The sequence below is a fragment of the Paenibacillus sp. IHBB 3054 genome (assembly GCF_051594305.1).
GTDB lineage: Bacteria > Bacillota > Bacilli > Paenibacillales > Paenibacillaceae > Paenibacillus_AQ.
In genome coordinates, this window is the sequence record NZ_JBOFBG010000012.1 from 55,784 (window position 1) to 171,126 (window position 115,343).

The following is a 115,343-nucleotide window of genomic DNA, read 5'->3' on the forward strand; positions in this document are numbered from 1 at the left end:
ATCACCTTCCTGCTGGCCATGGCGCTGGAGAAGGTCAAGTTCAAAAAAGTGTATCTTTACCTGCTGGTCTTTCCGGTGTATCTGCTTTCCTGGTATCCAATTACGTTCTATGCCTTCTTCACGCAGAACAACAAGCAATGGAGCCATACCAAGCATACGCGTGTCGTGCGGCTTGAGGAAGTTCAGAGCAAGCAAGGATAAGCCCGGATTTTCACAAAAGAACATGTTGACACTCCTTGCGGAGTATTGTATAGTATTCAAGTATGCAAAACATAGGGATTGCAAGCAGAAGCACCGGCTTCTCACCTGACTGGCAAATACGCCAGCTGGTTTTGATCTCAATGCTTTATGAATGGTTATAATTCATGAACGTTGATCAAACGGGGTGTCGGGGAGTTACCGGCATCCCTTTTTTATGGAGAACCGTAAATAATTGTAAAGTAGATCCGGAGGTGGAGTATTATCAGTAAGGAACATATGATCAATGATGAAATTCGGGCCAAAGAGGTTCGGTTGGTTGGAGCGGAAGGCGAGCAAATCGGAATTAAGCCGATCCGCGAAGCGTTGCAAATGGCGATTGATCTTAATCTTGATTTAGTCAACGTAGCACCGCAGGCGAAACCGCCGGTATGCCGCATCATGGATTACGGCAAGTTCCGTTATGAAACACAGAAGAAAGAGAAGGAAGCACGTAAGAACCAGAAGATCGTGGATCTTAAAGAAGTATGGTTCCGTGCCAACATTGAGGAACATGATTATCAAACCAAGTTCCGCAATGTGATTAAGTTCCTGGGCGAAGGCGATAAAGTGAAGTGCTCCGTTCGTTTCCGCGGACGTGAGATTACCCACGCTAGCATCGGCCAGAAGATCCTGGAACGTGTTAAGACCGAAGTGGAAGATATCTCTGTTGTTGAGCGCCAGCCTAAGCTGGAAGGCCGCAGCATGATTATGATTCTGGCTCCTAAAGCCCAATAATTTGGAGTCACTTGCACAGCAATTTGGCGCCGCATAATATTCAAGGAGGAAACACCATGCCTAAAATGAAAACACATAGCAGCCTGAAAGGCCGCTTCAAAATTACCGGAACTGGTAAAGTACTGCGTTACAAAGCTCACAAGAACCACTTGCTGTCCCACAAATCGAAACGCGCTAAACGCGTATTGAACGGCAATCCAGTAATGGCCCCTGGGGATGTAAGACGTTTGAAACAAGGACTCGCTAACTTGAAATAGTTTTATCACACATTTTTGGGAGGTTTATTAATATGGCAAGAGTTAAAGGCGGATTTGTAGTTCGTCGTAGACATAAAAAAGTGTTGAAATTGGCAAAGGGTTATTTCGGTTCCAAGCACCGCATTTTCAAAACAGCTAACGAGCAAGTAATGAAATCGATGGTTTACGCATACCGTGACCGTCGTCAAACTAAACGTAACTTCCGCAGACTGTGGATCGTTCGTATTAACGCAGCAGCTCGTTTGAACGGCCTGTCCTACAGCAAGCTTGTATTCGGCCTTAAATTGGCTGGCGTAGAAGTGAACCGTAAAATGCTGGCTGACCTGGCAGTAAACGATCTTAACGCATTCAACTCCCTGGCTGTTGTAGCCAAAGAGAAGATCAACGCGTAAGAGGAATAAATAAACCGAAAAGCACCACCTGCGGGTGGTGCTTTTTTTGCGCGGCGACATTCAGAAAAGCCCCCTGCCGGCCAGATTCTGTAAGGTAGGGGGCTTGCAGTAGAAATTTTATTCCCAGTACTTGGTGGTACTCAATTGTGAAGCCAGCTTTTTGCTGTTTGTCCGTCTTAGTTTGCGCAGCTCTGAACGTTCATTGGCAGATTCGCTGATCAGCTTCTCTTCATCGGTCTCGGGGATAATAGCCGGAACTGGAGCGGGTGTGCCATCCTCATGCACCGCTACAAAGGTCAGGAATGACGTAGCGGCGACAACGCGCTCGCCTGTGTATAAGTTCTCCGAGATAATCTTCACAAACACCTCGATACTTGTGCGTCCTGTCCAGGAGACGAAGGATTCGAAGCACACGGAGTCCGTAGGTCTGATTGGCAGAAGAAAGTCAACGGAGTCAGCAGAGGCGGTTACCACATTCGTGCGGCAATGGCGCATAGCCGAGATGGAGGCAACCTCATCAATGGTGCTCATCAGCTTGCCGCCAAACAGGGTTTTGTGGTTGTTGACATCATTCGGGAAGACGCGGCCGGTTTTGAACACGCGGGATTCACGGCTGTATTTAAAGGCGGGCGCGTCTTGTGGGGTGTTTTGTTCATCCATATTTTTCAGTACTCCCTTTTCATGCAAGATATAAACAATCATGATAATAGAAAACACATTTGTGTGCAATAATATTTATAAGGTTATAGGAATATGTTTAACTATTTAGAGCTTTTCTAACATCAAATAGACATAAATATAACACTTTGTGTCAGGGAAAGCGTTTTCTTGGTGAAAAATGCAAATTATTATTGACCTGAGGTCATTTATAGACTGGATTTTAGGTTTTTTTACAGTTATAATTTGATCTAATGGTATGTCCAAGCAGAACACAGAAGACATCCAATTTCTTAAGGGGGATCACATTCGATGAAAAAGGTTTTCAAATTGTCGCTCGTTATGTTGATGGCAACCAGTGTCATTTTGGCAGGTTGCGGTAACAAAAAGGACGGCGCATCCGACGTTAAGGTAGGGCTGGTTACAGACGTAGGCGGGGTAAACGATAAATCGTTTAACCAATCTGCCTGGGAAGCCCTGGAAGCTCTTAATAAAGAATCCGGTGTGGAAATTAAATATCTGCAAAGTAAAGCCAACGCAGACTATGTGCCAAACCTTAACCAATTCGTAAAAGGCGGCTACGATCTGACTTGGGGGATCGGCTTTGACCTTGGAGACGCTTTGCTGGAAGTAGCTAAAGCCAATCCGGATGCCAAACTGGCAATCATCGATAGCGTTGTAGACGCTCCAAATGTTGAGTCCGTTACTTTCTCTGAAAATGAGGGTTCCTTCCTGGTGGGTGTTGTTGCCGGTTTGACAACTAAAACTAACAAAGTGGCCTTCATAGGCGGTATGGACAGCCCGGTTATCAAACGTTTTGAAGTTGGCTTCACGGCTGGCGTAGAAGCAGTTAATCCTGAAGCAACAGTAACGAATACTTATGCAGGCGCTTATGACAAGCCTGATACAGGTAAATCCCTGGCTGCTACCCTGTACGATGCCGGTAACGACATCATCTTCCCTGCTGCCGGCGCAACTGGCAACGGCGTGTTCAATGAAGCTAAATCCCGCAATGATGCAGGCGGCGATAAAGTATGGGTAATCGGTGTAGACAAAGACCAATCCATAGAATTTGGCGACGATGTAACTTTGACTTCCATGATCAAACGTGTTGACGAAGCAGTTAAGAAAGTTTCCCAACAAGTGGTTGACGGAACATTCAAAGGCGGCACTACAACCGTACTGGGTCTGAAAGACAACGGCGTGGGCCTTCCTGAAACATCAAAAGCCAACGTATCCGAAGAAATTCTGGCTAAAGTTGAGGATTTCAAAAAACAAATCATCGATGGCAAGATTACTGTTCCATCCGAGTAATTGTTGAGATCATACTTGCTGCTTTACCATAAAGTATAAGGAACAAGGCCGGTTCTAAAGCTGGCCTTGTTCCCTGTTAAAAGTTATACATGAACACAGCAGTGCCGCCTCCTCGCAAGGGGCGGTACAGCCGTGTCCGTTTGTCTATTATATATTCTGTGATGAGGGTGATTCCATGAGTGCTGCGGCTCCTGTCGTAGAGTTGAAGCAAATCACAAAACGCTTTCCTGGTATTGTAGCGAACGACTCTATAAGTCTGACGCTGGAAAAGGGGGAGATCCATGCGCTGCTCGGTGAGAACGGTGCAGGCAAGTCCACCTTGATGAATATCGTATTCGGACTATACCAGCCCGATGAAGGCAGCATCGAAATCGACGGGAAACCGGTTATTATCGATAGCCCTAATAAAGCTATTGAGCTTGGCATTGGTATGGTCCACCAACATTTCAAGCTTGTAGAGCCTTTTACGGTCACCGAGAACATTGTTCTGGGCATGGAACCGAAAAAAGGACTTAAAATCGACTATAAATCCGCTTCTGAGCAGGTTCGCAAACTATCGGAGCAATATGGCCTGCAGGTCAATCCGAATGCCAAAATTCATGACATTTCGGTCGGCATGCAGCAGCGGGTAGAGATTATGAAAACCCTGTATCGCGGAGCGGATATACTTATATTCGACGAGCCTACCGCTGTATTGACGCCGCAGGAGATTACTGAGCTTATGGCGATCATGAAGCGGCTCGTTGCAGAGGGCAAATCCATTATTCTAATTACACATAAGCTTAAAGAAATCATGCAGATTTCCGATCGGGTTACAATCATCCGTCGTGGTAAGGTGATTGATACCGTTAAGACTGCCGGGACGAATCCGAATGAGCTGGCCGAAAAAATGGTCGGACGCGGCGTGACATTCAAAGTGGACAAGCAGGCTCCGCATGTGGGATCCAGCGTCCTTAAGCTTTCCAATGTCAGCAGCAAGAGCAAGGATGGCGTATCTGTGCTGAATGGCCTCAGCTTTGAAGTGAAGGCTGGTGAAATCCTTGGGATTGCAGGCGTTGACGGCAATGGACAAAGTGAGCTGATCCAGGCTATCACGGGACTCCGCAAAATTGATTCCGGTTCTATTACCGTATCCGGTAAAGAAATTTCCAACCTGTCTCCACGCAAAATCTCGGAAATGAATGTATCCCATATCCCGGAAGACCGTCATAAACACGGGCTTGTGCTCGATTTCAGTGTAAGTGAAAATATGGTATTGGAAACGTACTACAAGAGTCCTTATAACCAGTCTGGTTTCCTGAAGAAAGACGTAATCAATCAGCATGCCGAGGATTTGGTCAAGCAGTTTGATGTGCGCACGCCTTCGATTGAGAACAAAGCCCGCTCTTTGTCAGGCGGTAATCAGCAAAAAGCGATTATTGCGCGGGAAATAGACAAAAATCCGACACTCCTGATTGCGGCTCAGCCGACACGTGGTCTTGATGTCGGAGCGATTGAGTTCGTGCAGAAACAGCTGATTGCCCAGCGTGATCAGGGCAAAGCCGTGCTGCTGATTTCTTTCGAGCTGGATGAGATTATGAATGTTTCCGACAGAATTGCCGTTATCTATGAAGGGCAAATCGTCGGCGAAGTACTCCCGCAGGATACGAATGACCAGGAACTGGGTCTGATGATGGCGGGCAGCTTGAAGCGGGGAGGAAATGCGGGTGCATAGACTGAAAAAAATCTTTGCGACAGACAGCTATATTGTGCCGATTGTTGCAATCATAATGGGTTTCCTGGTAGGAGCTGTCGTAATGCTGGTCGGCGGATATGACCCTATCCTCGCCTATTCATCCCTGTTCCAGCGTGTATTTGGCAGTGCTTATGATTTCGGCGAGGCAATACGTGAAATGACGCCGCTGATGTTTACCGGGCTTGCCGTAGCATTTGCCTTCCGCTCAGGAATGTTTAACATTGGTGCGGATGGTCAAGTGCTTATCGGTATGACCGCCGCTTCAGTGATCGGTATTAAGCTGGCCGGACTGCCACCATTCCTGCTGGTCCCGCTTGCTGTTATCGCTGCAGGGCTCTGCGGCGGTCTGTGGGCCGGAATAGCCGGATTTCTTAAGGCGAAACGCGGCATTAATGAAGTTATCACTACCATTATGCTGAACTGGATCGCGCTCTATCTGGCAAATTACATTGTCAAAACATTTTTGCTCCTTCCAAAGCAAAACCGTTCGGAGGATATTCCCGCTTCGCTTTCCATGAACTTCTTGAATTCTCTGTTTGATAACGCCCGTCTGCACTGGGGTACAGTTATTGCGCTTGCTGCAGCGCTGTTCTTCTACGTGTACTTATGGAAGACCAAACAGGGATATGAAATGCGTGCGGTTGGACTCAATCCACATGCCGCAGAATATGCCGGGATGAATGTTGGACGCAATGTAGTGAAGGCGATGTTCATCAGTGGCGCTTTCGCCGGGCTGGCGGGAGCAGGTGAGGTACTGGGCGTATTCCACTATCAATCCGTCTTCGCAGCCTCGCCGGGTTATGGATTTGACGGCATCGCCGTCGCGCTTCTTGGACTGACTCATCCGCTTGGAGTCGTACTGGCCGCTATCCTATATGGAATACTGACGTATGGTTCGGCAGGCATGAGCTTTGGAGCAGATGTTCCACCGGACCTGATCCGTATCGTAATCGGTTCAATTATATTCTTTATTGCGGCACAAGGAATTGTCCGCTGGGTGCTTAAACCGTTTTACTTCAAGCGCAAGAAAGAGAAGGTGTTATAGATGGATCTGCAGACGTTAGGACAACTGCTCAATACAACGCTTGTATTCTCCACAGCGCTCATTTTTGCCGCGCTGGGCGGCATCTTCTCTGAACGCTCCGGGGTAGTCAATATCGGTCTTGAAGGTTTGATGATGTTTGGTGCCTTTGCGGCAGCCGTGGGCGGATATTATGCCCAGGATGCCGGAATGGGGGCATGGGCTCCGTGGGTTGGGGTGATTTGCGCTATGGCTGTGGGTGTGATTGGCTCATTGATTCATGCGGTGGCCGCAATTACCTTTAAAGCCGATCAGACGATCAGCGGTACGGTAATTAACTTCCTTGCTGCCGGCAGTACGCTTTATATAGTTAAGCTGCTTTTTGACGGCGCTGGTGAAACACCGCTGCTGGATGGCTTCAAAAAAATACCGGTGCCAGGTCTTTCGAAGATTCCGGTTATTGGCGAAGGGATTTTTAATTCCTATCCGACAACCTATTTGGCGATTGTGCTGGTTATTGTCATTTACTTTGTGCTGTTTAAGACTCCGTTTGGCCTTCGCTTGCGCGCAGTTGGCGAACATCCGAGTGCTGCAGATACGCTGGGTGTCAATGTAAAGCGGATGAGATATATCGGAGTTATGCTGAGTGGCCTGCTGGCCGGTATCGGCGGAGCGACAATTACGCTGACGACTACAGGTACCTTTGGGCACAATACGATCTCCGGTCAAGGTTTTATCGCCATTGCAGCGATGATCTTCGGTAAATGGAATCCGCTTGGTGCATTTGGAGCCGCAGTATTCTTCGGATTCTCCCAGGCTATCCGCAACTACGTGCAGTTGTTTGAATGGTCCAATAGTATCCCTCAGGAATTTATCTTTATGATTCCTTATGTATTGACGATTATAGTACTGGTAAGTGCTGTCGGCCGCTCTTCGGCGCCAAAAGCGCTCGGTGAGCCATACGATCCTAGCAAACGTTAGCCCCGCAGTTGACTTGAATAGTAGTATTATTCAAAAACGCATTTCCGGCTGTTGCCGAAAATGCGTTTTTTTGTGCAAATATAAGAATTTATATGCTTCACGCTATAAATTATCCTTCTATTTCTCGCTGAAACGGATACCGTCCTTTTGAGGACGGCAAAGCCGTTTCCACTTGGCTTTGAGTCATATCTGCGGGGGGTGCAGTGTGGCTAAACCGCATGTTATTGCTACTCTTTCACAGGTCAGGGCATGTGTACAGGCGAATGGCAGACGCGCCGAATAAACTGTGTTGAAACTTATGCGAATGCATATGAGACAGGTGTGTAAGCAGATGCTTACAAAACTTTTAGGAGGGATATTATGGCACAGCCGGTTACAAAGAAACAGGTAATGAAGCTGGTGGGCAGAAATATTGTTGCAGTAAAAAAAGATGGTTCCAAAGTGACGGGCAAGCTGCTCCGCATTTCTGGAAACCGTCTGATCCTACAGCGTGTTAGCGGTAAGAAAGTACAAACCAAAGCATTGATTCCGCTGGTGCTGTTTGATTTGCTTGCCATAGGTACGGCTCCTTATGCCGGCGGATATGGCCCAGGTTATGGAGGCTCCCCGTATGGAGGCAATCCATATGGTGGATACGGTTATAACAAGTATGGAGGATATGCTCCTGGACCTTATGGCGGAGCTCCGGTACCTCCGATTGGCTTTTTCTAAGAAGTTTATAAGCAGCAGAGTTAATTGAACTGTTTCTCAAACTCATAACAGTAGTTTTGCGCCTGATAACGGGCTACTCTGTAGCCCATTTTTTGATAAAAGGAAATACCGGCAGTATTTCCAGTATCAACAGCAACCTTGGCCCGCTGACAACCGCGAGATAATGCAAATCGCTCTGCGCGGTCCATGAGCATATTCCCCCAATGTTTGCGCCTTGCTGCAGGGGCTACGGCCAGCATATCAATATACAGCAGATCACCGTGCAGCATAAAGTGGACAAACCCCAGCGGATCGCTCTCATAGTCTGGGCAGGCTACCAGTGTAACTCCTTGCCCCAAGCGGCGGGGCAGATCTTTTCTGACCTGATTAATTACGGTTTGGGGGAGATGGGATAAAGGGACGAGCTGCTTTTCAATCAGATCCAGAATGACGGTGTCGTCCTGCTTGGGTCTACGGTAACGAATCATAGAGCGCCTCCTTTCCACGCATTGTCGTACATCATATGCCCAGGGTGGTGTGGGCGTTACGGTAGAACAGAACAACAATTTGTGTCAGTTACGGAAATAAGGGTATTGACTTAACCGTGTGAGGAATCATATAATGTGTCTAAACATTTTATCGAACATACATGCATCGGCAATGATGAGGACGAAGTTTTAAGGGCTCTTTTGCTCAGAGAGTGAGAGGAATTGCTGCAACCTCCACCAGAATCCCTTATATACGAGCTCACCTCGGAGCTGTTTTCCTGAAAGGCCCATCGGCAACAGTGGTGGAATTATTAGGGGGAATCGTTTAGTCCGCGTTAGGGACTTCAGGTTACAAAGATTTGGGCCCTGCCTACATCGATGGATTTTTGTTACCTGATAAGGCGTTGCATCGCGAGATGTAATGCAAACATGGGTGGTACCACGGAAGATCAACCTTTCGTCCCTCACGCGCTTCTATTTTGCGCGTGGGTGGCGGAAGGTTTTTTTGTTGCCCATAAGATGATGGTTAGCTGCACTGGGTTGGTGAACACTAACTTTCAAGGAGTAAGCCAATTCTTACAGTTGATATAAAAGACGGTCTGTCATTTGCATAATGAATGTTAAATATCGAAGGGAGGAATACTGATGAGCGCGAATATACCGGAAGTGCGGTCTACAGAACAGTTACGTGAGAAATGGAAGAATCCCGAGGTGATTACGGGATCCGAAGTCCTGCTGCGCAGTCTAGTACTGGAGGGCGTTGATACTGTATTCGGATACCCGGGCGGGGCTGTGCTGTACATCTACGATGCGCTTCATGGCTTCGATGATTTCAAACATATTCTGACCCGGCATGAGCAAGGCGCCATTCACGCGGCTGACGGATATGCCAGAGCGAGCGGCAAAGCGGGAGTATGCATCGCTACCTCCGGACCCGGAGCTACCAACCTTGTAACCGGCATTGCCACCGCCTTTATGGATTCTGTTCCGCTGGTGGTCATCACCGGGAACGTCTTCTCCAGCCTGATTGGAACCGACGCATTCCAGGAAGCGGATATTACAGGCATCACAATGCCGATTACGAAGCATAGCTACCTGGTACGTGATGTTGAGGATCTGCCGCGAATCATTCATGAGGCGTTCCATATTGCCAATACAGGACGTAAAGGTCCGGTGCTGATTGATATTCCCAAAGATGTCTCGGCAGCCAAAATGTTATTCAATCCGGTGCAGCTGCAAGGTGTTAACCTTCGTGGTTATAATCCGCGGACCGTTCCGAACAAACTTCAACTCGATAAGCTGATCCGGGCCATTGATGCTGCAGAACGCCCGATTATTATTGCAGGCGGCGGTGTCATCTACTCCGGAGCGCATGAAGAGATGTATGAATTCGTAAAACGGACGGAAATTCCGATTACGACAACCCTGCTGGGACTGGGCTGTTTCCCGAGTGCGGATGAGCTATGGATGGGAATGCCGGGTATGCATGGCACATATACCGCCAACAATGCTATTCAACAGTGTGATCTGCTGATTAATATCGGTGCCCGGTTTGACGACCGTGTTACCGGCAAGCTGGACGGCTTCGCGCCAAAAGCCAAGATTGTTCATATTGATATCGATCCGGCAGAAATCGGCAAAAATGTATCGCCTGACATTCCGATCGTTGGCGACGTGAAGACAGTGCTGGAGATGCTGATTCCCGATGCACGCCGGGCAGCAGGTGCCGATGCCTGGAGAACACAAATTGCCCAGTGGAAGCTGGATCAGCCGCTTCGCTACAAGGATTCGGAGACTGAGCTTAAACCGCAATGGGTTATTGAAATGATAAACGACACCACCAAAGGTGAAGCTATCGTTACTACAGATGTAGGGCAGCACCAGATGTGGGCTGCACAATATTATAAATTTAATCATCCCCGCTCATGGATCACCTCCGGGGGACTTGGAACAATGGGCTTCGGATTTCCGTCAGCTATCGGAGCGCAAATGGCGCATCCGGACCGGCTGGTTGTCTCGATCAATGGGGACGGCGGCATGCAGATGTGTTCCCAGGAGCTTGCCATCTGTGCTATCAATAACATTCCGGTCAAGATTGTAGTTATTAACAATCAGGTGCTTGGTATGGTCCGGCAGTGGCAGAATCTGATCTATGAGAAGCGTTACAGCTATACCGACCTCGCCGGCAGCCCGGATTTCGTAAAGCTGGCTGAAGCCTATGGCGTTAAGGGACTGCGGGCCACGAACAAGGAAGAGGCTGGCGCAGCATGGAAGGAAGCTTTGGAAACGCCGGGACCTGTTCTGGTAGAATTCGTTGTTCCCAAAGACGAAAATGTCTACCCGATGGTAACTCAAGGGTCAACCATTGATCAAATGCTGATGGGGGATGAATGACAGTGATGAGACATACGATTGCTGTGCTTGTGAATGACCAACCAGGTGTGCTGCAGCGGGTTTCAGGGTTGTTCGGCCGCCGGGGGTTCAATATTGAGAGCATTACTGTGGGCCAATCCGAGGAGGTTGGATTATCCCGGATGGTTATTGTTACACTTGGTGACCAGCACACTCTGGAGCAGATTGAGAAGCAGCTCTACAAGCTAATTGATGTTATTAAGGTAGTGGATCTTGGCGCCAAACCGATGGTTGCCCGTGAATTGGCGCTGATTAAGGTCAAAGCTGACCCGGCCGAACGTCCAGAAATTATGGGCGTAGTCGAAACCTTCCGTGCCTCTGTAGTCGATATCGGTACAACAAGTGTGTTGGTACAGGTTGTGGGAGACACTCAGAAGATTGATGCAATGATTGAACTTCTCAAGCCATACGGCATCAAGGAGCTTTCCCGTACAGGAGTTACAGCGATGATTCGCGGCAATGCCTAATTGTCATAATTTACGGCTTTAACGGATTACTGCTGGTTTGCATTAATTTGATAAGATCATTTTGAATTTCCCCGCTAAAGAGCGGGGACTTGAGGAGCAGCCTGAATCCCAATCCGGATCATCACCGCGAGTTGGCGCTCTTGAAGTACCCGCTCTTTACGATGGGTCCCAAATTAAAGGAGGATATTGACAATGGCAGTGACAACGTACTATGAACAGGATGCAGAACTTAGTGTGTTAAAAGGGAAGACAATTGCAGTAATCGGGTACGGTAGCCAAGGGCATGCCCAGGCGCAAAACCTGCGCGACAGCGGGCTTCAGGTTGTCATCGGCCTGCGCGAAGGTAAATCCTTCGAAACCGCCAAAAATGACGGATTTGAAGTATTGCCGGTAGCTGAAGCAGTATCCCGTGCAGATGTAGTGCAAATTCTCATGCCGGACGAAACACAGGCATCCGTATATAAGAATGAAATTGAACCGAACCTCAAAAGCGGCGCAGCGTTGATGTTCTCCCACGGCTTCAATGTGCATTTCGGCCAAATCGTTGCTCCTAAGGATGCGGATGTGCTGCTGGTAGCACCGAAATCCCCGGGTCACATGGTTCGCCGTACTTATGTTGAAGGCTTCGGCGTTCCTGGCCTGATCGCCATCGAGCAGGATGCAACCGGCAACGCCAAAGCAATCGGCCTTGCTTATGCCAAAGGCATTGGCTGTACCCGCGCAGGGGTTATCGAAACCTCCTTCCGTGAAGAAACCGAAACCGATCTGTTTGGCGAGCAGGCTGTACTTTGCGGTGGTGTATCCGCTCTGATCAAAGCCGGCTTCGAAACTCTTACAGAAGCAGGATATGCTCCTGAAATGGCATACTTTGAATGTCTGCATGAACTTAAACTGATCGTTGACCTCGTGTATGAAGGCGGACTTGCCACTATGCGCGATTCCATCAGCAACACTGCTGAATACGGCGACTATGTAACTGGTCCACGTATTGTTACGGATGAAACCAAAAAAGCAATGAAGGCTGTGCTTACCGATATTCAACAAGGTAAATTTGCCCGTGACTTTATCCTTGAGAACCAGTCCGGCCGTGCTTTCCTTACAGCTACCCGCCGCAACGAAGCTGCTCATCCGGTAGAAGTAGTAGGCAGCCAGCTGCGTGAAATGATGCACTGGATTAAGAAATAGGCTCATATACTTAAGATTATTGAAACTATAGTGCAATCCTCAGATGCGGCCGTAACTTTTGCGGGCCGCATTTGAGGGTTTAAGCACAATTTTCAGGAGGTGCTCAGCATGCGGAAAATTTATGTGTTCGACACGACGCTGCGTGACGGAGAGCAGTCGCCGGGTGTGAACCTCAACACACGAGAGAAAGTCGAAATCGCTTACCAGCTGGAAAAGCTGGGCATTGACCGGATGGAGGCGGGATTCCCTGCGGCTTCGCCGGGTGATCTGGCAGCGGTAAACGCAGTGGCAAAAGCCGTGAAGAATGTTACGCTGATCGGTCTTTCCCGCTCCAGAGAGAGTGACATTGATGCGGTGAAAGAAGCACTGAAGGGAGCGCAGGACCCCTGCATTCATATTTTTCTTGCCACGTCACCCATCCACCGCCAGCATAAGTTGCGCATGGATAAAGCACAGGTGCTGGAGACTGCGCAGTCCGCTATCCGCTATGCCAAGAAATATTTCTCCAAGCTGGAGTTTTCACTGGAAGATGCGGGGCGTACAGAGCGTGACTTCATGGCCGAGATGGTAGCTATGGCCATCCGTGAGGGTGCAAATGTAGTGAATATTCCCGATACGGTTGGTTATTTGAATCCTTCGGAATACGGGGCTATTTTCAAATTCCTGAAGGACAATGTACCGGACATCGAGCGGGTTCAGCTTAGCGCCCACTGTCATAATGACCTGGGTATGGCTACTGCCAATACGCTTGCTGCGATCCAGAATGGTGCGGATCAAATCGAAGGCACAATCAACGGTATTGGTGAGCGTGCCGGAAATACGGCGATTGAAGAGGTCGCGCTGGCGCTGGAGACGCGCAGTGAGTTTTTTGATGCAAAAACTTCGCTGGTGCTGTCGGAGATTTCACGCACAAGCCGTCTGGTCAGCAAGCTGACCGGGATGGTGGTACCAGGTAACAAGGCGATTGTTGGTGCCAACGCCTTTGCCCATGAATCGGGTATTCATCAGGATGGCATGCTGAAGGAGAAAACTACCTACGAAATCATGACACCTGAGACCATCGGCCTCAAAGAGAGCAAGCTAGTGCTTGGCAAACACTCTGGACGTCATGCCTTCCGCGATAAGCTTAGCGATCTGGGATACGATGTTTCTGAAGAAGAGTTGAACGTTGCTTTCGCAAGGTTCAAGGATCTTGCGGATAAGAAGAAGGAAGTGTCCGATGAGGACATTATGGCGCTGCTGGAAGAGAGGCTGATTGATACGCCGGAAATTTTCAGCCTGCAGACGATTTACGTTACCTATGGCAATGAAGCTACGCCAACCGCCAAGGTGGTTATTAAAAGCCAGGAGGCGCAGCCGATTGTGGCGGTGGCCGAAGGCAACGGCTCGGTGGATGCGATTTATAATGCCATTGATCAGGCTACGGGTGAGGAAGTGACACTCGGAGATTATTCGATTAAAGCGGTTAGCCGGGGAAAAGACGCGCAGGGCGAGGTGCATGTCGTACTGTCGCAGGGTGAAGTGGCCGCACAGGGCCGCGGACTGAGCACGGATATTCTGGAAGCCAGTGCCAGAGCCTATTTGGATGCGCTCAACAAGCTGCTGGAGAAACGAAAAACCTACACGCAGCGTGATCACGCCCAGCTGTAAAGAAGTTCAGTGTCTCTAAACAAGTTCTTATCGAGCTGTCAGTACAGTGGAATAATGTCTGCTGTACCGGCAGCTTTTTTGATTGCAAAAAAGGAGGGGTACATTCTAGAGGATTCAGTGAATGTGCTGCTTCCAATTATGATACCAGCGCTCAATATTGACGGGCAGCTCAATGCTGAGCTCCCTGTTCAGCAAATCCGTGAGGATGTTGTATTGCTCCTCTACCGCCGAACGTTCTCCTATGCGTTCATAGACCTTCATGAGGCCTAAATGGCCTTGCTCAAAATAAGGCTGCAGCTGTACAATCCGCTGATACACGGTCACCGCCTCCGGGATTTTTCCGCAGCCGATATAGAACTCGGCCATCTCCATCGCATGATGCAGCCAAATGCTTCGCAGGCGCTGGCGTTCACTTTCTGCCCACAAATAATCATAGTCGGCCAAATAATCGCCCGAGTAAAAGCCAAACCAATACTGGTACTGCCCATAGTTGCCAGCATTTATCGGATCAAGGGAGAGGATTCCTTTTTCCCATTCTGCACTGTCTACCAGCTTGCTTCCTGTTTCCAGCTTATAACCTTCCCCGCCGCTTAGATTGCTGATCCGCAGATCTGTTTTCCCTTGCTTTAGGCATTGACGCACCTGATAAATAGTTGTATACAGATGGTTGGAAGCCTTCTTTAAATTGAAATCAGGCCACAGCAGATCAATCAGCGTGTCTTTACTGATGAAGCGGTTTCGGTGATGAAATAAATAGGCGAATAATTCCTGCCCCTTTGCGGTACGCCAGCGGATGTCGTGCAGCTGCAGTCCGTTCCGTTCGAACCGGAGACATTGAAAACAACGGATCATTATTTCACTCCCGTTGTTTTCTTGCGGCTCCTGGTGCATTTTTTCCTCCACGCGCGAGAGGGTCTTTATCAGCCGTTCCCTTCGCACAGGCTTCAGAACATAGTCAAGGGCATGAAGCTCGAAGGCATCCACTGCATAGCTGTTATAAGCAGTCACAAAGACAATGCTCGTCCGGGGGCAGTGAATTTGAATGATTTCTGCTGCCTGCAGTCCGTTTAATTCGGGCATATCGATGTCGAGAAAGATAACGTCAGGGTTCAGGTAAGCAGCTTCGCTGACGGCTTTCCTTGAATCTGTGAAGGTAGCTACAATCGCAACAGTCTCCAGCTCCTCCAGCATCATCTTCAAGTTCATGAGAGCAAGCCGCTCATCATCCACAAGCACTGCGCGAATCATTGAATCACCGCCAATTTACTATGAGTTTTTAGTTCGGGTTGTTAAGGCAATCACTACAATAAGTTTGCTTTTGCCATAATAATGAGGTGATTTCGACAAGAAAAGGCATTAATCCTTCAAAAAGGAATTTATCCTGTTGTAAGATATACATAATGAGCTTGAAAGTCCACGACAAAAAAATATTTAAAAACGTTGCAGGGAACTCCGGTTGCCCGGCGTCTAACTTTATGAAGCTGAAGGAGGGGAGAATACTGGAAGAGACGGAGTGGATTTCTGCTGTGCTAAGCGGCGAGCACCAAGCCTTTGGGCATCTGGTCAATCGTTATCAAGGCATGGTGTACAGAGTATGCATCAAAATTACGGGAGAAGCCGAGTCGGCCAAGGATATGGCCCAGGAAGTCTTCATAAAAGCCTACAAGGCACTTCCCTCCTTCAGGGGGCAGTCTTCATTCTCCACCTGGCTGTACCGGATTGCTTACCGGACCTGTCTCGACTGGAAACGGGCGAATGACAGGGAGTGGCGGCACCGCAGTATGGCAGATTACACGGAGAATGACTGGGTAACGACGCAAACACCTGAGTCTGCGGTGCTGCGCAAGGAAGCCTCGCAGGAGCTTGACGAGAATTTGAACAACCTCACGGAACCGTACCGGTCGGTCGTGCAGTTGTATTATTTTCAGCGTCACTCCTATCAGGAAATTGCTGATCAAAAAGGGATTTCAGTTAAAACAGTGGAATCGCAGCTCTACAGGGCCAGACAGATGATGCGTAAAAGCGGGGAGGAATGGCGATGAATTGTGCAACAGTAAAAGAATGGATGCCACATTATATCGAAGGCTTGCTGTCTCCAGAAGTGGAGCTGAATGTTCGTCTGCACATTGAATCTTGTCCCGAATGCGCGCAATGGCTGGAAGAAGCCAGAGGGCTGGCGGCACTGTGGAGTGAGATTGAGGCGGGCGGTGAGCCGGTGGATCTTCCGGAGTATCCCGATTTTACCGCTGATGTGATGTCACGTATTGAACAGCTTGAAACCGGGCGCAGAGAGCGTACCGTTAAATCGACTATGTCCAGACGCCGGACTGCACCGGGAACCTCATGGATGCATTACGGACTTGCTGCTTGCTTAACCTTCCTGCTGCTGCAACTTGGGGTATTTGAGAATCTGGCTTATGGCATCAATGAAATTAACGGGCATATGTCAACTTCAGTCACTTCCTGGTTTAATGCTCAGGGAAGCGCAAAATAGAAAAATTAACACTAAAGGAGCATATTAGATGATTAAAAAAAGACGCTGGCTGACGTTTCTGCTCGCGATGGTTCCAGGGATTGGCCACTTATATCTGGGATTCAAAAAGTTGGGCCTTCAGTATATGATTGGAGCATCGCTCTGCATCATACTTATTCCTTCCATGCCGACGGTATTTCCATTCGCCCTCGCGGCCTTATGGTTCTACCAGCTGTTTGATGCGCTGCAGAAAGCGGCCTGGATGAAAGTATCCGCCGCTGAGCATGAGCGGATGATGTTTCATCCAGACAGTTTCGGAGCGCCGTGGACGATGGGGATGCCTGCGGCTCCAGATTATCCGCATGATGATCTGAATCCGGTCTGGGTGGGGATCGGCTGTGTAGTAGTGGGTTTCTTGCTGCTGTTGATTACTGCTTTCCCATGGCTCTGGCACATTCTCACAGATATGAACATCGGGGCAATTCTGCTGTCGCTTGGCTTAATCGGGTACGGGCTTAGTATGCTTAGAAAAAATCCTAAAGTATAGAGAAATGGGGAAATGAACCATGGGGAGATGGAAAATCGGCAGTTTTACGGCCGCAATTGGCTGCATCGTGCTGGGTGTCATTATTGTACTTGCCCAATTTGATGTGGTAACGTATGACGCACTGGGTTTTATCTGGCCTGCGTTGCTCATTCTGTTCGGCCTGGAAATGCTGCTCAGGCTTTTCATCAGATCAGAGGTTAAGAGCCGTGTCAGCGGTTGGGCAGTTGTCCTGATCATTGTGCTGGTCGCAGCTAGTGGAGCACAGACTGTGCTGACCGGCGGCTCAATAAGCCGCATTCTCGGCAAGACACAGCTGGCTCCGCTCAGCGGAACCGTGGAGGTAAAGCCGGAAATCAAGAAAATTAAGATTGAATTGCCGAACGGGAAGGTTAAGGTTCAAGGTGTGGAAGGCAGCACGCTTGATTATGAAGGCAGCCTCGAGCTTCCTGGTAAATCTGCAAGTGAAGCAGCAAGTGCGCTGGAAAAGAAGTGGAAGGTGACGACGGAAGGAGACACCCTAACTCTGGAGCTGGACGAAGAAACGACTTGGCTCGATATTCAAATCGGATTTAATTTCAAGGATCCGTACCTGAACGTCAATCTTCCTATGAATCTGGCTGTGGAGGTTGACACTGGCGATGGTTCAGTTGAGGCTTCAGACCTGAAGGCTGGCATTGAAATCGATACCAGCAACGGCACCCTGGATATTCATGATGTTGCCGGAGGTGTAGATGCCCACACGAGTAACGGCACGATGGTGGTGAAGGAGGTCCAGGGGGAAGTGAAGCTTGTCAGTTCCAACGGAGCGATCACCCTGGGGAATATAGACGGCTCCTTAACGGCCAAGAGCAGCAACGGCAGGATTACCATTGACTCGGCGGCTACAGGCGACTGGGATCTCAAATCCAGCAACGGCAAAATTACCGCCAGCCTGCCGGCAGCAAGCGATGCAAAGATTACTGCCGACACCAGCAACGGTGCGCTGAAGGGGAATATCAATTGGCAGCGCGACGGCGATAACCATGGAACCGCCGTACTTGGCAACGGAACTCATAAGGTATCTTTATCAACCAGCAACGGTGCAGTGACCGTGGATACGACTGAATAATAAAAATAAGGAGCTGTTCCCCCGTAAGGGGGCAGCTCCTTATTGCTTTATAAGATCAATAGAAGGACAGGGTTCTGCCGTTAACTTCTGCCGATTGGCTGAAGTTAACGGCCCGTGGCGTTCTACCAGGCGTAGGCTTTCGGGGCTTCCCCACCGGGTCCCGGGAAGATTTCATCCAGACGCTTCAGCACGGATTCCTCCAGCACAATCTCCAGGCAGCGCAGGGCGCTTTCGAATTGCTCAAGCGTCCGCGGCCCGATAATCGGTGCCGTTACGGCAGGGTTGGCCAACAGCCAGGCCAGAGCGATATTATCCTGTGGCTCCCCGAGCTCGCGGCTTAAATCGGCAAAAGCCGTAAGCTGGCTCTTGTATTGCTCTACACGTTCAGAGTTGCCGCTGCTGCGGCTGCCCTCAATCTTCTTGAGCGCATTGCGGCCAAGAAGTCCGCCGTCGAGCGGGCTCCACGGAATAATGCCGAGGCCGAGATTCTTCGAGGCAGGCAGCACCTCAAGCTCAGGGAGACGGCAGGTCAGGCTGTATTTATGCTGCTCTGATACGAGACCTAGGAAACCGCGGGCTTTCGCTTCCATCTGCGCCACGGCAATATCCCAACCGGCAAAGTTACTGGAGCCGACATAGCCGATTTTGCCTTGGCTTACAGCGAGCTCAAATGCACCCCACAGCTCGCTCCAGGAAACCTTACGGTCGATATGGTGCATCTGGTACAACTCGATGTGATCGGTCTGCAGGCGCTGTAGTGAGCCTTCCAGATGGCGGCGGATAATATAGGAGGACAGGCCGGCTTCATCGTTGGGTCCGTCCAGTTTGTCGCTCATTGCTCCGTAGACCTTGGTGGCCAGTACGACCTTTTCACGCCGGCCGCCGCCCTGCTTGAACCAGCGGCCGATGATCGTCTCCGTCAGTCCGGAGTTTTCACCCCATCCATAAATGTTAGCGGTATCAAAAAAGTTGACCCCGGCATCCAGCGCAGCATCCATAATGCGGAAGGCTTCCTTCTCATCCGTAATCGGACCAAAGTTCATCGTTCCCAGACATAGGCGGCTGACCTTCAGACCGGACTTGCCAAGCTTCGTGTATTGCACTCCGCAATCACTCCCTCAATCCATTTTGATGAACAACTGCATACTAATTGTAAACAACTTAAGAAACAAGAGCAAACACAGCAGCACTTGCAGAAATCAGCAATAAATATATATACAAATTTAACCATAATGGTAGAATGGAGACAAGCGTATAAATGCGCTTACATTTTCTAAAGGAGGAAGATTATGAGAAGAAAAGGTGTCTTATCTGCTGTAGTCGCATTAGTAATGATGTTCAGTATGGTGTCTTCCGTTTTCGCTGTCTCTTCCACCGTTCTTATTCCCAACCTGGATTATTTTGTCCAGCATAGCCTGAAAAATGATGATACAGTCACCTTCAAGTACAAAAATACTTCGAGTACAACGCAAACCGCAATTTTCAGAATTACCAACGTAGGTCCTCTGGATACGGGAACTGACCAGGTAACGGGTAAATTTCAAGGCAGCTATTCTCTTGTTTATGCCAACGGACAAACAATAAACCTTGGAACGATTGGGGGTTCCAGCCTTTCCGGAGGACTCAACAATTATCTGGCTCCGAATGCCTCTCTGGTAGTCACCGTAAAGAACGCCAATGTCAATTCGCAGAATGCTTTTAAGATCAGATTCGATAATCATTAATCTATCAATGACAAGCTTGTGGTAAAAGGGCTCTCCAGTCAGACTGCAAGAAGATGACCGGGGAGCCTTTTGTGCGAACTTGTGAATACAGCACTAACTTCAAGTCTGGTTGACTTATAGGAGATACCTATCACTTCCATAGAATCTATATCTTTGTCCTTTTCCCGGCGGTATGATACAACAATATAAAGAAGAACTATGTCTGCGTGCAGCAGGCAATCTAAGGAGTGACTGGAATGAGCGAGGTTAAAAAAATTGCCGTAATTGCCGGGGACGGTATCGGACCTGAAGTTGTAGCTGAAGCTGAAAAAGTACTCAAGAAAGCGGAAGAGGTATTCGGGTACACCTTTGAAACTGAGCATGCGCTGTTCGGCGGCATTGCGATTGATGAACGGGGAACCCCGCTGCCGGAAGATACACTGGAAATTTGCCGCAGTGCAGATGCAGTGCTGCTCGGAGCCGTCGGCGGACCGAAATGGGACAACAATCCGAAGGAGCTGCGTCCGGAAACAGGATTGCTCGGTATCCGCAAAGCACTGGGGCTGTTCTCCAACCTGCGTCCGGCTGTTGTATTCGATTGCCTGAAGGATGCGTCAACGCTGAAACCGGAAGTGCTGGAAGGCACTGACCTCATGGTTGTGCGGGAACTGACAGGCGGCATCTATTTCGGAGAGAAGCTGCGCCGCCAAGGTGAGCATGGGGAAGAAGCTGTTGATACCTGCGTATATAACGTAACGGAAGTAGAACGTATTGTCCGCCAGGCCTTTGAAATTGCCGGTAAACGCCGAAATAAGCTGGCGAGTGTCGATAAAGCGAATGTTCTGGAAACATCCCGCTTATGGCGTGAGGTTGTGAACAGAATTGCTCCGGAATATCCGCAGGTGGAATTGGAGCATGTGCTCGTGGACAACTGTGCAATGCAGCTGTTGCGCCGTCCTTCCAGCTTCGATGTGATTGTTACCGAGAACATGTTCGGAGATATCCTGAGTGATGAAGCGGCAATGCTGACCGGTTCCATCGGTATGCTGGCTTCAGCTTCACTGGGTGAGGGCAGCTACGGCCTGTATGAGCCGGTCCACGGCTCCGCGCCTGACATTGCCGGTCAAGGTCTGGCCAATCCTATCGCGACCATCCTGTCGCTTGCGCTGATGTTCCGTATGACCTTTGGCTACGAGGAGGCAGCAGCTGCAATTGAGACCGCTGTGGCTGAAGTGCTGGATGCAGGACACCGTACGAGCGATATTGCAGTAGACAAGAGCAAAGCGATCAGCACAACCGAAATGGGCGATCTGATTGTTGCGGCGATCCGCAAAGCGTAAGGTACCACAGCTTACCTCCTTTGACTCAGAAAAACAAAAAACTTCACAGAAAGTTGCTTATTTATAATAATTATAAAAAAGTAATGAATGTAATATTGACTTTGATTTTGTACGATGATACCATTTGGTCTATAGCAATAAGAAATTGACCAACCATCATAATTCAAGAAAAGCATATTGCGCCGGTTTCCTCGCGGAGCTGTCGCAAGTGGTTGTTTTTCTTACATAATCAAAGGAGGATTTAAGCAATGGCAGAACGTTTGGTAGGTAAACCAGCCCCTGATTTCACTATGGAAACAGTAACGGGCGACGGTAAAGATTTTGGTAAGGTAAGCTTGTCCGACTATCGCGGCAAATGGCTTGTATTCTTCTTTTATCCGCTTGACTTCACTTTTGTGTGCCCGACGGAAATTACAGCATTGAGCGATGCTGCTGCTGATTTTGCAGCACTCGATACAGAAATTCTGGGTGTGAGCATCGACTCGATCCACAGCCACAAAGCATGGCTTACTACACCAAAAGATATGAATGGTCTTGGACAAGTCAACTTCCCGCTTGCTTCTGATATCACGAAGAAAGTTGCCAGTGACTACGGCGTCCTGATCGAAGAAGAAGGCGTGGCGCTTCGTGGACTGTTCATCATCGATCCTGAAGGCGAATTGAAATATCAAGTGGTTAACCACAATGATGTAGGCCGCAGCGTGGAAGAAACACTACGTGTTCTGCAAGCCTTGCAATCCGGCGGACTGTGCGCTATGAACTGGAAACCGGGCGACAAGAACCTGTAAGCCTATGTCTTTAAGCGTTCTTTGATATACTAATGAGAACCTCCTTGCGGGAGCAATTCCCGGAAAGGGGGTTTTTTGCAACAAAGAGCCCTTATTTAACGGTATTTCGTTTTAAAACGGGCGCAGAGGTTAATATATAGCCTGTAGGAGAGGAATCTCTCCCCGCATCTTGTAATACAATAATACCAAATCAATGGAACTTACCAAGGAGGGTGAACAAGTATGAGCTTTTGCTGTGGAGCGAGTATGGTTGGAACTAAGGGAACCCTAAAACATTATCGCACGCAAGTCCATAATGTTCCCCTGCTTTTTTGTCCGGTATGCCACCGGGTAGAGGTACATTACAAAGTCGAAAATGAGTATGAGATTCTGGCAGGGTATGCTCATGGCGACGGGGTAACCGATGTTGATTTTCAAGACTATGTGATGGAAGACGAGGAAGCGATCTTCGAAAACGTCATTAATGTGGAGAGTGAAGATCCTCTTGCCATTGTGCGGAATCAGATCGATATGGCGCTTGACCTGCTGGCTGTTGCCAAGCAGATCGAAGATACCAAATGGGAACGTGAGCTTAAGAAGCGCCTGGCCGTAATGAGCCAGCGGCGCCATCGCTTGCAGCAGAAAGCTTAAGGTCATCAAGAATACGATGGGATAGCCCTGGAATATTTCATTATGGAAGCCTTCGCGGCAGCGAAGGCTTTTTTTTGTAGTATTCCTTAATAATGGACAACCATTGGTACGGAAAAAGAGCGGAATTTTGTTTTGGATCGATATTTAATGTGTCTTAAGAATCATTTTAGAAATATTTTTAGGATTCGACAGTTTCTCCGATTGCGTTGTCTTCTTCTCTTGGATATGATTGGAATATAGTTGAAACGGTTGGATAATATAATACGATTTCCGAATGTTCTGGCGGCTTCGTCATATACTCAAATACATAGTAATTTGATGTCGCTTAAGCGTCTTCGTCAAATGCAGTAAAAGGGGGAACTTCGTATCGTGATAAGCCAATATCAAGAAAGCTTGCTTTTACCGGCAAGAACGTTTCAATCCGGATCAATGGACACTACATATGAGGATGTTCTGGAGCACATTGACAGTGGGATATTACTTTTTGATGAAGAGGGAGTTCTAACTTTTGTTAATAAACAAATGTATGGCATGCTTGAACTGAACCGCCATTCTCTATTGGGCTGCACGATGGCCCATCTGTTATCCCATATCCAGCTCAGCCGCTTTAAGAAGAAGCAGGTACTGCGGAGTTATCGGGAGATGGTGCAAAAGGGGAAGCAGAGCTATGAATTCGTAGATGAATACGGCCGTTACTGGCGGGTTTCATTATGCTGCGGAGAGCAAATGAAGGGCAGTTATTTGTTTACGGTCAAAGAAATCTCCGATTACAAGCTGATTGAGCAAACTGCTTACCAGAATGACAGCCTGGCTATGCTGGGCAAGCTGTCCGCTTCCATCGCCCATGAGATTCGTAATCCGCTCACTGCGATCCGGGGATTTATTCAATTGCTGCATCCTCATCTGCATCAACTGGGCAAAGAAGAATACGGCAGAATTATACTGGCTGAGATTGACCGCGCCAATGACATTATTCATGAATTCCTGACTTCTTCCAAGCCTTCAGTACCGCAGGTCAGCATGATTCCTGTATCGGCATTGCTTAAAGAGGTTGTCCTGCTTACAGAGAGCGAAGCCTTGATGAAAGGCTGCCAGATTAATCTCCACCCACCACATGGCGATATGATCATCTCCGGGGATGCCAAGCAAATGAAGCAAGTGGTGCTGAATATGATTAAAAATGCAATGGAAGCGATTACAGAGCGAGATGATGACCAAATTGGAAAGATTGAGGTAGGGGCACGCCGGGAAGGGGCGGAGGTCCGTATCTTTATTTCCGACAATGGCAAAGGGATGGATATCTTAACACTGGACAGGTTGTTCAACCCTTTCTTTACGACGAAGGAAAACGGGACGGGGCTTGGGCTGTCCGTAAGTGACAGGATCATCAAGAATCATGGCGGCTGCATCTCTGTAAGCAGCAGAGTCAACGAAGGCACCCGGTTTGTCATTTCTTTGCCGCTTATTCAGTAAAAGGGGGTTCTGGGCGGATTTTTGGACAATACTGAGTTATACTTAATAAGCGAAAGAGGCTGATTCCTGCATTGCACAGCTTAGTGCAGGAATCAGCCTTATCTGCGTTATTAGCCGGATTATTTAAATGGAAGAGAGATTGGAGGGGTTCTATTGAATATTGAATGGAGCTGCGGCGGTTCAATAGCGGCCATAAAGGGCGATGTTCTTTGCTATATAGTCTCACAAACTGAAATTGAGGCGGGCAGTCTTGCAACAGAGTGGAAGGAGCGAATGGATCCGCTGGTCAAAGCCGGGCTTTTTACGGGCAAGCAGAATCAGACCTATACACTGCCTGCAGGGGAGGGATTTGAAATTCCTGTCATTCTGCTGGCGGGGAGCGGCAGCGGAGATTTGGATGCAGAGGAGATCAGGGTGCTGGCAGCACAAGTGGCCAGGGCTGCATTACGGCTGAAGGCGGCGACACTCGTGATCCATTTACCTGCCGGTTTAAAAGTGAAAGTGACGGAAATGACTGCGCAGGCGCTTACAGAGGGCTTTGTACTGGGGGCGTACCGACGCAAACATTATAAGCAGGAGCAGCCTCCGGTTGCCGGATTGACCTCCATTACATTCCATAGTGAGCTGAAGGTGGAAGAAGCTGAGGGGAATAGCTGGAGTCAGGGGATCGAGCGGGGGCTGGCCTTTGGCGAAGCAACGAATTTGGCCCGGGACCTAACCAACCTGCCCGGCAATCAGCTGACGCCGTCTGCGCTTGCGGCCGCGGCGATTGATGTGGCTGAACGTTATGGATTTCCCGCTGAAGTGCTGGATGAACGGGAGATTGAACAGAAGGGCATGGGAGGCTTACTTGCTGTCGGCAAAGGCAGCATTCATCCGCCGCGGATGATCGTCATTCGTTATCAGGGAACAAACGAGTGGAAGGACGTCGTGGGAATTGTCGGCAAGGGCATCACTTTCGATACCGGAGGCATCTCACTGAAGAGAGCACCAGGCATGGAAGAGATGATCAGCGATATGGGCGGTGCGGCAGCCGTGCTTGGGGTCACAGAGGCGCTGGGCAGATTGCGCCCGAAGATCAATGCCGTAATAGTGATTCCTTCTGCCGAAAATATGCCTTCAGCCAGTGCTTTTAAGCCAGGTGATGTTGTGACCTCTCTCAGTGGAAGAACCATTGAAGTGCTAAATACCGATGCCGAAGGCCGGATAGTACTGGGAGATGGACTCACCTATGCCCGGGAGTGGGGAGCGGAACGGTTCATAGACGTAGCTACCCTCACAGGGGCTGTGCTGTCCATACTGGGGGATGTTGCCACAGGAGCCGTTACCAATGACCAGACCTTTATGCAGGAGCTCCTGGAGGCTTCCAGGTTGTCCGGGGAGAAGATATGGCAGCTGCCGGTGTATCCCGAGTTCCGTGAGATGCTGAAAAGTGAGGTCGCGGATGTCCGCAATGCTGCCGGGAGATTCGGGGGGGCTACAACAGCCGGATTATTTATCGGCGAGTTCGCTGGAGGCCTGCCCTGGATTCACTTGGACATTGCCGGAACGGCATTTCTCTCCAGGGAGCGGGGGGTTAATCCCAAAGGTGCCACGGGTGTAATGGTCCGGACGTTGCTGGAATATCTGCTGGGAATAAGTCAGCAGCCCCATTCATAGAGGATGATCTCATCAAACAAAAGCCGTAAAGCTCCATCATCCGGAGCTTTACGGCTTTTCCAATGCTGATCATTCATCCGGCAGAGCGGCCTATACGGTTCCGCTGGATTTTTTGGCTTTTACTTGGGAAGTAAAGGACTGTATGCCGTTCATGATCTTGTCGCGGGTATCTTTATTTTTCAGTAAATAGGCTGCTCCCAATGCTACCGTGGTAAATAACGTTTTTTTGGTGTTCATGGTTATTCCTCCTTGGGTATTGGTCTTCGTTGCAGTTGCTTATAAGAAACATACCCGTATGGAGGGGAATTCAAACCCGTTTATTTCTTCCTGTCCGTCCGTGCTTACGGTTAAAGCTTGTTATTGGCTGCTCCTCCACCACAGGAGAACGGAGAGTCCAGGGATGCCGCCGAGCAGGTTTTTCCCTTGTCACAGCCAGCACAAGCACCCTGTTTGCCCTTTTGAACATGCCGGTAAATCATCCAGCCGGAGTAACCAAACACAGCCGCTATAATTAAAATATTTATTATCATTGCCAAGCCCCGCTTTCATTAAGAAATCTGTTTGTTGCAGATTCTACGACCATCCCAATAAACGTCCACCCTGGAAAATAACCAGAGATACGATATATGCCAGTACGAGGGAGTAGCCCATGGAGAAGAAGGTCCACTTCCAGGACGCCGTTTCCTTCTTAATAACCCCTACAGTAGCCAGACAAGGAATATACAACAGGATAAAGGCCATGAAGCTGATTGAGCTTAGCGGAGTAAAGACTTGGGAAATTTGTCCTTCCAGTCCAGCAGCATCCGGAGCATGATAAATGATGTTCATGGTTGATACTACAACCTCTTTGGCCAGGAATCCGGGTACAAGTGTTGAGCCTGCCTGCCAGGTCCCAAAGCCAAGCGGGGATAGCAGTGGTGCAATCATTCCCCCGAATTTTGCCAGGAAACTATGATCCATTTCAACGTTGAATCCGCCGGGACCTGCGTAAGACATCAGCCAGATAATTACCGAGCCGGCTAGGATAATGGTTCCCGCCTTGCGCAGAAAGCCCTTGCCCTTCTCCCAGGTACTGCGGCCAAGCGCTTTGAGCTGCGGCATCCGGTAAGGAGGAAGTTCGATAATAAAGATGGACGATTCATTCTTAAACAGATGTTTGGAGAACAGCTTACATAGGATTAGGGCAAACACGACACCCATGACATACATTGCCAGTACGGCAGTGGCCTGCTGGGCCGGAAAGAAAACCGCTGCAAACAGCAGGTATACCGGCAGTCTTGCTGAGCAGGACATGAGCGGCATCAGCAGTGTGGTCAGCATGCGGTCTTTGGGCTGTTCAATACTGCGCGCAGCCATAATGGCCGGCACATTGCAGCCGAAGCCGATAATGAACGGGATGAAGGCTTTGCCGTTAAGACCCATCCGTTCCATCGTGCTGTCCATCAACAGGCAGACACGCGCCATGTAACCGGAGTCCTCGAGGAAGGAGATCATCAGGAACAGGATGAAGATCTGTGGAACGAAAACGACTACACCACCAACACCACCGATAATACCGTCTACAATAAGCGCATGCGTGAAGCCGGAAGCTCCAATGGTTTGAAGCAGGGAAGTTGCGCCTTCACTGATCGGACCGGATATCCATCCGTCTACAATATCCGATAAAGGTCCGCCTACCCAGTCAAAGGTTGTTTTGAACATCGCGTACATAAAGGCGATAAACAGAGGCAATCCCAAGAAACGGTGTGTCAAAATGGAGTCGAGTCTTTCCGTCAGATTATGCGGTTTCTGTGCTGTTGTATCCATCGCCGCCAGACATACGGCACGAATATAATCCATACGGATTGAACGAATCCATTGCGGAAGGGTCAACGCCAGCTTCTTGTTCTGTAGTTCGCTTTGACAGTTGTCGCAAATCATCAACAGGCGGTCCGTATTTACACGTTTCTTGAGCAGTTCAAGGACGACAGGATTTTGTTCCATCAGCTGGAGCGCGACCCAGCGGCGGTTTGGTAAGCCCGGGGTATGCTGTAATTCCTGCTCAATCGAAGAAATGGCCGCTTCAGCCAATTCACCATAATCAAGTATGAAGTTGACCGGGGGGATTGTCGTTCTTTTCTCCAGAACGCTGAGCACTTGTCCGCTTCCTTTGCCGGTTCTGGCGATCAGGGGCAGCACGGTAATGCCGAGACGCTCTTGCAATATTTCATGATCTACAACAATGCCCCGTGCTTTGGCAACGTCGATCATATTCAGACCAAGCACGGTAGGTTTGCCGTATTCCAGCAATTGCAAGGTAAGCAGCAGGTTCCGTTCCAGCTGGGAGGCATCCACAATATTGATCAGGGCCTCCGGCGATTCATCGATCAGGTATTGGGCAGCTACACCCTCATCCCGGGAGAGCGGATGAAGCGAATAGATCCCGGGCAAGTCGATCAGCTTTCCTGCACCGTTTTTCAGGCTGCCGACTTTTTTCTCCACGGTTACACCGGCCCAGTTCCCTACATATTCATAGGAAGAAGTAAGAGTATTGAAAAGTGAGGTTTTCCCTGTATTGGGATTACCCAAAAGTGCTATTGAACTCATGATACATTCACCTCAATGCGGGAGGCTTCCTTCCGCCGAATGGCAAACAGCTGGCCGTTGCACTCCAGTGTAACAGGCCCCCAGAAAGGTCCTTTTCCCTTTAGCCGGATATTAACGCCTTCGGACACCCCTAGATCAGCCAGACGGCGCCGTAATATGGGGTTCATTCCTTCTATTTTATGGATGGAGCCTGTAGAGCCCGGTTGTAAGCGCAGTAAGGAGCAGGATGTAGAAGCCATTTTCTATCCCTCCGAGAGAGACTGATAATCAATCTCATTCATTTTCTTGTACTGTAGCATTTCGTATAGAGATTTACTGTGATTTATGTCATTGTTACGTTGCTGTGAAAAAGGATATGAAAGAAACCTGGAATTTTCTTTACAACTTCTTCTTCACTAAAGTATGATTGTACGATAATGATTGCATAGTAAGTCTATGCTGGCGGAAATAATGAAGGATATGTGGAAGGGAGAACAAATAGTGAAGAGTAATCAGAGTAAAATTGTAGATTGCACCATTCGTGACGGAGGACTGGTGAACAACTGGGATTTTAGTGTTGAATTTGTGCAGAATCTGTACGCCGGATTGAACGAGGCCGGTGTTGAGTATATGGAAATCGGATATAAAAATTCGCCCAAGCTGCTTAAAGGAGCAGAGGGTGCAGGACCGTGGCGTTTTCTGAACGATGATTTCCTGCGCAAGGTCATCCCGCAAAAGGGGAACACCAAACTTTCCGCGCTTGTAGATATCGGACGCGTGGATGTTAATGATATTCTGCCGCGCAGTGAGAGCATGCTGGATCTCATTCGTGTAGCCTGCTATAGCAAGGATGTGGACAAGGCCTTGCAGCTGGTGCAGACCTTCCATGATCTTGGGTATGAGACAACGATCAATATTATGGCTTTGTCGAACGTGATGGAGAATGAGCTGCTGGAGGCATTCGAACAGATCCGCGAGAGTGTGGTTGACGTTGTATATATTGTAGATTCTTACGGCAGCCTGGATCATAATGATATTCATTATCTGGTGGAAAAGTTCAGAACGCATTTGCCGAATAAACGTTTGGGCGTACATACCCACAACAATCTGCAATTGGCCTTCTCCAATACTCTTATTGCATCCGAGAAGGGTGTAGAACTGCTTGATGCCTCCTGTTACGGCATGGGACGCGCCGCAGGCAATTGCCCGACCGAGCTGCTGGTTACCCATCTGAAAAATACAAAATATACGCTGCGGCCTGTTCTGGATATCGTTGAGCGGTTGATGATTCCTTTGCGCGAGAAGGAAGAATGGGGATATATTATTCCTTACATGATCACCGGAACACTGGATGAACATCCGCGCTCTGCAATGGCGCTGCGTTCTTCGGAAGACAAAGATAAGGCTGTAGAATTTTATGACAAGCTTACAACTCCTGAGGTAAACTTCGGAGATAAATAATTGACTACATGCAGAAGCACTGACCTCTATGCCAGGGGAAGGTGCTTTTTTGCTGTTTTTTTCTTTTTATAATGCAGAAAGCTGAATGTAACTTTATGGGGTAGCCAAGCCGATATTTATACATAGGACTTAATCTATCCGTATATTTTAAAATAGATATCATTTCAGACGCGAGGGACTTATGAGACAAGAAGAGAGAAAGACCATTCAAGCGGCTATAGTAGGAGCTGTGCTGTTCCTTCTAATTCAGATTTTTCGTACACCTCTCAGTAATATTGAGAATCAGAATTGGCTTTCGGCCCTCTATCTTATGATTGGCTGTTGCAATATTGCTTTTGGTTTTGCAATTTTTGCTCAGGGCTGGCTGTTTTTCTCCGATAAATTATCCAAGGCAAGACTTTACACCTCTGCTTTATTTTTTGGAGTATGTATTTTTGATTTTTTACACACGTTAAGCTTTGCAGGTATTCCCGGGATTTCTTCGTACATTACTTCAGAACAATCGCTTTGGCTGCTCACCTTCTCCCGTTTGGCAAGTGCACTTGGAATCCTAGTTATTTTTAGCAGAGAGGACCAGCCGGTATCTGTTAGAGGCAAGAAGAAGGTCTTCAGTGTTGCTATTTTGCTGATTGTGCTCTCTTTGGGGGGAGTAATCTTCAGCCACTCTATTGCTGCGGAACAGTGGGGGTATTCATGGATAAACACTTTAAAGCATATTGTGGATATGGCCGTGCTTTTTGTTTATCTGCTTGGAGTAGCTATTATCGTGTACCCGGGCAAAATTGAAAAATCGGCGTCATTGCTCATTATTATCCGTGCGCTGATCTTCTTCGCCATGGGCCAGGTCTTTTTTATGAATCTGTTCAGTATCGGCGAGATGGATTATCTCTTTGGAATGCTTAGCAGCGGAGTAGCCTATTACCTTTTGCTTACCGGAGTCTACCGGCTGACAATTGAAGAGCCTTTTCATGAGAACCAACAGGCGGAAGCGCGGATCAATTATTTGGCGTATCATGATGAATTAACAGGACTGCCGAACAGAAGGTGTCTGATGCAGCGCGCCGAAGAAATCGTTCAACGCGGTGAAAAAGACAAGACACAGGGGTTCTCAGCATTTTTGATTATGAATATCAACCACTTTAAGAACATCAATGATTCACTTGGTCATTACGCAGGGGACCTGCTGCTGCAGAGGGTTGCAGAGCGCATAGGAAATGAAGTGAAGTCAAACGAAGAAATGTACAGCATGGGTGGCGATGAGTTCGCTTTTCTGATGACAGACCGCACCGGTGTGGAGAACTGTCTGGTCCGGGCAACAGAGCTTTTGCGGTTATTCGAAACACCGGTAAAGCTGGAGTCGGGAGAATATCACATTTCACTAAGTCTCGGAATGAGCATTTACCCTGGAGACGGGGATACTGCAGAAGAACTGATTCAGAACGCGGATACCGCTGTTCATAATGCTAAAGAACAGGGCGTAGAAATCCGCCGCTACATCCCGGCCATGCAGATGAAGGCCAAGGAACGCTTCAAGCTGGAGAATGATCTGCGCAGAGCGCTTGAACGTAATGAGTTCTATCTCGTCTATCAGCCGCAGGTGCAGCTGGATACCGAAGAAATTGTCGGGATGGAAGCACTGCTGCGCTGGGATCATCCCAAGCGCGGACTTGTTTCGCCAATCGATTTCATTCCAATTGCCGAAGAGAGCGGGTTGATTGTTCCAATCGGTGAATGGGTCCTTAGAACGGCCTGCCTCCAGAACAAACAGTGGCAGACAGCAGGGTACCGGCCGATATGTGTCTCGATCAACTTGTCCATGCGTCAGTTTCTTCAGCCGAACCTGGACGGCAAAATTGCTGCCATTTTGCAGGAGATCGGGCTTGAACCTTGTTATGTTGATCTGGAAATTACCGAAAGCATGACTCTCGACAAAGAAACTGCCTTTGATCAGCTTAACCGTCTGAAACGGCTGGGGCTGTTCATCAGCATAGATGATTTCGGTACAGGCTATAGCTCGCTGCACTACCTGAAGAATATGCCGATCGACCGGCTTAAGATCGACCGGTCCTTTGTTTCAGAAGTTATGGAAGACAGCAACAACGCAGCGATTGTATCGACGATCACATCCATGGCGCATCACCTGAAGCTGAAGGTAACCGCTGAGGGTGTCGAGAACAAGGAGCAGCTGCAATTTTTACGCCAGCAGCATTGTCATGAGGCGCAAGGCTACCTTTTCAGCAAGCCTGTCAAGGCGGCTGAATTTGAACAGGCTTTCCTCACACCCTTAGTTGTATCGCCGTCTTCGTAGCAATTCCGTGAGCCGATAGGGTTGCATTTTATTCATAGGAATGATACAATACTTTTTGTCTTCACTTTGCATTGCGGGTGTAGTTCAATGGTAGAACTTCAGCCTTCCAAGCTGATAGCGTGGGTTCGATTCCCATCACCCGCTTTTAACCAGATATTTACCTAAACCCTTGCGCCACAAGGGTTTTTTCTTTGCGCATTTTTCGACATACAACAGGCGACAATTGGTTTATGGGGCAGTTCATGGGGCGAATTTCTGTACTTTTGGGTTCATCTCTCCAAGTGGAGCAATCAAGGTGCGGCTGACTGCTTCGGCCTCATGCGTGTACCGGTTGATAGTCTCAAGCTTTGCATGTCACAAAAACATCTGAATGTTCCTTTGATCGGCTCCGTGTTCTCATAGCAGTGTCCCTGCCATAAAAATTGCTAGGTTGGGGCGCGAAAAGAGCCACAAGGATTTAAAACTCGGTAGATATCTTCTGCAGGATGTGCAGTATAAGGTACTAAATCTAGCTGAGGAACATTTAGACGTGAGATTTTTAACATTGGACGCATATTCTAACAGAGTTCCGAAAATACCGCCAGTTAAAGCGAATATAGTAACGGAACTACCGTACCCTGCCAGCACTGGCGGGGTATTTTCTTTACGTTCAGGAAAATCATCCTTACCAGTGACATAGAGTCCAATATACATAATGTACCAAGTGAATTATACTTAATTTCAAGAGTTAGGAAGGGTCTAACCTACCAGTGTAGGGTTACTACTTTTTATGAGGTGAGTGTTTTGCTGAATGTATTAAGGGGGCTTGGTATTTTATTTAGTGCAGCAACAATTATTCTGGCAATAACATTTTTCGGTGACAAAGATCAAGTGATAATGTCATGGACAATACTGGGGATGTGCGGAGCATTGATATTTAATGGAGGGGCTTCTTATTTTAAAACTAAAGATAAAATGGCTGCCCTATCCTCAATTATTGGTATTTTACTATTAATAGTTTCGCTTACTCAGTTCCCTTTTTGAAATAGGGGTGACTTAATTGAACAACAACACATACAAAGTCCTGGAGAGGCGATACAGACTTCCTGGCTGCAGCGCTAGCACATTCAAAGGTTTTAGTCTGGTACCGGGAAGATCCGGACCCGATCGGCCACCTGATGGATTATGGCGGGTTGGTGGAGGGGTATTCCCCAGAGACAATCAAGATTGCCGGCAGTTGGTTTATGCGTGAACGATTTGAATTTAGAGCATACATTAACCCCTGCCGGGAAGGTCCTGATTTGTTGTTTATGCAGTTATTTGGTCAGATAAGGCCCCATCTGTTTGTCGGAGAAATTAAACGGCGAATGGATATCCTTCAGCCACATATTGCCTTTAATAATTAGGACATATACGGCGATCACAAAATACACGGATCCGATGATCCAGTCCGTCGTGCTTGCCAGATGGTACGTCGCGATGTAGTACAGATACCATCCTCCGATCGGAATATGGAAAAACAGCACAGCGAACAGGCCTGGATTATACCATGTTTTGGCTTTGATATTGGCGAAGATGCCATGCCATATAAACTGGAAAAAGCCCATAAAGATTGGAGCCAGCGCCAGCCAAATTATGTTCGGGAAGAAGACCGGAAGGAGATAAAAGACATAGGCGATGACCAGATTAATGATCATTGCCGATTGCGGGTTCAGCGGATAATGCTTCGGCTGTTCACTCTTAAATATAACGATATTGAACAAACCGCCAAAATAGCCGGGCCAGCGATATTCTTCAAATTGATGCACAAGGATCGCGATGAAGCTGAGCCATAAAATCATACTCAGTTCAGACATGGAACGATGATTCATTACGATTCCGATCGCTGTCGCCGCCGCGACCAGCATCCCCAGATCAGGCCAGTATTTGCGCAAAAGATTCATGATTCATCTCTCCTCGGCACTTAATGGTTGTATAGGTAACGCTCCAGCAGCAGGTCAATCTGACGCTCGACCGGCTTCATTTCGACGCCAGCTCCGACTTCAAGAGTCGGTCTCATCAGTGCAGGCATGAACACGGCTCCAAAGATTTGCATCACCATCATCATTAAAAGTTCTTGATCCTGTTCATTCGTCAGCTCCATAAGCAGACTCTTGACTTTATCGAATCCGATAATCCGCATAAACTCCCCGTACTCCTGCTGCGACGCGAATAAGCCGGCATCCATTGTAATAATCCGCGTCAACACCTCCGGATACTGCTCCACCCCCCGTACATAATGCAGCAGAAAAATCTTCAAGCGCCGTTCCGGCGGCAGAGACAGATCATCCAGCACATCAAAAGATTCCTGAAAACCCGACAGCAGGATCCGGATCACTTCGCTAATCAGCTTATCCTTAGAGCCGAAGTAATAATTCACCAGCGAAACGTTCGTATTCGAACGTACCGCAATTTTGCGGATCGTGATCTTCTCGAATCCTTCCTGCTTGATCATCTCGAGTGCAGTTCGAAGAATGATTTCTTTGGTCTCATTGTTTTTGTCCATATGCATATTCTCCCTCCCTTCAGCATTTTTAAATGATATTTTAAACGTCGTTTAAAACAATGTTTAAATTATTATAGCACCCTTTGCTTTTTGAATCAATAATCGCTTCTTTCAAGCATTCAGGGAGACCTCTAAAACGGGAATTGACCTTGGATGAGAAAAATGCGAGGCTCGAAGCACAAATTCACCTACTCCAAGCTGAAAATGAACTATTAATAAAGGTTCACATGGCCGAACGAGGGTGACTCCACGAATAAAACGGGCAGACAACGACGGGGAAACTGCTGAGATAACGCTCCGCAGGAGTCGTTCATTGGTCATTTTAAGGGTGATGTTTCACTGGAAAATTGCACTACGTTATATGAGAATTAACGAGAAATTAAAGCATATATGACGTGCTACCAACACTACAGCTACCAATGGAACTCAAAAAAAGGAGGCGTCCCAGAAGCCATTGCATGGCTTTTGGGACAGCCCCTTTTTAGATAAGCAACTCTCAGCGGAGTATGGCTTTTTGTTTAAACTGTCTTCAGGAACTCGACAATCGTAAGCAGTCCCTTATCGAAATTCTCCAGATTGAAATGCTCATCCGGAGCGTGCAGGTTTTCGTCATCCAGTCCAAAGCCCATCAGAACAACCGGTGCTTTGAGGATACGCGAGAAGCTCTCCATGATTGGAATGGATCCGCCGTCTTTGGTGAAGAGTGCCCGAGTGCCGTATACCTTGCCAAAAGCGTCTGCCGCAGTCTGCAGAATCGGATTCGACGGGTCGATGTTGAAGGCACGCGCTTTTTCCATTTGTTTCACATGCAGTTTCGCTCCGGCTTGGATATTTGCTTTCAGATGAGCTTCAACAACATCCAGAATATGCTGCGGATCCTGGTCGCCGACAAGGCGGCAGGTGATCTTGGCATGGGCTTCCTTAGGGATGACCGTCTTGCTGCCTTCACCCTGGAAACCGCCGTAAACCCCATTAAGTTCAAGGGTTGGACGGGCGCCGACACGCTCTACAAAACTGTATCCTTCTTCGCCGTACAGCTGTTCAAGGCCGAGGGCTTCTCTGATCTTCTCTTCATTCACACCCTGTTTGGCGAACTCCTCACGCAGCAGAGGAGAAAGCTCAGGGACGCCATCGTAAAAACCATCGACGGCAACACGGCCGTTGCCATCATGCAGCGAGCTCAGCAGGGAAACGAGTGCATGCAGCGCATTTGGCACACCGCCGCCGTAGGAGCCGGAATGCAGGTCTGTCAATGCGGTGTTTACGCTGACTTCAAGTGAGCACAATCCGCGCAGCCCGGTGCAGATGGCAGGGCGTCCGCGTTCCAGCAGGGCTGTATCGGAGACAAGCACGGCATCTGCAGCCAGTTTGTCCTTGCTTGCTTCCAGGAATGGCGGCAGATTCACGCTGCCGATTTCTTCCTCGCCTTCAATGCACAGCTTGATATTGACCGGCAAGGTGCCTTCCTGCTTGAGAATGGCTTCGATCGCTTTGATGTGCATGAAGACCTGGCCCTTATCGTCTGTTGCTCCGCGTGCGTACAGCTTGCCGTCACGGATTTCCGGTTCAAACGGCGGGGTCGTCCACAAATGAAGCGGATCCACCGGCTGGACATCATAGTGGCCGTATACCAGAATGGTCGGCTTGCCCGGCGCGTGAAGATAATCGGCATAGATTACTGGATGGCCTGCTGTAGGATGGATTTCGATATTCTTTAGCCCGGCGCGCTTCAGTGTGTCCATCAGCCAATGTGCGGCTGAATTGATGTCTTCCTTGTGCACGGACAGGGCGGAAATGCTGGGAATGGCCAGCCATTCCTTCAATTCGGCAAGCTGAGCTTCACGCTCAGTCTGAAAATAAGTTTCATAAGACATAGTGATATGTACCTCCTTGGAGTTCGCTGCGCAAAACAGGCAGTACAAGCCCTGAGCCTAGAGCTCAGGGCAATGCACCGCCGTCATGGTTTGGCAGTGTAATGCTTCCATTATACTGGAGAACTCACTATGGATCAAAATGGATTGGTGAAATGGCTTACCAGATAATTGTGGCCGGAGTGACGCCTTGCGGGAAGGTATCCTCAGCTTGTGACTTGCTGGTGTATAAATCATACCATGCATCAGCGATAAGACCCGGATCTGTAGCTGTACCGGGCTTAATGAATACACCCAGCGCCAAGTGAGCGACGTAGATCCCTTGAGGAGCAAGGTCGGTGTGCAGGTTGTTGGCATAGTTGCGCAGCCCGCTTAGCGCAATACCGATATTGCCCATCATCGGCATGGGATAGAGGGAAGAGAGGCCGGTTGTGAACAGGATAGCCCCGTCTTGCTTGACCAGCATTTCCGGCAAGACCTGCTCCACACTGCGGATAGCACCTACTACCAGTGCCTGAAACGCATCAAGTGCATTTTCTTCCGTAACCTGTGATGCCGGAGTCGGCGGATAATTGCCGCTGGTTGGACTGAATTCCAGCACGTCGATGAAGCCATACTTTTCTTTGATCCCCTGGAAAGCGGCAGTCAATTGTTCTTTATTGTAAAGATCAGCAGGGAATGCGGCTGCTTCGATGCCCAGCCCCTTTAATTCGTCCACCAGATGATTTAACTTGTCCGCATTGCGGGAAATTAAAGCGACTTGAAAGCCATTTGTACCGAATTTCTTGGCAATGGAGAGTCCGAGTCCCGGACCAGCCCCTACGATAGCGATTGTTTTCACTTAATATCAGTTCCCTTCCGGTTGTTGATTACTAACAGTAACCATGATAAACTTAGTTGGCTTGTGCAGCAAGAAGGCACTATTATATGCTCAAGTTACATGGAGGTAACCATAATGGATCGATTATTGACTCAGCAAGACGGTCAGCTGCCGATGCTTGAGGACTGCACCATAGCCCGGCAGATTCTGGACCGGGTTGGAGATAAGTGGAGTGTGCTGATTATCGTGAATTTAGGTGTGGAATCTTTGCGGTTCAAGGAGCTGCAGCGGCGCTCAGGCGGAATTTCGCAGCGTATGCTCACCCAAACGCTCCGCCATCTGGAGCGGGACGGAATGGTCTGGCGCAAAGCGACACCTACCGTGCCTCTGACCGTTGAATATGGACTTACGGCATTGGGCGACTCCCTACTGGGACCGCTGACCGCCCTTGTTGAATGGGTTAACGGAAATCGTGAAGAAATTGCCGGGGCGAGGATTAGCTATGACAACGGGCATACCGGTGCCGATACAGCAGAATTTCTAAATGAAACAGAATCCCCGCCAGCAGCGGGAGCGATAGGAGCGGAATAACGTGTCATTGAATTCATATACAGATCTGAAAGAAGAAGCAAACATGCCTAATAAGGGCGGGAATCCCGCGTATATCTATACTTACGCATGCTCGGAGGACGAGATTTCTTTATGCGGAATGGAGCTGCGCTGCCTGTTTGGCCGGGAGATTCCGCCTGCCATTTTTGCAAGTGAGATTGAAGCGGATGTCAGCCGCAGCCCTTTTATTAAGGAACGGATTGACGTGATGTACGGGGGAGACAGCCTGCAGGAAATTTATAAGCAGACCGAGCAGGTGGAGTTGAATGACAAAACCTTCAAGGTGATTTTTGTGAAAACCAATGATTTGTCCCCTGCGGATAAAATAGAGTATGATGAACGCAGAATTATTGAGCGGGAAATCGGCTTGCGGATTGAGGGAGAAGCAGATGTGAACCATCCGGAGCTTGTATACGGTATAGTAACGCTGGGCGGCCGCTGGTACTTCGGGGCTTATCACAAGAACAAGGCAACCTGGTTCCGGCAGATGAAAAAACCGCGCAGCTATTCCATTGCGCTCAGCACAAGAGTGGCCCGTGCGGCTGTCAATATGGCGGTCCCAACTCCGGCAGGCGTCAAAGTCATTGATCCTTGCTGCGGCATCGGGACAGTAATGGTAGAGGCACTATCGATGGGCATCAATATCGTTGGCCGTGATATCAATCCCTTTATTGCGGCGGGAGCGCGGACGAATATTGCTCATTTCGGCTTCGAGGCTGAAGTGACGCTGGGAGACATTGCAGACATTAAGGAACATTATGACACAGCCATCGTGGACATGCCTTACAATCTATATTCCAGCATTACCCCTGAGGAACAGTATGCCATACTCGTGAACGCCCGCCGGATTGCAGACAGGGTTGTCATCGTGGCTATCGAAGCGATGGATGAGATGATAGAGACAGCAGGATTTAAAATTATCGACCGCTGTGTTGCTAAAAAGGGGATGTTCTTCCGTCATTTAATGCTATGCCAATAATCCTTTTCGATATGTTAATGGAGGCGATAAAACTATGGAACAGAAATGGTTAACTTGGGCGAAGGAGATTCAAGGAATTGCCCAGACAGGTCTTACCTATGCCAAAGACGTGTACGACATCGAACGTTATGAAGCACTGCGTGAGCTGAGCGTGGACATTCTGGCGAATTATACGTTTGAGAGCAAGGAGCGGATCCGGCTCTCTTTTGCGGGTGAAGGCGGGTACAGCACACCGAAGGTAGATGTGCGCGGCGTTATTTTCCGTGAGGGGAAAATTCTGCTGGTCCGCGAGAAGCTGGACGGCAATTGGGCGCTTCCCGGCGGCTGGGCCGATATTGGACTGTCTGCGAGCGAGGTAGTCGTTAAGGAAATCTGCGAGGAATCGGGTTTTCAGGCGGAAGCAGTCCGTCTGCTGGCCGTGCTGGATAAGAAATTCCATAATCATCCCCCGGAGCCTTATCATGTCTACAAAATGTTTATCCTGTGCAAGATTGTCGGCGGGGAGGCAGCTGAAGGCGTGGAGACCAGCGAGGTGGATTTTTTCGCTGAGGATGAGCTGCCTGAGCTGTCTGTGGAGCGGAATACGGCGGAGCAGCTGCGAACAATGTTTCAATTCTTGAATGATCCGCAGAAGCCGGTAATTTTGGACTAGTTAATTGCATATAATGTACGAAATAGATAAAATATAAGTTTTAATTGAGACAAAAATTGGTTAATATTAATTATGTAAGCCTTTGCATAGAAGGACCGCTGAGCCTTTGTATCTAAAAAAATATTTGGAAACACAACTTTTTGGGTCAGGCGGTCTACATTTTTTCCTCTACTGTGTCGATAAGAAATTTAGGAGGGGATCGCATGGAACAAGAAGAGTTAAGACTTCCGCTAACGCAGGAGAATGCAACACGTCCTGCAGAAGGTAATATTGCTACCGGACTGGTCTGGGGCATTCTGATTAGCATTCCTTTATGGATCTCGGTGGTGGGCTGGATCATGGGGATCTGGCACTAAACCTTAATCCTAAGGATTCAACTTACACTAATTGTAACTATACAATGAAGGCTGTCTCTTCGTCATGAGGAAGCGGCCTTTTTTAATGGATCAGAACTTATTTCAACTTCGGGACGATACAAGGGTGTATACATAAGCAATGAACAAAAAATGGCTGTGCCTCCTTAACATAAGGAAGGCCAGCCATTTTTGAAAATATAAGAATTACTGGGGCTGTCTGATATCGACAATCTGAAAATTCTCGCAGACCACCTTCATCTGAAGATCGAAGGGTTTGTCATAGGCTTTGCGTTCCCTCGTAAAATACAGCTCATGATTGTAGCGCCATGATTCCAGGCTGCGGTCATCCTCGCCTTCGGAATAGGCAAACTCAGCAGTTACCTCGTCAAAAGGGATGACTTCTACCTTTATAGTTTCAATGATTGCCCGCGGTTCGCCGCTGGCATCCAGAAGGATGGAGTGGCCGTGGGCAAAGGGCTGGGTGAGTCCGCGGATTTCGTTCAAATCATAATCGGAGGCGGTTCCCGTCTTAATTCCTTTCAGTACCAGCTCAAGCAATTCATTGGCAAGCCGGGGATTGTCGCCAAAGGACCACGCGCTGTCATACAGTTCTGCAGCTTCGGGATGGGCTTTAATATAAGTACTCCAATAGGCCTCCACGGCCGGAGTGTCTGTCATTGTTATCACCTTTGCTTTCTCTATGTTTATGGATGTTATTGGTATGCCTCTGTTTCGCTCAACCAGGACGCATAGAGGTCATCCAGCTTCTCCTGTGCGGCATCTCTAGTATGCTGAAGCTCAGCCAGTTTTCCCGCATCGCTGGCGATAACGGGATTCAGCATCTCAGCATCAATAAGGCCTAATTGCGCCTCCGCTGCGGCTATTTCCTGCTCCCAGGAGATACCGGAGCGCTGCTTATGGTAATTGGTGGAACGTTCAGGTTTGGACCCGCTTTTTGCCGGGGTACCAGATCGTGAATCCGCAGTCTCAGCTAGTTCAGCAGGGACTTTGGATTTGGGCAATGTATCCGGCTTCGCTACTTGTTTGCCGCCTTGGTCGCTCATTTCGGTTTGCAGCCTTGCAGCGGCAGCCTTTTCAGCCTGCTTTTCCTTATAATATTCGTAATTTCCGGAGAAGGAGGTGAAGCGGCCCTGATCAATCGCCCAAAGCTTGCCGAAGCAGCGGTTGATGAAATAACGGTCATGGGAGACCGCCAGCACCGTGCCGGGAAATTCCTCCAGCGCTTCTTCCAGTGCTTCTCGGGAATCAATATCCAGATGGTTGGTCGGCTCATCCAGAATAAGCAGATTTGGACGGCGGTGCATCAGTATCGCGAAACGCAGCCGTGTCCATTCGCCTCCGGAGAGATTGGTGATGTCCTTAAACACATCGCTGCCGTAGAAGAGGAACCGGGCAAGCTGCCCGCGGGCTTCGCCTTCCTCAAGCCCGGCCTCCTCCCGGAAATAGCGCAGCACCGACTGTCCGCCGCCCTCCGGCACTGCCTCCTGGGCAAGATAACCAACGACAGCCCTTGATCCAAGGGTGCAGCTTCCGCTATCCGGGGACTCCTGGCCGAGTATCATCCGCAGCAGCGTACTCTTGCCCGCACCATTGCCGCCGATTAGTGCGGTAGTCTCGCCATATCGCAGGATATCACTGGCCTCTGAGAACAGCCTGCGGTTACCATAACCTTTGGTGATCCGGTCGAGGATGACGACCTGGTTGCCGGTCCGGTCATCCTGCTGCAGCTGCAAATCCATAGATTTGCGCTCCAAAATTGGGCGTTTGACCTTGACCATCCGGTCCAGCGCCTTCTGCATGGAGGCCGCCCGGCGGTGGAAGGAAGGATTCGGCGGATTGGAACGGTTGCCCCATTCAATCAGCCGTTTGATGCTCTCCTGCATCTGCTTGATTTTCTTCTGCTGTTCCTGGTAATCGGCGAACTGCTGAAGCAGACGGGCTTCTTTCTCCACTTGGTATCCGCTGTAATTCGTGTGATACGTGATGGCTTCGCCATCTTCAATCTCGATGACCTTCTTCACTACGGCATCCAGGAAATAGCGGTCATGAGAGATTGCAAGGACTGTGCCGTCATAAGTCTGGAGGAACTGCTCCAGCCATTCTATGGCCTCCATATCCAGATGGTTGGTCGGCTCATCCAGCAGCAGGATATCGGGGCGGCGCAGCAGCAGCTCGGCGAGGCCGACCTTTGTCTTCTCCCCGCCGGAGAGGGATGCGAACCGGCGGTCGTATTGCCCGGTTCCGATTCCAAGGCCTGCCGCTACACGCTGGATTGAGGCTTCAATCTCATAACCTCCGGCTGCTTCGAACTTCTCCTGCAGACTGCCGTATTCCTTGAGCAGCCTGTTCCAGTCCTGTTCGTCCGTTCCGGCGTTCAGTCCGGACATTTCCTGCTCCAGTTCCCGCAGGCGCTGCTGCCACTCCAGGGGTTTCGCGAAGCTGCGCTGGAGCACGGCATACACCGTCTCGTCGCCGTCCGCTTCCTGGATCTGTGAGAGCAGTCCGATGATGCTGTTTCTGCGGATGGAGATTTGCCCTTGATCGGGGCGTTCTTCACTGCTCAGCAGGCGGAAGAGGGTGGTTTTGCCGCAGCCGTTGCGGCCGATCAGGCCGATTTTCTCACCTTGGCGGATATCGAAGGTGATATCGCTCAGCACAAGCTGGGCACCGTGGTATTTTTGTACGTTTTGACATGAAATGATCATAGGTATTCTCCTTTTAAGAATGCCCTGTCTCCGCTGTCTTTCAAAGGGGATGCCTCCAGGAGGACATCATGGAACAAAAAAAGACCGCAGGGAAATTTCCCCGCGGCCTGTTTGTTCTCCGGTTTATGAGATCCGTTGAAGTGTAGGCAGGAAAGGCATTTCACAATTGTGTAGTGTTATTAAATTCTTGTAAATGGACAGACTTCTCCCGTTGTCGGCATTTACATGAACGATGCCAGCCATAGCGATAGGCAGCCGGCTAATAACACTGTTGGTCCAATTGCGATCCATTCCTCTACACCTCCTTCGATACAAATTTAACAGTAGTTTACCTAATATTCGCAATAATAGCAATAGAAAAAAAGCGGAATGAACCACAGCATATAATTGGAATTGCACAATAGGATGTTATATGGCTGAGGCAGCTCACCAAATCAGCAACAGGAAAGAGGAACAGTGATGGCGCTTTTTAATGGACTGCTGGGCAATGCAACGCAGGTTGATCTGGCGGCAGTGCAGCGTGAATACGCGCGGATTTTGACCCCCCATGAAAAAATTGAGCGGGCCTACAAGCTGATCAGGGATATGTTCATTTTTACGGACAAGCGGCTGATTCTCGTTGACAAGCAGGGGATCACCGGCAAAAAAACGCAATATCACTCCATTCCCTACCAAAACATCTCCCATTATTCGGTGGAGACGGCGGGGCACTTTGATCTGGATGCAGAGCTGTGTCTTTATGTATCCGGCAGCTCACTGCCGCTGAAGAAGACGTTCAATAAATCCGTCAATATCTATGAGGTTCAGTCGGTGCTTTCGCAGTACATTTTGAAATAGGAGGTCATTGTGGCAGCCGCCGTTATACCGTATACCGGAGTACCAGCCCTCCATAAGCAAAAGCGGCAAGAATCACGAGTGCGGGATGCAGCTTCAGCCGCTTCATAGCCCAAAAGGCAAGCACGGCAATGATCAGCGTCTGCCAGATGCCGATAACGTCCGCAGGACCTTTGGCCATTTTGAAAGTCAGAACGGCCATCATTATGGCAATCACCGGCTGTACAAGCAAGGTCATTCCTTTAACGACGGGCGACTGCTTGTATTTCTGCATCACGCCGAGCAGGATGATCAGTGCGGCAGCGGAGGGCAGAACCGTAGCGGCGAGAGCAGCGCTCAGTCCTAACCAGCCGTAGACGTCATAGCCGACGTAAGCGGCGATTTTGGTCGCAATCGGTCCGGGCAGGGCGTTGCCGAGCGCCAGCATATTGGAGAATTCTTCATCGTTCAGCCATCCGTAATGCGGCACGATCTCTTCGTACATCAACGGAATGGAGGAAGGGCCGCCGCCGTAACCCAGCAGATTGGCCATGAAAAAGCCGTAAATCAGTTTGAGCCATTCCATCAGGCGGTTCCTCCTTTATTTTTCTTTGCCAGTATCCGGTAATGAACCGTTCCATAGCCAAGAAAAAGTACGATCACGATGGCAGGATGCAGGTGAAGCCCCTCAAGCAGTACCAGTGCCAGCAGCAGGAAAGCAGCCCCGATCCATTTCCCCAATCCTTTGAACGCTTTTTGCGCGAACTCGTAAGCCATCATTCCCAGCATCACTGCAATCACGGGAGAGACAGCAGCAATCATGCCTGCCACTACCTTGGAGCCGCTTAAATAATTCACCGCGGATAACAGGGCAATCATCGCAATACAGCTAGGCAGAATATGCGCCAGTACGGAAAGCAGCGCACCTTTTACCCCTTTAAGCTTGTAGCCGAGATATGCCGCCATCTTGGTGGCGATAGGCCCGGGCAAGGCATTTGCGATGGCCAGCGTCTCCCCGAATTCATCATCAGTCAGCCAGGAATAGCGGGTTACGGCATCATGCCGGATCAGTGGAATTACGGAGGGGCCCCCGCCATAGCCGAGAATTCCCGTCCTGAACATCGCGGCTGCTATCTGTACATATTCGTTACTGATGGATTTCACGGGATTCCTCCTCCGGAATAAACTAGCTTTGGCTTTTTTGTGCCCATTCTATATCAATTTGTATGACCGCAACTACAGGATAGGGTGTATTTTCATTAATCTTTGTGCACCGTTCACAAAATAATGCCGGGGAATTTGAGTTTGTGCGTAACCGATTGACAGGGGTTTTTGAACTGCTGTTAAATGGCACTAACTTGATTGACATGGGAATGGAGCTGGGAGTCATGACAATAGGGCCGGTAATCGGTACAAAAACGATGGTAGTCAGTCCCCATTATCTGGCCTCTGCCGCCGGAGCGCGTATTCTGCAGCGCGGCGGCAATGCCTTTGACGCTGCGGTAGCGGTCAGCGCCACGCTCGCGGTGGTCTATCCGCATATGACGGGCCTTGGCGGCGATGCTTTTTGGTTGACCTACAGCGCCGGTGAAGGGCGCGTCCGGGCCTACAACGGCAGCGGACGATCCGGCTACGGCGTCCGCAGGGACTGCTATGCCGGGGAGAGTTCCATTCCCCGGCGGGGTGTGCGCAGCGCCATTACGGTGCCCGGAATGGCGGACAGCTGGGAGGCGGTCCAGCGCCAGTATGGCCGCCTGACCCTGGCGGAGGTGCTGGAGCCGGGAATCGGCTACGCCACCGATGGGTTTCCGCTGTCGCCGGATCAGCACGGCAACAGCATACTGGCGGGAGCCGCGCTGTCCCCCGGCGCGGCGGCGGTGTATCTGCCCGGCGGCAAGGTTCCGGGGGCCGGCGGGAAGTTTGTACAGAAGCAGCTGGCCCGGACGCTGCGGACGCTGGCAGCGGGAGGGCGTGATGCTTTTTACAAGGGCGGGATCGCAGAGGAGATAAGCAAGGATATGCTGGCTTCCGGAGGATATCTCACCCGTGATGATTTTGCCGACCATCAGGGCAATTGGGTGGAGCCGATCTCCACGGATTACCACGGGCATCAGGTATATCAGGTGCCCCCGAATTCGCAGGGCTTCACTGCGCTGATGGCGCTGAACATACTGGAGCGGTTTAATCTCGCAGAGATTGAGCATGGGTCTTTCGAGTACTATCATCTGCTGGTTGAAGCGCTGAAGCTGAGCTTTAGGGACCGGGATCAGGTGCTTACTGATCCTGAATTCAGCTCTATTCCGCTGGAGCGGCTATTGGATAAGCGGTATGCGGTGGAGCTGGCCGATTCCATTTCGCTCCGCCAGTCTGCTGCGCTTGGCAGTGAGCCGGTTGGCCGGGATACAGCTTATGCCGCTGTAGTTGACGGGGAGGGGAATGCCGTCTCGTTTATCCAAAGCCTGTATTTTGAATTCGGCTCGGGAACGGTCGCCGGGGATACAGGGATTCTGCTGCAGAACAGAGGCTCCTTCTTCTCGCTGGACCCTTCGCATGTCAATACGCTTGAACCGCATAAGCGCACGTTCCACACGCTGATGCCGGCCATGGCCTGCAAAGACGGCAAACCGGTCATTCTCTACGGCACGCAAGGCGGGGAAGGGCAACCGCAGACGCAGAGTCTGCTGCTGACACGGATGCTGCATTATGGCATGAATCCGCAGGAGGCGGTGAATGCGCCGCGGTTCGTCTGGGGCAGGACCTGGGGGGAACCGACTCAGGAACTGAAGGTGGAGAAGCGGGTAGCTCCGCGAGTGCTCGAAGAGCTGGCCGGGGCCGGTCATCTGGTCCGCCAAGCCGCTGACTATGACGGAATCATGGGGCATGCCCATGCGATTGCCATCGATGGCAACGGCTTCCGCAGCGGCGGCACTGATCCGCGCTGCGACGGAGCAGCCATCGGCTGGTAGAGCAGGCAACAAGTAAGAGTAAACATTGAAGCTCCCCGGACAGTCCGGGAGGAGGAGGGAAGAGATGATCCTTAATAATCGTTTCGGCGCATTTATTGACCCGGAGCTGGAGGTGCCGAGCCTTGCGAGTGGCAAGCTGAATGGGCTGAGCTTTGCCGTTAAGGATGTGTTCGCGGTCTCCGGACACCGCTCTTCCGCAGGCAATCCGCATTGGCTGTGCAGTCATGAGCCTTCATCGGCACATGCCGCAGCCGTATTGAAATTGCTGCGGTCGGGTGCCTCCTTGCGCGGTGCCGCCCATACCGATGAGCTGATGTACAGTCTGGGCGGGGAGAATTATCATTACGGCACGCCGGTCAACCCGCGTGCGGAGGGGCGTATTCCCGGAGGCTCCTCCAGTGGCTCGGCAGTGGCCGTAGCCTCCGGAAGCGTGGAATTTGCCTTGGGAACCGATACAGGCGGGTCCATCCGTGTGCCTTCGGCGTACTGCGGCGTTTACGGCTTCCGCCCGACCCATGGGGCGGTGGAGATTGACGGGGTAATCCCGCTGGCGCCGGGTTTTGATACTGTGGGCTGGATCGCAGACAGCGCCGGAATGCTGCTCCAGGTTGGCGAGGTTCTGCTCGGGAGAGTGGAAGCCGGAGCGGGAAAACCGGATGATTCCTCCGGGAAGAGTAATGTCCTGCAGCAAAGTGTGGAGCGGGATGGCGCGGGTTTAGGACAGCACCCGGAATATGGCCGGGTGATTTATGGAGGGGACGGCCCGGAGCGTAACGGTGAGTCTGCCGGAGGACATGTACGGGAGTATACCGGAGGACATATCCAAGAGCTTGCCAGGGGACGTAAATCAGGACATCCCGGGGAGCCAGTCATGCAACATCCCCTCCTGAAGGCAGCTGCCGTCCCTGCTTCATTCGCCTGCAATGTGCCGGAGGGAAGCAGAATGGCCAAGCTGTTCATCGGCATGGATGGCTGGGCCTTGGCTGGGCCGGAGAGTTCGGCCAACCTGAAGCAAGGTTTGGACCTTCTCCAGGCAGGAGTGGGGCAAGTGCTGGAGACTGAAGTTTCACCGGAAGGATTAACAAGCTGGATGGATGTGTTCCGCGAGCTGCAGGGTGCTGAAATTTGGGCGACCCACGGAGCCTGGATCGAGCGGGAGCAGCCGGCTTTTGGGCCTGACATTGCTGCCCGCTTCGCTTGGGCGGCAAGTGTGGCCGGGCAGGATCACAGTTGGGCGCAGTCCCAACGTGACGACATAACGGCCCGGCTGCGTCATTTGCTCGGGGAGGACGGCTGTCTCGTCATCCCTACCGTGCCTGGACCCGCCCCGCTGCGCGGCGGGGACCTGCGGCAGCTGGAACTGAACCGCAGCGGGGCGATGATGCTCAGCTGCATTGCCGGGCTGGCAGGGTTGCCGCAGGTAACGCTGCCTGTGGCGGGTCCCGGCGGGCTGCCGCTGGGATTGTCCGTGATCGGCGGACATGGACAGGATCTCCGCCTGCTCTCATGGGTCCGGCGGTTATGGCAATAAGCGCAGGGTTTGGACCGCAGAACTTCCGGCTCCGCTGTTGGCGGAGAGCGGGAGTTTTTTTGCAAATATAAGAATTTATATGCTTCACGCTATAAATTATCCTTCTATTTCTCGCTGAAACGGATACCGTCCTTTTGAGGACGGCGAAGCCGTTTCCACTTGTATGCGTATTGGACAATGAATGATTTAGGTGTATTCTCTGCAACTATTGGAGCTAATTCAGCCGGAAACCAGAGAATAGATGTAGTCTGTACAATTAAAAACAGTGAATTTGAGACTTTCGGCTAAAATCAGCTCAAATAGATGTACGGAATACAATTAAAGGCTGCGTGGCGGGAGAAATTCACTACTTAACTGTACAGAGTGCAATTATCGAACATTGAGGAGTCGAAGGGCAGTCAGCTGCTGCAAATCTCATGGTTGCCGTACCCATGCTGATGCGATAAAACGCATAATACACTGGCTGCTTTCCCATGTTTTTGCAGACGGTCCATAAGCAATAGTTAAAACTTTGCGATTCGTGTTATGTTTTATTACGTATATAATCTAAATTTTCACTTTTATCTTTCCATAACGGTTCATTTTATTTATAATGTTACATAAAGTAACATAAATACGGAATTCATTATCTATGAACTTGTATAAGGAGGGGTGGCATGCATCTTACGGTTGAAGAAGCGTTGTCCATTTATCCTTTATCCGAAGCCAGACTGATTGCCGGCTCCAAGGGGAAACACCGGATTATCAAGTCGATTAATGTGATGGATGCCCCTGATATCTCAGATTGGATCAAAGAAGGAGAAATGCTGCTTACAACAGCTTATCTGATCAAGGATAGCCCCCAGGATGCCTCCGCACTGCTGCAGACGCTGAACCGTCGCGGCTCCGCCGGCCTTGGCATCAAGCTGGGCCGTTTCTGGGACGCTGTTCCGGAGAAGCTCGTAGCCGAAGCGGAAACGCTGAACTTTCCGCTGATCGAGCTGCCGTTCCAATTTACGTTCTCGGACCAGATGAACGGCCTGTTTCGCGCCGAGCTGTCGCGCAGCACAAGCGTGCTGCAGAGCATGATGGAGAAGCAGCGGAAGCTGATGCGGTTTGCGCTCCGCTCGGGACGTTGCGGTCCGTTATTTGACTCCGTATCCGAGGTGATCGGTTACCCGCTGGCGGTCATCAGTGCCCGGGGCGACGCTATTTACAACAATTCGGAGTATTCAGCGGCGTTGCTGCTGGAGGGCTGGCCTTGGCAGAACCGTAATGGGCGCTTCCGCATCGGTGACAAGGTTGGTTTCCGTATCCCGCTGCTGCAAGGGGAGAAATGCACAGGTTATCTTTTATATTGTTCTATTGATCCTCTGCTGCTGCCTGTGGAAGAAAGCCTGTTTGTTCAAGGAGCTGAACTGATTTCTTATCATATTCATGCGGGTTATGAGGACTATTTCGAGCATTCGGAGCACCGGGAGTTCAGTGGACTGCTGCGCCGTTGCCTGAGCGGCGGATTGTCATGTAACGATCTGTCCCAGGCTGCCGCCAGGCTGGAGGTGACGCTGCTGCAATCCCCTTTCCAGCTGCTGCTAACCGATACGGCCGCCACCGGGGAATCCAGACAAGGCGAGTTGCTCCGCCTTAAGGAAGAGTTCATCGAGCATCCGGTACTGAGGGAATTGAAAGCTATTCATGTCGTAGTGGATGAAGGTCTGCTCTCGCTGTACCCTGCGGGTCAGCACAGTCCCGATCAGTTTCGTGAGCTGATCAATGATTGTTTTCATAATCTCAAGTTCGGCAAGGGTTTTTATCCTCGGGCAGCTGTGAGCAGCACCAAGGTTAAGCCGGAAGGGCTGAAGGAAGCTTTTGCAGAGGTTAAGGAATGTATGGGCATGGTGCAGCACTGGGGTGCGCACGGAAATGTGGTGCATTACAGACAGCTTGAACTGAATCTTCTGCTGAGTCAGATACCGGCAGAAACGATGGAGAAATATTGCAACGGCAGCCTGCGCGGACTGCTGAGCCGGGAGCCGGAATATATCAAGGAAATGCTGCACACGCTGGAGGTCTATCTGGACAATGACGGCCATGTAAACGAGACAGCCAAAAAGCTGTTTATTCACCGCAATACCGCAACCTACCGGATCGAGAAGCTCAGCGAGCTGCTGGATGTCGATTTCAAGAAGATCAATGATTTGATGAGACTGAAGCTGGTATTCCTGTTCCGCAAAATGCTGGAGCGCGAAACCTGAGCGGCTGTTGCGAAACGTATGGCACAAGAGCCGCCACCCTGAACGGGCGGAATTACGGAGGAGGGAGCGAGCTTTATGAGTACACATGATATTGTACTGCACATCCACGACAATGCTGCCCCTGCGGTGCTTGCAACCCTGATTGGGGTGGAAGGCCATTCTTACCGGAAACCGGGAGCGGCTATGCTGTTTTTTGCAGGAGGAACGCTGGGCAGTCTCAGTCCGGGTTGCCTGGAGAGTGACCTGGCGCTTCGTACGCAGGAGGTTTGGGAACGCGGCCTTCCGGAACTGGTGGAGTATGACATGCTGTCTCCCGATGATTTTTCCTGGGGGGAGGCTGTCGGCTGCGGCGGCAAAATCAAAGTGATTCTTGAACCGGTCCGTGGAGAGCTGCGCCGGCTGTTGGAAGAAATCTATGTGCGGATGGCCGCAGGTGAGAGCCTGATGCTTCTTCGTGAAGCTGCCGCTGCAAGATACCGGTATACTGTCGAAACTTTCGGCGCTGAACAACAATCTTTTTCTAATCAGAGAAGTGCAAGAGGGAGCTGTCTGGTGAAAAAAGGGCGGAGTCAGCTTCCCGGAACATCGGTAGCGGCCGGTCCGTCGCTCGAACTCTTCAACACTCTTTTCGTGCCGAAGCCACGACTTGTTATCTTTGGCGGTGGACTGGATTCCCGTCCCGTGGCGGATCTTGCGGCAAAATCGGGATTTCGGATTGCCGTCGCCGACTGGCGAGAGGGCAGCCTGCAGCATGAATTTCCCGGTGCCGAACGGGTGATTTGTTCCCCCTCCGAGGCAGCAGCCCGTCTTAGGATAACCCCTGAGGATTATGTGCTGATCTGCAGCCATCAATCCCAGCGGGACCGGAAGTTTCTGGAAAGTCTTGTGCCGGTGTCTCCGCGTTATATCGGAATCATCGGCTCCAAGGCCCGGATTGCGTTGCTGCTGGAGGGACTGGAGCCGCCTGCATCGCTGCACGCCCCTGTAGGGCTGTCTATCGGCGCGGAAGGACCGGAGGAAATTGCAGTCAGCATTGTGGCCGAGATTATTCAAATCAGAAGGGCAGGCTCGCGTGAGCTGCCGAAAGGAGTGGAGAGCGTTGAAAGTAGCCGGTATCTATCTGGCAGCAGGGCAGAGCAGACGAATGGGAGTATCCAAGGTGTCGCTTCAGCTGTCGCAAGAGGTGTCACTCGGGAGCGTCGCGCTCAGTGAACTGGACCGCTGCGCCCTTTCGCCGTTAATTGTTGTCGTGCGGGCCGATGATGACCTCAAATGGCTGCCTCCAGCCGGTGAGCGGAGCACTAGGCGTACGGAAACCTGCCTGACAGCCCACTTGGGCTTATCCTTTTCCCTGCGCTGCGGGTTGAATGCGATCCTGCCTATGCAGCCTGATGCCGCTATCGTGGCTTTGGCTGACCAGCCGTTTATTACAGCGTCTTTGGTGAACCGGCTGATAGACACTTATGAGCGGAATCCGGGGCTGGACTATGTAGCCAGCACCCATGAAGGTCTGGCCATGCCGCCGGCGCTCTTTTCCAAAGAGATGTTCACGGTGCTTCAGGAACTGGACGGCGACAAAGGCGCGGCAGGGATTTTGCGCTCGCCTGATTATAAGGGGGTGGTGCTGGAGACGGATTCCGCCCATTGCTTTATGGATGCTGACACAGAAATGGATTTTGGGGAGATCCGCAAGGAATGGAGCCTTAGGAGTGGAAGCTGACATGCTTTGATTGTTTTGTAGATATATGTTAGAAATAATCACATATTTTAAGCTTATTTAACCCCTTTATAGTGCGTAAAGCACAAAATAAGTTAAGCTTCTTATAAAATGGCACAAACGTATGTTATATAAATTTACGTAACCTTCAGGTCTCAGTATAGTAGAGATACATTAATGGCTGCGGTCATTAGGAGAGATTTCCTGGAGGAGGAGAGTTATGAAAAGAAGGGGTCAGGGATTTACTTTCAGCTTCGTTTTAATGTTCCTCATGGCGTTAGTTCTGGCAGGCTGCGGAAGCAACAACAATGCAGCTTCAAATGCAACAGAAGCACCGGCGGCAACCAATGCGGGTACAACAACAGAGGCGGCAACAACAGAGCCGGCAGCAGAGAAGCCGACGGTTGCTTTTGTCTATATCGGGCCTCCGGGTGACGGCGGTTATACGTATCAGCATGATCAAGGCCGTTTGTACATGGAGAAAGAGCTCGGCATCAAAGCGGACTTCGTAGAGAATGTTCCGGAAAGTGCCGATGCAGAGCGTATCATCACGGAGCTTGCACAGTCCCATGACATCGTATTTACTACAAGTTTTGGATATATGGACTTCACACTGAGTGTAGCGGGCAAGTTCCCCAATGTGAAATTCCTCCATGCCTCCGGCTACAAAACAGCAGAGAACATGGGCACTTACTTCGGAAAAAATTATCAAGCGAGTTATCTGAGCGGTATCGCGGCAGGCAAAATGACCAAGAACAATCATCTTGGCTACGTAGGAGCTTTTCCGATCAGTGAAGTTATCTATAATCTTAATGCATTCACGCTGGGAGCACAGAGTGTCAACCCGGACATTAAAGTGGATGTAGTGTGGACGAATACTTGGTATGACCCGGCAACCGAACGCCAGGCGGCGATCAGTCTTCTGGATAAAGGCGCGGATGTGCTGCTGGCGTATCAGGATTCTCCGGCCACATTGCAGGCGGCCAAAGAACGTGGTGCGTTTGCCGGAGGCAATGACTCCGATATGAGTAAGTACGCACCGGACAATTATTTGACCAACCCTGTATGGAACTGGGGTCCTTACTACGTGAAGGCTGTCCAGTCCGTAATGGATGGAACGTGGAAAAGCGAGCAATACTCCGGGGATATGGCTGACGGCATGGTGGAGCTTGCGCCGTTTGGCAACAAGGTTCCTGATGATGTGAGTCAGCTGGTGGAAGCTGCCAAAGCCAAGATTATCAGCGGCGAACTGGATGTGTTCACAGGACCGATCTCCGATAACAAAGGCAATGTTGTGGTTCAGGAAGGTCAAAAGCTGACGCTTGAGGAAGTCCTCTCCATGGAATGGCTGGCCAAAGGCGTAATAGGCACGATCTCGAAATAATTTGTTTTCTACAATTGGATACAGTATGGCCTTATGGGTGGGGCGGGTTCCGGGAAGGGGAACCTTCCCCACCCGTCCTACAAGTATAAGGAAAGGAGCGTCCCATAATGCAGAATTATTCAGTTGAAATGCGCGGAATTGTGAAGAGGTTCGGAGCCGTAACAGCAAGCGATCAAGTCGATTTTTCGGCAAATGCGGGTGAAATTCATGCGTTGCTTGGTGAGAACGGAGCAGGGAAAAGCACGGTCATGAGCATGCTGTCAGGGGTATACCGGGCGGATGAAGGCGAACTTTTCATTCACGGTAAACTGGCCAAAATCCGTTCCCCCAAGGATGCAGCATCCCTCGGCGTAGGCATGGTATTTCAAAATTTCAGACTGGTGCAAAGTCTCACGGCAGCAGAGAACATCGTGCTTGGCGAAAAGTCGTCTTTCTGGCGTGGAAGCAAATGGATGAAAAATAAGCATTTGGAGATTGAGGCGCTGGCTGAGCGCTTCGGACTGATGTTCCCGGTAGACTGCCCGATCTGGCAGCTGTCTGTCGGTGAACAGCAACGTGTGGAAATCGTCAAAACGCTGTACCGCGGCGCGGATATCATCATTCTGGATGAGCCAACCTCCGTGTTAACCCCAGGTGAGGCGGAGCAGCTGTTTGAAACGCTGAAGGTGATGAAGCAGGCGGGTAAGACGGTGATTATGACCACACATAAAATGAAGGAAGTTATGGCTTCTTCCGACCGTATTTCCGTTATGCGCAAAGGGAAAATGATCGCTACGCTGAACACGGCGCAGACAGATGAACTGGAGCTTGCCCGGCTGATGGTAGGCCGGGAGGTTACGATCAGCCGCCAGGAGCGGGAAGCTACCCAAGGTGAGGCACTGCTGGTTGTACGGAATTTGGACGTCGCTGCCGATCAAGGCCGTAAAGCGCTGGACGGCTTGTCCCTGACTGTAAACGAAGGGGAGATTGTAGGGGTCGCAGGTGTTGCCGGCAATGGACAAAGGGAGCTGGCGGAAGTGCTTACGGGGCTTAGGACTTGGCGGAGCGGCGAGATTATATTTGACGGCAGTCCGGTAAAAGCGGCTTCGGTGCGGGGCGCAATTGATTCGGGAATATCTCATGTGCCGGAGAACCGGATGAAGAGCGGCCTTGCCGGACGGCTGGGCTCAGTGGACAATCTGCTGTTCAAGTCCTACCGCAGTGAAGAACACTCCAAACTTGGCTTTCTGAAGGCAGCAAAGAACCGTTCCTGGTCGCGGGAGCTGGTTGAGCGCTTCAATGTGAAAACTCCCGAGCTGGATACGCCAGTCCAGCAAATGTCGGGCGGCAATCAGCAGAAGCTGCTGTTTGCCCGGGAGGTCAGCCACAACCCTAAGCTGATGGTGGCGGTTCACCCGACGCAAGGTCTGGATGTGGGCGCGACAGCCGGTGTCCATGAACTGCTGATGGAGCTGCGCGGCTCAGGCAGCGGAGTGCTGCTCATCTCGGAGGATCTGGATGAACTGCTGCAATTATCCGACCGGATATTGGTGATTTATAACGGTTCGATCATTGGGGAAAGTGACCATGAGACTGCAGATAGAGAGAGAATTGGCTTGCTGATGGCCGGGATTCAGAATAGGGAGGAGAGCGCCGTATGAGTCCGAAGAATATAAGCAATGCTGCAGTGCTTGATCCTGTTCCGGCCAAACCGGGCAACCGGTCCAAGCTGCGGCTGGAGTATGATTCAAGCCGAACCCGCTCTCCGTGGTGGACTCCCGTTCTGTCTGTCATTCTGGCCCTGCTGCTTTGCGCGGTGTTTATTGCCGCCAACGGCATGAGTCCCGTGGTCGTATACGAGAAGATGTTCCGCGGTGCTTTTGGTACCTCTTACGGTCTTACCGAAACGATGGTCAAAGCCATTCCGCTGCTGCTCTGCGGACTCGGCATTGCTGTAGCCTACCGGATTTCCGTCTGGAACATCGGCGCGGAAGGACAATTGACGGTCGGAGCGATGGCAGCTACGGCAGTGACGATTTATTTTCCTGATCTGCCTTCGTTCTGGTCCATTTCCCTGATGCTGGTGTTCGGCACTGCCGCAGGTGCGCTCTGGGGACTGATGACGGCAATTCCGCGGACGCATTTCGGGGTCAATGAGCTGATTACATCACTGATGCTGAACTACGTGGCACTGCTTGCCCTTGATTATGTGGTATTCGGGCCCTGGAAAGATCCGAAGGGTTTTAACTTCCCGGGCTCTCCGATGTTTACCGCCGCCCAGTCCCTGCCGGTTCTCGGTACGACAAGGCTGCACATCGGGCTGATCTTCGGCCTTGTCGCTGTGGCTATCTATTATCTGATGATTAAGTTTACCCGCTGGGGTTATGAGCTGCGGCTAATTGGTGCCAATCCAACGGCTGCCCGTTATGCAGGTATCCATATCAAACGCCATATTATTGTCGTAATGCTGATTAGCGGCGGTCTTGCCGGAATTGCCGGAATGGCGGAGGTTTCCGGAGTTACACATAAGCTGATGCAGGGGATTTCTCCGGGTTACGGATATACTGCGATCATTGTCGCCTGGCTTGCCAAGCTGAATCCGCTCGGTCTGATAGTCACTTCGATTCTGTTCGGCGGCCTGATTGTCGGCGGCTATAGTGTGCAGACCATCGGACTGCCTTCGTCCATTTCGGAAATGCTGCAGGGCTCGATCCTGTTCTTCCTGATTGCAGGGGATATGATTCACCGTTTCCGCTTCCGCCGGAGCGCATAGCTGTTTCTGCTGAGAGAAGGGAGTTAAACCATGGATTTCACTACACAGTTATTAATAGCCGCCATTTCCGCCGGAACGCCGCTGCTGCTGGCTACACTGGGAGGCATCCTGAATGAGCGTGCAGGGATTATCCAGCTTGGCGCTGAAGGGCTGATGCTGATGGGGGCGGTAACCACCTGCATCATCTACATCCGCAGCGGCAGCCTGCTGCTGGCTCTGCTCGCAGCGGTGGCCGTCACCGCCTTGCTAGGCCTGGTGCATTCGTTTCTCACCGTCACACTCCGGGCGAACCAGACGATGTCCGGCCTGGCCATGACCTTGTTCGGCAGCGGGCTCAGCGCTTATCTGGGCAAGTCCATCAGCGGATTGCCGCTGCCGGGAACTTCGCCGAAGCTGGATCTCGGCTGGGTCAAGTCAGTCCCGGTTATAGGAGATCTCTTCGGCAGGTTGGATTACCTGACCTGGTTCAGCCTGCTGCTCGTTCTGGTGCTGCATCTGCTGATCCACAATACCTCCTGGGGACTGCATTTACGTGCGGTCGGGGACAGTCCAGCCACGGCGGATGTTATGGGGATCCGCGTGCAGTTGATCCGCTACAGCTACGTGACAGCCGGTGCGGCATTAATCGGCCTTGCTGGTGCCGATATGGTGCTGGCATACGCGCCAACCTGGAATGAAGGCCTCACGGCAGGACGCGGCTGGATTGCCGTCGGGCTGGTGATCTTCGCCAGATGGAATCCGCTGCGTGCCCTCTTTTGCGCTTATTTCTTTGGTGCACTGGATTCGCTTGGTTTCCGCCTTCAGCTGCTCGGCAGTGCAATTCCACCTTATTTCCTTAAGATGATTCCGTACGTCGTAACGATTCTCGTGCTGATGTACCTCGGTTACCGCAACCGCAACAAACCATCCGGCACGCCGGAGTCACTGGGTACGCCTTATATCCGCGAGCAGCGTTTTTGACGAAGCGGCGGTAATTGAATCAGTCGGATGAATATAATGCATGGAAGAAATGCCAACTGGCGAGGAGGCGGAAGTGATGGGAGCTATATGGAGTAAAAAGCCGGCTCCCCCGGCAGTGCATCAGCCCCGCAGCCTGCAGGAGGCATGGGAGCTGAAGACGATGTTAGGTGAAGGAGCCGTATATGTATCCGGCGGAACGCTGCTGCGGACGCAATGGGAAGCGGGGACGGCTCCTCTGCCGCAGCGGATGATCGATTTGCGGAATATCGCCGGGATGGGTGAAATCGGACTCGCTGAAGATTATTTAACCATAGGTTCTCTGGTTTCGCTGTCGCAATGCCGCGGGAACCTGGATTTGCGGGAGATCGCTCCGGCGGTGCAGGAGGCGGCGCGCAACATCGCCGCACCCGCAGTGCGCAATCTGGCTACACTTGGCGGCAATATATCTTCCGGTTATGGAGATATTCTCCCGGCGCTGCTGGTTTACGATGCCGAAGTGGCCTCCTTTGACGGCAAATTCCTTTCAGTGCAGCCTGTCGAGGCCTGGCTGAAACGCCGCTGGAGCGGGGAGAAGCCGGCAGCTGAACTTCTTGCCGGGATCCGCTTTCCTTCGGCAGGCCATGAACACGGGGAGCAGAGTAAGCTGGAGATCTTTCGCAAGGTGGGGCGGCGGGATGCCTTTACAGCCTCGCTCGTTACCATAGCTGTTACGGCAACTCTTGATGCTGCAAGCCGCAGCTTGAATGGCGTCCGCATTGCAGCAGGCGGAGGTACCGGCAGACCACAGCGGCTTCCGGCGGCTGAAGCACTTCTGGAAGGTGCTGTCTACAGCGACAGTCTGATGGCCGCAGTGTACGAAGCGGTGGAGAGCAGCTTTGACACATATAGCGACCCTTTTGCCGCCGAAGCCTATAAGCGGAAAACCGCGGGCAATCTCATTGTTTCTGAATTGTGGAAGGGCTTGAATGCAGGCGGAGGAAAGTAATCGTTATAGAAAATTAGGTGGATTGGGGTGAGGGGAAATGCTGCTGAACAAGGAATCCAGCGGAAGCCTCTGGCGTACACGGCCCGACGGGCAGGGGAAAGTATCCGGCAAGCTGCAGTATTTAACCGACATGAGCGCCGAAGGGATGCTGATCGGACGGGTGTTGCGTAGCCATCAGGCCCATGCCCGCATTCTGTCTATCCGCACGGCAAAGGCGCTTGAGGTTCCTGGAGTACATGCGGTAATTACCCATGAGGATGTGCCCGGGCTGAACGGCTTTGGTATTGCTCTGCCGCATCAGCCGGTCTTTTGCAGCGACCGGGTACGTTATACCGGCGACGCGATTGCGGCTGTAGCTGCGGACAGCGATGAAATTGCCGAATATGCGCTTTCGCTGATTGAAGTAGACTATGAGCTGCTGCCGCTGCTGGAGGATGCTGAGGAAGCCATGAAGCCCGAGGCGATCCTGCTGCATGAAGAGGGCAATGTGCTTCATCATACGGAATACCGCAAGGGCGAACCGGCAGCGGCGTTCGCAGGCTGTGCCCATGTTGTGGAAGAGACCTACTGGACGCCGCGCCAGATGCATACGTACATGGAGACCGAAGGCGGATTGTTTATCCCAGAGTCAAACGGAAGGCTAACGATCTACTCAGCAACACAGCATGGTCTGATGGACCGCAGGCAGCTTTCGCGGATACTGAACCTCCCGGAGGAGGATATCCGGGTCATTTCCAGTCCGATCGGCGGTTCATTCGGCGGCAAAGACGAGTTGAATGTCCAGCCGTATGGAGCGCTGCTCGCACTGCGGACCCGGCGTCCGGTCCGGCTGCATAATTCCCGCGCGGAATCGGTGCGCGCCGGGCTGAAGCGCCATCCCATGAAGATTACAATGAAGACCGGCTGCGACAGCGAGGGGACGATCATGGCCCATCAGGTGCGGATTATTTCCGATACCGGGGCCTATGCGACACTGGGGGCGGAAGTGCTGAATTTTGCCACAGAGCATGTGGTAGGTCCCTATCAGATCCGCCATGTGGAGGTGGAGGGCTTTGCGGTATATACGAACAATGGCGTATCCGGTGAATTCCGCGGCTTTGGCGGCAATCAGGCGATCTTTGCCCTGGAAGGGCAGGTAGACCGCCTTGCTGAACGGCTGAATCTGGATCCGTGGGAGCTGCGCCGCCGGAACTTGCGGCGCTACGGCGATCCAGGGCCGCTAGGGCAGGAGATCGCCCAGACGCACGGGGCGATGCAGGTGTGGGAGGCGCTGGCGGCATCTCCGCTGATGCAGGAAGCGGAGTTGCCTCATACTGGAGCTGATGATTCAGAGGCTCCAAGTACTCCGGCTGCGATGCCGAAGGAGCCGTGGATTGTGACAGGCACCGGCGCGGCGATCGCCATGCACGGCGCAGGCCTTGGTTACGGTATTCCCGATCCGGGAGGCGGACGGCTGTCGCTGGCACTGGACGGCAAGATCGAGGCGGTCTTCGGCTACGAGGAGTTCGGCCAAGGGCTGATAGCGACAATGGAGCAGATGCTGATCGAGCAGTACGGATTTGCCGCAGATGACCTTAGGATCGTCATTGGCGATACGGATGTAGTGCCGGACAGCGGCTCCAGCACTGCTTCCCGCTCCACAAGCATGATGTGGATGGCGCTGAAGCGGCTGCATCCGGATTTTACAGCCCGGCTGCTGGGAGCCGCAGCGGCCAGGACGGGAGCAGCGGTTGAAGGCTTGAAGCCCGGTCCCGGAGGAATCCGGCATAAGGATGGCGGGCTGCTGCTGTCCTATACGGAGCTTGCGCGCAGCATCACAGAGCCGATTGTCTGTGAGACAGTGTTCAAATATCCGACCACCAAGCTGGAACGGGTGGGTGCCCATTTTCTGTACACGTATTCCGCCATCGCGGTTAAGGTGGAGATTAATCTGCTGACCGGACGGGTCCGCGTGACCGATCAGTATCATGCGGTAGCGGCAGGTCCCGTTGCCAATCCGCAAGGCTATCTGGGACAGATTGAAGGCGGCAGCAGTATGGCCATCGGCTTTACATTAACGGAAGATGCGGTAATGGCTGGCGGCAGCTATGTAACGAAGAACATGGATACGTATCTGGTTCCTACGATTGTCGATATGAACGGCAGCATCCAGGTGCAGCCGATTGAAGGTTTACCGGAGCATGATACTTACGGCCCCCGCGGCATTGGGGAAGTCGGTTCGGTCAATCTGGCCCCCGCAGTCGCTTCTGCTGTATTCCAGGCGGTTCGCAAACGGGTCAACCGGCTGCCGATCGAGCCCGAATGGCTGCAGGCTACGCCGTTTATTCCGCAGAAGGCGGTGAAGACGCATGTCGGATAACTACGAATTGTACATCAAGGATAGTCAACCTGGACTTGCGCCACAACAGGCAGCGAGTGATACCGGGGTGGGGTTCACATTGAACTGCATCATCAACGGCCAAGCGGTATCTAAGGAGGTTCCGCCGGCCCGCCGGCTGCTGAGCATTCTGCGCGAGGATTTGGAGCTTACCGGAACCAAAAGATCCTGCGAAATTGGCCGCTGCGGAGCCTGTATGGTTCTGATCAACGGCCGGCAGGTCAACTCTTGCCTGACGATGGCTTATCAATGCGAGGGAACGGAGATTACAACCATTGAAGGACTCAGCGAAGCGGGGCTGCATCCTGTGCAGCGTGCTTTTCTGGAAGAGGGAGGATTTCAGTGCGGCTACTGCACACCGGGGATGGTGATCTCGGTAGTCGCCCTGCTGGAGGAGAATCCGTCGCCTTCGCAGGAGGAAGTGGAAGAAGCGCTGTCGGGGAATATTTGCCGCTGCACTGGTTATGGCGGGATCTTGCGTGCAGTAAACAAAGCGATAGAAAGCGGGGTGGGCCGATGACTGTGCCGGATGATTTTTTAACGCTGGATAAGATTAATGGGCTTGGCAAAGAGGAATTCGTGAGAACCCTTGGAGGGATATTTGAGCATTCACCCTGGGTGGCGGAGGGGACTTACGGGCACATTCCTTTTCAGTCCGTGGAACAGCTGCACGGTGTCATGCTGGAAACGGCGCGAAGTGCGGAGCGAAGCCGGATTGCGGAGCTGCTGAGGTCCCATCCTGATCTGGCCACGCGGCTGCAGGTCACGCCGCTGTCGGCGGCAGAACAGCAGGGGGCAGGTCTGGATCAGCTGACGCCTGCTGAGTTCGAGCGGTTGACCGGGTTGAATGCGGTGTATACGGAGAAGTTTCATTTCCCTTTTATTCTCGCTGTACGCGGCAAAAACAAGGATGACATCATAGAAGCGATAGGGGAACGGGTCAATCGTTCATTGGCGGAGGAATGGGAGCAGGCGCTCTATGAAATCGGTAAAATCACCAGCTTCCGGCTCCGCGATCTGATAACGGAAGAAAAATGATGTATTTAAAACGATTCAGCTAAAACTGCATTTTTGAGAATCAATGCTGCATTCACTACACAACCCGCAGGAGGGATCAGCCATGCCGGAACGGATAAAGGTACACGCCAAAAGACGGCAGAATGAGCAACTGAACAGACCACTGAACGGACATTGGATTAAACATCGGATTGAACTAATAAAGCATGGAACGAAAGGTTCCAATAACTTCAACTTTGAAAATTCAACGGAAAAAGCTTGGCAGTGGGCTGGCATCCGTGTGATGGATATATCTCTCTTGCTGAAGTCAGGTTGGAAGGACGGGGGCCGGTGCATGCTCCGCAGGATATATCTGCGGGATGGACTGCCATGCCGGATTATAGTTAGTACCGTGGTTCCCGGAGGGATTCCGGCATGAGCGGGCGGCTGACTACCCACGTTCTCAACCTGTCCGGGGGCATCCCCGCTGCCGGCATGGCACTTCAGCTATGGAGGCTGGAAGACGGGGCAGCTTCACTGCTGCGCGAAGCCGTAACGAATGCCGATGGCAGATTGGACGCTCCGCTGCTGGAAGGTGCAGAACTGGCAGCCGGCAGCTATGAGCTGCTGTTTATGGCCGGAGATTATTTTCGCAGCAGCGGTTTGCCGTTTGAAGCCTCCGGAGAAGGGAACAGTGCTGATGGAGCCGCCCCTTTCTTTCTCGAACAAATCCCGATCCGCTTCAATATAACTGATCCGTCCGCCCATTATCATGTTCCGCTGCTGGTGGCTCCCGGAGGGTACAGCACGTACCGGGGAAGCTAATGAAATCATAAAGATCAGATGACCGGAGGTGACCGATTCATGGAAGAAACCTATGAGCTTATCATCAAAAATGGAGATGTAGTGCTCCCCGGGGAAGTGCTTAAGCTGGATATCGGGGTGAAGGACGGTAAGATCGCTGCCCTCGGCAAGCAGCTTGCGGCAGGAGCGGATACCCGCATCCTTGATGCGGAAGGACTATATGTGCTGCCGGGCATGATTGACATGCATGTCCACTTTAATGAACCGGCACTGGGCCATTGGGAAGGCTTCCGTACCGGTTCGGCGGCGCTGGCGGCAGGAGGCATCACCTGTTATGCAGATATGCCGCTGAACGGCAACCCGCCAACGGTCAATCAAGCCGCACTGCAGCTCAAAGCAGAAGCCGCATCCGGGAACTCTGCAGTGGATTATGTGCTGTGGGGCGGACTCGTTCCCGGCAATCTGGAAGATTTGGAGCCGCTGGCGGCAGCCGGAGTTACCGGCTTTAAGGCCTTTATCTCCAACCCCGGCGGTGAAGGGGAGGGGAGATTCCGCGAGGTGGACGCTGATACCCTCTATCAAGGGATGAAGAAAATTGCTGCGCTCGGCGGCATTCTTGCACTGCATGCAGAAAGCGAGGAGTTGACGGCGGCGTTGTCGGCCGATGCCCTGCGCAGCGGGCGGACCGGAGCGCGCGATTTTGCCGCTTCCCGCCCGGCGGAAGCCGAGCTGGAGGCGGTAGCCAGAGCGCTGCTATACAGTGAGCGAACCGGCTGCAGGCTGCACTTCGTGCATATCAGCACTTCTGCCGCGATTGAAATGATTCATGCTGCCAAGCTGCGCGGCCTTGATGTTACTGCGGAAACCTGCCCCCACTATCTCATCCTGAGTGAGGATAACATGGAGGAACTGGGACCGCTGGCCAAATGTGCACCCCCGCTGCGCAGCCTGGAGGAACAAGAACGCTTGTGGAAGGTACTTGCAGACGGTAAAATCGATCTCATCGCCTCAGACCATTCGCCTTGTCCGACAGAGCTTAAGCTTGCTCCCGGATTGTCTTTTTTTGAAGCGTGGGGCGGTATTTCCGGCGCACAGAGCAGCCTGGAGCTGATGTTCCACGAAGGGGTGAATGTGCGTGGACTGCCAGTTACGCAGATTTCTGCGCTGCTGTCAGGACTTCCGGCGCGGCGATTCGGGCTGGATCACCGTAAAGGCTCGATCGCACCCGGGCTGGATGCCGATCTGGTACTGCTGAATCCGGATCACCCCTATACCTTGGCGGCAGAAGATCTGTTATACCGTCATAAACATAGTCCTTATACCGGAATGACCTTGTCCTGCAAGGTAATGGCAACACTCAGCCGGGGTACGGTTGTCTACAACGCGGAACAAGGTGTGGTGGCCGAAGGCGGCGGGGAATGGCTGCGGACCTATGAAGGGCAGCCTTCTATATGAATACGCCGCTGATTCAGGCACCGGCCCGGGAGATGCTGATGCTGCTGGAGGAGCTTGCCGCTTTCAGTGCCCCCGGACCCGGGGTTACCAGGCTGCTGTACACACCGGAATGGCTTCAGGCCCAGCAGTTCCTGCAGGAGCGGATGGCCGGGATGGGCCTGGCGGTCAGGACAGACAGGGTGGGGAATATTTATGGACGGCTCGGCGGATCACAACCGGACAGTAAAGTGATATTAACCGGATCTCATATTGATACGGTTCTGAACGGCGGCAGATATGACGGCGCTTATGGAGTAGCCGCCGCCATGACGGCTCTGAATTATTTGCAGCAGACCTTCGGGCAGCCGCTGCGGACCCTGGAGGTTGTATCCTTCAGCGAAGAAGAAGGCAGCAGGTTTCCCTTGACCTTCTGGGGCTCGGGCCATGTTACGGGTCTGTATGATGGAAGCGAAGCCGAGACAGCCGCCGATTCAGAGGGTGTAACGATAAAATCAGCGATGGAAGCCTGCGGTTTAAGCTCGGAGCACCCGCTAGGAGATCATAAAGCTGTTGCGGCAGGACAAACGGCAGCCAGAACAGATATCGGCGCTTTTGTCGAATTGCATATTGAACAGGGGATTGTGCTGGAACAATCCGCATTGCAGATTGGGGTCGTGCAGGCCATCGCCGGCCAGAGGCGCTTTACCGTTAAGGTCGGCGGAACTGCCAATCATGCCGGCACAACACCGATGCTGCACCGGCGGGATGCGCTTGCCGGTGCAGCGGAAATGCTGCTGGAGCTGGAACGCTCTGCGGTGGAAGCCGGAGATCCGCTGGTAGCCACTTCAGGCAGGCTTGAGGTTTACCCGGGCACACCAAATGTTATTCCGGGGGACGTGCAGTTTACGCTGGACATCCGCCACAGTGAGGCGAAAAGGCTGGAGAGCTTCTGCTCTGGAGTGATGGCCGGATTTGAGGACATTGCAGCCAGGCGGGGACTGACGCTGGAAGTGGTCATGACGTTGTCCACAGCGCCTGCGCCTATGGATCAGGGCCTGAGCAGGACGCTGGAACAGATCTGCCTGAGTCAGGGGAAAACCTTCCGCACCATGATCAGCGGAGCAGGGCATGATGCCCAGCTGTTTGCGTCCGGATGCCGGACAGCCATGATTTTTGTGCCCAGCCGGGCGGGAATCAGCCATTCCCCGGATGAATACTCGTCGCCGGAGGAGCTGGCAGCCGGGCTGGATGTCTTAACAGCTATGTTATATGAATTAGCCTATAAAGAGAGCTGAGTTAGCCTAGGGAGAGATGATTATGAAGCGGTACGAAGATTTGTCGCCGTCTCTGCGGTGCATTATGACCCCGGGTCCGGTGGAAGTCGATCCGCGAGTGCTGCGGGCCATGTCTTTTCCGGTATTGGGACAGTTCGATCCCGAATTTACGGGTATTATGAATGAAACGATGGAGATGCTGCGGGAACTGTTCGTTACGGACAATCAATGGGCTTTCCCTGTGGACGGCACTTCACGCTCCGGAATCGAAGCAGCAATGGTCAGTTTGATTGCTCCGGGGGACCGGGTGCTGATCCCGATTTTTGGCCGCTTCGGCCATTTGCTGCATGAAATCGCCGAACGCTGCGGGGCAGAGGTGCTGACGCTTGAGAAGGAATGGGGTTGCGTGTTTGACCCCGAGGAAGTGATTGCAGCCATGAAGAGCTTCAAGCCTGATATCGTGGCAATCGTACATGGAGAGACCTCCACGGGACGTGTGCAGCCGCTGGCCGGCATCGGGCGGGCCTGCCGTGAACAGGATGCCCTGCTGATTGTGGATGCGGTGGCGACGATCGGAGGTGTGCCCGTGGAGACGGATGCCTGGATGCTGGATGCCGTGATCGGCGGCACGCAAAAATGCCTGTCCATTCCTTCGGGCATGGCCCCGGTTACGTACAATGCACGGGCGGAGGCCAAGCTCCTGAAGCGCAAGCGGGTGGAGCGTGGCCTGAGGACCGGTGAGGTCCAGGCTGAAGCGCTGGATTTTGTGCGCAGCAATTATTTTGACCTGGGAATGCTTCAGGATTACTGGAGCCCCCAGCGGCTCAATCATCATACAGAGATGACCTCCATGCTTTATGCGCTGCGCGAAGGGCTGCGGCTGGTGCTTGAGGAAGGGCTGGAGGCCCGGCATGCCCGGCATGCGCTGCATGAAGAGGCGCTAGTTGCCGGACTTACGGCAATGGGGCTGAAGCTGTACGGAGATCCGCAGAGCAAACTGACGGTGGTGACCTGTGTGCTGATTCCGGAGGGCGTTGACGGGGAAGCCGTGCGGACAATGCTGCTGGAACGCTTCGGCATTGAGATTGCCAGTTCTTTCGGGCCGTTAAAAGGGCGGATCTGGCGCATCGGCACGATGGGCTTCAGCTGCCGGGAGAATAATGTGCTGCGCCTGCTCGGTGCGCTGGAGGGGGCGTTGCTGCGGCATGGGCATGCTGTTCCCGCCGGGCTTGGCGTTCAGGCGGCACTTGACGTATATGATGCAAAAGTAAGATAATCGGTTGAATACTGCAGCCGGTCGAATGTAGGAAACAGGTGTTGTCCGGATGAAACGGACGGCCCGCGCTTTAACCAAGAAACGGCTTGCGTCCTGCAAAGGGCAGTAAGGCCGTTTTTCTTAAAATATAATAATTTATATGCTTCACGCTATAAATTATCCTTCTAGTTCTCGCTGAAACAGATACCGTCCTTTTGAGGATGGCGAAGCCGTTTCCACTTGAAATACTAGGTCATAGTTGTTTTACGCTGTAACTCAGTTTGTAGCTATATTCAAGATATCGGAGGGGAGTGGAAGTCATGACTTATATTAGAAAACCTTTGGCGGATTGTGTGCCTGAGCTTGTGGCTACAGCCCGCGGCGATCAGCCGGCATCATTGGTAATAACCGGCGGGAAGCTGGTCAATGTAATCTCCGGTGAAATTCTGGAGGGAATGTCTGTTGCGGTACAGGGGGGACGCATCGCCTATGTCGGCAAGGATGTTTCGCACACGATAGGAGCAGGCACGCAGGTCATTGATGCAGCCGGCAGATATATCGCTCCGGGACTGCTTGACGGACATTGTCATATTGAGAGCACACAGCTGACAGCAACGGAATTTGCCCGTGCGGTCCTGCCGCTCGGGACAACTGGCGGGTTCTTCGACGCGCATGAGATTGCCAATGTGTTCGGACTGAAGGGCATCAAGCTGATGCTGGATGAGATGCGCGGCACACCGCTTGCCGCTTATATGCAGGTAGCGTCCTGCGTGCCTTCGGCGGGAGCTGAATTCGAAACAACCGGCGCTTCTATCGGACCGGAGGAAGTGGCGGAAGCTTATACCTGGGGGCCGGATGTCATTGCCCTCGGTGAGGTGATGAACTTTCCGGGCGTAGTCTACGGCGATGAGAAAATGCTCGGCGAGATCCAGGCTACGCTGCGGGCCGGCAGATATGTGGATGGGCATTTTACCTGGCCGTCCAGTGACTGGAGACTACCGGTCTATGCGGCAGCGGGTGTAAGCGGTGACCATGAGTGTGTTACCGCAGAAGATGTGATCGAGCGTGTCCGTCTGGGGATGTATGCCAAAATGCGCCGCGGTTCCGCCTGGCATGATGTGGCGAAGACGATCACAGCGCATACCGAACACGGGCTGGAGACGCGCCGTATGATGCTCGTTACCGATGACCGCAGCTCGGAATCACTGCGGGATGAAGGACATATGGATTTTGTGGTGCGCCATGCCATTTCCCAGGGTGTGAAACCTGTCACTGCCTTCCAGATGGCAACGATCAATACCGCTGAGCGCTTCGGGGTAGCCCGCGATATCGGCTCAATTACTCCGGGCTCCTGCGCAGATATTATTTTGCTGGACGGAAATTTGGCCGATGTCAACGTCGTTATGACCATTGCCGCAGGTGTGGTCGTGGCCGAGAATGGCATCATGACGGCCTCGCTGCCGGCATTCACCTACCCGCAGGAAGTGCGGGCGTCGGTTCATTTGCCGCAGCTTCCGGTTCCGGATGATTTTATTATCCATGCTCCCGTGGAGTCAGGCAGTGTTGCTGTCCGGGTCATTAAGGTTATTGAGAATCATGTAGAGACCGGTGAACTCATTGTGCAGCGTCCTGTGAAGGACGGCAAGCTGCAGGTGGGAGACGGCCTATGCAAAATCGCTGTATTCGAACGGCATAAAGGAACCGGCAACAAATCGGTCGGGCTTGTGGAGGGGATTGGCTTCCATGAACCGGCGGCAATCGCCATGACCGTTGCTCACGACAGCCACAATGTGCTGATCATCGGCAACGATGATGAACTGATGGCCAAGGCCGCCCGGGCTGTAGCTGAAGCGCAGGGTGGAGTGGCTGTAATTACCGGCGGCGGCACAACCTTGTTCCCGCTTGCGATTGCCGGACTTATGTCCGCGGAACCATTTGAGACCGCAGCCGCCCAGTCCGCTGCTATTAGCAAAGCTCTGTACGATGCGGGCTGCACACTGAATTATGCTTTTATGACGCTGTCACTGCTTGCGCTTGCGGTAATTCCGACCTTGCGCATTTCGGATAAAGGACTGGTACGCATCTCTCCGGAAGAAGGAATCCAGCTGGTAACATTATTTTGCTAAGGCGGTCTTAATCTTACAGTGACAAGTTTGAATTAAATAGAATGCTCTCTACTAAATGGGGTGTCTCTTAGTCTGAATGCAGACAGAGACACCCCATTTCGCTATGGAATTGGTCCTTATATGGCGGCGTGGCAACATGAGGGGAAGCCCTTTTTTGAGTCGCAAGTCGCAGTGGAAAGGTATTTTCTTAGATTTGAAGGCATATATTTAACCATTTCATCACATATTGAAACTAATTATTATAAAATTTTAATGAAAAACATTAACAAAATAATGAAAATAGACGATAATACCTATAAATTAATTAAAATTATTGCCAAATCGTGATTATCAGACAAAATGATTGAAAGTTCAAATATATGGAACGGGGTGGATGAGATGATCAAATTAGAAACGCAGGACATCGTGAATATTACTATAAAGCAAATTGCCGGTATTTTTAAAATGGAGCCGCTTGAGTTGAGATTTGTGAATGATTTTCAAGGAGAACAATATCTCTTAACGAATGACAAGCTGCATCTCAACAACCAGCACTACTGGGCAAAAGTTATGGAATGTGTTTTCGACAATCATGTCAGACCGGTTCTGATGTGTGAAGTGCTCTACTTCCTGCGCAATGAATTTCTGGAGAGCGACATCAAGCTCAGCTTCTCCTATGATTTTGCCGAAGGTGCAGACGGAGCGGCAACGGTATCTGCGGAAGTCAGCTTTAATGATTCACCAGAACTGCAGCCGGGAGAAATTGCCGAACTGATTGATTTTGCACTGTCCCTCCAGGACAAACAATGGTTTGAGGAACTGACCTCCAAATACAAACAACTGACTGCATGAGATTGGTGCACAGTTCTATCATACCCGCATTTAATAAGCCGCCCTGTCCGCAGTGTTCATCTGCGCAAGGGGCGGCTTATTTCTTTGATATATAGATTGAACTAATAATTCTTCTATTTTGGGATTGGCCGTGACTCCAGAGAATATTGGACTTCCGGCCGCTGTTAGGTTTGGATTTCCTGAAATTAACCGCGAATCGCGGTAGAAATCCAAACCTTGACCATGCTTCCGAAGCTAGCTTTCCTACGGAAAGCTTTCAGGCGGACGCTATCGCTCCTCCAGTTCCAAAATTCCCCTCCGCTACTTTTCCCTAAATGTATATTCTCAAGTTCATTCTATATAGATACTTTATTTACTATGGGTTCAAATGCACTATAAAACAGCTTCCTTCAGCCAGCCTTGAGCATTCTCACTGACCTTTTGTGCCAGAAAGTCCAGCCATTCTTCACTGTCGTTCAAACAGGGGGCGGCAAGGAAGGAGTCTGCTTGTCCACCTCCGGCAGCAAATTGCTCTCTTCCTTCCACAGCAAGCTCATGCAATGTTTCCAGGCAATCGGTCACAAGTCCGGGCGAAAAAATCATCGGCCGCTGAATCCCGCGTCCGGCCAGCCCCTTCAGTACTTCCTCTGTAGATGGCCCGATCCATTCCTCGCGGCCAAAACGGGATTGAAATGAGATTTGCCAATCCCCGGACGCCCAATTCATCGCTTCTGCAAGCAGGCGGGCCGTTTCCAGACACTGCTCCGGGTAGGGGTCTCCGGTCTCTGCATACCTGCTGGGAATCCCGTGAAAGGTCAGCACGAAGTAATCCGGTTTGGTGTTTATTTTACGTAGTTCTCGCAGTAAAAGCTCTTTCATGGCAAGGATATACCCCGGTGCATTATAGTAGGCTTCCATAAACCGGAGTGCGGGTACAAAACGTTTGGATACCGGTCCGGCAGCGCTGCGGCGCCCGAGAGCGGCAAAGCAGGCGGCGTCGTAGACGGATGCTGTGGTAGTAGAAGAATATTGCGGAAACAAGGGGACCACGATGATCCGGGTCACTCCGGAGGACTCCAGTTTGGCAAAAGCCTGTTCCATGCCGGGCTCACTGTAGGCAAGACCCAGCTCCACCTGATAACGGCTGCCGAGCAGCTTTTGCAGACCGGCCACCTGGGCCTGTGAATGAAGCAGCAGTGGGGAACCTTCCTTGAGCCAGATTTCGCTGTAGAGCTTGGCAGATCGGCGTGGCCTTACCCGTAAAATAATTCCGCGCAGCAGCGGTTGCCACAGCAGAGGGGGATAATCAATGATCCGGCGGTCGGAGAGGAACCTCCGCAGATAAGGGCGTACCGACTTAGCGGTGGGGGCGTCAGGTGTTCCGATTTGGGCGAGAATGACGCCGATAGAGGGCTGATTCAACGTAGTGAACGCTCCTTTACATTAACATGACATCGTTAAAAAGTATCATAATCCTCTTAGTAAGTACAATACAGGACATCACATTATTATCATATGACGGAGTAAATGGGAGTATTTGAGAGATGAAAAATTTACTGAATTAAAATACTATAAAAATAGTGATGTTTCTAATAGGGTGTGTGATTTTATGTACAGAGAGGCCAAGCTTTGATTTGATACCATCAAGCCAGAAATTGCCTCTAGCAGACATGAACTAATGAATGTGAATTAATTCACCTATATATGTGAATTGTTTCACCTTTTGAATGGGATATTCGTAAGAGCTCTTCTATGGTGCATGGGATAGCTGACGCGGGATGGGAAAGGGGGGATGACCTCTTAGGAGGAAGCAGGATCTTCTTCTTAAGAAGGGATGAGAGATGGCCAAACGGAAGATCAGCTGTAAAGTGCTACATACTACTGGAGATATGGTAAAGGAGAATACTCATTGAAAAAACTGATTTCTTTGACTGTAAGCGCAGCCTTGTTGCTTGCGCCAATCGCTTACACAATTAATGCACCTGCACTGAATTTGAAGGTGGATGCGGTTTCTGCCGCTTCGGAAGAAGCAACGGCTAAACCGGAAGCAACACCAAAGGCAACAGCCAAACCGGCTGCAACGCCCAAAGCGACTGAAAAACCAGCAGCAACAAAGAAACCGGCTGCAACGCCCAAAGCGACTGCGAAGCCAGCTGCAACAGCGAAGCCAGCTGCAACGGCTAAACCAGCTGCAACAGCTAAACCAGCTACCACAGCTAAACCGACTGCAACAGCTAAACCAGCTGCAACAGCTAAACCGACTGCAACAGCTAAACCAGCTGCAACAGTTAAACCGGCCGCTACTGCTAAGCCTGTAACGGTTCAACAAGATGTGTATCAAGACGGGGTATATGTAGCTTACGGCGATGCTTACTCCAAAGGTACCGAAGGCGCGAAAGTTACGATTAAAGACGGCAAAATCGCTTCCATTGATCTGCTGAGAACATCTCCGAAGCTGATCGACAGAAATGTCCGTGAGAATTACAGCGGCCTCTGGACGGCATATGGTCTGATGAAAGACAGACTGCTCGGCAAGACAAGAGTCGGAGCTGCTGCAGTGGATGCTGTTTCCGGCGCAACCCGCTCCAGCAACGGCTGGAAATTGTCGGTAGACAGAGCGTTTGAAAGAGCGCTGAAAGTAAAACCGGCTGACGCCACTTATTTCAAAGGCGACATCATGGGTATCGACCCTCAAGGTAAATATGCGGTATTCGCAACCTACGATGCTGCCAAGCTGACTGCGGTTAAACTGTATCCGCTGACAACAAGCGGAGATTTCGTGGATGAAAAAACCTACACTGCAGAGCAAACTGCAGCGATTGCGGCAATCACGCCTGTACTGCTCGCAAACGGTTCGTCCGCACAACCTGTAGCCGGATTTGAAGCTGAATCCAAAGCTGCAATTCAGGCATTCTGGGATGCAGAGCAGAACGCCCTCATCAACAACACTTCCGCTTATGTTGACGGCTTCTACTCTTCCTACGGTACTGCAAGAAGCGTAGGCGTGGAAAGAGCCGATATCGTTATCCGCAACGGCAAGCTGGTAAATGTGAAGCTGTACAGACTGGGTTCCAATCTGGTAGACAGAGGCGCAACTGCTTATGCAGAAGTTGTAAAAGCAAATGCACCAATGACAGCCAAATTGCTTGCCAACGGTTCTTATTTGGCCAATTATGATGAAAAGGTAGACGGTATTTCCGGCGCTACCGAAAGCAGCCATGGCTGGAACCAAGCTGTAGAAAGAGCTTTCGAGAAGGCGCTGAAAGTTCCTGCAGAAGGCAAATATTTTGAAGGCAAATTCGCCGGCGTAGACAACCAGAACAAAGTCCTGCTGCTGGTCGACATTGCTGCCGACAAAGTAAGCGGCATTAAAGTAAGCCTCTTTGCAGCTGACGGCAAAATTATTGCCGATGACAAGCTGACACCTGAACAAAAAACTGTAGTTGGACTGCTGACTGCAGGTTTGCTTGAACAAGGCGTGGATTTGACGGATGTTCCGGGTCAAGAAGCTTTGTCCAAAGCGGCAAAAGCAGCTCTGACAGACGCTTTGACCAATGCTTCCAAAGTACAAGGCACTTATAAAGACGGCACTTTCACCGCTTTCGGTGATGCTTATGATAAAGGAACCAACAGAGCAGACGTAACTCTGCGCAACGGCAAGATTGTGAATGTTGCTCTTTCCCGTGTAGGTATGAATATGGTGGATTTAGGAAAAGCGGCTTATGCTGAAGTTCAAAAAGCAATTCCGCAGTTGACTACCAGCTTCCTTGCTGCAGGAACAAGAGAAGGTGTACAATCGGTAGATGCCATCTCCGGCGCTACAAGCAGCAGCAATGCACTGAAAGCTGCCGTAGACAGAGCTTATGGTAAAGCTGAAGTTGTAGAAACCGACAAAGCAGCTTACTTCGATGGAATTTTCATTGGAGCAAGTGCCGACAAATCCGTCAATGTCATGGTTACTGTCAAAAATAATATCCCTGTGTTGATGCTGGTCTATTATCTCGACGGTGCCGGAAAAGTGAAGACCCCATATCTATTAACACCGGCTGAGCTTGCGGTGAAGACAGAAATTGAGTCCACTTCCAGCACGAATGGACTGCATAAATACGGATACCGTCCGGCAGCCTTCGGAGCCAATGATGCTGAGAAGGATGTTTCCGCCAAAGCAGTAGAAGCAATCAAAGCTGCGCTGGAAGCAGCAGGCAAATAATACAGCAACGTCTATAGAGGAGGTTATTCAGGCCCTGTAAATGGCTCTGGATAGCCTCTTTTTGTGCTGTAAGCAAAGGCTATTGACCTGCTTGGTACAGGCCCGGGCATAATTATGAATCGTTATCGTATAGTAATTTAAAGGGATTTCGAAGGTGAATGTCAAAAGTTTAATATACACAGCAGGATATAATACCTGCTAGTAATGGGAGGCTCCAACATGACACTAATTAAACAGCTATCTCCGCAGGACGAATTTGTCGGGTTCTATCTGTTACGGGAGCTGACGCTCAAACAGACAAACGGTACTCCTCCAAAGGATTATTTTGATATTGTACTCGGTGATTCAAGCGGTCAGATAACAGCTAAATATTGGGATGTCAGCACAACTGATAAAGAAACCTTTTTCCCCATGGCGCTGGTGAAGGTGCGCGGCATAGCGCATACCTACCGTGAGAAGCTGCAGGTCAAGATTACCAAGATCAGACTGGCCAATGAGACGGACGGTGTATCACTCACTGATTTTATCCGGTCTGCGCCAATCCGTCCCGTTGATCTTATCCATACGATTAAAGGGGTGATGAGCAGCATTGCCGATCAGGAGATTTCCGCAATCGTCTCCTTCTGCGTCGGCAAGGTGGAAGAGAAGCTGATGCATTATCCCGCAGCCAAGACCTATCACCATGCTTATTTTGCCGGACTTGCCTATCACATGGTGCGGATGCTGGAGATTGGGGATTTTCTCTGCAAACAGCGTCCGTTCCTGAACCCTGATCTGATGAAGGCGGGGATCATTCTGCATGATATCGCCAAGCCGGAGGAGATGATTTCCCAGTTTGGCATTGTGTCGGATTACAGTGTGCAGGGGAAGCTGATCGGTCATATCTCGATGGCGTCGAACTGGATTACCGAGGCCGCGATTCGTTTAGGTTTTACTCTGGATTCGGAAAAAGTTATCGCGCTGCAGCATTTGGTCTTATCCCATCATAATCTGGGCGAATGGGGAAGCCCTGTTCAGCCGCAAACGGCGGAAGCGGTGGCGCTGCATCATATCGATGCGATGGATGCCAAGCTGCAGATGGTGGAGGATGCGCTGGATACGACCCCGGAAACAGAAGAATGGACACCGTTTATCCGCGGACTGGAGAACAAGGCGGTTTACCGGTCGAAAATCTAGAATCGTCAAAAAAACGCAAAGAGCAGGTCTTCTTGAGTAACCGAGAAGACCTGCTCTTTATTTTGATCCACAGTAGGTTGCCGGGATGTCTCAGAAGCGCTGCTCAAAAGGTGCTGCCGGGAGCAGCGGAACCCGTTTTTTGCCGGGTTTCTTTGCTGCTTTTTTGGGTGGTGATTTAAAAGGAGTATATCCGCCCGAATACATCGTTCCGGCTTTATAGCCTTGACTGTCCGCGAGCAGCAGCGGTTCGAATTGCTGCTGCTGTTCCATCAGCTTCAATAAGATGATAGCCGCAGCCCGGGCATCATCGAGTGCATCATGATGCTTCAGACGGATGCCGAAATGCTGTGAGATTACATTCAATTTATGGGAAGGCAACTCCTGGAGCATTTTTTTTCCCAGCAGATAGGTGCACATATATTGAAAATTCGGGTAGCTGGTCCCTGAGGCATCCAGACAATAACGCAGCACGCTCATATCGAAGGCGGCATTATGCGCCACGACGATTTCGCCTTGCAGCAGCGGTTCGAGCAATGGCCACAGCTCAGCAAAAGTAGGCTGCCCCTGGACCATTGAGGGCGTGATCCCGTGAATAGCGATGTTCATCCCGTCAAACCGCTGGCGCGGGTCAATCAGCCAGACATGCTCGGCTGTAATAACGCCTTCTCTAACCTGGACAAGACCCAGGGAGCAGGCGCTGGAGCGGCTGGAATTTGCCGTCTCAAAGTCAATTGCTGTAAAGTTCATTTGGTAAAGCCCCTTATCTATCAGGTATATCATTAATACTAAAGTAGTGAGGGGGTAAATACAATCTAGCAATTTTACAAAACCTTGTGAGTATGATACTCCTTATATATGAAAAATTGGAAGAGTACATCGAGGAATGAGGAGATGAGGTTATGCTGCAGCTGCTAAAAGGTCAAAAGGTAGATGTAACTAAAGGGAAAAACGTAAATGAGATTACATTATCCTTCGGATGGTCAACCGCTAATCAAGAGATGGGGATAGATGCCGCTGCTTTTTTGTTGTCGGAGCGGGGACGCTGCGAACGTGATGAGGACTTTATTTTCTATGGAAATCCGATATCACAGGATGGAGCCGTAACACACACAGTCTTGAACCAGGGGGATAAGGAAAGTCTCTCGGTTTCATTGTCCCGTCTGCCGCAGCAGGTTGCCCGGATCGCCTTGACATTGACTATCTATGAAGGCGAACAACTGAATCACCGCATGAAAGATGTATCCGGCCTTTATCTGAAGCTCCAGGATCGTCAGAGCGGCGAGGAACTGCTCCGTTTTGAGTATGGCTCTGATTTATCCGATGAGACAGCGATCGTAGCAGGAGAATTATACCGCCATAACGGGGAGTGGAAATTTAACGCCATCGGCAGCGGTTTTAATGGAGGCTTGGCTGCACTATGCGTCAATTTTGGACTTGAAGTGGAAGAGGCGGGTTCTGCGGAGGTTGCTGCTGCAGCTGAAGTGCTGGCACCGCTTGAACCGCCTTCACCAACGCCGCCGCCAGCACCAGCCGAGCTGTCTGCTCCACCGGAACCTGTAAAGAATTCTGTCCTGTCTACCATTGATCTGCGCAAAAAAATAGTTCAGTTCACACTCGAAAAGAAGCAGTTGACCGGAGTAACAGCCCGGGTTGGGGTTGTGCTGGATATCAGCGGCTCGATGAGAGATCTGTATGCCCGCGGCATCGTGCAGGAGGTTGTAGAACGGATATTGGCCGTTGCCTGCAAATTTGACGACAATGGCTCGCTGGATGTCTGGGTGTACGATAACGAATTCAGCCGGCTGCCCCCGGTTACGGAACGGGACTTTGAACAATACGTACAAAGACATATTCTAAAAAATCCTTCGATTCATAAATTCGGGCGGAACAATGAACCTCCGGTGATGGAGGATGTGATCCGCAAGTATACCAAAGAGGATAAGGATTCTACTCCGGTATTTATCATATTTATCAATGACGGAGGCGTCTTGAAATTAACCAAAAAGGTGATTATGAAGGCAGCTGTCCAGCCGATATTCTGGCAGTTTGTCGGGATCGGCAATTCGGATTTCGAAGTGCTGGAAGGATTGGACAACATGACCGGCAGAGTCGTGGACAATGCGGACTTTGTTCACTTGGACCGGATTGAACGGGTATCGGATGACGAGCTGTACGACAGGCTGCTCAATGAATTTCCGCACTGGCTGAAGGCGGCCAAGGACAAACGGATTCTCTCGACGTAAGGGGAATATCAACATTTTTGCGAGAATAGGCTGGCCCATGGGCTAGCCTATTCTTGTGGTTAGGGGTTGTTCCCTCTCAGCACCGGGGAAGGATTGCAGATCCAGCCGGAAACCTTTAACCAGAGTATTCCCGTTCATAATATCGGTCTCGAAATGCCGTTTGAAGCCCAGCCGTTCGTAGAGCCTGATCGCCGAGACCATCATATCCGAGGTGTGCAGGTTCAGGGTGGAGGCGCCCAACCCACGGGATCTCCGGGCGGCTTCCCGAATCAGGAGTGCAGCAACGCCGCGGCCGCGTACGTCAGGGGAGACGGCAAGCAGGCGCAGTACAGGGGAGTGGATGCCAAGCTCCGGCTTGCCGTAAGCCGTTTCCGAGGAGGTGAACAACAATGCGCTACCGACAATCTGCTGGCCGGTTTCAGCGATGATGCGCGCGAACGGGGCATCACCGTGTACGGAATCAAGGATTGAATTCCGGTACGCTTCCCACTGCGGCTCAGGCATGTCGGCAGAATATTGGCTGTATGCGGACAGCAGCACTTCGGCGATGGCTTCGCGCTCATTATCTGCAGCGTCACGAATAATGATCTCTTTTGACATATTCACGATATACCTCCCTTACATAAGTCAGGTAGAAAGATCAGGCGAATGACATTATTATAACTGACAAATCGCATAGACATAAGAGGAATTTAATGATTCTGATAAATGAATAGAAAAGTTCTATCCATCTTTGTGACTTATTTAATGGAAATCCGACTGAAATACACGGAATATGTGTTGACAAAAAAATACGCCGTGAATAAGATATATACAAAATCTATAAGAACGCATCGCCATAAATCATTGTTAATTCATCGGAATAGTAAAATTAAAACCCGACTAAGGGGGGGCTAGGTGTGAACATTGAAAATATTGAGGCCTTTGTGTACATCAACCATTATGGAAGCTTCAATAAAGCGGCCGAAGTCCTGTATATCTCGCAGCCGACAGTTACCGCCCGCATACAATCGCTCGAACGGGAGCTGGATTGCCGGGTATTTGACCGGCTGGGCAAGCAGATTAATCTCACCGATAAAGGCAAGCAGTTCCTCCCCTATGCCCAGCAGATTCTCCAGGTCTATCAAACCGGCAAGCATCAAATACAATCGAAAGGACATATTCCCAATGAGCTGAGAATCGGCAGCACTGTCTCGGTGTCCAATTATTTGATGCCCCATCTGCTGCTTCATCTGAAGCGCAGGTATCCGCATATCACGATCAAGCTGACGACAGCGTCCACGGAAGTGCTGATCAGCAAGCTGAAGTCGAAGGAGCTCGATCTGGCTTTTATCCGTAAAGTCGTAAATCCGGCGATTCAGGCTTTTCCATTCTGCGAGGACCCCATTTCGCTGTATGTGCACAAGGGGCATCGCCTGGCCAAGGGAGGCCGTGCTTCAATACAGGATATCCGTCAGGAGACGCTGGTTTTCTTTGAATGCGGCTCTTTGGACTGGATGCGGCTGCACCGTGTATTTGAGAGTATGGAGCAGCCGCCGAATATTGAATATCAGGTGGATAACCTGGAGACGGCCAAGAAGCTGGTGCTGAAACAAGCAGGGATTTGCTTTCTACCGGCACTCAGTGTGCAGGAGGAAGTGGCGGCAGGGACGCTGATCCGGGTGGATATCGCGGAGACGGAAGGGATTTCGCTGCGGACCAGCCTGATTTCCCTGAACGGGGAAAATGCGGAGTTTATCGAAACCCTGCTGGAACTTAGCATAGGCAAAGCCGGAGATCGACTTCTTGTATAGATGTATTAAAAAACTCTATTAGCGCATGGATACCTGCGGTGATAAAGTTAATTGCATAATCATAATCACGACTAATTCGATAGGGATTATAAAATTAAAACTCGAAAGGTTGGAGGGCATGTGATGGGTGAAGTATACCGGCTGGCAGAACAGAAGGATGCGGAGCAATTACTGGATATTACATATCGTGCCTATCAGCTGATTCGTGAACTGGGGCTGCATTGGCCGGCGGCAAACGCCGATCTGGCGCTGGTTGAAGACAATATTTCAACCAATGAATGTTATGTGCTTGAAGTCAGCGGAACGATTATTGCGACAATCACTTTGTCAAAAGAAGAAGAGGTCAAGAAGCTCAGCCCGCTGCCTTTTATCAAATGGTTCGCCGTGAGTCCGGAATACAGCAACAAGGGCTATGGCGGAAAGCTGCTGGATTGGGTAGAGGAGCATATTATTCTCGGACAATTGGGCTCACCCGAAGTCACTCTGGCAACGGCGAAAAAACATCCGTGGCTGGTTGAGATGTATGAGCGGCGGGGTTATGAAAGGTTCCTGGAGCTTGACCCGCAAAATGGCGACGGCATCATGTATCTGCTGAAAAAGACACTTATAAACAAACCACATTTCATTCAAAGGGGATAGAAACATGAAGAAGTCAATCTCACTGGTATTTGCATCAATACTCACGCTGGCGATTGCCGGCTGCGGAAATAACAGCAATAGTGCTGGCGGCAACAACACGGACAGCAGCAAGAGCGGGAATGTGGCAGAAGCTGCAGCACCGGCTAATGCGCAAGGGGGTAATGCTTCGGCAGAGCCGGCCAAGGTAACGAAGATCATCGTGGGCACAGGCACAGGTTTTCCAAAAGTCTGCTACATCGACGAGAACGGCAAGCTGACCGGGTTTGATGTGGAGCTGATTAAAGAAATTGACAATCGCCTGCCGGAATATGAATTCGAACTGCAGACGATGGATTTCAGCAACCTGCTGCTGAGTCTGGAAACCAAAAAAATCGACCTGGTCGCCCATGTTATGGAAAAAAATCCGGAGCGCGAGCTGAAGTATTCTTTTAACAAAGAAGCTTACGCCCACTGGAGAAACCGCATTGTGGTGGCTAAGGACAATGAGTCGATTCATTCGCTGGATGATCTGAAAGGTAAAAAGGTGCTGACGGGTGCAACCAGTGCACAGGCGCAAATTCTTGAGAACTACAATAAAGAGCATGAAAATGCGATTAACATCGTGTACCAAAACGGTACGGCTAACGATACAGCTGCCCAGATCAGCTCCGGCCGTGTAGACGCCACGCTGGCTGCCGATTTTGTCCTTCCGATCATTGATCCGCAGAGCAAGCTGAAGGCAACGGGCGACGAGCTGTCATCGGCAGATATTCTCTATGTGCTGCGCAAGGATGATGCTGATTCGCAGAAGCTATCGGATGCGATTGACGGTGCGATCAAGGAGCTTAAGACAGACGGTACACTGGGCAAGCTGAGCACGGAATGGCTGGGTGCGGATGTTACAGCGAATTCGGTTCAATGATTAAGCCTGTGAGTGTGGGAAGGGAGGGAGTTTATGGGCGAACCATTTGATATCAGCTATGTATTTTCATTTTTGCCTAAGCTGCTGGGGACGTTAAACACCACACTGCTGATTGTCGCCTGCTCGCTGCTGGCAGGAATTATAGTCGGTTTTCTCGTGGCTCTGCCCCGCCTGTACAAAGTGCCGGTGCTGAAAACCTTCTCTGAAATCTATATTTCTTTTTTTCGGGGAACGCCGATTCTGATCCAGCTCTTCCTGTTCTATTACGGGCTGCCTGAAATTCTAAAACTGGTTCATGTGGATATGACCCGGACGCCGGTGCTTGTCTTTGTGATTCTAACCTACGGCCTGCATACGGGGGCATACATGTCCGAAATGATCCGGGCTTCTGTGATGGCGGTGGATAAGGGGCAGGTGGAGGCTGCCTATGCTACGGGAATGACGGGGTTCCAGGCTTTTACGCGGATCGTATTGCCGCAGGCGCTCGGCATCGCGATTCCGGTATTCTCCAATCTGGTGATTGCGCTGCTGAAAGATACATCGCTGGCCTTCACGCTTGGTGTGATGGAAATGACGGGCAAAGCACAGACGCTTGGCAGCTTGACACAGCATTTTATCGAAACCTACATTGCCCTTGCCCTGATCTATCTGGTCATCAGCTATACGATTGAGAAGCTGCTGCTTGTGGCGGAGCACCGGCTGCTGCGGCATGAAAAGCGGAGCACCCCTGAGAAAAAATCGTTTAGGGTCCACAAAAATTGGTCCTACCGGCGCATTATTGCGGAAATGGGATCGGGTAAAGGAGGCGCAGGATAATGAAACTGGATCCATCATTTATCTGGACGGCGTTCCTGCAAATCTTGAGCGCCATTCCTACCACCCTATATATTACAGTTGTCTCCGTGTCAGTGGGCCTTCTTATCGGCATTTGTGTCGCATTGATCCGGATTTACAGAGTGCCAGTCCTGTATCCGCTGGCGGTCGGGTATGTCACCTTTATCCGGGGCACTCCGATGCTGACGCATCTGCTGCTGATTTATTTCGGACTTCCTGTCCTTATTGACGGACTGGCCGCCCACTTTGGCTGGGGGTTCAGGTCGGTGTCGGTTCCGATGATCGGTTTTGCCTATATTTCGTTCTCAATTACAGCTGGTGCTTATATGTCCGAGGTCGTCCGTTCCGGTCTGCTTGCCGTGGACCGGGGCCAGCTGGAAGCTGCACATTCCATAGGTATGACCACCCCTCAGGCCCTGCGGCGGATTGTCTTTCCCCAGGCGCTGGCGGCAAGTCTGCCCAATCTGTCCAATTCCGTTATTGGTATGCTGCATGGGTCAACGCTTGCTTTTACCGTATCCGTAGTGGATATCAACGCCAAGGCGCAGATTGTGGCTTCGACGAACTGGAAGTTCTTTGAGGCGTACCTGGCGGCGGCGCTGATCTTCTGGGGGCTTACATTCCTGATCGAGCGGCTGACGTCCCTGATCGAGAAACGGATCAATCTTTACAATCGAGGTGGAGTGGCATGATCAAGCTGGAGCGTATTTCGAAGTCGTTTGGACGAAATCAGGTGCTGAACAATATTGATTTAACCGTCACCAAAGGCGAGGTTGTTGTCATCCTCGGCCCCAGCGGCTCAGGCAAAACTACCCTACTGCGCTGCGTGAACTACCTGGAGAAGCCCAGTGACGGGGAGATTGCCATCGGCGATTTCAAAGTGAACTGCAGGCATGCACGCAAAAAAGAGATTCATCAGCTGCGGCAAAAAACGGCGATGGTCTTCCAGCAGTATAACCTTTTCCGGCATAAAACCGCGCTGGAAAACGTGATGGAAGGGCTGCTTATCGTCAAAAAGCTTCCGAAGGAGGAAGCGAAAAAACGGAGTATCGCTTTGCTGGAGAAGGTGGGGCTTGGAGCCAAGCTGGACGCCTATCCAAGCCAGCTGTCGGGCGGGCAGCAGCAGCGGGTAGGCATTGCCCGCGCCCTGGCGCTGGAGCCGGAAGTGATTCTGTTCGACGAGCCTACGTCGGCGCTGGACCCGGAGCTGGTGGGCGAGGTGCTGGCCGTCATCCGCAAAATTGCCAAGGAAGGCATCACTATGATTGTCGTGACGCATGAAATGGGTTTTGCCCGCGATGTCGCCAATCACGTAGTGTTCATGGATGGCGGTGTGATTGTTGAGGAAGGGACACCGACAGAGTTATTCAATCATCCGCGTGAAGAAAGAACGAAGCAGTTCCTAAAGCGGATTACACCGGAACTGAACTATTCCATTTAGGAGGCCAAAATATGGCGATTACAATAAGCGTCCTCGACCAAAGTCCAATTTATCCGGGGGAAACGCCGGAAGAAGCCTTCTTGCATACGATTAAGCTGGCGCAATTATCCGAGCAGCTGGGATTCCGCCGTTTCTGGGTGTCGGAGCATCATGACTCCGGGCAGGTAGCGGGTTCATCCCCGGAGGTGTTGATTTCTCATCTGCTCGCCAAGACAGAACGCATCCGTATAGGCTCCGGCGGCATTATGCTTCAGCATTACAGCCCTTATAAGGTAGCGGAGAACTTTAACGTGCTGGCTTCGCTTGCACCGGGGCGGGTGGATCTGGGGGTTGGCCGTGCTCCCGGGGGGCTGCCAAGGAGCACACAGGCATTGCAGCAGGGCAGCTTTGAACCCTCCAGCCTGACGGACAAGATTATCGAACTCGAAAAGTATGTACATAACCGGCTGGAGGAAGACCATCCGCTGGCGGGGCTGAAAGCAGGCCCGATTCCAGGGACACCTCCCGAAATTTATGTGCTTGGCGCGAGTGTAGCCAGTGCGGAAATCGCTGCCGGACTGGGGTTGCCGTACGTATTCTCTTTATTCATCAATGGGGATCAGGCGGTAGCACTGGAAGCGATCGAGACTTACCGCAACAACTTCGAGACTTCGCCGGGAAAAGAACCCCGGGCAATTATTGCGCTGTCTGTCCTGGCTGCCGAAACCGAGGAGGAGGCCAAAGAACTGGCAGGAGCGCATAAGCTGATCCGGATTAATCTGGCCAGCGGCAAAACACTGACGGTTGCTACCCGGGAGCAGGCGGAGGAATTTACCCGGCAGAGTACGGAAGATTACACCATTGAAGAGCGGGAGCCGGAAATTACAAAGGGGACAAAAGCCAGCGTGCGGCAACAATTGCTGGCGTTGTCCTCAGCGTCTGGCGTCGACGAGTTTATCGTCACGACCAATGTGCAGCCCTTCGATAAGCGGATCCGTTCCTTTGAACTGCTGCATGAAGCACTGGCCGAAGTGCCTGCGGAGGCCTGACAAGAAGGGGCTAGTCCGATAAACATTATCGAAGGGAAGGAGGGCTTTCATGACAAGCAAAACCGTCGAGCCCAGCGCGGAGGCGTTCTATGAAATCATAACCGGGATCCGGCGTCATTTGCACCGTTATCCGGAGCTGTCCAACGAAGAGTATGAAACTACGAAATATATTACAGCCCTGCTGGAGCAAGCCGGAGTAACTACCCTGGATTATGGGCTAAAGACCGGCGTTGTCGCGGAGATCGGCGGACTGCAGGAGGGTCCGGTAATCGCCCTGCGTGCCGATATTGATGCCTTGCCGATTCAGGAGGAAACCGGATTATCCTATGCCTCACAACATCCCGGTAAAATGCACGCCTGCGGACATGATTTTCATACCGCGGCACTGATCGGCGCTGCTTATCAGCTTAAACAACAGGAGAAGGAATTGAAGGGAACCGTACGCCTGCTGTTCCAGCCTGCGGAGGAGAAGGCGAAGGGTGCGCAGCAGCTGATAGCCAGCGGGGTGCTGAAAGATGTCCGTGCAGTGATTGGAATGCACAATAAGCCGGATCTGCCGGTCGGAACCATCGGCATTACAAGCGGCCCGTTGATGGCTGCTGCGGATGGTTTTGTGGTTGAGATCAAAGGAGCAGGATCACATGCTGCTGTGCCGGAGGCCGGAGTCGACCCTATCGTGACAGCTTCACATGTGGTGACTGCACTCCAGTCTATCGTCAGCCGCAATGTCAGCGCATTGCACAGTGCAGTAATCAGTGTGACGCAACTTCACAGCGGGAACTCATGGAATATTATCCCGGAGTCTGCAGTGCTGGAAGGCACGATTCGCACCTTCAATGAACAGGTGCGCGGCGAGGTACTTGAACGATTCAGTCAGGTGGCGACCGGTGTAGCCGCTGCTTTAGGAGCAGAAGCGGCTGTTCGCTGGATCGAAGGTCCTCCGCCGGTAGTCAATGATGCCGCGCTTGCACGGCTTGGAGAGCAGACGGCAGAGGAGCTGGGCTACACCTCCGTGAAGCCGGTGCCTTCACCGGCTGGTGAAGATTTCGCCTTTTATCAGCGGGTGGTTCCCGGATTGTTCGTCTTTATGGGCACCGCCGGAAGCCGGGAGTGGCATCATCCTTCCTTCAATCTCGATGAACGTGCACTGCCGGTAGGCGCCACATTCTTCAGCAATCTGGCTGTACGTTATTTGGAACAGTTCTCCTCGGAGGGAGGTGCAGTGACATAACGAAACACTCTGTTTATGACGTGATTATCGTCGGGGCGGGTTCAATGGGCATGAGTGCCGGTTATCATCTCGCCCGGCGGGGGATCAAGACATTGCTGATCGATGCCTTCGATCCGCCGCATACGGAAGGAAGCCATCACGGAGAGCCGCGGTTGATCAGGCATGCCTACAGCGGTGACCCCACCTATACTGACTTGGCCCTGCGTGCCCATGTGCTGTGGAAAGAAGCGGAGCAGCAAAGCGGAACCGAGCTGCTTGTGCCTTCGGGAGTCTTGAATCTGGCAGACGGCGCAGTATATTCTTTCCGCAGCCAGCTGGCGGAAGCCGGGAAGCGTAAGGTAAGAGTGGAGCAGCTGGATGCGCAGGAAATCCGCCGGAGGTGGCCTGCCTTGACCCTCCCGGATTCGTTCGAAGCCATGTATGAGCCGGATGCCGGATATCTCTACAGTGAGAGATGCATCGCCGCTTACCGGCAACTGGCATTGGCTCATGGTGCAGAGCTGCTGACGAATACAGCAGTACTTCATGTGACTGCGCGCGAAGGAAGTGTCACGGTCCACACGAAGAACGGGGAGGTTCATGGAGGGGCGGCCATTCTGAGTGCCGGGGCCTGGTTTGGCGCGCTGTCGCCATTCATCACACTGCCGATTAAGGCGATCCGCAAGGTTGTCGGCTGGTTTCAGAGTGCGCCGGCTTTTGACAGCGGAAACTTCCCCGGATTTACACTGGGCACCGAGGAAGGCGGATATTACGGCTTTCCCAGTATTGGCGGAGCTGGCCTGAAGATCGGGCGGCATGACACGGGCTTGGAATGGAAGCCGGGTGAGAAGCTGGCTCCTTTCGGCACTGAAGAGAGTGACGAAGGGGATCTCCGCCGTGTCCTGGAGGCGTATATGCCCGGCGCAGCCGGACGGCTGCTGAAGGGGGCAGTCTGCAAATATGAGCCTACACCGGATGAGGATTTTATTATCGACCGTCATCCTCTTCATCCGAATGTGCTTCTGGCCGGCGGGTTCTCGGGGCATGGCTTCAAATTTTCCAGCGTTGTGGGGGAAATCCTGGCTGACTTAGCGGCAGACGGACAGACCCGCCACAATATCCGGCCGTTTTCGTTAGCACGTTTTGAGACACCGGGTCAATCGCAAGCCGGACAACTTTTGGAGGGGATCTAATGGGCAATGTGCAAATCAGGGATTATTTGAATACGCATCAGCAGCTGGTTCAGGCACTGGAGGATTTGACGGAGGAGCAATTAAAATGGAAGGCCGGGCCGGCCAGCTGGAGTGTAACCGAGGTGCTGGCTCATCTGGCCGATCACAGCATAGTGGTTTCATTCCGCATCCGCGATATTCTGGCGGGTACCGAAGTACAGCTGCCGGTCTTTAATCAGGATGCCTGGGTCAGCGGCCAGTATGCCAACAGCGGGAATGCCGCCGACAGCCTGGAGTTGTTCCGCAGCCTGCTTCACTACAACAGCCTGCTCCTCGGACGGCTCAACCCGGAAGACTGGGAGAAAAGCGGCATTAACTTCAAAGGGGAAACGGTCAGGATTACGGACATCGTACGTTTGTTTACTGCACATGTACAGACCCACCTTGGCCAGATCGAACGTATCAAGCAGAGTTCTAACGCAGCTTCTTATATTCAATAATTAAGAGGAGGAATGGATATGACCAAGCCAAGACAACTGAAACTGGGGGCGCTGCTGCACGGGGTAGGAGGAAGCACCTCGATGTGGCGTCATCCTGAAGCCCAGCCGGATGCGAGTGTGAACTTTGAGCTCTACAAGAAGTGGGTGCAAAAGGCCGAGAAAGGGAAGCTGGACCTGATCTTTATAGCGGACGGTTTATACATTAATGAGAAATCCATTCCCCATTTCCTGAACCGGTTCGAGCCATTGACCATTCTCAGCGCCTTGGCTGCCGTCAGCAGCAGAATAGGCCTGGTAGGAACCTTGTCGACCTCCTACAGTGAGCCCTTTACCGTAGCCCGCCAGTTCGGATCTCTGGATGTGATCAGCGGTGGACGGGCAGGCTGGAATGTTGTAACTTCTCCGCTGGAGGGCTCTGCTTTAAATTACAGCAAGAAGGAGCATCCTGACCATGGCAAACGCTACCGCATCGCCGCGGAATATTTGGAGGTGGCGCGCGGATTATGGGATTCCTGGGAGGATGACGCGTTTGTACGCGATAAGGAGAGCGGCGTCTTTTTTGATCCGGACAAGGTACACACGCTGGATCATCAAGGAGAATTCTTCTCTGTAAAAGGACCGCTGAATATTGCCCGCTCGAAGCAGGGACAGCCGGTTGTATTCCAGGCAGGTTCTTCAGAGGTCGGAAAGAATTACGCCTCGAAAGAGGCCGATGCCATCTTTACCGGACATGACACGCTGGAGGAAGCGCAGGCATTCTACCGGGATGTGAAGGCCCGGATTGCTTCGTTCGGCCGGAATCCCGAGGAGGTGCTGATCTTCCCGGGCATTGCGCCTATCATTGGTGATACCCCGGAGGAAGCGGAGCGCAAATACCAGGAGGTTGCCGGCCTCGTGACGATTGAGAACGCGCTGAACTATCTGGGCAGATTCTTTGAACATCATGATTTCTCACAGTATCCGCTGGATGAGCCGTTTCCGGAGCTTGGCGAATTGGGCCGAAACAGCTTCCAGAGCGGAACGGACAAAATCAAGAAAAATGCCAAGGAGCAAGGCTTGACACTGCGCCAGGTCGCTCTGCAATCCGCTACCCCGCGCAGCAGCTTTATTGGCACACCGGAGCAGGTGGCAGATCAAATCCAGCACTGGTTTGAGTCCGGTGGGGCAGACGGCTTTATGATAGCTGCCGCTGTACCGAGCGGCCTGGAGGAATTCGTGGACCGGGTGGTGCCGATTTTGCAGGAACGGGGACTGTTCCGTAACGAATACGAAAGCGATACACTGCGCGGAAATCTCGGTATACCGGTACCGGAGAATCGTTATTCCAAGTCGACGGAGCCCGCAGGACGAATTGAGGAAAAGGTCAGCTGGTTTAACAGGCAGTTTAATCCTGATACCCCTGATTATAGAGATTGAACTTAAAAACTTGAGATAAGGGAAAGGAGCAACGGAGGGGGATTTTGGAACTGGAGGAGTGGTAGCGTCCGCCTTTGTCTTCGGATTTCTACCGTTAATAGCGGTTAAAATCAAGAAATTTGAAGACAACAGCGGCCGGAAGTCCAAATATTCACCGTAGTTGCGACTGATCCTGTACTCTATAACCTTAAGTTCAATCTATATAGTACACAAAAAAGGATACTCTCCCTTGAAAGGGAAGTATCCTTTTTGTGTATTTTAGTTACTTGCTGCTGTCCGTTTTCTTGCTGCGGAGCCGTTCCAGCTCGGCTTCTACTGCACTGTTAACCGGGGAATCAGCTGCTTCAGCAGAATGGTGTGCGGAGGTTTCCGCAAGGGCTTCCCATTCGCTGATTTTGTCTTCCATCCGTTCGAAGCCGCGTGATGCCGTACCGGCGTTGATAACGTGGCCCCGGGTTCCGGGATAAGCAGGGTGACCGCTGTTCTGAGCCTGCTGTCTCGCCAGTTCCTCCGCTTTGCGCGCACGGGCAGCCAGCTCGGTTCTTTTGGCTTTCAAGCGCTCATGCTCTGCTTTGGCACTTTGGATGCTGACTTCCAGGGCAGCCAGAGTCTGCCGGGTTTCTTCCAGACCTGCCGTGCATTCTGCTTCGCTTTCCAGGTAGCGTAGCTTAGCCATTACTGCGGCTCTGGCTGCAGGCTCATTTCCTTCGCTCATTGCTTTGACCGCATCCGCTTCACTGCGTTCCGCAAGGATTTGATATTCGGAGATACGACGCTCCAGCACATTGGCAGCTGCCTTGAATTCGCGTTGTTTATTTTCAGCGCCTGTAATTTTATCATCGAGTTCCCGCAAATATTGTCCAGTCAGCAGAATCGGATCCTCCAGTTTATTCAGACCTTCGTGAATTGCTGCCTTTGTCAGGGTGGTGATTCTTTGGAATATGCTCATGTTCATTTCTCCTTTAGGTTTGGATGAATTTAATAGTTTCAATGGTTTAATTTAAATTGATTAAAAAGAATGGTAGTCATCCGTGAAGCTAGTAATAGGCTCTTTAGGGACAATGAGGCTGGCCACTATATAAATGAGAGCAACGGTGCCGAAGCTGAAGACGGCAGTGACCGCAACAAGCAGTCTAACAAGTGTGGCGTCAATGTTCAGTGTACGGGCCAATCCTCCGCATAAGCCGGTAAGCTTTTTGTCTCTTTCGGAACGGAATAGTTTTGTCATGGTTGAATCGCGTCCTCTCCATTGGGATTTACCAGAATGAATCTTTTTTTAATATCCGGTGTCTATGTACTTATTGTAAGGCTATATGAAGTTCGGCAAAACGGCCTGAAGACTGTTTTTCAATCCAGACCTGAGGCGGGGAAAGGTTCCGCAGTAAGGCGGGGATGAACGAGTACAACGGGGAACGGAAGGCCTTCTGCCATTTGTAATATGTTGTGCCAGGAGAACGCCCTTCTCTCTTTTAACATAAGACGTCAACTGATTAATCCGCATTTAACAATGGGGACCTATACTGTTATTATCTCTATTCCTCCAATAGCTTAAGAGATTGTAAACAGCCGGATCATATGATGAAGATAAGGGAGGACTGGCCCCATGGGTATTCATAAATATTTCCGCTCTCTGAACGAACTGGAACGGATCATCCGCTGTCCGGGGAAATTCAAATTCGAGGAGCACAGTGTAGCGGCCCATTCCTGGAAGGTCGTGCAGTACGCCAAAACCTTGGCAGATATCGAAGAAAAGCATGGTGCAGTTATTGACTGGAAGAAGCTATACGAGATTACGAGCAGCCACGATTACGGTGAAATCTTTATCGGCGATATTAAAACACCGGTCAAACATTCCTCGCTGCAGCTGCGTTCTTTAATCCAGCAGGTCGAGGAAGGTATGGTCCACAATTTCATTGAAGAGCATATTCCCGAGGATTTCAAAAGCATCTTCTTCCATCAATTGCGTGAAGGCAAGGATGAATCGCTGGAGGGGTTGATTCTGGAGGTAGCCGACAAGATGGATCAGGTCTACGAGGCATTCGCCGAACTGCAAAGAGGTAATACGGAAAAGGAATTTGTGGTTATGTACCGCAATGCCCTGATCAAGATCAAGAACATAGACCTGAAATGCGTGGAATATTTCCTGGCTGAGATTTTGCCGGATATGGTCAATGAGGAAACACTGTCCTCCATCGATATCAAACGGATCACGGAAGAGGCACTGGCTCTGTAGTTTAGGGTCGGGGGCTTTTTTTTGTATACATAGAAATAAATGAAGAGCGAAACTGGGCAGCAGAGATCAGCTATACATAGAGTTGGATTGTTTCTTAGCGATCAAATATACATAAAAGGCCGCTGAACCGTTAAAAGCGATATGCAGTGGGACAGTGAGCGCAATAGACTCTGTCACCTGGGCGATTAGCCCAAAGAACAGCCCGCCAGCAAATGCGAATATCATAAATCTGATGCTCTGGCTGTTCAGTTTATAATATTGCAAATGGGAGACTGCAAACAGCGCAGCTGTGATTACGACAGCGAAGCTGAGTTCGATTACAGGCGTATGATGAATTTGCCGAGGCTGTGATGACGGGTGAGAACAGGCAGGGCCAGCCCTCGGAAGGCAATCTCTTCGAGCACGGGATAGATAATCACGAAGTTGAACCGGTCAAACCTGCCTGCGGGAGAATAGCCGGAGGATCTCGAGATGAGGCAATTGACAATCAGAATGATAAAGAACAAAGGCAGCACCGTAGATAGATTCTTCGGGAAGCTGTAGATATAAGTGTTTTTTATTAATAAGCTTGCAATGATAACCATAATTCCCCAATAATAGACAGAGAACCGTAGATGCTGCTTATAGATAAGCCCAATTACGCTTTGAACAATCCTGAACGAAAACGATAATAGAATCACAATGAACAAAGACCACAGCATTTGCACTTCAGTCCTCCCGGCGGTTTATAGCATAGTTAATTTGATTTTCTTGCTTTACGGATTGGATAGATATGACAAATATAACATGAAGAAAGCGTGTGGGTATATGAAAAAACGGGGCTGAAGAGATCAGGTGGCGGCGTTCGGTGTTGAATCTACGGACTTGTCTTCACTGACGATTAATGGAATCGCTGTAAGCGAGAATATCGCGGATGTGCAGTGGGATGTGTACAAGAAGAATCCAAGTTTTGTGGATAAAAGCACTAAAGCTGCTGAATACAGATATTATGAGGATTTCCTCGTTGTCTATGAAAGTGACGGAGCCATTATCAAATTAAAAACCTTGTCTGAGCATGGAATAATGAGCCAAGCCGGTGACGAGCTGACAGTGCTGAACGAGGTGGAAAGCAAACTGGGAGACCAATACAAGGTTCAAAGCTACGACTCCGCTCAGGGCCTAAAAGCAAGGGCGTATTACGACAAAGAAAACCGGATCAAAGCAAGCTTCGTGTATCCTAAAAATGCCCCGGACGATAAGATCGTCTGGTCCATTGTAGAGAGGTATTAAAGTGAATAGATAGGAGATAGAGGCGAAATATGGAACGGGATAAGATTAAGTTTAGCTGGGTGGGCAGTCACGCAATGTACCTTGACGATCCTGCGGCCATGAATTTTGGTAATATGGCTATCGGCTGTTATGGCGGAAATACTGCAGCAGGTGCGGACAAAAACGAAGACGGCCTCTTTGTATTGCTTGACCCGGACGGAAGCTGGGAGTTTGTTATGTTGCTGGATGCCCATAAAACGGCAGAAAGTGCAGATCTGCTGGTTAGCACCATTGACAGTGCAGCCAGTGAAATTACCGGACATCTATCACAGCCCATATCAAAGGCTTTTGATGCTTTACAGGAGTATCTATTATCCCTCTTTACCTCGGAAGCCTTCATTAACAGATGCAGGGAAGTGACCGGTGAAACGGCATGCCTGATCTGCGCCCGCAAAGAGAATTACATATGGTGGCTGTCTGTCGGTGACAACTCGCTCTACCTGCTTCATCCGGACCTCGCTGCCCGGGGGCAATTCTTACTGAACCAGCGGAATTATTATGAATGGATCGGGTATGCCAACACCTTTGCCCAGCCTGTTCCCTGCTATTCAACTGGAGTCAGAGAACTGAGAGAAGGACATCAAGTGCTCGTCATGACGACTGACGGTCTTCTGGAATATGGGGCACAGTCCTATGCAAATCCGCAAAAGCTGTTTGATGCTTTCTATTCGGCAAGGGATATGAAGGAGTGCATCGGTGCTGCGCTAATGGAGGTACATCAGGAAAAAGGCCGTGACAGTGCAACTGTCATTGCCTGGAGCTTCGATAATAAGATGACAGCAACAATGCCAAGTGACCAGTGAGTGTTAATCGAAACTTGACCCACAATTACAGAATTGGATTGGATAAAAGTCACTTTAATCCAGCTTTTCGTTACATTTATCCCTTATATTGTATGAATGATTCTTTATACTAACATTATCTAAGTTGAAAAGAGGGATAAATGATGAGTAAAGCGGGTGCTTTTGCAGCGGCATTGGATTCCTATTGGCATTATACGCAAATGCCTTGGGGCCGATTATTTTATCAGACGGCTTGGGATCAAATAGACCGGTTCTTAGGTGAGCAAGCACAAGCTATATTGGACATCGGCTGCGGCTTCGGTATTTCCAGTAATGAGTACAGCAGGAAAGGGCATCGGGTAACTGCGGTAGAGCCTGCCCATGAGATGATCGAGCTCGCCAAAAAGGCTGGACCGGAAGTGTCTTATTTGGAGAATTCTTTTGAAGAGGCATCCGGGAGTTTGGGGAAATACGATTGGATCTTTTGCCATAACATTCTTGAATATACGGAGGATCCACAGCCTTTTATCCAGCAGATCAGCAACTGCCAAGCCACAAATGGCTACTTGTCACTGATCGCTCATAATCCGGTGGCGAAGGTAATGAAAAAGGCAATTCTCAATAAAGATCCTGAAGATGCGCTTGCAAGTATAGGCAGCAGCCGGGAGTATAGCGGAATTATTCAAACGGATATCACAGTATATCCTTACTCTCAGTTAGTGGAATGGCTCAACGTAGCGGGTTATGAGATTGAAGGTCATTTTGGAATACATAATCTGTACGGATATATCGCTGACAATGAGCTTAAACAGACTGAAGAATGGCATAACCAGACCAAGCGGCTGGAGCTTGAAATCGGCAATCACAGTCCATACAGGGATATAGCCATATTTACACATATTATCGCTAAGAAAAGCAATTAATTACCGGAGGAGTTAAGCATGAAAAAGGGGAATATCATTTTATTAAATGGAGTTTCAAGCTCCGGCAAGACAACGGTAGCCAAGGCATTATTAAACAAACTGCCGGATTACTTCCATTATAGTCTAGATAGTTTCGACCTTGTCATCGAACAGATGGAGGACCGGGACAATAATCGGCTAATTCCTGTTGCAACAGAGTATTATTTCCACCGGACGATCGCGATGTTCGCGGATACCGGGGTTAATCTTATCGTGGACCATGTGATCAATGACGCCTTTACAAGAGAGGACTGGCAAAAAAGCCTGTCCGGATATCCGGTGATGTCTGTGGGCGTGTTTTGCCCGCTAGATGAGCTTGAGCGCAGGGAAAAGGAAAGAGGAGACCGCAGAATCGGGCAAGCCAAAGAGCAGCTGGAGTTTGTCCATAAGGAAGAGGTGTATGACCTGGAGGTCGATACATTTAGGGATGGTTTGGAAGGTTGTGTGGAGAAAATCCTTCAGCAGATGCAAGCAGAGCTATATAGATTGAACTTAAGGTTTTAGAGTACAAGATCAGTCGCAATTACGGTGAATATTTGGACTTCCGGCCGCTGTTGTCGTAAGAATTTCTTGATTTTAACCGCAAATAGCGGTAGAAATCCGAAGACAAAGGCGGACACTACCGCTCCTCCAGTTCCAAAATCCCCCTCCGTTGCTCCTTTCCTTTATCTCAAGTTTTTAAGTTCAATCTATATAGAATAGACTTCTTCTTCGCGTTATATCCCTATTTACACCGCTTATGCTACTCTATGATTATTGGACGATAGGAGGGTGAATGCATGAGCGAAGGAGAGCAATTAAACATACAGTATGAGCATGAAATACCCGTTAATGCTTTTGTTTGGTCACCGAACACATTCATGCAGCCCCTGCATTACCATTCCAGTCTAGAGATCGGCTGTTGTATTTCGGGAAAGGGATGGTTTCATTTCGGAGAAAACACGTACCCTGTTCAGGTTGGGGATGTATTCATAGTTAACCATTCGGAGCTGCATATTGCCTGGTCAGATGAAGAGGACCCAAGTACATATATCTTTCTGAATTTCGATCCAGGGTTGTTGCTTACAGAGGACGAGAGGCTCCTGATTCCTTTCTGTTATTCTAACGGACTCTATCAGAACCGGATTCCACACAGCGAACCCCTAGCCATTGAATTAAGACAACTCATCGAACGGGTCCGATCCGAGCTTGTCGATAAACAGGAGGGTTACTCCAGCATGGTAAAAGCAACCCTGCTGCATATATGTACCCTCCTGCTTCGGAATCGCTCGATCCCACTGCAACAGAAGGATTGGCAGAAGCTGACACGTACGATCAGGGAGTACCGGAAACTGATGGATTACATTAAGGAACATTACACGGAAGCTTTAACCCTTCAGGAGGTTGCTAAATATCTGGGAGTCAGCCCCTCACGTGCAAGCCATGTATTTCTAGAAGCAACCGGGCGCCATTTCAAGGATTGCCTCCTGCAGGTCCGATTGAACGAGGCGAAGCGTTTACTCGTGAATAGCAGCCTGGATGTCACGGAAGTATGCTTCTCGAGTGGGTTTCAAAGCGTATCGACGTTCTACCGTTTATTTGGGTCAATCATTGGGCTTTCTCCTATTGAATACCGGCAGCAATATCAAACATTTCGCAATATTTGAGAATTTCCCTATAGTTATTGAGAAGCCTCTCCTCCAAACGGGTTCTATAATGAATATAAAATACAAAGTTTGGGGTGCGGATCATGGCAGGATGGGATAGTTTACAGCGCTTGGTGAAAGAAGAGGTTATTCAGCGCAGAGATGAGGGCTGCAATACAGAGGGCTTTATTGAAAAGATAGAGGCGGCAGGCAATGATCGTGAGCAATTGATGGCAATATATGAACAATTGATGAGGCTTCCGATTAGACCGGATTTCCCGTTTGTCGAGCCATCTGAATTGGAAGAAATCCGTAAAAAGCGTCCAGAAGGGCCGAGAGTGCTTCATCCGCAACATTCCGAGTCAGTCTGGCGGGACAAATTTTATGGAGCATGGCTTGGACGGAGTGTTGGTTGTGCACTTGGCAAACCCCTTGAGCAGTGGGAATATATGGCCGGCAGCTTCGGCAATCCAGGCTGGAAGAATGTTCAACTTTGGTTCCAAGGTGCAGACGCATGGCCGATAACGACTTACGTACCTGCCCAATCCCGTGCACAAAAGGAAGTTGGCCTGAACATTGCTAATGTCTCCCCTAAGAGCCTGTGTGAAAACATCCGCTACATGGAGAGCGACGATGATATCCGGTATACGGTCCTTGGCCTCATTATGCTGGAAGAAAAAGGGCTGGAGTGGGATTCTTGGGATGTGGGTCTGTTATGGCATAGAGTTTTGTCTTATTCTCAGGTATGTACAGCTGAGACGCAGGCGTATTTAAACTTTGCGCAGGTAACTTCACATCTTAACAATTTATTGAAAAATGAAGGGAATGCCCGGAATTCAGACTGGGAACAGCAGAAGGATTGGGTCCGTACCTATCTGAATCCTTATCGCGAATGGATCGGCGCCCAGATTCGGGCAGACGGATTAGCTTATGGTGCAGCCGGGAAACCGGAGCTAGCGGCTGAACTGGCTTGGCGTGATGCTTCTTTCTCTCATGTAAAGAACGGCATATATGGAGAAATGTTTGTAGCAGCCATGATTGCTGCTGCATTCTCGGAACGCGATCCTGAGCGGATCGTCGAAATCGGCTTAAGCGAGATTCCTGCTGCCAGCAGATTGGCGAAGGATGTTAGGGAGGCTGTTGCGATTGCACGTAGCACGAAGGATCAAGTGGAGTTGGTTGACCGGATATGGGAAGCCTTCAAACACTATAATCCGGTTCATACCAACAACAATGCGGCTTTGGTGGCGGCTTCACTGATCTTCGGTCAAGGGGACTTCGAAAAAGCCATTACCACAGCGGTTCTGGGTGGCTGGGATACAGATTGCAACGGGGCCACAATTGGCTCTATTATGGGAGCTATGTTGGGAGCAGAGGCAATCCCTAGCTCATGGACTGCACCATTAAATGATATCCTGTATGCAGAAATCAATGGTTTCCATCCCATCCCGATTTCTGAATGTGCTACCCGGAGCTTTGAGGTGTTTAAGAAGCTGAACCCTGACTCCTGTTGCTAATAAAGAATAACATGGAAACCTAAAAGGTCTAGCAACCTTTTAGGTTTCTTTAGTTTGTACAAAGGTATTGCTGCTTGCTGTATTTATGATTACGCATAATATTGGACTAACAAAAGCAGAGTATGATTGAAAATATAATATTTATTGCTCTGAGAAACGGGAGACGTCCATAAAAGAACTCTTCCGTTTCTATTTTTATGTCCGTAAGCCGCAATTTTATTAACGGATGATGAATTTTGTTAGCCCACTGTTAATTATAAGCGAATGGCTTGAAAGGCTCTTACTCCAGGTTGTATGATCAAAATAACAACAGAAAACAAAGTGAAAACACATGAAAACAACGTAAATTATTAGGAGGGCAAGTTATGATTAATAGAGTTTATTTAGACCGGGAAAAGACTAAATATAAAGGCAACCTGCATCTTCATACCACTTGGTCGGATGGCAGTTTACCTGCAGTACAAGTAGTAGAAGCTTTTAAAGCCAAGGGCTATCATTTCATTTCGATTACCGACCACGATATTTATGCCAGAACGGAAGAATTCAATACGGTTGACTTCGTCACTCTCCCAGGGATGGAAAGAGGGGGATTAAACCAGGTTGCAGATAAAAATCCAGGCTACCATTTTGGTGTGTTAAATGATCCTACCGCAGATTCAGAGCTGGAAAGATTCAAACATTTAGAGCAGTTCCCGGTGCCGATTCCATGGGTTGGGGACCACTCGCCCCAACTGCTTATTGACGAAATGCGGGCGCACGGGAATTTGGTTATCTTCAACCATCCGGAATGGCACTTGACTCGATTTGAAGACATGGTTAAATATGATGGATTTTTCGCAATAGAGATTTACAACCATGCTACGGAGTGGTCGACCGCAAGCTCTTATGGCGCAGCTTATTGGGATCATGCGTTGCAGAATGGCAAACGAGTATTCGGTATTGCTGCGGATGATTCTCATGAACATGATCCGAATTGGAGAATCCATGAGTACGGAGGGGGCTGGGTACAGGTACAATCGGCAGCGCTGAACCCAGTGGACCTTGTGAAAAGCTTGAAGCAAGGTGAATTTTATTCCAGCAGCGGTCCGGAAATTTACGATCTGCGGGTGATGGACGGCAAACTCACGATCGAGTGCTCTCCCTGTAAATTTATTATGTTTAAATCATTTCCCCAAAGAGGAGCTTTTTTAGGGGATTTTGAGAGCGGTGAGCCATTGACTCAAGCGTCCATGGAGGTCGATAAGGATATGCAATATATTCGCGTGGAATGTATTGACTTCGCAGGGAAGGTGGCATGGTCCAACCCTGTATTTGTATCCGATTTGCTGCAGGGAGGAGAATAGCTATGAAGTCAAAAATCTATTTAGACGAGAGTAAGCGCAAATTTAAAGGGAATCTCCATACCCATTCAACTCGCAGTGATGGGCAATATGCTCCTGAGGTTGTAATCGAAGCTTATAAGAATAAGGGTTATGACTTCATGTGTTTAAGCGATCATGAAATTTATTTCAAATCCGATAGCTATGACGACGACAAATTTATCATGCTGGATGGTTATGAAATGGCATGTGAAATGAGCAGGAAAGAAACGGGCCAGCAATACCATATACACGGGCTTTTCGATAAATCGCTAGGCTCAGAATACGGATTCGAGCACGACGAAGAACATGCGAAGCCGGAATATAAAAGCTTGGATACGATCCAGGCCCTGATTGAAGAGATGAGGCATAAAGGGAATTTAATTATTATGAATCATCCGGAATGGTCCAGAAACCGCGTTGAGGATTTGCTGAAACTAGAGAACTATTTTGCGGTAGAAATCTATAATCACCAGGCCGAAATCGACGAAGCTGTCGGGTACGGCGTTCACCATTGGGATTATTTATTGAAGAACGGGCGTAAAGTGTTCGGCGTGGCTGCCGATGATGCTCATGGAGGACGAATAGATGAGGTAATCTCGGAATTTTTCGGTGGATGGATTTCGGTCGATGCGGATAAGCTGGAGCAGCAAACGTTGATCACGGCGCTAAAGAGCGGACAGTTCTACTCTTCACAGGGGCCGGAAATTCTGGATCTGCGGGTAGAGAATGGCTTCTTGCAAATCAAATGCTCACCGGTAAAATTCATTAAGTTTATTACACATCCCAATAATGGGCGTGCGTTATATAACAAAGATGCTTCTCCCATTACCAGCGGCGAGTTCAAGATAGAGGGTACAGAGCAGTATATTCGCGTGGAATGCATTGATTTTGAAGGGAATATTGCATGGTCAAATCCAATTTTTCCGGATGAACTGCAATAGGGGCAGAGATGAACGGTTCTGATATGCAATTTCGTAAAGACATGAAGAGGTTAGTCATCCCCTCCGTACTTCAAATGCTACTCGGGAATTCATTTTCTTTGATCAATACATTAATGGTCGGAGGATTAGGGGATACGGCGATTGCCATAACGGCTGCTGTGGGTCAAATCAGCTTTATTCTTGGAATGCTTCTTGCAGCGATTTATGGTATTTCAGCTTACATTACACAATTTTATGGAGTAAAAGACTTTGTAAATGTTAAAAAAGCATTTGGTCTTATGCTGATCTCAAGCATCCTCCTTTCATTGATTGTATTTATTCTAGTTTCTATGTTTAAAGCGCTGTTAATCTCACTTTTTATCCAGGATGAATCGGCAATCGCATATGGTATTCAATATTTATCTGTGATCGTGTTCGTTTTCTTAATTAATTCTATTAAAGATGCATTTAGCAACGCATTGGGTTCGATAGGTAAGGTGAAGCTGACTCTGATTGTTGGGGTTATGGCTATGCTCGTCAATATTTTACTGGACTATGCGCTTATTTACGGGAAGCTTGGTTTTCCTGTGTACGGTATTGTTGGAGCAGCCTGGTCAACCTTAATATCCTCTATGCTCAGCGCGGTTATTCTACTAGGTTACGTCTATTGGAACAAATATTATTTCAATGTCACGCTGAAAGAAATTCTTTCTATCCGCTGGGATTTCGCCCGAAAAATATACATAACCACACTGCCGCTCTTGTTCCATGAAGGGATGTGGTCGGTTGGCAATATGTTATATGCGGTAGCCTTTGGTCATTTAGGAGTGGCAGCTCTAGCAACTTACCAATTAGCGCTCACATTTAACCGATATTTCATGATGGGAATTTTCGGATTTGCCTACGCAGCCAGAGTCATGATTGGCGAGAAGTTAAGTCAAGTCGAATCGGGTGAATACCTTATCTATGCCCGTAAATTCACGCGGATTGCCCTCTATTCGGGTGTAGTCGTTGGAGCTCTTATACTGCTGCTAAATCCGTACATTGTACATCTATTCCCCAACATTAGCATTGAGGTGCGAACCTCCTTCCGGCATGTGATGGTCATTCAAGCTGTAGTGATGATCATGTTCTTCTTAAATAACCTGTGGATTGTCGGCATGTTCAGAGCAGGCGGCGATAATCTGTACACAATGAAGCTGGTATTAGTCACGACATGGCTGATTGCTCTTCCGTTAGTGTTTGTTGGGGTGTATGTCTTTCACCTGCCCGTCGAGATCGTGTACATGCTGTTTGTTTTCGAGGAAGTTGCGAAGGCAGGTTTTGGCTATTTCAGATACAGATCAAATAAATGGGCAAAAAATCTTGTTCGAAATATGTAGGAGGTACTACGATGGGAGACCACTATTTATTATTAACACCGGGACCGTTATCCACAACACCTTCCGTCAAAGCAGTGATGCTAAAGGACTGGTGTACCTGGGATGACAGTTATAAACATATCGTTCAGTTGATTCGGAGCAAGTTGCTTCATGTAGGCAGAGCATCGGAAACCCGTTATACGTCAGTGTTAATGCAAGGAAGTGGAACCTTCGGAATCGAAGCAACGATTGGAACGGTTATCCCCCAGGATGGCAAACTCCTTATTCTGGCTAATGGAGCGTATGGCAAACGGATCGAACAAATTGCAGGGATACTCGGAATCGGTTACCGAACTTTAGAATTCGCCCCGAACCAAATTATTGATGTAGAGCAAGTGAATATCGTGATGAAGCAAGATCCAGCGATAACTCATGTTGCCTTCGTACATTGTGAGACAACGACAGGTATTCTTAATCCGCTCGAACAGCTGGTAGAGGCGATTAAGAGGCACGGGAAAATAGCTATTGTCGATGCCATGAGCAGCTTTGGAGGGATACCGGTAGAAGTTGAGAAGTGGGGCATTGATTACTTAGTCAGCAGCTCGAATAAATGTATTCAAGGCGTACCTGGCTTCAGCTTTGTTCTCTGTAACAAGGATGAATTGGCAAAGTGTAAGCACAATGCAAGGTCATTATCATTAGATCTGTATGATCAATGGCAAGTGATGGAGCAGGAAGAGGGGAAGTGGCGGTTCACCTCTCCGACGCATGTGGTACGGGCCTTCTCTCAGGCCTTGCTTGAATTAGAGGCAGAAGGCGGAGTCGAGCGGCGTTATGTCAGATATCTTGAGAATCAACAAACACTAGTTCATTTAATGGAAAGTGCAGGATTTAAAACATACCTTCCCGAAGCGCTGCAGTCACCGATTATCACTACGTTCAGGTATCCGGAGTTTGAGCATTTCAGCTTTGAGTCTATGTATCTCTTTCTGAAAGAGCGAGGGTATGTAATCTATCCGGGTAAATTAAGCGACGTACAAGTCTTCCGAATCGGTTCAATTGGCGATGTGCATCTAGAAGATATGGTGGGTTTGTGTGCGGCAATATTGTCCTATGCGACAAACAATGGGGAATGAATGGAGAGCGATTCGTTTATGAAAGTACAAGGACTAATATTGGACTGGGCCGGAACGACGGTCGATTATGGATGTATGGCTCCCGTGCATGTGTTCTTCGATATCTTCCGGATGATTGGGATCGAACCGACGATGGAAGAAGTCAGAGCTCCAATGGGTTGCCTAAAATGGGATCATATCAAGATGATGCTGGAAATGCCGCGGATTCGCAGCCAATTTGAAGAAAAGATGGGGCGTTCATTCACCGACAGCGATGTGGATCAGTTGCATGATGCTTTTGAACCGAAGCTGCTTGAAATCTTACATCGATTTGCCGAACCTATTGAGTATGTTGTCGATACTGTGCAGCAGCTTAGAGAGTCAGGGTTACGAATTGGCGGGACGACAGGATATAACGACACCATGATGCAAATTGTCGCAAGCAGGGCAGAGATGAACGGTTACGCACCGGATTACTGGCTGACTCCTGATTCTGTCCATGGCAGAGGGCGTCCGTATCCTTATATGATCTACGCGAACATGATTCATCTGGATATGGGTATGCCTTCTCAAATTGTAAAAGTTGGGGATACGAAATCAGACATGCAAGAGGCAAGGAATGCCGGAGTATGGGCGGTTGGCATCGTTAAAGGCAGCTCCATATTAGGTTTGACGCAGGAAGAAGTGAATGAGATGGAGCCGGCTGCTTTGAAGCTTCTAGTTGAAGCGGCCAAGCAGCAGTTTATCGAGTATGGAGCGCATGATGTTATTGAGGATATGTCTCAGCTGCCTGGTCACATTGAAACGATTAACAGCCGTTTGATGGGAGGGGACAGACCTCATGGATATTAAGGCTTATCAGAGAAGTGAAGGAGACATTAATCTATCGACAGAACGCGAGCAATGGCAAGAAACGAATTTAAGCCGCCACACTAGAGAAGTTCTAGAAGAAGACAGCCGCTACTTTCTGCATCAATCGATGTCAACGCCTTGTTTGAACGTAATTACAAATGCCGAAGGCATCTATTTAGAAGATCTGGATGGCCGCAAATATATGGATTTTCACGGTAACAGCGTACATCAGGTTGGGCATAAGAACAGTTATGTTATCGATGCGGTCAAGAAGCAATTGGACGAGCTGCCTTTTCTGCCACGGCGTTATACGAGTCCGGTTGCCGTTCAATTAGCACGCAAGCTCGTAGAGCTGGCACCTGGTGATCTGAATAAGGTTCTATTCACACCTGGGGGTACAAGTGCCATCGGAATCGCGATGAAGCTTGTTCGTAAAGCGACGGGAAACTTCAAGACAATTTCTACTTGGGACTCTTTCCACGGGGCAAGCCTAGATGCGATTTCTATAGGAGGAGAAGGTGTATTCCGAAACTATATGGGACCCTTGCTGCCGGGAACAGAGCATATGATGCCTTATAATTCCTATCGCAGCTTCTATGGGGATTCCGATCCTGACGGCTCGAAAACCCTTGATTATCTGGAATACATGTTGAAGCGGGAGGCAGATGTCGGGGCAGTCATCATGGAGCCGGTACGCAGCACAGATGTGCAGATTCCGCCGAAAGCGTACTTCCAAAGATTACGTCAAATATGCGATCAATCCGGTGTTCTGCTTGTGCTGGATGAAATTCCAACAGCCCTCGGGAGAACCGGCAAAATGTTCGTTCACGAGCATTACGATATTGTTCCGGATATTGTGGTTATTGGCAAAGGACTTGGGGGCGGATTATTTCCAATGGCGGGCATCATTGCACGTGAAGGCTTGGATGTAGCTCATGATATTTCCCTCGGGCATTATACCCATGAGAAGAGCTCAGTAGGTTGTGCCGCTGCTCTGGCGACAATCGAATATATTGAGCAGCATGGATTGCTCGAACATGCGCAGCGAATGGGAGTTTATCTGGAGCGGGAGCTGATGGCCATGATGAATAGACATGAAGTTATTGGGGATGTCCGAGTGATTGGAATGCTCGCTGCGATTGAGCTGGTTACCGATCGCCAAACAAAGAAAGAGGCGGTAGAAGGGGCGGAAAAGGTCATGTACCGCTGTATGGAGATGGGACTGAGCTTTAAGGTTTCTAATGGCAATGTGTTAACCTTGGTGCCGCCCTTAATTACAACTCAAGAGCAGCTGCAGCATGCCCTCCATTGTATTGAAACGGCGATATCGCAAGTGTTTACACGTCAAACAACATGAAAACATAATAAAACAACATGAAAACATATATTTAACGTGGAATTAATCCTCTTATTACACTCTAATCTTATACTAATATTGTACTAGATTATAAAAAATGGGATGAGGGGAAATGGAGATGCGGACCAAATTATCCATGCTATTTGTAGTATTGCTAGGATTGACCGTCGTATTGGGAGCATGTAGTGCGAAGAATAATACGGGGAAAGAAACAGCTTCTGCGGCAGATGTTCAGAATAAATCTAATGCACCGAAGGATGCCAAGACGAAAGAAATTATTAAAATTAGTGTAGGTGAGGACGATTACGGTGCCCGGATGTCAAACTATGCAGCTGCTTTTAAAGCCTTAAATGAAGAGTTGACGGCACAAGGCAAAAATGTAGAAGTAGTTGCCGACATTTTGCCGGCTGTTGGTGATGATGAACTTGTTCTACAAGCCCAAGCCGGCCAATACCGCGATATTTCTATGAATTCAAGCCTGGATATTGGCTGGGAACTGGATGCTGGACTTATTCAACCTATTGATTGGCTGAAGGAGTCGGAGGTATTCAAAACTCTTCCTCAAAATCTATGGGATATCATGGAATACCAAGGGCATGTATATGGTGCAATTCAGGATATGGACGCTTCCCCTCTGTATATAAACAAAACAGCTTTAAAAACACTGGGTTGGTCTGATGCGGATATTGAAGGGCTACCGGATCGGGTGCTTAAAGGTGATTGGACGATGGATGATATGCTGAACATTGCTACTGAAGCTGTTGAGAAAAAGGTGACGAAGTACGGCTTGGTAAGTGATGGGCTCGACAACATCAGTGTTCAGGACATCAACAACCAAATGATGGGCTTTGAGCCTTACGATCAGGAACAAAGTAAAGTGATTTTCGATAAAAAGGGCATTACAGATACTTATAGTTTTTGGGAGAATGGAATTAAGAGTGGTGCCATTACGAAGGACTTTGCCGCATTGGAAGATGTGGGCTTCGGATATTATGTCAACGGAGATGTCATGTTTTTCATTGGAGGGACCGGATCATACAATAGTATGAAAGAAGCTTATGGGAAAACAGATAAGGAATTTGAGGATTGGTTTTATGCAAACAGTACCTTTACTCTAATTCCGGCTGGAAGTAAGGGCGGGGAGCCGGGTTCACTGGCCAATCCGCGTCTGTATTATGTCAGCTCCAAGGTAGATGAGCAGAAAATGCCTTATGTTCAACGAATCATTGAATTGGCAATGGCTCCAAATTTACAAATGGACCACACCATAGCATCAGGCAAACTGCCGGTAACAAAATCGGGACAAGAAGATCCGCGGTTTAGTGATTTGAGATTTTTACATGACGTAGCGTACATGCTGGATTATACCAAGGTACGTCCGCCGCATCTTGCCTACCCTGATTATTTGAAGCAGCAAATTAAAGGTCTTGAAGCAATCATGGTTAATGGTGCGTCGGCAGAAGAAGCCTATAAGTTATTCGAAGAAAACTATAAGCAAAATGTGGATCAGGACCAAGTCATTTTCAGATAGCCGGCAGCAACACTTTCGATAATAGAAGAAACAACGGCTTGCATAGTGCAGGATTGTAAAGTCCTCCTATGGCAAGCCGTACATATGAGAGAGGAAGGGGCCAATGAATTTAGCCAGATTGAAGAAAAAATCTTACCCCTATCTGTTTTTGGCGCCGTTTGCGATCTTAACTTTATTATTCTTTGTCATTCCTGCATTTGCGACTATATGGATGTCCACAACAAATCTAGATCGTAAGATGAAGGCGGATTTCATCGGGCTGGGGAATTTCCGGCAAATCCTTGCAGACATTAATTTAATGCCAATCATTAAGATAACCCTGATTTATGTATTTTTCTCCTTAATCCTTACCGTCGCTTTCAGCTTGCTCTTGGCGATTTGCACACAGTATCTGGTGAAAAATAAAAGAATAGGTGCCCTTTATCGTGTCATATGGCTCATTCCGAGCACCATGCCTGGCTTAGTCTATGTTGTATTCTGGAAATATATATTCAACCCGACACCAGGAGGATTTGCGAATAAAGTCATCATGTACTTTGGTCTGGAACAACCGGTATCCTGGTTCAATGAAGCAGGACTATTAATTATTATTGTTGCCGGAGTCATCTCAGGTGCCTCGGGTGGCATGATTCTGTTCTCGGCTTCGATCAATTCAATTCCCGAAGATATATATAAAGCAGCAAGGGTGGATGGAGCCAAAGACCGTTCAATTATTAAGGACATCATACTTCCTGCATTAAAATGGCCGATTATGTACGTTACGGTGACTTCGACGATCGGATTGTTTGCAAGCTATAATTTTATTTTGCTTGCTACGGGAGGCGGCCCCGTGTTTGATACCACAACGTTGGCTCTCTATGGTTATCAGCAGGCCTTTAATCGGTTGGAATATGGATATGGCGCTGCTATATCGGTCATAGTGGTCATTATTTCACTTCTGCTAACCCTGCTGTTATTTCGGATATTTGATTTCAATAAACTGATTCGTCCTCCCCGGATAGAAGACTAACCATACTAGATAAGAGTGGTGAAACCCTGTGAGCTTATGGAAATTCAGCAAACGGAATATGATTCATTTCTTCATGGTCCTGTTAATGCTGCCTATCATTTTTATGATCATTTGGTTATTTGTATCGTCGGTATACAACTATAATTCAGGGAGATTGTCTTGGGAGAATTGGCAGTTTTTAAGGAGATCTTTTGTTCTTGAAGGGATAAGTTTTCCGATGATTTGGCCGATTGTGATGAATACGGTTGTGTTTGGGCTGCTCATCACGGTGATTGACCTTCTGGTCGCTGTTCCAGCAGCGTATGCCTTTTCCAGGTTGAATTTTGTTGGCAAAGGATTTGCTTTGAAATTTCTGTTTATTATGGGGTCCTTTCCCGGGATTACATTATTGATTACAAGCTTTTTTATAATGATGTACTTAGGGCTGCTCAACACCGTATTTGCAGTTGTTGTGCTGTCGGCAGCAGGAATGATTCCTTGGCATGTGTATATTCTGAAGGGGTTTTTTGATGAAGTCTCCTGGGACTTGGAATTCTCCGGCATGATTGACGGGTGCAGCCGTTTCAAATGTCTTTATCAGATTATTCTGCCGAATATGCTGTCGGGCATTTCAGCGATCGCCATCTATGCTTTTATGGGGGCTTACGGGGAATGGCTGCTAATCAAGCTGTTTATTTTCGATAACACCAAATTGACGCTTGCCGGTTACCTGGCCAAACTCATTTTTACAGATGATGATAAGGTTACGAATATTGGGCTAATTACAGCTATTGGACTCTTCTATACCATTCCAATCGGCATATTTTATCTATTCACCCAACGGACGATGATGAAGGTGACCATAGGAGGTTCCAAAGGCGTATGATAAAACTAGAGGGAATATCGAAGAAATTTGGCGATTCAACAGCGCTGGAGAATGTCAGCTTGGATATTAAGCGGGGGGAATTTGTCGCACTTCTAGGGCCATCCGGCTGCGGTAAATCAACCACGTTAATGATCCTGGCCGGACTTCTGCAGCCTACGAGCGGAAAGGTATATTTTGACGGGAAGATCGTAAATCATGTGGAACCTAAGGATAGAGATATCGGGATGGTATTTCAAAGTTACGCGCTCTATCCGCATATGTCTGTCCTTGATAATATTGCATTTCCATTAAAGCAACGGAAAGTGAAGAAAAAAGAACGTTATCAAAAAGCCCAAGAGATTGCTGCAATGCTGCAAATTGATCAATTGACAGAAAGGATGCCAAGCCAGCTCTCAGGCGGACAGCAACAGCGGGTAGCGATGGCCCGGGCACTTGCTAAAGACCCCTTGTTCCTGCTGCTGGATGAACCTATGTCAAATCTGGATGCCCGCTTAAAGGTTGATGTCCGCGACGAAATCCGGCGCCTGCAGCTGAAACTGGGAATCACAACAATTATTGTGACCCATGATCAGGAAGAAGCGATGGCGGTGGCTGATAAAATCGCGATCCTGCAAAATGGGAAAATTCAGCAGTACGGTACACCGGACGAGTTATTTATGAAGCCTGTTAATTTGTTTGTCGCACACTTTATGGGGAATCCGCCAATGAACATCCTGAAATGTGATTTGCTCCGCAACGGAAATGAACGTATATTACGTGGAGATGGTTTTGACTATAAGCTTTTATCGACTAAAAAATTGAACGCTGAATTTAAAGGAACCAAGGTAGCCCTAGGGGCAAGGCCTCATCATCTTCAGATTTCCAAAGTACAGCTGGAGAATAGTATTCCGGCGAAGGTCGTGCTGGTCGAACAGCTTGGGCGGGAGAAATTGATCAAGGTCATGTTGGGCGATAATGAAAACACGACGAATTTTATTCGTATATTAAGCCCTTCTGATCTGAATGTGTCGTATAATGAACGTGTTTATCTTACACTAGACTCTGAGGCTATTCATATTTTCGATGAACAAACCGGCAAGGTCATCACCTAATACGAAATATAAATTTTGAATAGAAGGATGTGTTTCTGTGAGTGCAAGGGCTTAAATTTAGACCATCCTTGAAATTTGTACGTTACTCTATTCCGCATAATCTGTATACTACATGGAACGAGCTGTATAATGAAATTCCAGAACGTATCCAAGCCAGAATTGGTGAGATTATGGGGGAATGTTGATGTGAATGGAAAAAGAGCGTTGTTATAACTATGTTAAGGGAGGGAGCAAGTTGTCGCTTGCTGGGGAGGATAGAAAGATCAGTATTATGAATCTGCTTAATGAGAAGGGCAAAGTAATTGCCAGAGAGCTTTCTTTGCTCTTTGAAGTTTCAACGGAAACGATACGAAGAGATCTCGATGAGCTGGAAAAAGAAAATAAGTTAAAAAAAATATATGGCGGTGCGGTTAAGTTCAAGGTGGGAATGGAGCCTCCGCTTTATGAAAGAGAATTATTAAACGCTGAGGCCAAGAGCAAGATCGGGCTTCTTGCTGCGGAGTTAATTGATCACAACGATGTGATTATAATAGATGAAGGAAGTACGGCTCTGCAAATTATTCATTTTTTAGAGGGCAAGCATAATGTAACGATATTGACCAACTCTATACCAGCGATGATGTTACTGATAGAAAATAAAAAACGCGGGGCCTTCGACGGTAAGATTATTTTGATAGGCGGAGAAGTCAACGTAAAACATTTGCGGGTATCCGGTCCGATTGCTGAGAAAATCATGGAGGATTTCTATGTTAATAAATCCTTTATTTCTGTGGATGGTGTTTCCTTGGAGTATGGGATTACAAGCTATGACTACGAGCAAGCGGTACTGACCAGGGAATTAATTCGTTGTTCAGAGACAGTGATTGTAGTTGCAGATGAGTCGAAAATCGCTAAACGAACATTAGCCAAAATTGTTGACTTTCATGAGGTGCATGTTATCGTTTCTGATCAAGCGCCTCCAAACGGTTGGATTCCGAAGCTCAAGGATAGCGACGTCAGATGGATCCATCCTTAGGGGTTATAACTTTGCTATATAAGTTGAACTTTAGATTTACCGATCCGGCATAGAACGCAACTGCGGTGAATGTTTGGACTTCCGGCCGCTGTTGTCTCCCGATTTCTTGATTTATACCGCTATTGCGGTTGAAATCCGGAGACAAAGGCGGTCGCTATCGCTCCTACAGTTCCAAAATTCCCCTCCGCTGCTTTAGCCTCTAGGCAGTTCTTTAGTTCAAATTATATAGATTAAATTGAAAATCATAAGTTTTTAATGAATGAAACCTTAAATTACGATCTGTAACAGATTGTGGTTTGAGGTCATTTTTTTTGGCCTTTCTAATCTATCCTGAGAAATCCACCTTTATTCCTTCTTCATCTTACCTATAATTACATAAAAAGGGTTATGGTGTGAGTTTCAACGAAAGGAGTTTAATATGAAACAGGATTGGAAAGCGGTTCAGATCATCATAGTAATCTTAATAGTAACAGATGGATTTAAAAATTTTTATAATTTAACAAGTGAAACCCCATCAATCGGTTTCAACACTTCTTTAACAACCTCTTTCTACTACTTCCCATCTATTGTGCTATCAGTGTGTTTAATCTTTTTTATTGCTTTATTTTTTATTACAAAAAGAAATAGGTTTTACAAATTGTTAAGTGGGTCTATTCTTTTATACGGCTTATATACAATTATTTTCACTCTGGTGACATTATCACCTTTATTCAGTGATTACTGGTACATTATGATCTTGGGATTATTGTTGGGATTCATCGAATGTACTGTCGGCAAAAAAATGCTCAAAAACTGATTGCAACCATGGCAAGTAGAGGTATACCAAGCGCTGACGCTAATGATTTCATTTGCGATGCGGATTGTGTTGATCCTTTCATCCGCAAAAGAAATAGACCGCCCCGACAAGGATAACGGTCTATCTCAGGCCCATTCCGTAAGCCGCCGCTCTTAATGCGGATTGTACACGGGAGTCGTGTTGACGCACGGCTCCTTTATATTTTTATCTTATCACACGAAAGAGTATACCTAAAACCCCTGTTATAATAGCCCGTACCTATTTCTCCCGTACAGGCACTTCTAGGCATCTACCCACATACAATAAAAGGACCATGAACCCGTAGTTCTCATTGCTGATCGGTTTCATTGTACATGTGCGGGAGGTGTCGCCAAGTTGCCAGGAATCATAAGCACGATAGCGCTACTGATCAAAGAACTGACGCTGCTGGTATCGTACGTAAGAAACAACGCTTTTCCCCAGCCGCTCTCGGAGCAGGATGAAAGCAAATACTTAGGGATGATGGCTGAGGGCGACGCTAAGGCTCGTAACTTGCTAATCGAACACAATTTGCGCTTAGTTGCCCACATAGTGAAAAAGTTCGATAACACCGGCGAGGATATGGAGGATCTGATCTCGATTGGCACAATCGGATTAATCAAAGCCATCGAAAGCTACCGGCCCAACAAGGGTACGAAGCTCGCAACCTTTGCAGCTCGTTGTATAGAAAACGAAATTCTAATTACTATAGAGTAGCATGAGGCTTATAATAAGCAGCTTAGTTTTATAGATGAAATGGACAAGTCAGTAAAATTCATAAAAGATATTAAGCTGAAGTATACGCTTAGATATTAGGCGTTATATAATTAATCTAATGAAATTTATGGAAGCGGTGTTGGTATTGTTGTGGGAGCCTTTAGGATATATGTTATTTTCTACAATTGAAGCTATATCCGTATATTGTTTGACAATGACGTTGTTTCGCTACAAGTTTAGTAATTATGTCTGGGAGGCAATGTTTACAGTCTTACTAGTAAATCTTCAGAGCTATGTAATGAGAAGTGAATTTTCGCTTGCCTATCTGGTTCCTTTGATTACTATCTTCATCTTCGTGTGTTTTTTTACCGTGATAGTAAAAATACCTATTATTTGGTCAGTGGTTGTCACTGTGATGGGATACGTGATTTATGCTCTCCTTCAGACAGGACTTGCAAAGTTGCTAATTGGGTCTATTGAGGCAGCTCAAGATGATTTATCAAAGGGATATTTACTTCAATTTTCCAGTGGATTTATAACGATCTTATTATCAATATGGCTATATAAAATTGGTTGGGGATTTAAATTCGACTTTGAAAGATTAAGATTCCGCTTTGAGGATATATTAATGATCACATTAATTACAATGTTTTTAGTTTTTGTTTCTGTTGTTTTTTATTATAATGAACTGTTTGTAAATATTCTTTTTTTTTCAACGGTGATGTTATTCTTACTGTATTATGCTATAAGAAGGGAGCGAGGGGATATTGATTGAAGTAATGGGCGAAAAATTGGCTACAAGTATAAAGAACGTTGTGCCTAATCATCCAGCGTCACATGCAGTTCTGAAGTTTGCATTGTCGGTTGTTTTAAACGTCTTATTAATTATTAGTTTCACTTTGGGAGTGTCTCTATTCACTGGTAATACAAAGGAAGCGAGTCTTATATTGATTTCCTTTGCCTTATTAAGACAAGTCACTGGAGGCGTCCATCTCAAGTCTGGAAGCTTGTGTGTATTATTTACAACTTTGTTATTCACGCTTTTGTCATACATGGATTTGAGCATCATATATGTCCAAGTAATGAATGGACTAAGCTTACTATTAGTTTTTTGGTTAGCACCAATTGGAATTGAACGACAGACTCGGATAGCCAAACGTCACTGGCCGTTGCTAAAGATAATAGCCTTAGTGTTGATTCTAACAAATGTACTAATTGGCTCTGGGGCTATCGCGGTGAGTTTCCTTGCTCAGTCCGTTACTTTATTGATCGCAAAGGGGGTGAAATCCATATGATGAAAAATTTGCAACTAAAAGCTGTTTATAAAATGGCTTCTGCCCTATCTGCATTGGCTGCTCTGGTAGTGATATTATCCGCGAGTATCGTATATATTAATCAACCGGAGGTACCCGAAGAACTGCTTAAATAGTTTGGAGGCTTAATATGGGCTTTATAAGTGCTACTAAAGATATAGAAGGCTACTCAGGCTTAACGGCGGTGAAGGGAGAGGACATTCTTTTCTTAGCTATAGAAAGCCGAGCAGGAGTAATAATACTACATACTCTAAATTCGATATATTATACAACTGGGACTTTAAAGTATTGGACAAAAGTTTTAAATGCATCAGGATACTGTTTTATGCTTGCTGACCGTAACAATAGCATAAACATAAGTAATATTGTCGAGATTAATAAATTGCTAAAAGTGGCTTATTTTGAACCTGCTGGTGTTAGAACTCGGACCTCAAAATTCAGCACGATGTCTAAAAGTGGACTCAATGAAGTTCTGCATCTTATGGCACACTTAGATAAGTCAGTAATAGTCAATTAGCCGCCTCTCAGGGCGGCTTTTTTGCTGTGCTGCATTATACCAAATGTGTTATGTAAAATGCTGTCGAAATAAGGAAGAGAACAAGGACAATTCATCCCGATGAATTAAAATTTACATTTAGTCAGATATGGGATTAAATTGAATTAGGAAATAATTCGAAATGCAAATTACTATTGACAATGAAACAAGAATAAATTATATGGTGTAGTTGTTGAAAGTAGGAAATTACTTTCATTTTTATTTGATCGGTCATTTATTAATAAAGTAATTGGCTCTTTGGAACACCTATAATGGTATGGGTTATTCGTAGCAATATTATTGCTTTTGAATATCCGTCTTTTGAATCAGATAGATGGACCTTTGGATTAGAATCAATTTTTTGTTGTTCGTAATTTGGTTCATTTACGAACACTTGTTCTTGTGATAACATGAACATATTACCAATTGGTTTAAAGATATTGAATGGATGTGAAAGTAATGGATAAGGATCAAGAAGAAAAAGAATACATAGATTTCAAAGATGAATTATTCGCTATCCTCTCCTCTTGCGAGAGCAATTGTCTCCATAACCTTAAGGAATATTTCTTTGAACTTTGGATCGCTGGGAGATAATCCCCATTTATCTGCAGATATAAGGATCATTTTTAATGTTTCTTGAGTCTCCTTATCAAGGATGATTTCTGAATTACTGTCCCTGAATTTTTGATTTTCACCAAAACCCGTTAATGCATCTGCTTTATCTGATGCATTTTTTTTAAGTATGGGTCTGATTTCTGAGGGTGCTTTATCTACATAACGAGCCATCAGAAGAGCTTCAGCATCTCCTTTGGTTACTTTTGCTAAGGCACGAGTAATATCTTCGGAAGCAGGCGGTTTATTACCGTTTTTTAGTTTGCTTATATAAGATTTTGTGATTTCTACTCCGATATGTTTTGCCCTAATGACAATTTCCCCGAGGCTTAACCCACTCTCATCAATATACTTTGTAAGTAATTCATGATACTTCAATCCGCAACATCTCCTTATGTATCAATAATAATTGAACGTTGACTTAAAATTCAACGGGAAGACGAAAAAGTACACAAATAACGTTGACTTTTTAGTGACCGAGAGTTACTATAAGGTCAACGATTGAGTTGACTTAAAAGTGACTCGATCACTAAAATGTGATTGGGGTGAGCAGATTGATGATTTACCGGGATCTAATAAAAAATGCAATGGAGGAAAAAAATTTAAGCCTCCGCCAAATAAGTAACTTAATTACAGAATTATATGGCATACAGATTGACAGTTCATATCTGTCGAAACTGAGATCGGGTGAGAAACCACCTGCAAGTGACAAGATAAATGATGTTTTAGCAAAGTTTTTAGACCTTGATGCAATTGAATTAAAAGCAGCAGCTTATCGAGAAAAAATCCCGCCTGAAGTCCTGGCAAGGATCAAAGGATAAATACAGAAACAATAAAATTTATGTATAAAAAGGCGATCTGAGTAAGTTATAGCATCCTAGAAATTTTACATGTACATATATTGTGCGGGTATATCACCAGTGAAAACATAGTGATTGAATATTTGGGTCGCTAAGGATCTTGTAAAATAACGCTTTACAAAACGGAGGTGAATAGTGATGGCCATGAAGAATGAACATACCGTCACAATAACGGAAGGGCCATTACTTAAAGCTAACATTATCAATGCTCTTAAGTATCTGGGGAACAAAAAACTAGATGAAATGAAGAAGAAAACCGCTATGTAATTAATATTAATTTTGACTCAGGCTCATATATCATATCAGATTATGGTTTTTTCGTTAAGGTCACAAAACATGCCAGAGTTGCAGGAATTATACAATATTTTTGTTGATGCAATAGATAACAAATTATTGAAGAGGGAGATAATATGGCGAATTTTAAGAATTTACTTTCCATTCAACAGCGCCTAGAGGAAAAGTCAGAGCAAATCGAAGCAATCAAACAGAGACGTCGCACACTATTCGCAGATGTTCCTGCCAATGAAAAGGAGATCATTTCTTTACATTTTGAAATTGAATTAAAAAAGCTCGAACTCTTACATATCAAACGAGAACAAATTACCGAGTTGAAGAGCTCCACGGATGTGTACGACAAGACTATGTATTTACACCAGTTAACCCGGCTTCAAAGTATCAATGAGAAATGCATCACACTATTGGTGAAACGGCTATTTGAGGAAGGTCATGGACTAGAACTAAAAAAAAGAGGGCTTGTCAGGGAATGTACCTATGTGAATCCAATGATTTTACATCAGAAAGTGTGAACCAAGGTGAATTTCTTCACTAATGACTATAATGACTATTCCTTGATGAGGAACTTTCAGATGAGTGATACAAATAAGCAAGAGTTTGCAGAAGCGCTTGCTGATAGGTACATACAGCTTGAAAATCTGCTGAAACTATCGACGGAAGACTCCGAACGTCAGGAAGCCCAGATTGAGTTTGATCGTTTCCAAAGTGTCATTAATGATCTCCCTGCAGATATCTTTCGGTTGGTCATGGAACGAGTAACCATAAGCGATTAAAGAGTACAGGCCTCGGCCTTGTCTCTCTATCCACTCTGATGAGGTAGTGGATAGAGAGATGCGGCTGACGTATCCAAATAGCTGAACGCAATTTTGCGTTTAGTAATGAAATGAGGAAATAGTATGAAATCCCTGGTGAACGTTAAACCAATGATGAAAAGTATGGTAGGAGAGAGGATTTGGGCGCTGAAATCAATTAATCCTGAAGCTTTTCAGCGAGAGCTTGGTAGTTATTTTGAACGTGGTTATCCAGGGTTTACTGTAGTGGATGAAGATTACCCCTACATATTTCTGATGGATAACAGACCAACCATTAAATAGTAATCTGTAAGCAAAATTAGTAGGGGACTCTCCCCGTAAACCAAAGGAGGTTATGTAATGGAACAGTGGAGCAACAATGCGTGCCTTGGATATATCCGTGCAGCATTGTCACGCAAAGGCTGGGCTGAGGAAAAGATTAGAGAAGTCGTTCGTGCCGTGTATTATGAATTTGATTTCAAGACCATAGAGGAAGCTGCCCAGCTGTATGAAAGGTCATTTGATTAACTGCTATTACAAAGATTTAAGGGAAAACACTCGTGAAAGAATAATTGGGATCTGCTAACAACGAAAGGAGTACATATATGGGGGCTATGAGTTCATTGCCAGTGATCACTGGCAGAGCTGCTGCAGAATACCTGCAGGACTGGCTGCACATCTCAGCGATTGTGAAGGTAGTGTCGGA

At 49.3% G+C, this 115,343-nt stretch carries 120 protein-coding genes, 1 tRNA gene and 2 pseudogenes (2 of these 123 running past the window's edge); 98 read left to right on the forward strand and 25 right to left on the reverse strand.

What is annotated here, in order from left to right:
• From ACQ76X_RS15400 to rplT, 4 genes are all read left to right on the forward strand, one after another.
• Positions 1–201 carry the final stretch of a glycosyltransferase family 2 protein gene (locus ACQ76X_RS15400; RefSeq protein WP_438494909.1) on the forward strand. It extends 1,038 nt beyond the left edge of the window, so only the last 201 of its 1,239 coding nucleotides appear in the window; the start codon falls outside the window, past its left edge; its stop codon occupies positions 199–201.
• A 276-nt stretch (positions 202–477) separates the two neighbouring features.
• Positions 478–975: a translation initiation factor IF-3 gene (gene infC / locus ACQ76X_RS15405; RefSeq protein WP_038587254.1), complete on the forward strand. Its 498-nt coding sequence runs from the start codon at positions 478–480 to the stop codon at positions 973–975.
• Positions 976–1,031: 56 nt separating this feature from the next.
• Entirely contained in the window at positions 1,032–1,232 is a 201-nt protein-coding gene (rpmI, locus tag ACQ76X_RS15410) for a 50S ribosomal protein L35 (protein WP_036696104.1), read from the forward strand.
• Between the two features lie 32 nt (positions 1,233–1,264).
• Positions 1,265–1,624: a 50S ribosomal protein L20 gene (rplT, locus tag ACQ76X_RS15415; protein ID WP_038587257.1), complete on the forward strand. Its 360-nt coding sequence runs from the start codon at positions 1,265–1,267 to the stop codon at positions 1,622–1,624.
• A gap of 117 nt (positions 1,625–1,741) precedes the next feature.
• Here the strand turns inward: rplT and ACQ76X_RS15420 are convergent, their stop codons facing one another.
• A complete protein-coding gene (locus ACQ76X_RS15420; RefSeq protein ID WP_438494910.1) occupies positions 1,742–2,284 on the reverse strand; it encodes an acyl-CoA thioesterase in 543 nt (180 codons plus the stop codon).
• A 309-nt stretch (positions 2,285–2,593) separates the two neighbouring features.
• Here ACQ76X_RS15420 and ACQ76X_RS15425 point away from each other — a divergent pair, with 309 nt between their 5' ends.
• The 5 genes from ACQ76X_RS15425 (at position 2,594) to ACQ76X_RS15445 (ending at position 8,043) form a co-directional block, all read left to right on the forward strand.
• Positions 2,594–3,595: a BMP family lipoprotein gene (locus tag ACQ76X_RS15425; RefSeq protein WP_038587261.1), complete on the forward strand. Its 1,002-nt coding sequence runs from the start codon at positions 2,594–2,596 to the stop codon at positions 3,593–3,595.
• A 175-nt stretch (positions 3,596–3,770) separates the two neighbouring features.
• Positions 3,771–5,309 carry an ABC transporter ATP-binding protein gene (locus ACQ76X_RS15430; protein ID WP_438494911.1) on the forward strand — a complete coding sequence of 513 codons (1,539 nt, stop codon included), beginning with the start codon at positions 3,771–3,773 and terminating at the stop codon, positions 5,307–5,309.
• A complete protein-coding gene (locus tag ACQ76X_RS15435; protein WP_038587265.1) occupies positions 5,302–6,375 on the forward strand; it encodes an ABC transporter permease in 1,074 nt (357 codons plus the stop codon). Before ACQ76X_RS15430 ends, ACQ76X_RS15435 begins: the two co-directional genes overlap by 8 nt.
• Complete coding sequence (locus ACQ76X_RS15440) at positions 6,376–7,332, forward strand: ABC transporter permease (RefSeq protein WP_438494912.1); 957 nt, start codon at positions 6,376–6,378, stop codon at positions 7,330–7,332.
• Between the two features lie 360 nt (positions 7,333–7,692).
• Positions 7,693–8,043: a hypothetical protein gene (locus ACQ76X_RS15445; protein WP_076112640.1), complete on the forward strand. Its 351-nt coding sequence runs from the start codon at positions 7,693–7,695 to the stop codon at positions 8,041–8,043.
• A gap of 20 nt (positions 8,044–8,063) precedes the next feature.
• Here the strand turns inward: ACQ76X_RS15445 and ACQ76X_RS15450 are convergent, their stop codons facing one another.
• A complete protein-coding gene (locus ACQ76X_RS15450) occupies positions 8,064–8,510 on the reverse strand; it encodes a GNAT family N-acetyltransferase (protein ID WP_038587271.1) in 447 nt (148 codons plus the stop codon).
• Between the two features lie 645 nt (positions 8,511–9,155).
• Here ACQ76X_RS15450 and ilvB point away from each other — a divergent pair.
• The 4 genes from ilvB to ACQ76X_RS15470 all read left to right on the forward strand — a co-directional run bounded on the left by ilvB (position 9,156) and on the right by ACQ76X_RS15470 (position 14,224).
• A complete protein-coding gene (gene ilvB / locus ACQ76X_RS15455; protein ID WP_340894239.1) occupies positions 9,156–10,904 on the forward strand; it encodes a biosynthetic-type acetolactate synthase large subunit in 1,749 nt (582 codons plus the stop codon).
• Entirely contained in the window at positions 10,901–11,389 is a 489-nt protein-coding gene (gene ilvN, locus ACQ76X_RS15460; protein ID WP_038587274.1) for an acetolactate synthase small subunit, read from the forward strand. Before ilvB ends, ilvN begins: the two co-directional genes overlap by 4 nt.
• Before the next feature lie 192 nt (positions 11,390–11,581).
• On the forward strand, positions 11,582–12,574 hold the full coding sequence (ilvC, locus tag ACQ76X_RS15465; protein WP_038587276.1) for a ketol-acid reductoisomerase: 993 nt from the start codon (positions 11,582–11,584) through the stop codon (positions 12,572–12,574).
• Between the two features lie 108 nt (positions 12,575–12,682).
• Entirely contained in the window at positions 12,683–14,224 is a 1,542-nt protein-coding gene (locus ACQ76X_RS15470; protein ID WP_038587278.1) for a 2-isopropylmalate synthase, read from the forward strand.
• A gap of 114 nt (positions 14,225–14,338) precedes the next feature.
• Here the strand turns inward: ACQ76X_RS15470 and ACQ76X_RS15475 are convergent, their stop codons facing one another.
• On the reverse strand, positions 14,339–15,472 hold the full coding sequence (locus ACQ76X_RS15475; RefSeq protein WP_438494913.1) for a response regulator: 1,134 nt from the start codon (positions 15,470–15,472) through the stop codon (positions 14,339–14,341).
• A 227-nt stretch (positions 15,473–15,699) separates the two neighbouring features.
• Between ACQ76X_RS15475 and ACQ76X_RS15480 the strand changes: the two genes are divergently transcribed.
• The 4 genes from ACQ76X_RS15480 to ACQ76X_RS15495 are packed head-to-tail and all read left to right on the forward strand — an operon-like array spanning position 15,700 to position 18,352.
• On the forward strand, positions 15,700–16,266 hold the full coding sequence (locus tag ACQ76X_RS15480; RefSeq protein ID WP_052091868.1) for an RNA polymerase sigma factor: 567 nt from the start codon (positions 15,700–15,702) through the stop codon (positions 16,264–16,266).
• Positions 16,263–16,718: an anti-sigma factor family protein gene (locus ACQ76X_RS15485; RefSeq protein ID WP_438494914.1), complete on the forward strand. Its 456-nt coding sequence runs from the start codon at positions 16,263–16,265 to the stop codon at positions 16,716–16,718. Before ACQ76X_RS15480 ends, ACQ76X_RS15485 begins: the two co-directional genes overlap by 4 nt.
• A 28-nt stretch (positions 16,719–16,746) precedes the next feature.
• Positions 16,747–17,244, forward strand: coding sequence for a hypothetical protein (locus ACQ76X_RS15490; RefSeq protein WP_038587282.1), 498 nt, complete (start codon positions 16,747–16,749; stop codon positions 17,242–17,244).
• A 19-nt stretch (positions 17,245–17,263) separates the two neighbouring features.
• On the forward strand, positions 17,264–18,352 hold the full coding sequence (locus tag ACQ76X_RS15495) for a DUF4097 family beta strand repeat-containing protein (RefSeq protein ID WP_341119681.1): 1,089 nt from the start codon (positions 17,264–17,266) through the stop codon (positions 18,350–18,352).
• Between the two features lie 122 nt (positions 18,353–18,474).
• Here the strand turns inward: ACQ76X_RS15495 and ACQ76X_RS15500 are convergent, their stop codons facing one another.
• Complete coding sequence (locus tag ACQ76X_RS15500; protein WP_438494915.1) at positions 18,475–19,455, reverse strand: aldo/keto reductase; 981 nt, start codon at positions 19,453–19,455, stop codon at positions 18,475–18,477.
• Between the two features lie 186 nt (positions 19,456–19,641).
• Between ACQ76X_RS15500 and ACQ76X_RS15505 the strand changes: the two genes are divergently transcribed.
• From ACQ76X_RS15505 to ACQ76X_RS15530, 6 genes are all read left to right on the forward strand, one after another.
• Positions 19,642–20,076 (forward strand): hypothetical protein, encoded by a 435-nt coding sequence (locus tag ACQ76X_RS15505; RefSeq protein WP_438494916.1) that lies wholly within the window; start codon positions 19,642–19,644, stop codon positions 20,074–20,076.
• Between the two features lie 236 nt (positions 20,077–20,312).
• A complete protein-coding gene (gene leuB / locus ACQ76X_RS15510) occupies positions 20,313–21,395 on the forward strand; it encodes a 3-isopropylmalate dehydrogenase (protein ID WP_342438812.1) in 1,083 nt (360 codons plus the stop codon).
• Between the two features lie 248 nt (positions 21,396–21,643).
• Positions 21,644–22,183 (forward strand): peroxiredoxin, encoded by a 540-nt coding sequence (locus ACQ76X_RS15515; RefSeq protein WP_038587292.1) that lies wholly within the window; start codon positions 21,644–21,646, stop codon positions 22,181–22,183.
• Between the two features lie 222 nt (positions 22,184–22,405).
• The gene (locus ACQ76X_RS15520; protein WP_438494917.1) at positions 22,406–22,813 is read left to right on the forward strand and encodes a hypothetical protein; all 408 of its coding nucleotides are present in this window, start codon (positions 22,406–22,408) and stop codon (positions 22,811–22,813) included.
• Between the two features lie 369 nt (positions 22,814–23,182).
• A complete protein-coding gene (locus tag ACQ76X_RS15525; RefSeq protein ID WP_438494918.1) occupies positions 23,183–24,286 on the forward strand; it encodes an ATP-binding protein in 1,104 nt (367 codons plus the stop codon).
• Positions 24,287–24,439: 153 nt separating this feature from the next.
• Complete coding sequence (locus tag ACQ76X_RS15530) at positions 24,440–25,945, forward strand: leucyl aminopeptidase (RefSeq protein ID WP_438494919.1); 1,506 nt, start codon at positions 24,440–24,442, stop codon at positions 25,943–25,945.
• A gap of 90 nt (positions 25,946–26,035) precedes the next feature.
• Here the strand turns inward: ACQ76X_RS15530 and ACQ76X_RS15535 are convergent, their stop codons facing one another.
• From ACQ76X_RS15535 to ACQ76X_RS15550, 4 genes are all read right to left on the reverse strand, one after another.
• Positions 26,036–26,182 (reverse strand): hypothetical protein, encoded by a 147-nt coding sequence (locus ACQ76X_RS15535; RefSeq protein ID WP_342438815.1) that lies wholly within the window; start codon positions 26,180–26,182, stop codon positions 26,036–26,038.
• A gap of 110 nt (positions 26,183–26,292) precedes the next feature.
• The gene (locus ACQ76X_RS15540) at positions 26,293–26,475 is read right to left on the reverse strand and encodes a FeoB-associated Cys-rich membrane protein (RefSeq protein WP_052091870.1); all 183 of its coding nucleotides are present in this window, start codon (positions 26,473–26,475) and stop codon (positions 26,293–26,295) included.
• A gap of 43 nt (positions 26,476–26,518) precedes the next feature.
• Complete coding sequence (gene feoB, locus ACQ76X_RS15545; protein ID WP_438494920.1) at positions 26,519–28,531, reverse strand: ferrous iron transport protein B; 2,013 nt, start codon at positions 28,529–28,531, stop codon at positions 26,519–26,521.
• On the reverse strand, positions 28,528–28,770 hold the full coding sequence (locus ACQ76X_RS15550) for a FeoA family protein (protein ID WP_038587302.1): 243 nt from the start codon (positions 28,768–28,770) through the stop codon (positions 28,528–28,530). The genes feoB and ACQ76X_RS15550 overlap by 4 nt, the downstream gene beginning before the upstream one ends.
• Positions 28,771–29,011: 241 nt before the next feature.
• Here ACQ76X_RS15550 and ACQ76X_RS15555 point away from each other — a divergent pair, with 241 nt between their 5' ends.
• The 4 genes from ACQ76X_RS15555 (at position 29,012) to ACQ76X_RS15570 (ending at position 33,302) form a co-directional block, all read left to right on the forward strand.
• A complete protein-coding gene (locus ACQ76X_RS15555; protein WP_179091808.1) occupies positions 29,012–29,971 on the forward strand; it encodes an aldolase catalytic domain-containing protein in 960 nt (319 codons plus the stop codon).
• A gap of 181 nt (positions 29,972–30,152) precedes the next feature.
• Positions 30,153–32,279, forward strand: coding sequence for a putative bifunctional diguanylate cyclase/phosphodiesterase (locus ACQ76X_RS15560; RefSeq protein WP_438494921.1), 2,127 nt, complete (start codon positions 30,153–30,155; stop codon positions 32,277–32,279).
• A 73-nt stretch (positions 32,280–32,352) separates the two neighbouring features.
• Positions 32,353–32,423 (forward strand) — tRNA-Gly (locus ACQ76X_RS15565).
• A 639-nt stretch (positions 32,424–33,062) separates the two neighbouring features.
• A complete protein-coding gene (locus tag ACQ76X_RS15570) occupies positions 33,063–33,302 on the forward strand; it encodes a hypothetical protein (protein WP_438494922.1) in 240 nt (79 codons plus the stop codon).
• A 272-nt stretch (positions 33,303–33,574) separates the two neighbouring features.
• Here the strand turns inward: ACQ76X_RS15570 and ACQ76X_RS15575 are convergent, their stop codons facing one another.
• From ACQ76X_RS15575 to ACQ76X_RS15590, 4 genes are all read right to left on the reverse strand, one after another.
• Positions 33,575–34,201, reverse strand: a complete 627-nt coding sequence (locus ACQ76X_RS15575) for an HXXEE domain-containing protein (RefSeq protein ID WP_438494923.1) — start codon at positions 34,199–34,201, stop codon at positions 33,575–33,577.
• A gap of 20 nt (positions 34,202–34,221) precedes the next feature.
• Positions 34,222–34,809, reverse strand: a complete 588-nt coding sequence (locus ACQ76X_RS15580; protein WP_342438822.1) for a TetR/AcrR family transcriptional regulator — start codon at positions 34,807–34,809, stop codon at positions 34,222–34,224.
• 512 nt (positions 34,810–35,321) lie between these two features.
• Positions 35,322–36,677 (reverse strand): dipeptidase, encoded by a 1,356-nt coding sequence (locus ACQ76X_RS15585; protein WP_438494924.1) that lies wholly within the window; start codon positions 36,675–36,677, stop codon positions 35,322–35,324.
• Positions 36,678–36,834: 157 nt separating this feature from the next.
• Positions 36,835–37,515, reverse strand: coding sequence for an SDR family NAD(P)-dependent oxidoreductase (locus ACQ76X_RS15590; protein WP_438494925.1), 681 nt, complete (start codon positions 37,513–37,515; stop codon positions 36,835–36,837).
• A gap of 114 nt (positions 37,516–37,629) precedes the next feature.
• Between ACQ76X_RS15590 and ACQ76X_RS15595 the strand changes: the two genes are divergently transcribed.
• The 4 genes from ACQ76X_RS15595 to ACQ76X_RS15610 all read left to right on the forward strand — a co-directional run bounded on the left by ACQ76X_RS15595 (position 37,630) and on the right by ACQ76X_RS15610 (position 40,090).
• Positions 37,630–38,085: a winged helix-turn-helix transcriptional regulator gene (locus ACQ76X_RS15595; RefSeq protein ID WP_438494926.1), complete on the forward strand. Its 456-nt coding sequence runs from the start codon at positions 37,630–37,632 to the stop codon at positions 38,083–38,085.
• A gap of 43 nt (positions 38,086–38,128) precedes the next feature.
• Positions 38,129–39,082: a TRM11 family SAM-dependent methyltransferase gene (locus tag ACQ76X_RS15600; RefSeq protein ID WP_438494984.1), complete on the forward strand. Its 954-nt coding sequence runs from the start codon at positions 38,129–38,131 to the stop codon at positions 39,080–39,082.
• A gap of 34 nt (positions 39,083–39,116) precedes the next feature.
• Complete coding sequence (locus ACQ76X_RS15605) at positions 39,117–39,734, forward strand: NUDIX hydrolase (protein ID WP_438494927.1); 618 nt, start codon at positions 39,117–39,119, stop codon at positions 39,732–39,734.
• A gap of 203 nt (positions 39,735–39,937) precedes the next feature.
• Positions 39,938–40,090 (forward strand): hypothetical protein, encoded by a 153-nt coding sequence (locus tag ACQ76X_RS15610; RefSeq protein ID WP_179091807.1) that lies wholly within the window; start codon positions 39,938–39,940, stop codon positions 40,088–40,090.
• A gap of 204 nt (positions 40,091–40,294) precedes the next feature.
• Here ACQ76X_RS15610 and ACQ76X_RS15615 read toward each other — a convergent pair whose 3' ends face one another.
• The 3 genes from ACQ76X_RS15615 to ACQ76X_RS15625 form a co-directional block, all read right to left on the reverse strand.
• Positions 40,295–40,768, reverse strand: coding sequence for an ASCH domain-containing protein (locus ACQ76X_RS15615; protein ID WP_438494928.1), 474 nt, complete (start codon positions 40,766–40,768; stop codon positions 40,295–40,297).
• Between the two features lie 35 nt (positions 40,769–40,803).
• A complete protein-coding gene (gene abc-f / locus ACQ76X_RS15620; protein WP_438494929.1) occupies positions 40,804–42,816 on the reverse strand; it encodes a ribosomal protection-like ABC-F family protein in 2,013 nt (670 codons plus the stop codon).
• A gap of 123 nt (positions 42,817–42,939) precedes the next feature.
• On the reverse strand, positions 42,940–43,107 hold the full coding sequence (locus ACQ76X_RS15625) for a hypothetical protein (RefSeq protein ID WP_179091806.1): 168 nt from the start codon (positions 43,105–43,107) through the stop codon (positions 42,940–42,942).
• 168 nt (positions 43,108–43,275) lie between these two features.
• Here ACQ76X_RS15625 and ACQ76X_RS15630 point away from each other — a divergent pair, with 168 nt between their 5' ends.
• Positions 43,276–43,653 (forward strand): PH domain-containing protein, encoded by a 378-nt coding sequence (locus tag ACQ76X_RS15630; RefSeq protein WP_038587313.1) that lies wholly within the window; start codon positions 43,276–43,278, stop codon positions 43,651–43,653.
• 22 nt (positions 43,654–43,675) lie between these two features.
• Here the strand turns inward: ACQ76X_RS15630 and ACQ76X_RS15635 are convergent, their stop codons facing one another.
• Both ACQ76X_RS15635 and ACQ76X_RS15640 read right to left on the reverse strand, forming a co-directional pair.
• The gene (locus ACQ76X_RS15635) at positions 43,676–44,215 is read right to left on the reverse strand and encodes a chromate transporter (protein WP_438494930.1); all 540 of its coding nucleotides are present in this window, start codon (positions 44,213–44,215) and stop codon (positions 43,676–43,678) included.
• On the reverse strand, positions 44,215–44,793 hold the full coding sequence (locus ACQ76X_RS15640) for a chromate transporter (RefSeq protein WP_438494931.1): 579 nt from the start codon (positions 44,791–44,793) through the stop codon (positions 44,215–44,217). The genes ACQ76X_RS15635 and ACQ76X_RS15640 overlap by 1 nt, the downstream gene beginning before the upstream one ends.
• 224 nt (positions 44,794–45,017) lie before the next feature.
• On the opposite strand from ACQ76X_RS15640, the gene ggt reads away from it, so the two are divergent.
• The 20 genes from ggt (at position 45,018) to ACQ76X_RS15740 (ending at position 69,255) form a co-directional block, all read left to right on the forward strand.
• A complete protein-coding gene (gene ggt / locus ACQ76X_RS15645) occupies positions 45,018–46,595 on the forward strand; it encodes a gamma-glutamyltransferase (RefSeq protein ID WP_438494985.1) in 1,578 nt (525 codons plus the stop codon).
• A 64-nt stretch (positions 46,596–46,659) separates the two neighbouring features.
• Positions 46,660–48,126 (forward strand): amidase family protein, encoded by a 1,467-nt coding sequence (locus ACQ76X_RS15650; protein ID WP_438494932.1) that lies wholly within the window; start codon positions 46,660–46,662, stop codon positions 48,124–48,126.
• Positions 48,127–48,782: 656 nt separating this feature from the next.
• The gene (locus ACQ76X_RS15655) at positions 48,783–50,360 is read left to right on the forward strand and encodes a PucR family transcriptional regulator (protein WP_438494933.1); all 1,578 of its coding nucleotides are present in this window, start codon (positions 48,783–48,785) and stop codon (positions 50,358–50,360) included.
• A gap of 75 nt (positions 50,361–50,435) precedes the next feature.
• A complete protein-coding gene (locus ACQ76X_RS15660) occupies positions 50,436–51,572 on the forward strand; it encodes an XdhC family protein (RefSeq protein ID WP_438494934.1) in 1,137 nt (378 codons plus the stop codon).
• Entirely contained in the window at positions 51,520–52,080 is a 561-nt protein-coding gene (locus ACQ76X_RS15665; protein WP_438494935.1) for an NTP transferase domain-containing protein, read from the forward strand. The genes ACQ76X_RS15660 and ACQ76X_RS15665 overlap by 53 nt, the downstream gene beginning before the upstream one ends.
• Before the next feature lie 217 nt (positions 52,081–52,297).
• Positions 52,298–53,461: a BMP family ABC transporter substrate-binding protein gene (locus tag ACQ76X_RS15670; RefSeq protein WP_438494936.1), complete on the forward strand. Its 1,164-nt coding sequence runs from the start codon at positions 52,298–52,300 to the stop codon at positions 53,459–53,461.
• Between the two features lie 107 nt (positions 53,462–53,568).
• Positions 53,569–55,101, forward strand: a complete 1,533-nt coding sequence (locus ACQ76X_RS15675) for an ABC transporter ATP-binding protein (RefSeq protein WP_438494937.1) — start codon at positions 53,569–53,571, stop codon at positions 55,099–55,101.
• The gene (locus ACQ76X_RS15680; RefSeq protein ID WP_038587327.1) at positions 55,098–56,213 is read left to right on the forward strand and encodes an ABC transporter permease; all 1,116 of its coding nucleotides are present in this window, start codon (positions 55,098–55,100) and stop codon (positions 56,211–56,213) included. The genes ACQ76X_RS15675 and ACQ76X_RS15680 overlap by 4 nt, the downstream gene beginning before the upstream one ends.
• Positions 56,214–56,243: 30 nt before the next feature.
• Positions 56,244–57,173, forward strand: coding sequence for an ABC transporter permease (locus ACQ76X_RS15685; RefSeq protein ID WP_438494938.1), 930 nt, complete (start codon positions 56,244–56,246; stop codon positions 57,171–57,173).
• A 76-nt stretch (positions 57,174–57,249) separates the two neighbouring features.
• Positions 57,250–58,158, forward strand: coding sequence for an FAD binding domain-containing protein (locus ACQ76X_RS15690; protein ID WP_438494939.1), 909 nt, complete (start codon positions 57,250–57,252; stop codon positions 58,156–58,158).
• 37 nt (positions 58,159–58,195) lie between these two features.
• Entirely contained in the window at positions 58,196–60,517 is a 2,322-nt protein-coding gene (gene pucD / locus ACQ76X_RS15695; protein ID WP_438494940.1) for a xanthine dehydrogenase subunit D, read from the forward strand.
• Complete coding sequence (locus ACQ76X_RS15700) at positions 60,507–61,055, forward strand: (2Fe-2S)-binding protein (RefSeq protein WP_438494941.1); 549 nt, start codon at positions 60,507–60,509, stop codon at positions 61,053–61,055. Before pucD ends, ACQ76X_RS15700 begins: the two co-directional genes overlap by 11 nt.
• Complete coding sequence (gene uraD, locus ACQ76X_RS15705) at positions 61,052–61,573, forward strand: 2-oxo-4-hydroxy-4-carboxy-5-ureidoimidazoline decarboxylase (protein WP_438494942.1); 522 nt, start codon at positions 61,052–61,054, stop codon at positions 61,571–61,573. Before ACQ76X_RS15700 ends, uraD begins: the two co-directional genes overlap by 4 nt.
• 82 nt (positions 61,574–61,655) lie before the next feature.
• Entirely contained in the window at positions 61,656–61,970 is a 315-nt protein-coding gene (locus ACQ76X_RS15710; protein WP_438494943.1) for a hypothetical protein, read from the forward strand.
• On the forward strand, positions 61,967–62,356 hold the full coding sequence (gene uraH / locus ACQ76X_RS15715; protein ID WP_438494944.1) for a hydroxyisourate hydrolase: 390 nt from the start codon (positions 61,967–61,969) through the stop codon (positions 62,354–62,356). Before ACQ76X_RS15710 ends, uraH begins: the two co-directional genes overlap by 4 nt.
• Positions 62,357–62,395: 39 nt before the next feature.
• On the forward strand, positions 62,396–63,790 hold the full coding sequence (locus ACQ76X_RS15720) for an allantoinase (protein WP_438494945.1): 1,395 nt from the start codon (positions 62,396–62,398) through the stop codon (positions 63,788–63,790).
• A complete protein-coding gene (locus ACQ76X_RS15725; protein ID WP_438494946.1) occupies positions 63,787–65,064 on the forward strand; it encodes a Zn-dependent hydrolase in 1,278 nt (425 codons plus the stop codon). Before ACQ76X_RS15720 ends, ACQ76X_RS15725 begins: the two co-directional genes overlap by 4 nt.
• 22 nt (positions 65,065–65,086) lie before the next feature.
• On the forward strand, positions 65,087–66,319 hold the full coding sequence (locus ACQ76X_RS15730) for a pyridoxal-phosphate-dependent aminotransferase family protein (RefSeq protein WP_438494947.1): 1,233 nt from the start codon (positions 65,087–65,089) through the stop codon (positions 66,317–66,319).
• 299 nt (positions 66,320–66,618) lie between these two features.
• A complete protein-coding gene (locus ACQ76X_RS15735) occupies positions 66,619–68,424 on the forward strand; it encodes an adenine deaminase (RefSeq protein ID WP_438494948.1) in 1,806 nt (601 codons plus the stop codon).
• A gap of 378 nt (positions 68,425–68,802) precedes the next feature.
• Positions 68,803–69,255, forward strand: coding sequence for an IDEAL domain-containing protein (locus ACQ76X_RS15740; RefSeq protein ID WP_038587350.1), 453 nt, complete (start codon positions 68,803–68,805; stop codon positions 69,253–69,255).
• A gap of 372 nt (positions 69,256–69,627) precedes the next feature.
• On the opposite strand, the gene hemH is transcribed toward ACQ76X_RS15740, so the two are convergent.
• Positions 69,628–70,656 carry a ferrochelatase gene (gene hemH, locus ACQ76X_RS15745; protein WP_438494949.1) on the reverse strand — a complete coding sequence of 343 codons (1,029 nt, stop codon included), beginning with the start codon at positions 70,654–70,656 and terminating at the stop codon, positions 69,628–69,630.
• A 487-nt stretch (positions 70,657–71,143) separates the two neighbouring features.
• On the opposite strand from hemH, the gene ACQ76X_RS15750 reads away from it, so the two are divergent.
• Both ACQ76X_RS15750 and ACQ76X_RS15755 read left to right on the forward strand, forming a co-directional pair.
• A complete protein-coding gene (locus tag ACQ76X_RS15750; RefSeq protein WP_438494950.1) occupies positions 71,144–73,444 on the forward strand; it encodes an FMN-binding protein in 2,301 nt (766 codons plus the stop codon).
• Positions 73,445–73,663: 219 nt separating this feature from the next.
• Complete coding sequence (locus ACQ76X_RS15755) at positions 73,664–74,620, forward strand: 3'-5' exoribonuclease YhaM family protein (protein WP_038587356.1); 957 nt, start codon at positions 73,664–73,666, stop codon at positions 74,618–74,620.
• A gap of 90 nt (positions 74,621–74,710) precedes the next feature.
• Here the strand turns inward: ACQ76X_RS15755 and ACQ76X_RS15760 are convergent, their stop codons facing one another.
• Complete coding sequence (locus ACQ76X_RS15760; protein ID WP_341090802.1) at positions 74,711–75,367, reverse strand: 3'-5' exonuclease; 657 nt, start codon at positions 75,365–75,367, stop codon at positions 74,711–74,713.
• Positions 75,368–75,519: 152 nt separating this feature from the next.
• Between ACQ76X_RS15760 and ACQ76X_RS15765 the strand changes: the two are divergent.
• Together ACQ76X_RS15765 and ACQ76X_RS15770 are read left to right on the forward strand one after the other, a co-directional pair.
• A pseudogene (locus ACQ76X_RS15765) lies at positions 75,520–75,990 on the forward strand (TerD family protein); the annotation flags it as partial.
• A gap of 201 nt (positions 75,991–76,191) precedes the next feature.
• Complete coding sequence (locus ACQ76X_RS15770) at positions 76,192–76,863, forward strand: vWA domain-containing protein (protein ID WP_438494986.1); 672 nt, start codon at positions 76,192–76,194, stop codon at positions 76,861–76,863.
• Positions 76,864–76,905: 42 nt separating this feature from the next.
• On the opposite strand, the gene ACQ76X_RS15775 is transcribed toward ACQ76X_RS15770, so the two are convergent.
• Positions 76,906–77,469, reverse strand: coding sequence for a GNAT family N-acetyltransferase (locus tag ACQ76X_RS15775; RefSeq protein ID WP_438494951.1), 564 nt, complete (start codon positions 77,467–77,469; stop codon positions 76,906–76,908).
• A gap of 293 nt (positions 77,470–77,762) precedes the next feature.
• On the opposite strand from ACQ76X_RS15775, the gene ACQ76X_RS15780 reads away from it, so the two are divergent.
• The 11 genes from ACQ76X_RS15780 (at position 77,763) to ACQ76X_RS15830 (ending at position 87,797) form a co-directional block, all read left to right on the forward strand.
• Positions 77,763–78,656 (forward strand): LysR family transcriptional regulator, encoded by an 894-nt coding sequence (locus tag ACQ76X_RS15780; RefSeq protein WP_038587362.1) that lies wholly within the window; start codon positions 77,763–77,765, stop codon positions 78,654–78,656.
• Positions 78,657–78,779: 123 nt separating this feature from the next.
• Positions 78,780–79,295 (forward strand): GNAT family N-acetyltransferase, encoded by a 516-nt coding sequence (locus tag ACQ76X_RS15785; protein WP_438494952.1) that lies wholly within the window; start codon positions 78,780–78,782, stop codon positions 79,293–79,295.
• Positions 79,296–79,299: 4 nt separating this feature from the next.
• Positions 79,300–80,196 carry a transporter substrate-binding domain-containing protein gene (locus ACQ76X_RS15790; RefSeq protein WP_438494953.1) on the forward strand — a complete coding sequence of 299 codons (897 nt, stop codon included), beginning with the start codon at positions 79,300–79,302 and terminating at the stop codon, positions 80,194–80,196.
• A 33-nt stretch (positions 80,197–80,229) separates the two neighbouring features.
• Positions 80,230–81,012 carry an amino acid ABC transporter permease gene (locus tag ACQ76X_RS15795; protein WP_341119688.1) on the forward strand — a complete coding sequence of 261 codons (783 nt, stop codon included), beginning with the start codon at positions 80,230–80,232 and terminating at the stop codon, positions 81,010–81,012.
• Complete coding sequence (locus ACQ76X_RS15800) at positions 81,012–81,722, forward strand: amino acid ABC transporter permease (protein ID WP_076114528.1); 711 nt, start codon at positions 81,012–81,014, stop codon at positions 81,720–81,722. Before ACQ76X_RS15795 ends, ACQ76X_RS15800 begins: the two co-directional genes overlap by 1 nt.
• Entirely contained in the window at positions 81,719–82,471 is a 753-nt protein-coding gene (locus ACQ76X_RS15805; protein WP_076114529.1) for an amino acid ABC transporter ATP-binding protein, read from the forward strand. The genes ACQ76X_RS15800 and ACQ76X_RS15805 overlap by 4 nt, the downstream gene beginning before the upstream one ends.
• An 11-nt stretch (positions 82,472–82,482) precedes the next feature.
• Complete coding sequence (locus tag ACQ76X_RS15810) at positions 82,483–83,499, forward strand: LLM class flavin-dependent oxidoreductase (RefSeq protein WP_438494954.1); 1,017 nt, start codon at positions 82,483–82,485, stop codon at positions 83,497–83,499.
• 49 nt (positions 83,500–83,548) lie between these two features.
• The gene (locus ACQ76X_RS15815) at positions 83,549–84,730 is read left to right on the forward strand and encodes an amidohydrolase (RefSeq protein ID WP_438494955.1); all 1,182 of its coding nucleotides are present in this window, start codon (positions 83,549–83,551) and stop codon (positions 84,728–84,730) included.
• Positions 84,727–85,902 (forward strand): N-methyl-L-tryptophan oxidase, encoded by a 1,176-nt coding sequence (gene solA / locus ACQ76X_RS15820; protein ID WP_438494987.1) that lies wholly within the window; start codon positions 84,727–84,729, stop codon positions 85,900–85,902. The genes ACQ76X_RS15815 and solA overlap by 4 nt, the downstream gene beginning before the upstream one ends.
• Positions 85,902–86,381, forward strand: coding sequence for a DinB family protein (locus ACQ76X_RS15825; RefSeq protein ID WP_438494956.1), 480 nt, complete (start codon positions 85,902–85,904; stop codon positions 86,379–86,381). Before solA ends, ACQ76X_RS15825 begins: the two co-directional genes overlap by 1 nt.
• 18 nt (positions 86,382–86,399) lie before the next feature.
• On the forward strand, positions 86,400–87,797 hold the full coding sequence (locus ACQ76X_RS15830; protein ID WP_438494957.1) for an LLM class flavin-dependent oxidoreductase: 1,398 nt from the start codon (positions 86,400–86,402) through the stop codon (positions 87,795–87,797).
• 262 nt (positions 87,798–88,059) lie between these two features.
• Here the strand turns inward: ACQ76X_RS15830 and ACQ76X_RS15835 are convergent, their stop codons facing one another.
• Together ACQ76X_RS15835 and ACQ76X_RS15840 are read right to left on the reverse strand one after the other, a co-directional pair.
• Entirely contained in the window at positions 88,060–88,746 is a 687-nt protein-coding gene (locus ACQ76X_RS15835; protein WP_342438856.1) for a PspA/IM30 family protein, read from the reverse strand.
• A gap of 60 nt (positions 88,747–88,806) precedes the next feature.
• Positions 88,807–89,025 (reverse strand): PspC domain-containing protein, encoded by a 219-nt coding sequence (locus ACQ76X_RS15840; protein ID WP_438494958.1) that lies wholly within the window; start codon positions 89,023–89,025, stop codon positions 88,807–88,809.
• A 375-nt stretch (positions 89,026–89,400) separates the two neighbouring features.
• Between ACQ76X_RS15840 and ACQ76X_RS15845 the strand changes: the two genes are divergently transcribed.
• Positions 89,401–90,030, forward strand: a complete 630-nt coding sequence (locus ACQ76X_RS15845) for a YfbR-like 5'-deoxynucleotidase (RefSeq protein ID WP_038587382.1) — start codon at positions 89,401–89,403, stop codon at positions 90,028–90,030.
• 66 nt (positions 90,031–90,096) lie between these two features.
• Here the strand turns inward: ACQ76X_RS15845 and ACQ76X_RS15850 are convergent, their stop codons facing one another.
• Positions 90,097–90,366, reverse strand: coding sequence for a CPBP family glutamic-type intramembrane protease (locus tag ACQ76X_RS15850; RefSeq protein ID WP_438494988.1), 270 nt, complete (start codon positions 90,364–90,366; stop codon positions 90,097–90,099).
• On the reverse strand, positions 90,348–90,737 hold the full coding sequence (locus ACQ76X_RS15855) for a hypothetical protein (RefSeq protein WP_438494959.1): 390 nt from the start codon (positions 90,735–90,737) through the stop codon (positions 90,348–90,350). Before ACQ76X_RS15855 ends, ACQ76X_RS15850 begins: the two co-directional genes overlap by 19 nt.
• A gap of 127 nt (positions 90,738–90,864) precedes the next feature.
• On the opposite strand from ACQ76X_RS15855, the gene ACQ76X_RS15860 reads away from it, so the two are divergent.
• From ACQ76X_RS15860 to ACQ76X_RS15970, 23 genes and pseudogenes are all read left to right on the forward strand, one after another.
• A complete protein-coding gene (locus tag ACQ76X_RS15860) occupies positions 90,865–91,299 on the forward strand; it encodes a peptidase M56 (RefSeq protein WP_438494960.1) in 435 nt (144 codons plus the stop codon).
• 29 nt (positions 91,300–91,328) lie between these two features.
• Entirely contained in the window at positions 91,329–92,141 is an 813-nt protein-coding gene (locus ACQ76X_RS15865) for a protein phosphatase 2C domain-containing protein (RefSeq protein ID WP_438494961.1), read from the forward strand.
• Between the two features lie 140 nt (positions 92,142–92,281).
• Entirely contained in the window at positions 92,282–93,043 is a 762-nt protein-coding gene (locus ACQ76X_RS15870; protein ID WP_438494962.1) for a class I SAM-dependent methyltransferase, read from the forward strand.
• 18 nt (positions 93,044–93,061) lie between these two features.
• Positions 93,062–93,586, forward strand: a complete 525-nt coding sequence (locus ACQ76X_RS15875; RefSeq protein ID WP_438494963.1) for a chloramphenicol phosphotransferase CPT family protein — start codon at positions 93,062–93,064, stop codon at positions 93,584–93,586.
• A gap of 275 nt (positions 93,587–93,861) precedes the next feature.
• Entirely contained in the window at positions 93,862–94,728 is an 867-nt protein-coding gene (locus tag ACQ76X_RS15880) for a helix-turn-helix domain-containing protein (RefSeq protein ID WP_438494964.1), read from the forward strand.
• A gap of 83 nt (positions 94,729–94,811) precedes the next feature.
• Entirely contained in the window at positions 94,812–96,224 is a 1,413-nt protein-coding gene (locus ACQ76X_RS15885; protein WP_438494965.1) for an ADP-ribosylglycohydrolase family protein, read from the forward strand.
• A 365-nt stretch (positions 96,225–96,589) separates the two neighbouring features.
• The gene (locus ACQ76X_RS15890) at positions 96,590–97,567 is read left to right on the forward strand and encodes a PHP domain-containing protein (RefSeq protein WP_438494966.1); all 978 of its coding nucleotides are present in this window, start codon (positions 96,590–96,592) and stop codon (positions 97,565–97,567) included.
• Between the two features lie 2 nt (positions 97,568–97,569).
• On the forward strand, positions 97,570–98,526 hold the full coding sequence (locus tag ACQ76X_RS15895) for a PHP domain-containing protein (protein ID WP_438494967.1): 957 nt from the start codon (positions 97,570–97,572) through the stop codon (positions 98,524–98,526).
• An 8-nt stretch (positions 98,527–98,534) separates the two neighbouring features.
• Positions 98,535–99,887 carry an MATE family efflux transporter gene (locus ACQ76X_RS15900; RefSeq protein WP_438494968.1) on the forward strand — a complete coding sequence of 451 codons (1,353 nt, stop codon included), beginning with the start codon at positions 98,535–98,537 and terminating at the stop codon, positions 99,885–99,887.
• An 11-nt stretch (positions 99,888–99,898) separates the two neighbouring features.
• The gene (gene phnW, locus ACQ76X_RS15905; protein WP_438494969.1) at positions 99,899–101,002 is read left to right on the forward strand and encodes a 2-aminoethylphosphonate--pyruvate transaminase; all 1,104 of its coding nucleotides are present in this window, start codon (positions 99,899–99,901) and stop codon (positions 101,000–101,002) included.
• Between the two features lie 18 nt (positions 101,003–101,020).
• A complete protein-coding gene (gene phnX / locus ACQ76X_RS15910) occupies positions 101,021–101,833 on the forward strand; it encodes a phosphonoacetaldehyde hydrolase (RefSeq protein WP_438494970.1) in 813 nt (270 codons plus the stop codon).
• Positions 101,823–103,190: an aspartate aminotransferase family protein gene (locus tag ACQ76X_RS15915; RefSeq protein WP_438494971.1), complete on the forward strand. Its 1,368-nt coding sequence runs from the start codon at positions 101,823–101,825 to the stop codon at positions 103,188–103,190. The genes phnX and ACQ76X_RS15915 overlap by 11 nt, the downstream gene beginning before the upstream one ends.
• Before the next feature lie 118 nt (positions 103,191–103,308).
• Positions 103,309–104,721 carry a hypothetical protein gene (locus ACQ76X_RS15920; RefSeq protein WP_438494972.1) on the forward strand — a complete coding sequence of 471 codons (1,413 nt, stop codon included), beginning with the start codon at positions 103,309–103,311 and terminating at the stop codon, positions 104,719–104,721.
• A 118-nt stretch (positions 104,722–104,839) separates the two neighbouring features.
• Positions 104,840–105,730 carry a carbohydrate ABC transporter permease gene (locus tag ACQ76X_RS15925; RefSeq protein ID WP_438494973.1) on the forward strand — a complete coding sequence of 297 codons (891 nt, stop codon included), beginning with the start codon at positions 104,840–104,842 and terminating at the stop codon, positions 105,728–105,730.
• Between the two features lie 217 nt (positions 105,731–105,947).
• Positions 105,948–106,595 (forward strand): carbohydrate ABC transporter permease, encoded by a 648-nt coding sequence (locus tag ACQ76X_RS15930; RefSeq protein ID WP_156130827.1) that lies wholly within the window; start codon positions 105,948–105,950, stop codon positions 106,593–106,595.
• Positions 106,592–107,686 (forward strand): ABC transporter ATP-binding protein, encoded by a 1,095-nt coding sequence (locus ACQ76X_RS15935; RefSeq protein WP_438494974.1) that lies wholly within the window; start codon positions 106,592–106,594, stop codon positions 107,684–107,686. The genes ACQ76X_RS15930 and ACQ76X_RS15935 overlap by 4 nt, the downstream gene beginning before the upstream one ends.
• A 190-nt stretch (positions 107,687–107,876) precedes the next feature.
• A complete protein-coding gene (locus ACQ76X_RS15940; RefSeq protein ID WP_438494975.1) occupies positions 107,877–108,701 on the forward strand; it encodes a DeoR/GlpR family DNA-binding transcription regulator in 825 nt (274 codons plus the stop codon).
• 796 nt (positions 108,702–109,497) lie between these two features.
• Positions 109,498–109,653: a putative holin-like toxin gene (locus tag ACQ76X_RS15945; protein WP_438494976.1), complete on the forward strand. Its 156-nt coding sequence runs from the start codon at positions 109,498–109,500 to the stop codon at positions 109,651–109,653.
• Between the two features lie 219 nt (positions 109,654–109,872).
• A pseudogene (locus ACQ76X_RS15950) lies at positions 109,873–110,220 on the forward strand (sigma-70 family RNA polymerase sigma factor); the annotation flags it as partial.
• Between the two features lie 271 nt (positions 110,221–110,491).
• Complete coding sequence (locus tag ACQ76X_RS15955) at positions 110,492–111,007, forward strand: hypothetical protein (protein WP_438494977.1); 516 nt, start codon at positions 110,492–110,494, stop codon at positions 111,005–111,007.
• Positions 111,000–111,527, forward strand: coding sequence for an accessory gene regulator B family protein (locus ACQ76X_RS15960; RefSeq protein WP_438494978.1), 528 nt, complete (start codon positions 111,000–111,002; stop codon positions 111,525–111,527). Before ACQ76X_RS15955 ends, ACQ76X_RS15960 begins: the two co-directional genes overlap by 8 nt.
• A complete protein-coding gene (locus ACQ76X_RS15965) occupies positions 111,524–111,661 on the forward strand; it encodes an AgrD family cyclic lactone autoinducer peptide (protein WP_438494979.1) in 138 nt (45 codons plus the stop codon). The genes ACQ76X_RS15960 and ACQ76X_RS15965 overlap by 4 nt, the downstream gene beginning before the upstream one ends.
• Positions 111,662–111,675: 14 nt before the next feature.
• Complete coding sequence (locus tag ACQ76X_RS15970) at positions 111,676–112,062, forward strand: LytTR family transcriptional regulator DNA-binding domain-containing protein (RefSeq protein ID WP_438494980.1); 387 nt, start codon at positions 111,676–111,678, stop codon at positions 112,060–112,062.
• Positions 112,063–112,587: 525 nt separating this feature from the next.
• On the opposite strand, the gene ACQ76X_RS15975 is transcribed toward ACQ76X_RS15970, so the two are convergent.
• The gene (locus ACQ76X_RS15975; protein ID WP_438494981.1) at positions 112,588–113,070 is read right to left on the reverse strand and encodes a hypothetical protein; all 483 of its coding nucleotides are present in this window, start codon (positions 113,068–113,070) and stop codon (positions 112,588–112,590) included.
• Positions 113,071–113,249: 179 nt separating this feature from the next.
• Between ACQ76X_RS15975 and ACQ76X_RS15980 the strand changes: the two genes are divergently transcribed.
• The 7 genes from ACQ76X_RS15980 to ACQ76X_RS16010 form a co-directional block, all read left to right on the forward strand.
• The gene (locus ACQ76X_RS15980; protein WP_438494982.1) at positions 113,250–113,513 is read left to right on the forward strand and encodes an XRE family transcriptional regulator; all 264 of its coding nucleotides are present in this window, start codon (positions 113,250–113,252) and stop codon (positions 113,511–113,513) included.
• Between the two features lie 177 nt (positions 113,514–113,690).
• Complete coding sequence (locus tag ACQ76X_RS15985) at positions 113,691–113,819, forward strand: hypothetical protein (RefSeq protein ID WP_438494983.1); 129 nt, start codon at positions 113,691–113,693, stop codon at positions 113,817–113,819.
• A 143-nt stretch (positions 113,820–113,962) separates the two neighbouring features.
• Complete coding sequence (locus ACQ76X_RS15990; protein ID WP_342436772.1) at positions 113,963–114,358, forward strand: hypothetical protein; 396 nt, start codon at positions 113,963–113,965, stop codon at positions 114,356–114,358.
• 60 nt (positions 114,359–114,418) lie between these two features.
• Positions 114,419–114,619 carry a hypothetical protein gene (locus ACQ76X_RS15995; protein ID WP_342436771.1) on the forward strand — a complete coding sequence of 67 codons (201 nt, stop codon included), beginning with the start codon at positions 114,419–114,421 and terminating at the stop codon, positions 114,617–114,619.
• Positions 114,620–114,742: 123 nt separating this feature from the next.
• A complete protein-coding gene (locus ACQ76X_RS16000) occupies positions 114,743–114,940 on the forward strand; it encodes a hypothetical protein (RefSeq protein WP_342436770.1) in 198 nt (65 codons plus the stop codon).
• Between the two features lie 57 nt (positions 114,941–114,997).
• Positions 114,998–115,165 carry a hypothetical protein gene (locus tag ACQ76X_RS16005; RefSeq protein ID WP_342436769.1) on the forward strand — a complete coding sequence of 56 codons (168 nt, stop codon included), beginning with the start codon at positions 114,998–115,000 and terminating at the stop codon, positions 115,163–115,165.
• A 77-nt stretch (positions 115,166–115,242) separates the two neighbouring features.
• On the forward strand, positions 115,243–115,343 hold the 5' portion of the coding sequence (locus tag ACQ76X_RS16010; protein ID WP_342436768.1) for a hypothetical protein. The gene runs 175 nt beyond the window's last position; the window shows 101 of its 276 coding nt (coding positions 1–101); its start codon is at positions 115,243–115,245; its stop codon lies beyond the right edge, outside the window.

Coding starts and splice junctions, on each gene's coding strand:
- infC (WP_038587254.1), top strand. CDS start 478: ATGATCAATGATGAAATTCGGGCCAAAGAGGTTCGGTTGGTTGGAGCG.
- rpmI (WP_036696104.1), top strand. CDS start 1,032: ATGCCTAAAATGAAAACACATAGCAGCCTGAAAGGCCGCTTCAAAATT.
- rplT (WP_038587257.1), top strand. CDS start 1,265: ATGGCAAGAGTTAAAGGCGGATTTGTAGTTCGTCGTAGACATAAAAAA.
- ACQ76X_RS15420 (WP_438494910.1), bottom strand. CDS start 2,284: ATGGATGAACAAAACACCCCACAAGACGCGCCCGCCTTTAAATACAGC.
- ACQ76X_RS15425 (WP_038587261.1), top strand. CDS start 2,594: ATGAAAAAGGTTTTCAAATTGTCGCTCGTTATGTTGATGGCAACCAGT.
- ACQ76X_RS15430 (WP_438494911.1), top strand. CDS start 3,771: ATGAGTGCTGCGGCTCCTGTCGTAGAGTTGAAGCAAATCACAAAACGC.
- ACQ76X_RS15440 (WP_438494912.1), top strand. CDS start 6,376: ATGGATCTGCAGACGTTAGGACAACTGCTCAATACAACGCTTGTATTC.
- ACQ76X_RS15445 (WP_076112640.1), top strand. CDS start 7,693: ATGGCACAGCCGGTTACAAAGAAACAGGTAATGAAGCTGGTGGGCAGA.
- ACQ76X_RS15450 (WP_038587271.1), bottom strand. CDS start 8,510: ATGATTCGTTACCGTAGACCCAAGCAGGACGACACCGTCATTCTGGAT.
- ilvB (WP_340894239.1), top strand. CDS start 9,156: ATGAGCGCGAATATACCGGAAGTGCGGTCTACAGAACAGTTACGTGAG.
- ilvN (WP_038587274.1), top strand. CDS start 10,901: ATGACAGTGATGAGACATACGATTGCTGTGCTTGTGAATGACCAACCA.
- ilvC (WP_038587276.1), top strand. CDS start 11,582: ATGGCAGTGACAACGTACTATGAACAGGATGCAGAACTTAGTGTGTTA.
- ACQ76X_RS15470 (WP_038587278.1), top strand. CDS start 12,683: ATGCGGAAAATTTATGTGTTCGACACGACGCTGCGTGACGGAGAGCAG.
- ACQ76X_RS15475 (WP_438494913.1), bottom strand. CDS start 15,472: ATGATTCGCGCAGTGCTTGTGGATGATGAGCGGCTTGCTCTCATGAAC.
- ACQ76X_RS15480 (WP_052091868.1), top strand. CDS start 15,700: ATGAAGCTGAAGGAGGGGAGAATACTGGAAGAGACGGAGTGGATTTCT.
- ACQ76X_RS15485 (WP_438494914.1), top strand. CDS start 16,263: ATGAATTGTGCAACAGTAAAAGAATGGATGCCACATTATATCGAAGGC.
- ACQ76X_RS15490 (WP_038587282.1), top strand. CDS start 16,747: ATGATTAAAAAAAGACGCTGGCTGACGTTTCTGCTCGCGATGGTTCCA.
- ACQ76X_RS15495 (WP_341119681.1), top strand. CDS start 17,264: ATGGGGAGATGGAAAATCGGCAGTTTTACGGCCGCAATTGGCTGCATC.
- ACQ76X_RS15505 (WP_438494916.1), top strand. CDS start 19,642: ATGAGAAGAAAAGGTGTCTTATCTGCTGTAGTCGCATTAGTAATGATG.
- leuB (WP_342438812.1), top strand. CDS start 20,313: ATGAGCGAGGTTAAAAAAATTGCCGTAATTGCCGGGGACGGTATCGGA.
- ACQ76X_RS15515 (WP_038587292.1), top strand. CDS start 21,644: ATGGCAGAACGTTTGGTAGGTAAACCAGCCCCTGATTTCACTATGGAA.
- ACQ76X_RS15520 (WP_438494917.1), top strand. CDS start 22,406: ATGAGCTTTTGCTGTGGAGCGAGTATGGTTGGAACTAAGGGAACCCTA.
- ACQ76X_RS15535 (WP_342438815.1), bottom strand. CDS start 26,182: ATGAACACCAAAAAAACGTTATTTACCACGGTAGCATTGGGAGCAGCC.
- ACQ76X_RS15540 (WP_052091870.1), bottom strand. CDS start 26,475: ATGATAATAAATATTTTAATTATAGCGGCTGTGTTTGGTTACTCCGGC.
- feoB (WP_438494920.1), bottom strand. CDS start 28,531: ATGAGTTCAATAGCACTTTTGGGTAATCCCAATACAGGGAAAACCTCA.
- ACQ76X_RS15550 (WP_038587302.1), bottom strand. CDS start 28,770: ATGGCTTCTACATCCTGCTCCTTACTGCGCTTACAACCGGGCTCTACA.
- ACQ76X_RS15560 (WP_438494921.1), top strand. CDS start 30,153: ATGAGACAAGAAGAGAGAAAGACCATTCAAGCGGCTATAGTAGGAGCT.
- ACQ76X_RS15575 (WP_438494923.1), bottom strand. CDS start 34,201: ATGAATCTTTTGCGCAAATACTGGCCTGATCTGGGGATGCTGGTCGCG.
- ACQ76X_RS15580 (WP_342438822.1), bottom strand. CDS start 34,809: ATGCATATGGACAAAAACAATGAGACCAAAGAAATCATTCTTCGAACT.
- ACQ76X_RS15585 (WP_438494924.1), bottom strand. CDS start 36,677: ATGTCTTATGAAACTTATTTTCAGACTGAGCGTGAAGCTCAGCTTGCC.
- ACQ76X_RS15595 (WP_438494926.1), top strand. CDS start 37,630: ATGGATCGATTATTGACTCAGCAAGACGGTCAGCTGCCGATGCTTGAG.
- ACQ76X_RS15600 (WP_438494984.1), top strand. CDS start 38,129: ATGCCTAATAAGGGCGGGAATCCCGCGTATATCTATACTTACGCATGC.
- ACQ76X_RS15605 (WP_438494927.1), top strand. CDS start 39,117: ATGGAACAGAAATGGTTAACTTGGGCGAAGGAGATTCAAGGAATTGCC.
- ACQ76X_RS15610 (WP_179091807.1), top strand. CDS start 39,938: ATGGAACAAGAAGAGTTAAGACTTCCGCTAACGCAGGAGAATGCAACA.
- ACQ76X_RS15615 (WP_438494928.1), bottom strand. CDS start 40,768: ATGACAGACACTCCGGCCGTGGAGGCCTATTGGAGTACTTATATTAAA.
- abc-f (WP_438494929.1), bottom strand. CDS start 42,816: ATGATCATTTCATGTCAAAACGTACAAAAATACCACGGTGCCCAGCTT.
- ACQ76X_RS15625 (WP_179091806.1), bottom strand. CDS start 43,107: ATGGATCGCAATTGGACCAACAGTGTTATTAGCCGGCTGCCTATCGCT.
- ACQ76X_RS15630 (WP_038587313.1), top strand. CDS start 43,276: ATGGCGCTTTTTAATGGACTGCTGGGCAATGCAACGCAGGTTGATCTG.
- ACQ76X_RS15635 (WP_438494930.1), bottom strand. CDS start 44,215: ATGGAATGGCTCAAACTGATTTACGGCTTTTTCATGGCCAATCTGCTG.
- ggt (WP_438494985.1), top strand. CDS start 45,018: ATGACAATAGGGCCGGTAATCGGTACAAAAACGATGGTAGTCAGTCCC.
- ACQ76X_RS15650 (WP_438494932.1), top strand. CDS start 46,660: ATGATCCTTAATAATCGTTTCGGCGCATTTATTGACCCGGAGCTGGAG.
- ACQ76X_RS15655 (WP_438494933.1), top strand. CDS start 48,783: ATGCATCTTACGGTTGAAGAAGCGTTGTCCATTTATCCTTTATCCGAA.
- ACQ76X_RS15660 (WP_438494934.1), top strand. CDS start 50,436: ATGAGTACACATGATATTGTACTGCACATCCACGACAATGCTGCCCCT.
- ACQ76X_RS15670 (WP_438494936.1), top strand. CDS start 52,298: ATGAAAAGAAGGGGTCAGGGATTTACTTTCAGCTTCGTTTTAATGTTC.
- ACQ76X_RS15675 (WP_438494937.1), top strand. CDS start 53,569: ATGCAGAATTATTCAGTTGAAATGCGCGGAATTGTGAAGAGGTTCGGA.
- ACQ76X_RS15680 (WP_038587327.1), top strand. CDS start 55,098: ATGAGTCCGAAGAATATAAGCAATGCTGCAGTGCTTGATCCTGTTCCG.
- ACQ76X_RS15685 (WP_438494938.1), top strand. CDS start 56,244: ATGGATTTCACTACACAGTTATTAATAGCCGCCATTTCCGCCGGAACG.
- ACQ76X_RS15690 (WP_438494939.1), top strand. CDS start 57,250: ATGGGAGCTATATGGAGTAAAAAGCCGGCTCCCCCGGCAGTGCATCAG.
- pucD (WP_438494940.1), top strand. CDS start 58,196: ATGCTGCTGAACAAGGAATCCAGCGGAAGCCTCTGGCGTACACGGCCC.
- ACQ76X_RS15700 (WP_438494941.1), top strand. CDS start 60,507: ATGTCGGATAACTACGAATTGTACATCAAGGATAGTCAACCTGGACTT.
- uraD (WP_438494942.1), top strand. CDS start 61,052: ATGACTGTGCCGGATGATTTTTTAACGCTGGATAAGATTAATGGGCTT.
- ACQ76X_RS15710 (WP_438494943.1), top strand. CDS start 61,656: ATGCCGGAACGGATAAAGGTACACGCCAAAAGACGGCAGAATGAGCAA.
- uraH (WP_438494944.1), top strand. CDS start 61,967: ATGAGCGGGCGGCTGACTACCCACGTTCTCAACCTGTCCGGGGGCATC.
- ACQ76X_RS15720 (WP_438494945.1), top strand. CDS start 62,396: ATGGAAGAAACCTATGAGCTTATCATCAAAAATGGAGATGTAGTGCTC.
- ACQ76X_RS15725 (WP_438494946.1), top strand. CDS start 63,787: ATGAATACGCCGCTGATTCAGGCACCGGCCCGGGAGATGCTGATGCTG.
- ACQ76X_RS15730 (WP_438494947.1), top strand. CDS start 65,087: ATGAAGCGGTACGAAGATTTGTCGCCGTCTCTGCGGTGCATTATGACC.
- ACQ76X_RS15735 (WP_438494948.1), top strand. CDS start 66,619: ATGACTTATATTAGAAAACCTTTGGCGGATTGTGTGCCTGAGCTTGTG.
- ACQ76X_RS15740 (WP_038587350.1), top strand. CDS start 68,803: ATGATCAAATTAGAAACGCAGGACATCGTGAATATTACTATAAAGCAA.
- ACQ76X_RS15755 (WP_038587356.1), top strand. CDS start 73,664: ATGACACTAATTAAACAGCTATCTCCGCAGGACGAATTTGTCGGGTTC.
- ACQ76X_RS15760 (WP_341090802.1), bottom strand. CDS start 75,367: ATGAACTTTACAGCAATTGACTTTGAGACGGCAAATTCCAGCCGCTCC.
- ACQ76X_RS15785 (WP_438494952.1), top strand. CDS start 78,780: ATGGGTGAAGTATACCGGCTGGCAGAACAGAAGGATGCGGAGCAATTA.
- ACQ76X_RS15790 (WP_438494953.1), top strand. CDS start 79,300: ATGAAGAAGTCAATCTCACTGGTATTTGCATCAATACTCACGCTGGCG.
- ACQ76X_RS15795 (WP_341119688.1), top strand. CDS start 80,230: ATGGGCGAACCATTTGATATCAGCTATGTATTTTCATTTTTGCCTAAG.
- ACQ76X_RS15800 (WP_076114528.1), top strand. CDS start 81,012: ATGAAACTGGATCCATCATTTATCTGGACGGCGTTCCTGCAAATCTTG.
- ACQ76X_RS15805 (WP_076114529.1), top strand. CDS start 81,719: ATGATCAAGCTGGAGCGTATTTCGAAGTCGTTTGGACGAAATCAGGTG.
- ACQ76X_RS15810 (WP_438494954.1), top strand. CDS start 82,483: ATGGCGATTACAATAAGCGTCCTCGACCAAAGTCCAATTTATCCGGGG.
- ACQ76X_RS15815 (WP_438494955.1), top strand. CDS start 83,549: ATGACAAGCAAAACCGTCGAGCCCAGCGCGGAGGCGTTCTATGAAATC.
- ACQ76X_RS15825 (WP_438494956.1), top strand. CDS start 85,902: ATGGGCAATGTGCAAATCAGGGATTATTTGAATACGCATCAGCAGCTG.
- ACQ76X_RS15830 (WP_438494957.1), top strand. CDS start 86,400: ATGACCAAGCCAAGACAACTGAAACTGGGGGCGCTGCTGCACGGGGTA.
- ACQ76X_RS15835 (WP_342438856.1), bottom strand. CDS start 88,746: ATGAGCATATTCCAAAGAATCACCACCCTGACAAAGGCAGCAATTCAC.
- ACQ76X_RS15840 (WP_438494958.1), bottom strand. CDS start 89,025: ATGACAAAACTATTCCGTTCCGAAAGAGACAAAAAGCTTACCGGCTTA.
- ACQ76X_RS15845 (WP_038587382.1), top strand. CDS start 89,401: ATGGGTATTCATAAATATTTCCGCTCTCTGAACGAACTGGAACGGATC.
- ACQ76X_RS15865 (WP_438494961.1), top strand. CDS start 91,329: ATGGAACGGGATAAGATTAAGTTTAGCTGGGTGGGCAGTCACGCAATG.
- ACQ76X_RS15870 (WP_438494962.1), top strand. CDS start 92,282: ATGATGAGTAAAGCGGGTGCTTTTGCAGCGGCATTGGATTCCTATTGG.
- ACQ76X_RS15875 (WP_438494963.1), top strand. CDS start 93,062: ATGAAAAAGGGGAATATCATTTTATTAAATGGAGTTTCAAGCTCCGGC.
- ACQ76X_RS15880 (WP_438494964.1), top strand. CDS start 93,862: ATGAGCGAAGGAGAGCAATTAAACATACAGTATGAGCATGAAATACCC.
- ACQ76X_RS15885 (WP_438494965.1), top strand. CDS start 94,812: ATGGCAGGATGGGATAGTTTACAGCGCTTGGTGAAAGAAGAGGTTATT.
- ACQ76X_RS15890 (WP_438494966.1), top strand. CDS start 96,590: ATGATTAATAGAGTTTATTTAGACCGGGAAAAGACTAAATATAAAGGC.
- ACQ76X_RS15895 (WP_438494967.1), top strand. CDS start 97,570: ATGAAGTCAAAAATCTATTTAGACGAGAGTAAGCGCAAATTTAAAGGG.
- ACQ76X_RS15900 (WP_438494968.1), top strand. CDS start 98,535: ATGAACGGTTCTGATATGCAATTTCGTAAAGACATGAAGAGGTTAGTC.
- phnW (WP_438494969.1), top strand. CDS start 99,899: ATGGGAGACCACTATTTATTATTAACACCGGGACCGTTATCCACAACA.
- phnX (WP_438494970.1), top strand. CDS start 101,021: ATGAAAGTACAAGGACTAATATTGGACTGGGCCGGAACGACGGTCGAT.
- ACQ76X_RS15915 (WP_438494971.1), top strand. CDS start 101,823: ATGGATATTAAGGCTTATCAGAGAAGTGAAGGAGACATTAATCTATCG.
- ACQ76X_RS15920 (WP_438494972.1), top strand. CDS start 103,309: ATGCGGACCAAATTATCCATGCTATTTGTAGTATTGCTAGGATTGACC.
- ACQ76X_RS15930 (WP_156130827.1), top strand. CDS start 105,948: ATGATTTGGCCGATTGTGATGAATACGGTTGTGTTTGGGCTGCTCATC.
- ACQ76X_RS15935 (WP_438494974.1), top strand. CDS start 106,592: ATGATAAAACTAGAGGGAATATCGAAGAAATTTGGCGATTCAACAGCG.
- ACQ76X_RS15940 (WP_438494975.1), top strand. CDS start 107,877: ATGGAAAAAGAGCGTTGTTATAACTATGTTAAGGGAGGGAGCAAGTTG.
- ACQ76X_RS15955 (WP_438494977.1), top strand. CDS start 110,492: ATGTTTACAGTCTTACTAGTAAATCTTCAGAGCTATGTAATGAGAAGT.
- ACQ76X_RS15965 (WP_438494979.1), top strand. CDS start 111,524: ATGATGAAAAATTTGCAACTAAAAGCTGTTTATAAAATGGCTTCTGCC.
- ACQ76X_RS15970 (WP_438494980.1), top strand. CDS start 111,676: ATGGGCTTTATAAGTGCTACTAAAGATATAGAAGGCTACTCAGGCTTA.
- ACQ76X_RS15980 (WP_438494982.1), top strand. CDS start 113,250: ATGATTTACCGGGATCTAATAAAAAATGCAATGGAGGAAAAAAATTTA.
- ACQ76X_RS15985 (WP_438494983.1), top strand. CDS start 113,691: ATGGCCATGAAGAATGAACATACCGTCACAATAACGGAAGGGCCATTA.
- ACQ76X_RS15990 (WP_342436772.1), top strand. CDS start 113,963: ATGGCGAATTTTAAGAATTTACTTTCCATTCAACAGCGCCTAGAGGAA.
- ACQ76X_RS15995 (WP_342436771.1), top strand. CDS start 114,419: ATGAGTGATACAAATAAGCAAGAGTTTGCAGAAGCGCTTGCTGATAGG.
- ACQ76X_RS16000 (WP_342436770.1), top strand. CDS start 114,743: ATGAAATCCCTGGTGAACGTTAAACCAATGATGAAAAGTATGGTAGGA.
- ACQ76X_RS16005 (WP_342436769.1), top strand. CDS start 114,998: ATGGAACAGTGGAGCAACAATGCGTGCCTTGGATATATCCGTGCAGCA.